This is a genomic window from Actinoallomurus vinaceus (assembly GCF_039542055.1).
GTDB classification, from domain to species: Bacteria; Actinomycetota; Actinomycetes; order Streptosporangiales; family Streptosporangiaceae; genus Actinoallomurus; species Actinoallomurus vinaceus.
Genome location: NZ_BAABHK010000028.1, coordinates 1 through 101,500 on the forward strand (window position 1 = coordinate 1; position 101,500 = coordinate 101,500).

Annotated in this window: 97 protein-coding genes, 2 tRNA genes and 1 pseudogene; 65 read left to right on the forward strand and 35 right to left on the reverse strand. The window is 70.9% G+C overall.

Annotation, left to right across the window (positions count from 1 at the left end; genetic code table 11):
* Together ABEA24_RS49995 and ABEA24_RS50000 are read left to right on the forward strand one after the other, a co-directional pair.
* Positions 1–368, forward strand: a 368-nt coding sequence (locus ABEA24_RS49995; protein WP_345443028.1) for a zinc ribbon domain-containing protein, incomplete at its 5' end; no start/stop codon positions are given.
* Between the two features lie 8 nt (positions 369–376).
* Complete coding sequence (locus tag ABEA24_RS50000; protein WP_345443030.1) at positions 377–829, forward strand: LamG-like jellyroll fold domain-containing protein; 453 nt, start codon at positions 377–379, stop codon at positions 827–829.
* A gap of 59 nt (positions 830–888) precedes the next feature.
* Here ABEA24_RS50000 and ABEA24_RS50005 read toward each other — a convergent pair whose 3' ends face one another.
* From ABEA24_RS50005 to ABEA24_RS50015, 3 genes are all read right to left on the reverse strand, one after another.
* Positions 889–2,085 (reverse strand): MFS transporter, encoded by a 1,197-nt coding sequence (locus ABEA24_RS50005; RefSeq protein WP_345443032.1) that lies wholly within the window; start codon positions 2,083–2,085, stop codon positions 889–891.
* A gap of 89 nt (positions 2,086–2,174) precedes the next feature.
* Complete coding sequence (locus ABEA24_RS50010; RefSeq protein WP_345443034.1) at positions 2,175–2,693, reverse strand: TetR/AcrR family transcriptional regulator; 519 nt, start codon at positions 2,691–2,693, stop codon at positions 2,175–2,177.
* Positions 2,694–2,703: 10 nt separating this feature from the next.
* Positions 2,704–3,312: a TetR/AcrR family transcriptional regulator gene (locus ABEA24_RS50015; RefSeq protein ID WP_345443036.1), complete on the reverse strand. Its 609-nt coding sequence runs from the start codon at positions 3,310–3,312 to the stop codon at positions 2,704–2,706.
* Between the two features lie 71 nt (positions 3,313–3,383).
* Between ABEA24_RS50015 and ABEA24_RS50020 the strand changes: the two genes are divergently transcribed.
* Positions 3,384–4,076: an SDR family oxidoreductase gene (locus ABEA24_RS50020; protein WP_345443038.1), complete on the forward strand. Its 693-nt coding sequence runs from the start codon at positions 3,384–3,386 to the stop codon at positions 4,074–4,076.
* Between the two features lie 67 nt (positions 4,077–4,143).
* Positions 4,144–5,298: a cysteine desulfurase family protein gene (locus ABEA24_RS50025; protein ID WP_345443040.1), complete on the forward strand. Its 1,155-nt coding sequence runs from the start codon at positions 4,144–4,146 to the stop codon at positions 5,296–5,298.
* A 184-nt stretch (positions 5,299–5,482) separates the two neighbouring features.
* Here the strand turns inward: ABEA24_RS50025 and ABEA24_RS50030 are convergent, their stop codons facing one another.
* Together ABEA24_RS50030 and ABEA24_RS50035 are read right to left on the reverse strand one after the other, a co-directional pair.
* Positions 5,483–6,484: a DUF695 domain-containing protein gene (locus ABEA24_RS50030; RefSeq protein WP_345443041.1), complete on the reverse strand. Its 1,002-nt coding sequence runs from the start codon at positions 6,482–6,484 to the stop codon at positions 5,483–5,485.
* A gap of 235 nt (positions 6,485–6,719) precedes the next feature.
* On the reverse strand, positions 6,720–7,334 hold the full coding sequence (locus ABEA24_RS50035; protein WP_345443043.1) for a hypothetical protein: 615 nt from the start codon (positions 7,332–7,334) through the stop codon (positions 6,720–6,722).
* A 139-nt stretch (positions 7,335–7,473) separates the two neighbouring features.
* Here ABEA24_RS50035 and mnmA point away from each other — a divergent pair, with 139 nt between their 5' ends.
* Entirely contained in the window at positions 7,474–8,565 is a 1,092-nt protein-coding gene (mnmA, locus tag ABEA24_RS50040) for a tRNA 2-thiouridine(34) synthase MnmA (protein WP_345443045.1), read from the forward strand.
* Positions 8,566–8,713: 148 nt separating this feature from the next.
* On the opposite strand, the gene ABEA24_RS50045 is transcribed toward mnmA, so the two are convergent.
* Both ABEA24_RS50045 and ABEA24_RS50050 read right to left on the reverse strand, forming a co-directional pair.
* Positions 8,714–9,019 carry a transcriptional regulator gene (locus tag ABEA24_RS50045; protein ID WP_345443047.1) on the reverse strand — a complete coding sequence of 102 codons (306 nt, stop codon included), beginning with the start codon at positions 9,017–9,019 and terminating at the stop codon, positions 8,714–8,716.
* Positions 9,019–9,459, reverse strand: coding sequence for a hypothetical protein (locus tag ABEA24_RS50050; protein WP_345443048.1), 441 nt, complete (start codon positions 9,457–9,459; stop codon positions 9,019–9,021). The genes ABEA24_RS50045 and ABEA24_RS50050 overlap by 1 nt, the downstream gene beginning before the upstream one ends.
* 112 nt (positions 9,460–9,571) lie before the next feature.
* Between ABEA24_RS50050 and ABEA24_RS50055 the strand changes: the two genes are divergently transcribed.
* Positions 9,572–10,387 (forward strand): LLM class F420-dependent oxidoreductase, encoded by an 816-nt coding sequence (locus tag ABEA24_RS50055; protein ID WP_345443050.1) that lies wholly within the window; start codon positions 9,572–9,574, stop codon positions 10,385–10,387.
* A 22-nt stretch (positions 10,388–10,409) separates the two neighbouring features.
* Here ABEA24_RS50055 and ABEA24_RS50060 read toward each other — a convergent pair whose 3' ends face one another.
* Together ABEA24_RS50060 and ABEA24_RS50065 are read right to left on the reverse strand one after the other, a co-directional pair.
* A complete protein-coding gene (locus tag ABEA24_RS50060) occupies positions 10,410–11,573 on the reverse strand; it encodes a serine hydrolase domain-containing protein (RefSeq protein ID WP_345443052.1) in 1,164 nt (387 codons plus the stop codon).
* Between the two features lie 151 nt (positions 11,574–11,724).
* Positions 11,725–12,672, reverse strand: a complete 948-nt coding sequence (locus tag ABEA24_RS50065) for a quinone oxidoreductase family protein (protein WP_345443054.1) — start codon at positions 12,670–12,672, stop codon at positions 11,725–11,727.
* A 109-nt stretch (positions 12,673–12,781) separates the two neighbouring features.
* Here ABEA24_RS50065 and ABEA24_RS50070 point away from each other — a divergent pair, with 109 nt between their 5' ends.
* Entirely contained in the window at positions 12,782–13,231 is a 450-nt protein-coding gene (locus ABEA24_RS50070) for a MarR family winged helix-turn-helix transcriptional regulator (RefSeq protein ID WP_345443056.1), read from the forward strand.
* Between the two features lie 5 nt (positions 13,232–13,236).
* Here ABEA24_RS50070 and ABEA24_RS50075 read toward each other — a convergent pair whose 3' ends face one another.
* Positions 13,237–14,397 (reverse strand): pyridoxal phosphate-dependent aminotransferase, encoded by a 1,161-nt coding sequence (locus ABEA24_RS50075; protein WP_345443058.1) that lies wholly within the window; start codon positions 14,395–14,397, stop codon positions 13,237–13,239.
* 51 nt (positions 14,398–14,448) lie between these two features.
* On the opposite strand from ABEA24_RS50075, the gene ABEA24_RS50080 reads away from it, so the two are divergent.
* On the forward strand, positions 14,449–14,994 hold the full coding sequence (locus tag ABEA24_RS50080) for a helix-turn-helix domain-containing protein (protein WP_345443060.1): 546 nt from the start codon (positions 14,449–14,451) through the stop codon (positions 14,992–14,994).
* Positions 14,995–15,024: 30 nt separating this feature from the next.
* Here ABEA24_RS50080 and ABEA24_RS50085 read toward each other — a convergent pair whose 3' ends face one another.
* The gene (locus ABEA24_RS50085; RefSeq protein ID WP_345443062.1) at positions 15,025–15,414 is read right to left on the reverse strand and encodes a RidA family protein; all 390 of its coding nucleotides are present in this window, start codon (positions 15,412–15,414) and stop codon (positions 15,025–15,027) included.
* Between the two features lie 73 nt (positions 15,415–15,487).
* Here ABEA24_RS50085 and ABEA24_RS50090 point away from each other — a divergent pair, with 73 nt between their 5' ends.
* On the forward strand, positions 15,488–16,396 hold the full coding sequence (locus ABEA24_RS50090) for a LysR family transcriptional regulator (RefSeq protein WP_345443064.1): 909 nt from the start codon (positions 15,488–15,490) through the stop codon (positions 16,394–16,396).
* 176 nt (positions 16,397–16,572) lie between these two features.
* Here ABEA24_RS50090 and ABEA24_RS50095 read toward each other — a convergent pair whose 3' ends face one another.
* Both ABEA24_RS50095 and ABEA24_RS50100 read right to left on the reverse strand, forming a co-directional pair.
* Entirely contained in the window at positions 16,573–17,034 is a 462-nt protein-coding gene (locus tag ABEA24_RS50095; protein WP_345443066.1) for a nuclear transport factor 2 family protein, read from the reverse strand.
* The gene (locus tag ABEA24_RS50100; RefSeq protein ID WP_345443068.1) at positions 17,034–17,465 is read right to left on the reverse strand and encodes a nuclear transport factor 2 family protein; all 432 of its coding nucleotides are present in this window, start codon (positions 17,463–17,465) and stop codon (positions 17,034–17,036) included. Before ABEA24_RS50100 ends, ABEA24_RS50095 begins: the two co-directional genes overlap by 1 nt.
* A gap of 246 nt (positions 17,466–17,711) precedes the next feature.
* On the opposite strand from ABEA24_RS50100, the gene ABEA24_RS50105 reads away from it, so the two are divergent.
* Positions 17,712–18,320 (forward strand): TetR/AcrR family transcriptional regulator, encoded by a 609-nt coding sequence (locus ABEA24_RS50105; protein ID WP_345443069.1) that lies wholly within the window; start codon positions 17,712–17,714, stop codon positions 18,318–18,320.
* Between the two features lie 202 nt (positions 18,321–18,522).
* On the opposite strand, the gene ABEA24_RS50110 is transcribed toward ABEA24_RS50105, so the two are convergent.
* Positions 18,523–18,942, reverse strand: a complete 420-nt coding sequence (locus ABEA24_RS50110; RefSeq protein WP_345443070.1) for an ATP-binding protein — start codon at positions 18,940–18,942, stop codon at positions 18,523–18,525.
* A gap of 116 nt (positions 18,943–19,058) precedes the next feature.
* Here ABEA24_RS50110 and ABEA24_RS50115 point away from each other — a divergent pair, with 116 nt between their 5' ends.
* The 3 genes from ABEA24_RS50115 to ABEA24_RS50125 all read left to right on the forward strand — a co-directional run bounded on the left by ABEA24_RS50115 (position 19,059) and on the right by ABEA24_RS50125 (position 21,221).
* Positions 19,059–19,886 carry a helix-turn-helix domain-containing protein gene (locus ABEA24_RS50115; protein WP_345443072.1) on the forward strand — a complete coding sequence of 276 codons (828 nt, stop codon included), beginning with the start codon at positions 19,059–19,061 and terminating at the stop codon, positions 19,884–19,886.
* On the forward strand, positions 19,883–20,020 hold the full coding sequence (locus ABEA24_RS50120) for a DUF397 domain-containing protein (protein WP_345443074.1): 138 nt from the start codon (positions 19,883–19,885) through the stop codon (positions 20,018–20,020). The genes ABEA24_RS50115 and ABEA24_RS50120 overlap by 4 nt, the downstream gene beginning before the upstream one ends.
* Before the next feature lie 193 nt (positions 20,021–20,213).
* The gene (locus ABEA24_RS50125; protein ID WP_345443075.1) at positions 20,214–21,221 is read left to right on the forward strand and encodes a pentapeptide repeat-containing protein; all 1,008 of its coding nucleotides are present in this window, start codon (positions 20,214–20,216) and stop codon (positions 21,219–21,221) included.
* A gap of 60 nt (positions 21,222–21,281) precedes the next feature.
* Here ABEA24_RS50125 and ABEA24_RS50130 read toward each other — a convergent pair whose 3' ends face one another.
* The gene (locus tag ABEA24_RS50130) at positions 21,282–21,851 is read right to left on the reverse strand and encodes a TetR/AcrR family transcriptional regulator (protein ID WP_345443076.1); all 570 of its coding nucleotides are present in this window, start codon (positions 21,849–21,851) and stop codon (positions 21,282–21,284) included.
* A gap of 91 nt (positions 21,852–21,942) precedes the next feature.
* Here ABEA24_RS50130 and ABEA24_RS50135 point away from each other — a divergent pair, with 91 nt between their 5' ends.
* Positions 21,943–22,344 carry a nuclear transport factor 2 family protein gene (locus ABEA24_RS50135; RefSeq protein WP_345443078.1) on the forward strand — a complete coding sequence of 134 codons (402 nt, stop codon included), beginning with the start codon at positions 21,943–21,945 and terminating at the stop codon, positions 22,342–22,344.
* Positions 22,345–22,371: 27 nt separating this feature from the next.
* On the opposite strand, the gene ABEA24_RS50140 is transcribed toward ABEA24_RS50135, so the two are convergent.
* From ABEA24_RS50140 to ABEA24_RS50150, 3 genes are all read right to left on the reverse strand, one after another.
* Positions 22,372–23,328, reverse strand: coding sequence for an NAD(P)-dependent alcohol dehydrogenase (locus ABEA24_RS50140; RefSeq protein ID WP_345443080.1), 957 nt, complete (start codon positions 23,326–23,328; stop codon positions 22,372–22,374).
* 145 nt (positions 23,329–23,473) lie between these two features.
* Positions 23,474–23,911 carry an acyl-CoA thioesterase gene (locus tag ABEA24_RS50145; RefSeq protein WP_345443082.1) on the reverse strand — a complete coding sequence of 146 codons (438 nt, stop codon included), beginning with the start codon at positions 23,909–23,911 and terminating at the stop codon, positions 23,474–23,476.
* The gene (locus ABEA24_RS50150; RefSeq protein WP_345443084.1) at positions 23,895–24,233 is read right to left on the reverse strand and encodes a hypothetical protein; all 339 of its coding nucleotides are present in this window, start codon (positions 24,231–24,233) and stop codon (positions 23,895–23,897) included. The genes ABEA24_RS50145 and ABEA24_RS50150 overlap by 17 nt, the downstream gene beginning before the upstream one ends.
* A 103-nt stretch (positions 24,234–24,336) precedes the next feature.
* Between ABEA24_RS50150 and ABEA24_RS50155 the strand changes: the two genes are divergently transcribed.
* On the forward strand, positions 24,337–25,341 hold the full coding sequence (locus ABEA24_RS50155; RefSeq protein ID WP_345443086.1) for a methionine synthase: 1,005 nt from the start codon (positions 24,337–24,339) through the stop codon (positions 25,339–25,341).
* 317 nt (positions 25,342–25,658) lie between these two features.
* A complete protein-coding gene (locus tag ABEA24_RS50160) occupies positions 25,659–26,198 on the forward strand; it encodes a hypothetical protein (RefSeq protein WP_345443088.1) in 540 nt (179 codons plus the stop codon).
* Between the two features lie 18 nt (positions 26,199–26,216).
* Here the strand turns inward: ABEA24_RS50160 and ABEA24_RS50165 are convergent, their stop codons facing one another.
* Positions 26,217–26,618 carry a PPOX class F420-dependent oxidoreductase gene (locus ABEA24_RS50165; RefSeq protein WP_345443248.1) on the reverse strand — a complete coding sequence of 134 codons (402 nt, stop codon included), beginning with the start codon at positions 26,616–26,618 and terminating at the stop codon, positions 26,217–26,219.
* 33 nt (positions 26,619–26,651) lie between these two features.
* Positions 26,652–27,170, reverse strand: coding sequence for a GNAT family N-acetyltransferase (locus ABEA24_RS50170; protein WP_345443090.1), 519 nt, complete (start codon positions 27,168–27,170; stop codon positions 26,652–26,654).
* Between the two features lie 189 nt (positions 27,171–27,359).
* Between ABEA24_RS50170 and ABEA24_RS50175 the strand changes: the two genes are divergently transcribed.
* The 10 genes from ABEA24_RS50175 (at position 27,360) to gatB (ending at position 43,131) form a co-directional block, all read left to right on the forward strand.
* Positions 27,360–30,689: an NACHT domain-containing protein gene (locus ABEA24_RS50175; protein WP_345443092.1), complete on the forward strand. Its 3,330-nt coding sequence runs from the start codon at positions 27,360–27,362 to the stop codon at positions 30,687–30,689.
* 76 nt (positions 30,690–30,765) lie between these two features.
* On the forward strand, positions 30,766–31,305 hold the full coding sequence (locus ABEA24_RS50180) for a hypothetical protein (protein ID WP_345443094.1): 540 nt from the start codon (positions 30,766–30,768) through the stop codon (positions 31,303–31,305).
* A gap of 103 nt (positions 31,306–31,408) precedes the next feature.
* Positions 31,409–33,592: a hypothetical protein gene (locus ABEA24_RS50185; RefSeq protein ID WP_345443097.1), complete on the forward strand. Its 2,184-nt coding sequence runs from the start codon at positions 31,409–31,411 to the stop codon at positions 33,590–33,592.
* A 167-nt stretch (positions 33,593–33,759) separates the two neighbouring features.
* Positions 33,760–35,928, forward strand: coding sequence for an NAD-dependent DNA ligase LigA (gene ligA / locus ABEA24_RS50190; protein ID WP_345443100.1), 2,169 nt, complete (start codon positions 33,760–33,762; stop codon positions 35,926–35,928).
* A gap of 227 nt (positions 35,929–36,155) precedes the next feature.
* Entirely contained in the window at positions 36,156–38,252 is a 2,097-nt protein-coding gene (locus tag ABEA24_RS50195) for a putative bifunctional diguanylate cyclase/phosphodiesterase (protein WP_345443103.1), read from the forward strand.
* Positions 38,253–38,652: 400 nt separating this feature from the next.
* Positions 38,653–39,117 (forward strand): nitroreductase family deazaflavin-dependent oxidoreductase, encoded by a 465-nt coding sequence (locus ABEA24_RS50200; RefSeq protein ID WP_345443105.1) that lies wholly within the window; start codon positions 38,653–38,655, stop codon positions 39,115–39,117.
* A complete protein-coding gene (locus tag ABEA24_RS50205; RefSeq protein WP_345443107.1) occupies positions 39,114–39,653 on the forward strand; it encodes a hemerythrin domain-containing protein in 540 nt (179 codons plus the stop codon). The genes ABEA24_RS50200 and ABEA24_RS50205 overlap by 4 nt, the downstream gene beginning before the upstream one ends.
* Positions 39,654–39,758: 105 nt before the next feature.
* A complete protein-coding gene (gene gatC, locus ABEA24_RS50210; protein ID WP_345443110.1) occupies positions 39,759–40,112 on the forward strand; it encodes an Asp-tRNA(Asn)/Glu-tRNA(Gln) amidotransferase subunit GatC in 354 nt (117 codons plus the stop codon).
* A 2-nt stretch (positions 40,113–40,114) separates the two neighbouring features.
* Positions 40,115–41,605: an Asp-tRNA(Asn)/Glu-tRNA(Gln) amidotransferase subunit GatA gene (gene gatA / locus ABEA24_RS50215; RefSeq protein ID WP_345443113.1), complete on the forward strand. Its 1,491-nt coding sequence runs from the start codon at positions 40,115–40,117 to the stop codon at positions 41,603–41,605.
* A gap of 26 nt (positions 41,606–41,631) precedes the next feature.
* Complete coding sequence (gene gatB, locus ABEA24_RS50220) at positions 41,632–43,131, forward strand: Asp-tRNA(Asn)/Glu-tRNA(Gln) amidotransferase subunit GatB (protein ID WP_345443116.1); 1,500 nt, start codon at positions 41,632–41,634, stop codon at positions 43,129–43,131.
* Positions 43,132–43,254: 123 nt separating this feature from the next.
* On the opposite strand, the gene ABEA24_RS50225 is transcribed toward gatB, so the two are convergent.
* Positions 43,255–45,987: a glycoside hydrolase family 3 C-terminal domain-containing protein gene (locus tag ABEA24_RS50225; protein WP_345443119.1), complete on the reverse strand. Its 2,733-nt coding sequence runs from the start codon at positions 45,985–45,987 to the stop codon at positions 43,255–43,257.
* 192 nt (positions 45,988–46,179) lie between these two features.
* Here ABEA24_RS50225 and ABEA24_RS50230 point away from each other — a divergent pair, with 192 nt between their 5' ends.
* Positions 46,180–47,088, forward strand: coding sequence for a 2-hydroxyacid dehydrogenase (locus tag ABEA24_RS50230; protein WP_345443121.1), 909 nt, complete (start codon positions 46,180–46,182; stop codon positions 47,086–47,088).
* Positions 47,089–47,527: 439 nt separating this feature from the next.
* On the forward strand, positions 47,528–50,245 hold the full coding sequence (locus tag ABEA24_RS50235; protein WP_345443124.1) for a putative bifunctional diguanylate cyclase/phosphodiesterase: 2,718 nt from the start codon (positions 47,528–47,530) through the stop codon (positions 50,243–50,245).
* 83 nt (positions 50,246–50,328) lie between these two features.
* On the opposite strand, the gene ABEA24_RS50240 is transcribed toward ABEA24_RS50235, so the two are convergent.
* Positions 50,329–51,984, reverse strand: a complete 1,656-nt coding sequence (locus ABEA24_RS50240) for an IS200/IS605 family accessory protein TnpB-related protein (protein ID WP_345443126.1) — start codon at positions 51,982–51,984, stop codon at positions 50,329–50,331.
* Positions 51,985–52,442: 458 nt separating this feature from the next.
* The gene (locus tag ABEA24_RS50245; RefSeq protein ID WP_345443129.1) at positions 52,443–53,381 is read right to left on the reverse strand and encodes a LysR family transcriptional regulator; all 939 of its coding nucleotides are present in this window, start codon (positions 53,379–53,381) and stop codon (positions 52,443–52,445) included.
* Between the two features lie 111 nt (positions 53,382–53,492).
* Here ABEA24_RS50245 and ABEA24_RS50250 point away from each other — a divergent pair, with 111 nt between their 5' ends.
* From ABEA24_RS50250 to ABEA24_RS50295, 10 genes and pseudogenes are all read left to right on the forward strand, one after another.
* Positions 53,493–54,335: an LLM class F420-dependent oxidoreductase gene (locus ABEA24_RS50250; RefSeq protein WP_345443132.1), complete on the forward strand. Its 843-nt coding sequence runs from the start codon at positions 53,493–53,495 to the stop codon at positions 54,333–54,335.
* A 22-nt stretch (positions 54,336–54,357) separates the two neighbouring features.
* Positions 54,358–55,293 carry a zinc-binding dehydrogenase gene (locus ABEA24_RS50255; RefSeq protein WP_345443134.1) on the forward strand — a complete coding sequence of 312 codons (936 nt, stop codon included), beginning with the start codon at positions 54,358–54,360 and terminating at the stop codon, positions 55,291–55,293.
* A gap of 62 nt (positions 55,294–55,355) precedes the next feature.
* A complete protein-coding gene (locus tag ABEA24_RS50260; protein ID WP_345443137.1) occupies positions 55,356–55,805 on the forward strand; it encodes a MarR family winged helix-turn-helix transcriptional regulator in 450 nt (149 codons plus the stop codon).
* 74 nt (positions 55,806–55,879) lie between these two features.
* The gene (locus tag ABEA24_RS50265; RefSeq protein ID WP_345443139.1) at positions 55,880–57,247 is read left to right on the forward strand and encodes an MFS transporter; all 1,368 of its coding nucleotides are present in this window, start codon (positions 55,880–55,882) and stop codon (positions 57,245–57,247) included.
* Positions 57,244–57,795: a cysteine hydrolase family protein gene (locus tag ABEA24_RS50270; protein ID WP_345443142.1), complete on the forward strand. Its 552-nt coding sequence runs from the start codon at positions 57,244–57,246 to the stop codon at positions 57,793–57,795. Before ABEA24_RS50265 ends, ABEA24_RS50270 begins: the two co-directional genes overlap by 4 nt.
* Positions 57,796–58,113: 318 nt before the next feature.
* Positions 58,114–59,877: pseudogene (locus ABEA24_RS50275) on the forward strand (acetolactate synthase large subunit); the annotation flags it as partial.
* Position 59,878: 1 nt separating this feature from the next.
* Positions 59,879–60,403, forward strand: a complete 525-nt coding sequence (gene ilvN / locus ABEA24_RS50280; protein ID WP_345443144.1) for an acetolactate synthase small subunit — start codon at positions 59,879–59,881, stop codon at positions 60,401–60,403.
* A 30-nt stretch (positions 60,404–60,433) separates the two neighbouring features.
* A complete protein-coding gene (gene ilvC / locus ABEA24_RS50285; RefSeq protein ID WP_345443251.1) occupies positions 60,434–61,417 on the forward strand; it encodes a ketol-acid reductoisomerase in 984 nt (327 codons plus the stop codon).
* A gap of 280 nt (positions 61,418–61,697) precedes the next feature.
* Complete coding sequence (locus tag ABEA24_RS50290) at positions 61,698–62,405, forward strand: hypothetical protein (protein WP_345443148.1); 708 nt, start codon at positions 61,698–61,700, stop codon at positions 62,403–62,405.
* Positions 62,406–62,407: 2 nt separating this feature from the next.
* Entirely contained in the window at positions 62,408–63,034 is a 627-nt protein-coding gene (locus ABEA24_RS50295) for a thymidylate synthase (protein WP_345443151.1), read from the forward strand.
* Positions 63,035–63,045: 11 nt separating this feature from the next.
* Here ABEA24_RS50295 and ABEA24_RS50300 read toward each other — a convergent pair whose 3' ends face one another.
* Complete coding sequence (locus tag ABEA24_RS50300) at positions 63,046–64,236, reverse strand: lipase family protein (protein WP_345443152.1); 1,191 nt, start codon at positions 64,234–64,236, stop codon at positions 63,046–63,048.
* Positions 64,237–64,429: 193 nt separating this feature from the next.
* Here ABEA24_RS50300 and ABEA24_RS50305 point away from each other — a divergent pair, with 193 nt between their 5' ends.
* The 4 genes from ABEA24_RS50305 to ABEA24_RS50320 are packed head-to-tail and all read left to right on the forward strand — an operon-like array spanning position 64,430 to position 68,106.
* Positions 64,430–65,344, forward strand: a complete 915-nt coding sequence (locus tag ABEA24_RS50305; RefSeq protein WP_345443154.1) for an ABC transporter ATP-binding protein — start codon at positions 64,430–64,432, stop codon at positions 65,342–65,344.
* The gene (locus ABEA24_RS50310) at positions 65,325–66,272 is read left to right on the forward strand and encodes a hypothetical protein (RefSeq protein ID WP_345443156.1); all 948 of its coding nucleotides are present in this window, start codon (positions 65,325–65,327) and stop codon (positions 66,270–66,272) included. The genes ABEA24_RS50305 and ABEA24_RS50310 overlap by 20 nt, the downstream gene beginning before the upstream one ends.
* Before the next feature lie 23 nt (positions 66,273–66,295).
* Positions 66,296–67,426: a sensor histidine kinase gene (locus ABEA24_RS50315; protein WP_345443159.1), complete on the forward strand. Its 1,131-nt coding sequence runs from the start codon at positions 66,296–66,298 to the stop codon at positions 67,424–67,426.
* A complete protein-coding gene (locus ABEA24_RS50320; RefSeq protein ID WP_345443161.1) occupies positions 67,423–68,106 on the forward strand; it encodes a response regulator in 684 nt (227 codons plus the stop codon). The genes ABEA24_RS50315 and ABEA24_RS50320 overlap by 4 nt, the downstream gene beginning before the upstream one ends.
* A 175-nt stretch (positions 68,107–68,281) precedes the next feature.
* Here ABEA24_RS50320 and ABEA24_RS50325 read toward each other — a convergent pair whose 3' ends face one another.
* The gene (locus tag ABEA24_RS50325) at positions 68,282–68,956 is read right to left on the reverse strand and encodes a hypothetical protein (protein ID WP_345443164.1); all 675 of its coding nucleotides are present in this window, start codon (positions 68,954–68,956) and stop codon (positions 68,282–68,284) included.
* 174 nt (positions 68,957–69,130) lie between these two features.
* Here ABEA24_RS50325 and serA point away from each other — a divergent pair, with 174 nt between their 5' ends.
* The gene (gene serA, locus ABEA24_RS50330) at positions 69,131–70,735 is read left to right on the forward strand and encodes a phosphoglycerate dehydrogenase (RefSeq protein ID WP_345443167.1); all 1,605 of its coding nucleotides are present in this window, start codon (positions 69,131–69,133) and stop codon (positions 70,733–70,735) included.
* Positions 70,736–71,257: 522 nt separating this feature from the next.
* Here serA and ABEA24_RS50335 read toward each other — a convergent pair.
* Both ABEA24_RS50335 and ABEA24_RS50340 read right to left on the reverse strand, forming a co-directional pair.
* Positions 71,258–72,154, reverse strand: coding sequence for an ROK family protein (locus ABEA24_RS50335; protein WP_345443170.1), 897 nt, complete (start codon positions 72,152–72,154; stop codon positions 71,258–71,260).
* Complete coding sequence (locus ABEA24_RS50340) at positions 72,151–73,548, reverse strand: APC family permease (RefSeq protein ID WP_345443172.1); 1,398 nt, start codon at positions 73,546–73,548, stop codon at positions 72,151–72,153. Before ABEA24_RS50340 ends, ABEA24_RS50335 begins: the two co-directional genes overlap by 4 nt.
* Positions 73,549–73,686: 138 nt before the next feature.
* Between ABEA24_RS50340 and ABEA24_RS50345 the strand changes: the two genes are divergently transcribed.
* From ABEA24_RS50345 to ABEA24_RS50355, 3 genes are all read left to right on the forward strand, one after another.
* Positions 73,687–75,189 carry an ROK family transcriptional regulator gene (locus ABEA24_RS50345; RefSeq protein ID WP_345443175.1) on the forward strand — a complete coding sequence of 501 codons (1,503 nt, stop codon included), beginning with the start codon at positions 73,687–73,689 and terminating at the stop codon, positions 75,187–75,189.
* Positions 75,190–75,236: 47 nt separating this feature from the next.
* Positions 75,237–76,283 carry a 3-isopropylmalate dehydrogenase gene (locus tag ABEA24_RS50350; RefSeq protein ID WP_345443178.1) on the forward strand — a complete coding sequence of 349 codons (1,047 nt, stop codon included), beginning with the start codon at positions 75,237–75,239 and terminating at the stop codon, positions 76,281–76,283.
* Between the two features lie 145 nt (positions 76,284–76,428).
* Positions 76,429–77,526 carry a branched-chain amino acid aminotransferase gene (locus ABEA24_RS50355; RefSeq protein WP_345443181.1) on the forward strand — a complete coding sequence of 366 codons (1,098 nt, stop codon included), beginning with the start codon at positions 76,429–76,431 and terminating at the stop codon, positions 77,524–77,526.
* Positions 77,527–77,604: 78 nt separating this feature from the next.
* On the opposite strand, the gene ABEA24_RS50360 is transcribed toward ABEA24_RS50355, so the two are convergent.
* Positions 77,605–78,189 (reverse strand): Uma2 family endonuclease, encoded by a 585-nt coding sequence (locus ABEA24_RS50360; RefSeq protein WP_345443184.1) that lies wholly within the window; start codon positions 78,187–78,189, stop codon positions 77,605–77,607.
* A 359-nt stretch (positions 78,190–78,548) separates the two neighbouring features.
* Between ABEA24_RS50360 and cimA the strand changes: the two genes are divergently transcribed.
* A complete protein-coding gene (cimA, locus tag ABEA24_RS50365) occupies positions 78,549–80,120 on the forward strand; it encodes a citramalate synthase (RefSeq protein WP_345443187.1) in 1,572 nt (523 codons plus the stop codon).
* Positions 80,121–80,136: 16 nt separating this feature from the next.
* Here the strand turns inward: cimA and ABEA24_RS50370 are convergent, their stop codons facing one another.
* A complete protein-coding gene (locus tag ABEA24_RS50370; RefSeq protein ID WP_345443190.1) occupies positions 80,137–80,487 on the reverse strand; it encodes an antibiotic biosynthesis monooxygenase family protein in 351 nt (116 codons plus the stop codon).
* Positions 80,488–81,063: 576 nt separating this feature from the next.
* On the opposite strand from ABEA24_RS50370, the gene ABEA24_RS50375 reads away from it, so the two are divergent.
* From ABEA24_RS50375 to gltX, 5 genes are all read left to right on the forward strand, one after another.
* Complete coding sequence (locus ABEA24_RS50375) at positions 81,064–81,222, forward strand: hypothetical protein (protein WP_345443192.1); 159 nt, start codon at positions 81,064–81,066, stop codon at positions 81,220–81,222.
* 8 nt (positions 81,223–81,230) lie between these two features.
* Entirely contained in the window at positions 81,231–81,431 is a 201-nt protein-coding gene (locus ABEA24_RS50380) for a hypothetical protein (protein ID WP_345443195.1), read from the forward strand.
* Between the two features lie 116 nt (positions 81,432–81,547).
* Entirely contained in the window at positions 81,548–82,699 is a 1,152-nt protein-coding gene (locus tag ABEA24_RS50385; RefSeq protein WP_345443198.1) for a cellulose binding domain-containing protein, read from the forward strand.
* A gap of 289 nt (positions 82,700–82,988) precedes the next feature.
* Positions 82,989–83,753, forward strand: a complete 765-nt coding sequence (locus ABEA24_RS50390) for a fumarylacetoacetate hydrolase family protein (protein ID WP_345443201.1) — start codon at positions 82,989–82,991, stop codon at positions 83,751–83,753.
* Between the two features lie 31 nt (positions 83,754–83,784).
* A complete protein-coding gene (gltX, locus tag ABEA24_RS50395; protein ID WP_345443255.1) occupies positions 83,785–85,179 on the forward strand; it encodes a glutamate--tRNA ligase in 1,395 nt (464 codons plus the stop codon).
* 182 nt (positions 85,180–85,361) lie between these two features.
* On the opposite strand, the gene ABEA24_RS50400 is transcribed toward gltX, so the two are convergent.
* Positions 85,362–86,504, reverse strand: coding sequence for an MFS transporter (locus ABEA24_RS50400; protein WP_345443204.1), 1,143 nt, complete (start codon positions 86,502–86,504; stop codon positions 85,362–85,364).
* A gap of 160 nt (positions 86,505–86,664) precedes the next feature.
* On the opposite strand from ABEA24_RS50400, the gene ABEA24_RS50405 reads away from it, so the two are divergent.
* From ABEA24_RS50405 to ABEA24_RS50430, 6 genes are all read left to right on the forward strand, one after another.
* Positions 86,665–86,736 (forward strand) — tRNA-Gln (locus ABEA24_RS50405).
* A 186-nt stretch (positions 86,737–86,922) separates the two neighbouring features.
* A complete protein-coding gene (locus ABEA24_RS50410; RefSeq protein WP_345443207.1) occupies positions 86,923–87,573 on the forward strand; it encodes a hypothetical protein in 651 nt (216 codons plus the stop codon).
* Between the two features lie 229 nt (positions 87,574–87,802).
* The gene (locus ABEA24_RS50415; RefSeq protein ID WP_345443209.1) at positions 87,803–88,030 is read left to right on the forward strand and encodes a hypothetical protein; all 228 of its coding nucleotides are present in this window, start codon (positions 87,803–87,805) and stop codon (positions 88,028–88,030) included.
* A gap of 65 nt (positions 88,031–88,095) precedes the next feature.
* Positions 88,096–88,359, forward strand: a complete 264-nt coding sequence (locus ABEA24_RS50420; protein WP_345443210.1) for a DUF7161 family protein — start codon at positions 88,096–88,098, stop codon at positions 88,357–88,359.
* A gap of 50 nt (positions 88,360–88,409) precedes the next feature.
* Positions 88,410–88,604: a hypothetical protein gene (locus ABEA24_RS50425; protein WP_345443212.1), complete on the forward strand. Its 195-nt coding sequence runs from the start codon at positions 88,410–88,412 to the stop codon at positions 88,602–88,604.
* Positions 88,605–88,815: 211 nt separating this feature from the next.
* Entirely contained in the window at positions 88,816–89,712 is an 897-nt protein-coding gene (locus tag ABEA24_RS50430) for a DUF6924 domain-containing protein (protein WP_345443215.1), read from the forward strand.
* 37 nt (positions 89,713–89,749) lie between these two features.
* Here the strand turns inward: ABEA24_RS50430 and ABEA24_RS50435 are convergent, their stop codons facing one another.
* Positions 89,750–90,319 (reverse strand): hypothetical protein, encoded by a 570-nt coding sequence (locus ABEA24_RS50435; protein WP_345443218.1) that lies wholly within the window; start codon positions 90,317–90,319, stop codon positions 89,750–89,752.
* 182 nt (positions 90,320–90,501) lie between these two features.
* Here ABEA24_RS50435 and ABEA24_RS50440 point away from each other — a divergent pair, with 182 nt between their 5' ends.
* Positions 90,502–90,942 carry a DUF6924 domain-containing protein gene (locus ABEA24_RS50440; RefSeq protein ID WP_345443221.1) on the forward strand — a complete coding sequence of 147 codons (441 nt, stop codon included), beginning with the start codon at positions 90,502–90,504 and terminating at the stop codon, positions 90,940–90,942.
* Positions 90,943–91,097: 155 nt separating this feature from the next.
* On the opposite strand, the gene ABEA24_RS50445 is transcribed toward ABEA24_RS50440, so the two are convergent.
* Complete coding sequence (locus ABEA24_RS50445) at positions 91,098–91,541, reverse strand: peptidoglycan-binding domain-containing protein (protein ID WP_345443224.1); 444 nt, start codon at positions 91,539–91,541, stop codon at positions 91,098–91,100.
* Between the two features lie 443 nt (positions 91,542–91,984).
* Here ABEA24_RS50445 and ABEA24_RS50450 point away from each other — a divergent pair, with 443 nt between their 5' ends.
* The 4 genes from ABEA24_RS50450 to ABEA24_RS50465 all read left to right on the forward strand — a co-directional run bounded on the left by ABEA24_RS50450 (position 91,985) and on the right by ABEA24_RS50465 (position 95,104).
* Positions 91,985–92,278 carry a hypothetical protein gene (locus ABEA24_RS50450; protein WP_345443227.1) on the forward strand — a complete coding sequence of 98 codons (294 nt, stop codon included), beginning with the start codon at positions 91,985–91,987 and terminating at the stop codon, positions 92,276–92,278.
* A 129-nt stretch (positions 92,279–92,407) separates the two neighbouring features.
* A complete protein-coding gene (locus ABEA24_RS50455; RefSeq protein WP_345443230.1) occupies positions 92,408–94,402 on the forward strand; it encodes a DUF4132 domain-containing protein in 1,995 nt (664 codons plus the stop codon).
* Positions 94,402–94,794, forward strand: a complete 393-nt coding sequence (locus ABEA24_RS50460; protein ID WP_345443232.1) for a hypothetical protein — start codon at positions 94,402–94,404, stop codon at positions 94,792–94,794. The genes ABEA24_RS50455 and ABEA24_RS50460 overlap by 1 nt, the downstream gene beginning before the upstream one ends.
* Before the next feature lie 237 nt (positions 94,795–95,031).
* Positions 95,032–95,104 (forward strand) — tRNA-Glu (locus ABEA24_RS50465).
* A gap of 232 nt (positions 95,105–95,336) precedes the next feature.
* Here the strand turns inward: ABEA24_RS50465 and ABEA24_RS50470 are convergent.
* Both ABEA24_RS50470 and ABEA24_RS50475 read right to left on the reverse strand, forming a co-directional pair.
* Positions 95,337–95,792: a DUF4345 family protein gene (locus tag ABEA24_RS50470; RefSeq protein ID WP_345443234.1), complete on the reverse strand. Its 456-nt coding sequence runs from the start codon at positions 95,790–95,792 to the stop codon at positions 95,337–95,339.
* A gap of 83 nt (positions 95,793–95,875) precedes the next feature.
* Entirely contained in the window at positions 95,876–99,094 is a 3,219-nt protein-coding gene (locus ABEA24_RS50475; protein ID WP_345443237.1) for an AfsR/SARP family transcriptional regulator, read from the reverse strand.
* A gap of 103 nt (positions 99,095–99,197) precedes the next feature.
* Between ABEA24_RS50475 and ABEA24_RS50480 the strand changes: the two genes are divergently transcribed.
* A complete protein-coding gene (locus tag ABEA24_RS50480) occupies positions 99,198–100,229 on the forward strand; it encodes a DUF2332 domain-containing protein (protein ID WP_345443239.1) in 1,032 nt (343 codons plus the stop codon).
* Between the two features lie 123 nt (positions 100,230–100,352).
* Here the strand turns inward: ABEA24_RS50480 and ABEA24_RS50485 are convergent, their stop codons facing one another.
* Positions 100,353–100,856 carry an ATP-binding protein gene (locus ABEA24_RS50485; RefSeq protein WP_345443242.1) on the reverse strand — a complete coding sequence of 168 codons (504 nt, stop codon included), beginning with the start codon at positions 100,854–100,856 and terminating at the stop codon, positions 100,353–100,355.
* A 205-nt stretch (positions 100,857–101,061) separates the two neighbouring features.
* Here ABEA24_RS50485 and ABEA24_RS50490 point away from each other — a divergent pair, with 205 nt between their 5' ends.
* The gene (locus ABEA24_RS50490; protein WP_345443245.1) at positions 101,062–101,298 is read left to right on the forward strand and encodes a DUF397 domain-containing protein; all 237 of its coding nucleotides are present in this window, start codon (positions 101,062–101,064) and stop codon (positions 101,296–101,298) included.
* Positions 101,299–101,500: the final 202 nt, after the last annotated feature.

Below are 101,500 nucleotides of genomic sequence, written 5' to 3' on the forward strand. Positions count from 1 at the left end.
TCGGTACCTTCCTCCAGTACAAGGCGCTGCGGGCCGGGGTGCCGTTTCTGGAGGTGGATCCGGCTTACACCTCTCAGCGGTGTCCCGTGCCTTGGTGCGGGCACACCCGGCGGGCCAACCGGCCCGACCGGGATACCTTCTGTTGTCGTCGGTGCGGGTTCGCCGGCCCCGCCGACGTCATCGCCGTCACCAACATCCGGGAACGGGCGTGCGTGGCGTGGGCATTCGTCAGCATGCCCGTCCCCAACCCTCGACACCAGAGGGGGAAGGGAGATGCGACCCCGGCACGACAGCCAGCCGCGACGGGGAGCGCAACAAGGCGTGAACGCCCGAGCCCCAAGCCCGGCCGTTCACGGCCAAGAAGCTGACGCTGCCCGTGAACTGGGACGAGAACCGCAACGGCTGGGCGGCCCTGCTGAGCCGCTGGGGTATGAGCGGCGAGGCCAAGAAGACCGGCGGTGACCCGGAGGAGCCGGTCGCGACGCTCAGTCTGTCCGGCGACCGGGAACTGCAGTGGTGCGTCTATCCGCAGAACCTGAACGGCTCCGTGACCAACTGGGGTCATGAGCTGCCGCTGGGGACGTGGTGGCACGTCGCCGTCGTGAACGACGGAAGCCACACGACGATGTACGTCGACGGCTGTCCGGTCGTCCGCAATCCGTCGACGAAGGCGACCGGCATCGCGACGGTCGGCCTGCAGTGGCTGCTGGGCGGTTACGAGTACGGAGGGAAGATCGACCAGATCCTGCACGGCTGGGTCGGTGACGTGCGCGTCGTCGACCGGGCCCTGCCGGTCGGCCGGTTCATGCCGGCCGGCACGGGCCGGTAGCGCGACCGCGAAGCCTCACCCCGACCCGCGTGAAAACGGGTCGGGGTGCCACGAGCGGATCAGGCCGCGAGGCGTACGGGCTCGGGCTCCAGGTCGCGCTCGGCCGCCACCGCGAAGAGACGGCGGGTCGGCACGAAGCGGGCGCTGGCCGCGATGAGCAGGGCGAGGACGATCGCCAGGCCGAGCCCGACCCGCAGCGACGCGGCGTCGGCGAGGAACCCGATGACCACCGGGCCGAGCACCAGCCCGCCGTAGCCCATCGCGCCGACCTGGCCGACCGCCGCGGCGGACCGGCCGGGCACCACCGAGCCGGCCACCGAGATCATCGTCGGGATGACGGTGCAGACGGCCAGCCCGGCCAGCCCGAAGCCGACGAGCGCGACCGGCGTCACCGGGGCGAGGACCACGATCGTGATGGCGGCCGCCGTGCCCAGACCCGCGTACGTCAGCATCCGGCGGGTGCCCAGCCGGGCGCGGATCCGGTCGCCGACGAGCCGGCCGGCGAGCATGGCGGCCTCGAACAGCGGGTAGGCGAGGGCGGCGACCGACTGGGTCGTGCCGAGCTCGCGGTTGAGGTACAGCCCGCTCCAGTCCGCGATCGTGCCCTCCATCATGAAGGCGACGAAGGCCAGCACGCCGATGAGGTACACCACGAGCGGCAGCCGCGTACGGCCCTTGCCGCCGGCGGCGGACGTGGTGTCGGGGATGTAGGTGCGGCCGAGGACGATCGTCAGGGGGAGGGCGAGGATCGCGCCGCCGACGAGGGTCTCGGCGAAGGACAGCCCGGCCGAGGCGCTGAGGGAGCCGATGAGCCCGCCGGAGATGCCGCCCGCGCACCATCCGGCGTGCATGCCGTTCATGATGGGCCGTTCGTAGGACCGTTCCACGGCGCTGGCCTGGGCGTTCATGCCGATGTCGGTGAGCCCGAAGGCCATCCCGAACAGCGCGACCGCGACGAACAGCAGCGCCCGGGTGGGCGCCAGCCCGACCAGCGCCAGGCTGACCGCCGTCAGTGGCGCGGCGACCTTCAGGACCGCCCCGCCGCCCAGCCGTGCCATGACGCCTCGCAGGCCCTGCATCGCGATGATGGCGCCGATCCCCCAGACCAGGATGGCCACGCCGACATCGCCCTCCCTCATCCCGAACTTGTCCGCGAGGGCCGGCGTCCGTGACACCCAGACTCCGCAGAGCATGCCGGCCAGGGCGAACGTCAGCACGGTGCCCAGGCGGGCCCGGACGAGGACGCGAGACGTCATGATTTCACCTCATTCTGTGTGCCGTGTTGCGCACGGAAGGACCGGCGCCCAAGATCGGGCGCCGGCTTGGTCGATCGTCGTGGTGGCCGCTACAGCAGGGCGAGCAGCCGTTCGCGCAGCGTCTCCAGCTGCGCCTCGTCATAAAGGTCGGGGTCGTGCATCACGACCTCCCAGAGCCCCTCGGCCGCCAGCCGCGCGACCTGGGCGGCGACCGGATCCGGGTCGTCGCCGGGGTCCCCGTGCCAGCGGTGCATCGCCTCGCGGAGCTGCGTGAGCAGCGCCGGGTCGGCGGCCGCCGCGCTGACCGTCGCCCATCGTCGCAGGAGGCGCGAGTGGTCGCGGTCCATGACGACGGCGAGGTTCGCCTCGACGAAGGCGCGGGTGTACGACCCGGGCCCTCCGGTCTCGTACGAGGCGATCAGCGCGTCGAACTCCTCGATCAGCCGCTCCACCAGGCCCCTGATCAGGGCCTCTTTGTTGGGGAAGTGGTAGAGCAGCCCGCCCTTGCTGACCTGGGCGCGCTCGGCGACCGCGGACAGCGTGAGCGCCTGGGTGCCCTGCTCACAGAGCAGGGCCTCGGCGGCATCGAGGAGGGCATCTCGTTTCATGACATCTCTACTATACCGTCCGGACGGTACAGTTATTCCCAATACGGACAGAACGTGCGATGAACGCCGCAATGTCCCGGGCGGCGTCGTCGTTCAGCAGCGCGTGCCGAAACAGCATGCGGTACCAGAGCAGGCCGTACACCACGTCCTGCAGCAGCCCGAGATCCTCGTCGGCGGAGATCTCGCCGCGGGCCACGGCGCGCTCCAGCATCGTGTGCAGCGCCGCGCGCCGGCCGGCGAGGAAGCGGTCGCGGAACCCCTCGGCGAACTCCGGATCGAGCAGCGACTGGGCCAGCAGGCCCACCAGGATCGGCCGCGCCTGCTCCTGCATCCCGAACGTGCGGCGGAGGAAGACGCCCAGGTCGGCTTCGAGCGTGCCCTCGTCGGGGACCGGAATGCCCTCCGAGGCCAGGTTCAGCAGGGCGTCGAGCGCGACGTCCGCCTTGGACCGCCACCAGCGGTAGATCGTCTGCTTGCCGACACCGGCCCGCGCCGCGATCCCCTCCATGGTCAGTCCGCCGTAGCCCCGCTCGAGGAGCTCGTCGTGCGTCGCCTTGAGGATCGCGAGCCGGGCCGCCTCGCTGCGGGGGCGTCCGGGGCGTCGGGTGTCGTCGCTCATGGGCCAACTTTACAAGACGTTGCGTCTCGGAATATATTTCGAGACGAAGCGTCTAGAAATTTGGAGACATCATGCGCGTTGTCGTGCTGGGCGGTACGTCGGGCATCGGGCTGGCGATCGCCGAGAGCTGTGCCGCGAACGGTGACGAGGTGCTCGTGACCGGACGCGACCCGAAGAAACTGGAGGCGGCCGCGGACAAGGTCGCCGTGGCCGAGGCCGTGGACGGCCGGTCCGAGGAGGACGTGCGCGCGTTCTTCGCCCGGCACGGCCGGTTCGACCACCTGGTCCTCGCGCTGAGCGGCGCGAGCGGCGGCGGAGCGCTGCGCGAGGTGAAGATGGACGACCTGCGCGCCGGCTTCGAGGGTAAGTTCTTCCCCCACCTGCTGGCCGCGCAGGTGGCCCTCGACACGATCGCCGAGGACGGGTCGATCACCTTCATCACCGCCGCCAGCGCCCAGGGGGCCATGCCCGGCACCGCTGGCCTCGCGGCCGTCAACGGCGCGCTGGAGCGGGCCGTACCGCCCCTGGCCGCCGAGCTGGCGCCGATCCGGGTCAACGCGGTCTCGCCGGGCGTGATCGACACGCCGTGGTGGTCCTTCCTCCCGGAGGAGCAGCGCCGCGAGCAGTTCGCCGCCTTCGCCGAGCAGACCCCCGTCGGCCGGGTCGGCCGTCCCGAGGACATCGCCGACGCGGTCCGCTACCTCATGGGTGCCGGCTTCGTCACCGGCACCGTGCTCAAGTGCGAGGGCGGCCTCACCCTCTGATCCGCCATGGCCGGTCCGCGCCGCCGTCGTGGCCCTCCTGCGGCGGCGCGGATAGGCTGAGCCCGCGATGGTGTATCTGGATCACGCGGCGACGACGCCGATGCTGCCCGAGGCGATCGAGGCGATGACCGCGGAGCTCGCGCGCATCGGCAATCCGTCGTCGCTGCACGCCTCCGGCCGCGCCGCCCGCCGCGTCGTCGAGGAGTCGCGGGAGATCATCGCCGAGGCGATGGGGACCCGGCCCAGCGAGGTGATCTTCACCAGCGGCGGCACCGAGGCCGACAACCTCGCCCTCAAGGGCATCTTCTGGACCCGCCGGAGCGCCGACCCGGCCCGGACCCGCGTCCTCGTCAGCGCCATCGAGCACCACGCGGTGCTCGACTCCGCCCAGTGGCTGGCCGACCAGGAGGGCGCGACCGTCGAGCACCTGCCCGTCGACCCGGACGGCCGCGTCCAGCCCGACACCCTCCGGGCCGCCGTCGACCGCGACCCCGCCACGGTCGCGGTCATCAGCGTCATGTGGGCCAACAACGAGATCGGCACGATCCAGCCGATCGCCGAGCTCGCCGCGATCGCCCGCGAGCACGGCATCCCGTTCCACACCGACGCCGTCCAGGCCGTCGCGCAGCTCCCCGTCACCTTCGCCGCGGACGCCATGACCATCACCGGGCACAAGATCGGCGGACCGGTCGGCGCCGGTGCCCTGCTGCTCGCCAAGGGCCTCGACCCCGTCCCCGTCCTGCACGGCGGCGGCCAGGAACGGGACGTACGATCCGGCACCCTCGACACCGCCGCGATCGTCGGCTTCGCCGCCGCGATGCGCGTCGCCGTGGCCCGCCGCACCGCCGAGGCCGAACGCCTCGCACGGCTCCGCGACGACCTCATCGACCGCGTCCGTACGGCCGTGCCCGACGTCGTGCTCAACGGCGACCCGAAGGACCGGCTCCCCGGCAACGCGCACCTGTCCTTCCCCGGCTGCGAGGGCGACGCGCTGCTGATGCTGCTCGACGCGCGGGGCGTCGAGTGCTCGACCGGCTCGGCGTGCTCCGCCGGCGTCGCCGAACCCAGCCACGTCCTCCTCGCCATGGGCGCCGACCTCGCGCGGGCCCGCGGCTCCCTGAGGTTCTCCCTCGGCCACACGACCACCCAGTCCGACATCGACGCCGTCGCCGAGGCCATCGCCCCCGTCGTCGAACGCGCCCGCCGCGCCGGCACCACCTGACCGCCCGGCCGGCACCGCCGTAAGCCGGACCTTGCCACTGCCGTGAGGCCGGCGACGCCACCGTGATCCGGGCCTGGCCGCTTCGGTCGACCCGGGTACCTCAGCCCGCAGGAGCGGGCAGAAGAACTCGACGCACTCGCCGCTTCGTGCAGGCAGCCGGAGATGGCCGGTTCCGAGTGGAGCCTTACGGCTGGTACGGCTCCAGGACCTCCCACGCCGGGTCCGGCTGCGACGAGACCTTCGCCCGGCCCTCCGGCCAGGCGGCCGCGAGCTGGTCCAGCTCGGCGACCGCGCCGGACTCCGGGTCGACGTACAGGTGGAACATCCGCCGCCCGTCGCCGCTCTCGTGCGCGGCCAGGACGGCCCGCTCGCCCATCGCCTCGATCGACTTCTCGAACTCCCGCAGCGCCGCCGACGACGGCTCGACCGGAAGCCGATCGGGGTTGGCGTGCGCGTACGGCAGCGCCACCGCGACGTACAGGTCGCACAGCGGATGGTCCTGCCGGTGCAGCGGGAAGCGCACCGCCACCCTGGCGGCGTGTCCCAGCGGCGTACGGCCCTCGCCGGTCAGCCACGCCGGCTCGGAGAACGGCGCCGCGACCTGCTGGACGACCGCGGACAGCATCGACGGCGGCAGCGCGTCCATCGGCTCACCGGTGACGGCCGCGACGTCGCCGATCCAGCGCGCCACGTCGTCCTCGCCCAGCGCCCAGTCCAGCACGCGGTACGTGAAGGCGAGCTGCGTCTCCTCGGGCAGGAACAGGAAGTCCGGGTGGTAGGCCGTGACGTCGACGCGCGCCCGGCGCGCGTCCGCCCGCAGCCCCATCTTCACGTAGGTGAGGTCGAACTCGTGGTCCTCGAGCTGAAGCTTGCCGTCCAGCATGTCCGGATCGGCGGCCCGCGCGGGACGGTACTCCCAGGCGTCGTCGGTCGCGGCCCGATACCAGCGCTCGGCGATGCCGCGCAGCTCGCCCACGCCGCCGCCGCTCACCGTCAGGCTCGGCCCCGGACCGATCTCCCACTCGAGGTCGGGGTGCATCGCCTCGACGTGCTCGGTGATCTGCTCGGCGACGTCCTCGGGCACGTCGCCGTCCAGCCGTTCCCGAGCCTCCGGCCACCACTCCCAGAACCGGGCGATGGCGGCGTTGGGCGACGGATTACCTGGAGAGCGTCGGAAGATTCCCATGGTGCGGCCAATCGTACGACCGACGGTCACCGTTCCAGACTACGCACGCCCGTTTCCCCGCCGAGATCTGCGGAGCAGGAGTATGCGGCCGTCACTCATCGTGATCGGATCGGTACGGAGTGACTTGACAGGTGCATCTCCAATGCGCGAACCTATGACCACTAGCCGACCTCATCGGGGTCTGGAAGTGAAGCCGGGAACCCCCGCACAGCCGGGAGCCCGGCTTCGCGCGTTTCTAGGACCGGCTCGCCACCTCGATCACATTGGTGTGAGGTGCGTACCACCTCGACCAGTTGTCCTTGCCCTCGACGAGGTCGCGGCGCCAGGCCGCCGCTGCGGCGTCGGCCATCCATAGGCCGGGAGCCGTCGACGCCGGCGCTTGGTCGACCGGGAGGGCGAGGTCCAGAAAGCCGCCGTCGCGCAGTCGGCCGATGGTGCGGGCGTCGGCGGCTCGGAGCTTCGCGTCCTCGCGTTGTTCCAGCAAGATGCCGCCCGCCTCCTCCTTCGCCGCCAGGTGGGGAAGGAATTCCCAGAGGATCTTGGCGCGGATGCGCTCTCGCGACTTGGGGTCGGCGTATCCCGATGTCCAGCCCACCGCGAAACGCGTCCCGCGCAGACTCGCCAGCAGCGCGGCGAGCTCATGCTTGCGATGCCGGTCTTTGATGCGCGACAGATGCAGCCGCCGATGTCCCTTGGAGTCCACGTCCTCTTCTCGCACGAGGGTGCGGAGCAGGGCTTCGCAATGTGCGAGGTGGTCGGTCTCGATGATCGCCGCCGCGACGAGGTAGAGGCCGGTTCGCGCGAGCGTCGGCTCGGCGTCGGCCTCGTCCAGGTATGCAAAGGATCCCACGCGGCGAACCGTAGACGATTCGAACACTCTATGTGTGTGGATCGCTACAGATCGGAGTCGTGATTCGCTGTTCGTCCCGGTATGTCGCTCGGGACGGTCGCGCGGGAGGCGGGCCGGAGCGCGTACCCTCGGTTGGGTCATGACTCTTCGCGTACTCGCCGCCATGTCGGGCGGTGTCGACTCCGCCGTGGCCGCCGCCCGTGCCGCCGAGGCAGGGCACGATGTGACCGGCGTGCACCTGGCGCTCTCGTCCAACCCGCAGTCGTACCGCACCGGCGCGCGGGGGTGTTGCACGCTCGAGGACGCCCGCGACGCGCGCCGGGCCGCCGACGTGATCGGCATTCCGTTCTATGTGTGGGACATGGCCGAGCGGTTCGACCGGGACGTCGTCCAGGACTTCGTCGCCGAGTACGCCGCGGGCCGTACGCCCAATCCGTGCCTGCGCTGCAACGAGAAGATCAAGTTCCAGGCGCTGCTGGACAAGGCCCTCGCGCTCGGGTTCGACGCGGTCTGCACCGGTCACCACGCGCGGCTGGCCGACGGGGTGCTGCGGCGGAGCGTCGACCTCGGCAAGGACCAGTCGTACGTCCTGGCGGTGTGCACCCGCGAGCAGCTGGCGCACGCGATGTTCCCGCTCGGTGACATCACCAAGGCGGAGGTGCGCCGGGAGGCCGAGCAGCGCGGGCTGGCGGTGGCCGACAAGCCCGACAGCCACGACATCTGCTTCATCGCCGATGGCGACACGCAGCGCTTCCTGGCCGATCGGCTCGGCGCGGAGAAGGGGCGGATCGTCGACACGTCGGGAGAGGTCCTCGGCGAGCACGATGGCGCCTTCGCGTACACGATCGGCCAGCGGAAGGGGCTGCGGCTCGGCCGCCCGGCGCCCGACGGCCGGCCGCGCTACGTCCTCGACATCTCGCCGGTGGACAACACGGTGACGGTCGGGCCCCGTGAGGCCCTGGACGTCCACGAGATCCACGGCGAGCGGCCGGTCTGGCTGGCCGAGCCGCTGACCGCGCCGTACGACTGCGAGGTCCAGCTGCGGGCGCACGGCGAGGTGCACGCCTGCACCGCGGTCCTCGACGGCGACGTGCTGCGGATCTCGCTTCGCGCGCCGGCGCGCGGCGTGGCCAAGGGGCAGGCGGCGGTGCTGTACGACGGCGACCGCGTGCTCGGTTCGGCGACCATCGCCGCCGCTCTCGCGGCGACCGCCCTGCCGAACACCGCCTGACGATCCCGGCCGCCCGTACCCGACGGCGGCGATCACTTCCCCGCGGCCGACCGGAGGTTCTCGGCCTGGTGGCGTAGCCGGTCGCGGGAGCCGTCCGCCAGGTCCGTGCACAGGCGACGTACGCCCACGGCCGGGCCGGCGTCGGCGCTCACGTGGAGCTCTCGGTCCGGGCGGACCGGACGATGCGTTCCAGCGCCGCGGCGTGGGCGGCGAACGCCGCGCGCCCGTGGTCGCTGAGCCGGACGAGGGTCCGTCGCGTGGTGCCGGAGCGTTCCTTGCGGACCGTGACGTAGCCGGCGTTCTCCAGGGCCGTGATCTGCTTGGACAGGGCCGAGTCGCTCGTGCCGATCGTCTCGCGGAGGAACCGGAACTCCACCCACTCGGCCGGGGCCAGCAGGGCCACGATCGACAGCCTCGCCGGAACGTGGATGAACTCGTCGAAGCCGTCCTCCATCACGGCTCCCGGCGGAGCGTCGCCTTCATCGCCCGATTCAACCACGGCGTCGTCACGGCCCACGTCAGTGCCATGCCGACCGCCCCGATGGTGGAGGGGACCGGAAGGTGCGCCAGGGCGGCGACGATGCGCAGCGCGACGAAGACCGCGATCATGGCGCCGATCATCAGCAGCACCAGCAGCCCGGACTTGTTCGTGTAGCTGGATCGGCGCAGGCGAGCGCGGCGTGACCGGTTGGAGATCACGCCGAGCGCGCACAGGAGCGCGATGCCGGCGGCCTGGTAGGGCAGGGAGTCGGAGACGTAGTCGGGGATGGCGCACGCGGCGCACAGCAGGAGGGTCGCGCTGACGAGGTACCACCGGGGTACGGGGCCGAGGGCGGCCTCGGTGGTCTGGTCCTCGCGGTCGCGGATCTCGCGGAGGGCATCCTCGGGAGTCATCGGCTTCCTCTCGTCGACTTACTTTCCTCTCAGGAAAGTAGCACCTACTTTCCTGAGAGGAAAGTCGGACCTGGGCGAATCACCGGCCGGCCGTCCGCGTAGGGTCGGGAGAATGAGATTCGGTGTCTCGACCTTCGTGACCGATGAGGGCATCGGACCGGCCGAACTCGGCCGGGCGCTGGAAGAACGCGGGTTCGCGTCGCTGTACGTCGCCGAGCACACCCACATCCCGGTGAGCCGCGAGAGCCCGTACCCGGGCGGCGGCGACCTGCCGCGCGTCTACTACCGGACCCTCGACCCGATCGTCGTGCTCACGGCCGCGGCCGTCGTGACCGAGCGGCTCACCCTGGGCACCGGCATCGCGCTCATCCCGCAGCGCGACCCCATCATCTTCGCCAAGGAGATCGCCTCGCTCGACCTGGTGTCCGGCGGGCGGGCGGCGGTCGGGATCGGCGGCGGCTGGAACCGCGAGGAGATGCGCGACCACGGCACCGACCCGAAGACCCGGATGGCCCTCATGCGCGAGCGCGTCCTCGCCATGAAGGAGATCTGGGCGAAGGACGAGGCGGAGTTCCACGGCGAGTACGTCGACTTCGACCCGACGTTCTCCTGGCCCAAGCCCGTACGGACCCCGCCGATCCTGGTCGGTGGCTGGGGGCCGAAGACGTTCGACCGCGTCCTGGAGTACGGCGACGGCTGGATGCCGATCGCCGACGAGGCCGACCGGCTCGCCGACGGCGTCAAGGACCTGCGCGAGCGCGCCGGCCGCCACGTCCCGGTCACCGTCTATGCCTCTCCCGCCAGGCGCGAGGTCATCGACAAGCTCATCGCCGCGGACGTGGACGAGATCCTGCTGTTCCTGCCGACCAAACCCGCCGACGAGACCCTGCGCCGCCTCGACACGATGGCCGAGCTCATCGCCGACTAGGCGACCCGCCGGCCCTGCTCCGTCAACGGTCTTCGGTCGCCTTCCACAAGGCGGTGAGCAATGCCCGGCGGCGGGAGTCCACGGGTTCGGCGTCCCGGAGCTGGTTCATGCTGTACGAGAAGCCGATGCCGTTCCGCGGCCAGGCGGCGTGCACGGAGCCGCCGGCGCCGTCGTGGCCGAACGCGTCGGGTGCCGGGCCGAGGAGCCGCAACGGGGTCTGGAGCTGGAGACCGACCCCGTAGGCCATCGGGTCCTTGCTGAACGGATCGGTGCCTTCGGCGAGCGGCGACCGTCCCTGCTCCAAGGCGGCGGAACCGAGGAGGGCGACTCCGTCGAGCACGCCACCACAGGCCAGGCAGCCGTACAGCCGTGCGATGGAACGGGCGGTGCCGATGGCTCCGGCGCCCGGGATCTCGGCCTCGTGGAAGGCGCGCGAGTTCCAGGGGATGTGGTCCGTGGGGAAGATCGGCGGATTGCGCCAGATCCGGTGGAACAACGCGTCATCGGCCAGCTGCCGGGGATCGGCGGCCGGACCCGCGCCCCAGCCGGGCGCGTACTCGAGAGTGCTGACCCGGTCTTCGTACGCGGCGGGCAGCCCGATCCAGAGGTCCAGCCCGAGCGGGGCGGCGACCTCGTCGGCGAAGAAGCGTCCCACCGTCCGGCCGTCGACCCGGCGGACCAGCTCGCCGGCGAGCCAGCCGTAGGTCAGGGCGTGGTAGACGAGACCCGCCCGGGGATCCGGATCGGGCGCCTGGGCGGCGAGCAGGCCGGCGAGGTTCCGCGGGTCGGTGAGGTCGGCCTCGACCAGCGGCGACCGGATCCCGGGCAGTCGTGCCCGGTGCGAGACGACGTCGCGGACGCGTATGGCGCCCTTGCCGCCGGCGGCGAATTCCGGCCAGTGATCGGCGACCGGGGCGTCGAGTTCGAGCAGGCCCCGGTCGATGAGAATCAGCAGGCAGACGGCGACCAGGCCCTTGGTTCCGGAGAAGACCAGCTGCAGTGTGTCCTGCCGCCAGGGCCGGCCTGTGGCGCGGTCGGCGAGTCCGCCCCACAGGTCGACGACCGGCCGTCCGTCACGGACGGCGGCGAAGGCCGCGCCGACCTCGCCGCGGTCGGTGAAGTTGCGCTCGAACTCCTCCGCCACCTCCTCGAAGCCGGGTGCCACGAATCCCTCGATGTTCGTCATGACGGCAAGCCTGCGAGCTCGCGGGCGGCGGCACGAGGGGCCGGAAGGACATCCGGTGAAAAGATCAGGCCACGGTCCGGCCGCATCGCGTGGTCCGGAAAACGGCTCTCGGCTCTACGGCCTTCCGGCTGACGCGGGTCGGCGGTCGTGGTCAAGCGATCCGGACGATGCTCTTCCCACGGGTCTCGCCGTCGGCGAGTCGCTGGATGGCGGTTTCGAGGTCGGCCGGTTCGTATTCGGTGGTGATGTCGATGTGGACCCGGCCGTCGGCGACGAGCCGGAGTGCCTGGCGGGCGCTGTCGGCGAGGCGGTCGGGATGCGTTTCGCTGAGCAGGTTGCTGTTGTAGGTCAGCAGGGATTTGCCCTGCATGAGCAGGTCGTTGACGGAGACCTGGACGGGTTCGAAGGTGGCGATGTTCCCGTAGACGACCAGCCGGCCGTGGGGGGCGAGCCGTTCCAGGTTGGCGTGGCGGGCGGGGCCGCCGATGGGGTCGAGGATCACGTCGAATCGCTCGTCGGCCAGGGCATCGGGGAACTCATGGCGCGTCAGCACCCGGTCGTAGCCGAATCGGGCAGCGTACTCGGCTTGGCCGTCATTGCCGACCACACCGGTGATCTTGGCAGCTCCGGCGTTCTTGGCGAACTGCGCGGCGAGGGTGCCCACGCCGCCCGCGGCGGCGTGGATCAGCACGCTCTCGCCGGGCCGTACCCGGGTGACGGTGTTGATGAGGTCGTAGGCGGCGGGGGTGATCCAGCCGAAGCCCGCGGCGACCCGCGGATCCACGCCGGTCGCGTCCAGGGTGAGGGCGGCGGGTGCGATGACCACGTCGGCGTAGGCGCCGGAGCCGGTCAGCGCGGTGACCTTTTGGCCGACGCGGGCCGGGTCGACGCCGTCGCCCACCGCGATGATGCGCCCGGCGGCCTCGAAACCGGGGACGAACGGGCGTGGCACGGGGAAGTGGCCGCTCCGTACCAGCACGTCGCCGTACTGGATCCCGGCGTAGGCGACCGCGATGGCGACCTCGCCGGCGCCGGGGGCGGGCTCATCGAGGTCGGTGAGGCGGAACTGGTCGTCGGTGTCGAGTATGACGGCCTTCATGATGACAACCTCCTGAGTTGACTCAGTATGCTGATATCGGTACGAGTGAACGCTAGTGAGTATCAGCATGCTGAGTCAACTCAGCTGGCTGTGAAAGTTGGATGATGTGATGACGGACGTCCCGGTCGAGGAGTACCTGTGCACCCGGATCCGGCGCGCCGAGCAGGCACTGATGGGGCACCACGAGGCGGTGCTGCGCGGCTATGGGCTCACCATGACGCAGTACACGGTGCTGCTGACGCTCTCGCGTGAGGGCGGCATGTCCGGTGCCCAGCTGGCCCGTGCCTGTGGCGTCACTCAGCAGACCATGGCCACCGTGCTCACCGGCCTGCAGAACAAGGGCCTCATCGTCCGTGAGCCCTCCCCGGTGCACGCCAAGGTCATGATCGCCGCACCGACCGAGCAAGGGCAGCGGTTGCTGGACCGCGCCTACCAGGAGGTGATCGTCCTGGAGCGTGCGCTCACCGACGCGTTCACCCCTGCCGAGCACGCGTCCTTCTGCGACCTCCTGGACCGCGCGACCACCATCCTGGCCCGGCAGACCCCCAAGCCCGAATAACAGCCTCACCCGATCGCCCGGCGGAACCGGTCGCCGAGATCGGTGAGACGCTCGACCGGCTCGTTGGCGAACACGAGCCGCAGGTACCGGCTCCCGCTCGGACCCCAGCCGTCCATCGGCGTGGCCGCGACCTTCGCCCGGTCGAACAGGCGCGTGGACAGCTCCGCCGGGGTCAGGCCGAGCGGGCCGGTGTCGATGAGCAGCGACCAGCCGCCGTGCGGCGGGACGACCGGGTACGCGGCGAGCTCCCGCAGCACCGTGTCGCAGCGCCGCCGCCACTCGGCCGTGGCGGCGGCCACGTCGGCGTCGGCGTCGGGCGCGTCGAGCGCGACGGCCACGGCGTCCTGCGCCAGGCCGACCTGGCACACGACGTTGGTCAGGCCCACGAGCCGTACGTCGGCGAGGATCTCGGCCGGGCCGACGACCCACCCGACGCGCCAGCCGATCATCCGCAGTTCCTTCGAGGCAGAGCCCACGGTGATGGTCCGGCCGGCCAACCTCTCATGCGATGCCGGGTGGCTCGGCGGCCGGCCGTCGAACCGGATGCGCTCCATCGCCGCGTCGTAGATCAGCCATGCGCCGTGACGCTCGCACGCGTCGGCGAGGGCCGCCCAGTGCCGGTCGTCGAGCACGAGACCGGTCGGCATGGCGGGGCCCATCATGAGGACCGCCGCCGTACGGGGGCCGACGGCGGCGGCGAGCCGCTCGGGGTCCACGGTCCAGCCCTCCGCCGTCGCCTCCGTCGGCACGAAGCGCGGCACCCCGCCCGCCAGCCGTACCCGGTTGACCAGGCCGGCGTAGATCGGGTCGCACAGGACGACCTCCTGCCCCGGCTCGACCGTCGCGAGGAGCGTGTTGAGGACGCCGTTGAGACCTCCGGCCACGCTCACGCACTCGGTCGCGGCGTCGTATGAGCGCCCGGCGATCCGGCCGACGTGGGCCGTGGCCGCCTCCCGGAGCGGCCGGTGCCCCTGGAACGGCAGGTAACTGTTGGCAGCGTCGTCGTCGACGGCCGACCGGGTCGCGGCGAGCGCGACGGCAGGCGGCCGGATGTCGGTGTCGAGGTTCTCCAGCCGCAGGAAGTCGGGGTCGGCGGCGGCGTCGGCGGCGTCGCCGACCACGTCGACCCCGATGCCGGGAATGTCGCGCAGGCGGGTCACGGTCATGGTGCCCTCGATTCGCTATGCCGGTATGGATGTACCACTATGCTGATACGCATGGACGTTGGGCAAGTCGTCGGAGGCAACCTGCGGAGGCTGCGAACCGCGGCCGGCATCTCGCTGGCCGACCTCGCGGCGGCGGGCGGGATCAGCAAGACCACCCTGCACGGCATCGAGCTGGGGCAGGCCAACCCCACCCTGGGCACCCTCTGGGCGCTGGCGACGGCGCTGAAGGTCCCGCTCGGCGAACTGCTGGAGGAGCCCGCCTCGGCCGTGGAGGTCGTACGGTCGGCGGACGACCGGCCGCGCGTCGAAGGCGACGCGGTCGGCGCCCGCCTCCTCCACCGCATCCGGATCCGCGGCACCGTCGAGGTGTACGACATCGAGGTGGCGGCCACGGCGCAGCACTCGGACGCCCACCTGCCCGGCGTGGAGGAGTGCCTCGTCGTCACGGAGGGCCGGGTCGCCCTGGGACCCGCGGACGCGGCGACGGAGCTGGAGGCGGGCGACTCCATCCGCTTCGACGCCGCCCGCCCGCACGTCTACGAGGGACTCGAGGAGCGCAACCGCGCCGTCCTCCTGATGCTCCACCCGGAGCCCTGACGGTCGCGACTCCGGACTGCCGGTCCGGTGTCAGGCGGTCCGTCGCCGCGCGTAGACCTCGATCTCGATCTTCATGCGGGGGTCGGCGAGGCCGCACATCAGCATCGTGGCGGCCGGACGGATCTCGCCGAAATGGCGGCGCAGCACGGGCCAGCACGGCTCGAAGTCCGCGCGGTCCGGCAGCAGGTACCGCACGCGTACCACGTCGCCGAAGTCAAACTTCGCCTCGGCCAGTGCGGCCCCGATGTTGCGCAGGCACTGCTCGGCCTGCTCGACGACGTCCTCGGAGATGGTCATGGTCGCGTAGTCGAACCCCGTCGTACCGGACACGTGAAGCCAGTCGCCGTCGACCACGGCTCGGGCGTAACCGATCTGCTCCTCGAAGGTGGAACCGCTCAGGATCGCGCGTCGCTCTGTCATGCGCCGGACCCTAGGGTGACCAGCGGTGATATGTCTAATACTTGTGGCTTCATCAGCTGATATCACTAGGCGTATGGAGCGTCCTGAACTTCCCCTCCAGCAGTTGTACGCGTTCGCGGTGCTCGCCGAAGAACTCCATTTCGGTCACGCGGCCGAGCGGCTGGGCATCGCGCAGCCTCCGCTCAGTCAGCAGATCCGCCGTCTGGAGGACAAGATCGGCCATCCGTTGTTCGACCGTGGCCCGGGGCGCGTCACGCTCACCCCCGCGGGGCAGGCGCTGCTGCCCTCGGCCCGGCAGGCGATCGCGGAACTGACGGATGGCCTGGCGGCGGCCCGGGCCGCCGGCAAAGGCGAGGTGGGGCGGATCCGGCTCGGTTTCGCTGCCTCGCTGGCGCTGACCGTCCTTCCGGAGCTGCTGCGTACCCATCGGGAGCGCTTCCCCGGCGTCCGCATGGACATCCGAGAGATGACCATGGCACCGCAGATCGACGCGCTGCGAGAGAAGACCATCGACGCGGGTCTCCTGCGCGAGCCGCCGATCGATGAGCCGGGACTGCGGTTCCGGACCGTCCTGACCGAAGGCTTCGTGGCGGTGCTGCCGACAGGGCACCCACTGGCGACCCGGCGCTCCGTCCGCCTCTCCGACCTGGCGGAATCGCCTTTCGTGCTCCTGCCGCGTGAGACCGGCCCGCGGTTTCACGACCAGATCATCGGACTGTGCCAGGCGGCGGGCTTCACACCTCGGGTGGTGCAGCGCGCGGTGGAGTGGCAGACCGTCTGCGCCCTGGTCGGCGCGGGTCTCGGTGTCTCCCTGGCTCCGGCGAGCATCCGCCGGATCGGCCTGGGCGGTGTCGCCTACCGCCGGCTCGAGCCGGCCACGGCCCGTACGAGAGTCGCCGTCGCATGGCGTGAGGGCGACGGCGATCCTCTCGTCGCACGGTTGCTGGAGACCGTCGGCGAGGCCTCGGCGGACCGGCCATAGCCCCGCGCCGGTCCACGGTCACCGGAGAGCAGGAAGGCGACCCGAGGGCCTCGGCGAGCGCAACCGTGCCGTCCTCCTGATGCTCCACCCCGAACCCTGGCCCGGCTGAGCAGTTCAGGGTCGCCGGCGGTGAAATGAGTCCAGCCCGCCTGCCCGGACCGTCTCTGGATCCGCGTTTATTTGATGTGGAATCTACGCCGGCCGGCTAGCGGCTCTAGGCCGGATCGCCACCAGGGTAGCCACGTGGACGGCTGCCGCAGTACCAGTTGTGCGAATGAAAGCGGGTCGAAGAACGCGTCGCGGCGGAGAACTTTTCCGGAATCCGTGATCCATATCTTGTCGACGGCGGGAATTCGTGCCGGTACGCGACCGACGGTGGCGTTCAGCCGATGTTCGATGAACAGGATGTCCTCGTGGCCGGTCCAGCTCAGCACGTCACTGCGGAGATCGGGCAGGAACGCGAGGAGCCGTCCGGCCTCCTCCCACCATTGATGCCGACCTTTGACGCATGGCAGTAGCGGCTGGTTGAGTTCGACGTCCTCGGTGAGAAGGCCATCCCAGGCATGTGGCTCGGGTCTGTCCCAGCTTGCGGCGAAACTCGCGACGACCTTCTCGTGGACGCTGTGCCAGTCGGCCACTACAGCGCTCCGAGTTGTTGCATCGCGGCGGCGATGTCGAGGTAGGTCTCCTTGCGGTGTACCAGCCTTCCGGTCATGCTGATCACGTCGACTCCGCTGAACCGGATCGGCTTCTCGGTCGGGTGGAGGGTGAGGCCGTCGAGCGGGAGCGGTGCGGCCAGCGTCGCGGTGATCGAGCACTGGTGCACGAAGAAACCGTCTCCGACACTGAGCCTTTCCGTGGCGAAATGAATGTCCGGCCAGAGTGTCAGCAGCCCCGCGAATACCTCACGGACTTTAGCGTGCCCGGCGACCTCGGATGAGCCCAGCAGATGCAGGCGAAACACGGTGTCCCGGGTATGCATCGCCATGATTTCGTCCAAGATATGAGAATTCCACGCCTGGCCGTAGTCGTCGACGACTTGCAAAAGGTCGTTATCGATGACGGTCATGAGTTCCTCCTAGGGAAATCGACTCGCCGCCGTGCACCGCGAAGCATCGGGCTTGACCGGGCCGGTCTCGAGCGAGTCGGAGCCCATCGGGGAACCCGAGTGCGCCTCTGGTGGCGATCGCCCACTCGCGGGTCCCTACTGGTGCCACCGCTCAACCTCCCGGCATTTATTGCAATCGTTGCAAGAGATTCGCCGATACAGTAACAGCCGAAACAGCCTGTTGCAATCATTGCAAGAAGGGGTGGTATGGACCCGCGGAGACAGCGCACCGCCGAAGCCCTGCTGCGCGCCGCTGAGGAGATCTTCAGCAAGCGTGGCGTGGAAGAGGTGACCGTCGAGGAGATCGCCCGAAAGGCCGGGGTGGCCGTCGGCTCGATCTACAACCATTTCGGATCGAAGTCGGGTCTGCACGCAGCCGTCATCGAGCAGGCTCTCGACGTCGATCGCGACTACATGGACCGCGCCTACAAGAGAGAGCGCACGCCGACCGAGCAGTTGTACGCCGCCGCCGATGAATACCTGGAGTTCTATCTGGCCCATCCGGAGTACTTCCGGATGCTGGCCTTCCCCGGCGAGCCGGGACAATATGCGGCCGGGCGCGAGGTCGCCGAACGCCTGGCCCGCTCGGTTGACGAGCAGAACCGGCGGATGGTCGAGGCTCTTCGCCGTGGGATGGACGCGGGCGTGATACGAGCCATCGATCCGGCGGAGGCGGCCACCGTCTTGTGGGCGGCCTGGAACGGAGTGATCAGCCTCGGCTGGCGGCCCGACAGTCTGCGCCGCACCGAACCCGAACTTCGCAAGCTGCTGCACACCGCCACCGGCATCATCGCCAACGGGCTCCTGGCCCGCTGATGGCCTCCCACCCGGGCGGACACCGAGAAGGCGTCCGCCGAACTCCCACTCGTGGATCTCTCGTTGCACGGTTGCTGGAGACGGTCGGCGAGGCCTTGGCGGACCGGCCATAGTGCCGCGCCGGTTCCCGGCCGCCTGAGGGCTGGGAGGCGATCCCGAGTGGTCGTTCACGAAGTAGGTCGCCGGTCCGTCGGCGTCGTCGTCACCGGGCGGCCGGCGTCGCGAAGCGAGCCCACACGACCTTGCCGCCGTCGGCGGCGGAGCGGTGGCCCCAGGCGGCGGACAGCGCGGCGACGATGAACAGGCCGCGACCGGTCTCGGCGACGAAGTCGGGTTGCCGAAGTTGCGGCCGTCCGGGGGCGTCGTCCCAGACTTGAAGCTCCAGGGCCGTCGCGTTCCACCGCCACTCGATGAGGGCGTGGATCGCGCCGGCCCCGGCGCGCAGCGAGTTCGTCACCAGCTCCGTGACGACCGTCTGCAGATCGTCGGCTAGGGCGGCCAGGTCCCAGCAGGCCAGCACCTTCGCCGACCATTCCCGTGCCTCGCCCGCGGCGGTCGGTCCCGCGGGCAGCTGCCGGAAGGCGAAGATCCGTTCGTCCTCGGGGGATACCCGGTCGGTCATGGCGTCGCCCGTCTTCCTCGGAGATCGTGCGCATTGTGTGGTCGTTCTGTAACAATGACCTCACTCTGAGTAATGCGGAAGATTCGAGCCGACTTCTGAACCCCCCGGAGGCAGCGATGACCGCGGCCGAGAACCTCGATCCGGACGAGTCCCTCTGGAACGCCATCGCCTTTCACCTGCGCTACGAGCGCCAGAAGCGCGGTATGTCGCAGACCGAGGTAGGCGCGATCATCGGCGTCAACAAACATGGGGTTTCAAACGCCGAAGCGGGCCGCAACAAGCTGACCCGCATCCAGGCCGACCGCCTCGACAAGTCCTGGGACACCGGCGGCCTCTTCGTACGGCTCCGCCGCTTCGCCCGCCTCAGCCACAACCCCGACTGGCCTGCTCAGGTCGACCGCTACAAACGCGAGGCGGACCAGGTCAAGATCTTTCATAACGGCTACGTCCCGATTCCTTTCCAAACGGAGGACTACGCCCGGGGACTGCTGGCAGCCGGTCATGCGGCCGGGCTGGTCGAGGACGTCGAGTCGGCCGTCGTGCGGCGGATGAACCACCAGGCGGCGGTCCTCGAGCGCCGCCCGCGACCGCCGCTGATCTGGGCTGTCCTGGACGAGTCGGCATTACGGCCGATGGGTGAGTCGGCGGTCATGAAGGCGCAGTTCGAGCACATCGTCGAGTGCAGCCGACTGCCGCACGTGTCACTGCGCGTCGTCCCGCTGGCGGCCGCTCCGCATGTCGGGATCGATGGCTGGTTCTGGTTTTTCGAACTGCCGGGACGACGTCTCGCCGCCTTCGCGGGGACGACGCTCGACGTGGGTCGGGTGATCGACGACCCGGCGGAAGCGACCAGCGTGGCGATCCGATTCGACCGGATTGCCGCACGGGCGTTGAATGAGGACCAGACTCGCGATCTCTTGATGGGGATGGCTGAACACTCATGACCGTATGGCGCAAGAGCAGCTACACCACCGGCAGTGGCGGGACCACCGAGTGCGTCGAGGTGGCGCAGGTCTTCGGCGTGGGCGATGAGCCCGAGCCGAATGAGCTTGTGGCATGGACGGCTGAGCACTCATGACCGCTCAGATCTCTGTAGCGATGCGCCAGGCCTGAACGACCTCGTGGACGACGGTTCGGGGTGATCGGCCAATCGTCGGCGTTGGCTCACTCATGCCCGCTCCCGCGTTCTGGAACGAATCGGCGGTACCGCTGGTCTGATCGGTCGTAATCCATGCCGGTTCGGCGTCGATCGTCCAATGCGGGGAGCGAGCATGACAGAGCCAGACCAGGCACTGGACCAAGAGCCCACCGAGCCGGCAGCCGCTCCCGCCGGGGCAGGAGGACCGCATCGGCCGGGGCGCAGGTTCGGCCGGGTCCGTCCTCGTCGCCGTCTCGAGATCACGCTGCCCAGCGCGGACGAGATCGCTGCGCTGCCGGCGAAGGACCGGTTAGAGCTGGCTCTGCAGCGCCGTCAACACCGGCAGCAGAGCGTCAACAGCATCGGCATCCTGTTCGGCGTGGTGTTCACCGCTGCAGGCCTGATCGCCACCGCCCTGACCCTGCGAAGCAGTCAGGAAGGTCAGGTCACCGACCGGTACACCAAGGCCGTCGAACAGCTGGGCTCCGACAGTCCGGAGGTCCGCCTCGGTGCGATCTTCGCGCTGCAGCGGCTTGCCGGTGACTCAGGCCGTGACCACAATACGATCATGGACGTGCTGGCCGCCTACGTGCGCGTCCACGCCCCCAGGGCCAACGCCCGGACACCCGGCGAACCGGACGCTGACGTTCAGGCCGCCCTCACCGTCCTGGTCGGAAACGATCGGATGCGCGAGCCCTATTCGCTCGACCTCCATGGCATCCGGATACCGGGCGCGGAGCTCGCGAGCGCCGCTTCGAACAGCGCTGGGAGGGACACTTACTTCCACGGCCCCTACCTCACCGCTACCGAGCTGCGGCGTGAGGGCTGGCACGTCGCGGACCTACGCGGCGCGAACCTGGAGGGCGCGGACCTGAGCCGTGCGGTACTGGGAGCGGCCGACCTGGGCAGCAGCAACCTCCGCCAGGCGGTCTTGCGCAACGCCCACCTCTACGGCGCGCGACTGCACGGTGCCGACCTGACCGGCGCGCGACTGAATGGAGCGGACCTGCGCAGCGCCGACCTGACCGGCGCGCAACTGAACGGAGCGGACCTGCGCAGCGCTGACCTGACCCGCGTGCGGGGGATGACACCGGATCAGATCCGCCGCAGCGCTGTGACCGACAGCGGCACCCGATTCTGACTGCCTCAACGTCGTCATCCGAGGTGGCGGCCTTCGCTCATCGGTTCGGGGTGAGGTCGGTCAGTCGTCGGCTTTGGTGAGTGAGCGGATCGAGGGGCGCAGGATCTCGACGATCTGATCCGGGTCGGCGTCGGCGAGGTGGTCGAGCTTGATCAGGTGCCGGCCGACGGCGACGCCGATGAGCACGGCGCTGACCAGCTCTGCGCGCAGGCCGGCCTGCTCGTCCGGGATGGCCGCACTGATCCGGTCCGTGTGGTCGCGGGACGTCTCCCGGACTTCGTGGGCCGCCTCGGGGTGCGTGAGCATCGACCGTAGGACGGCCAGCGACTCGACGGGTTCGTTGGCCAATGAGTCGCGTAGACGGTCGAGTAGTTGCTCGGCGACCTCGTCGGCCGTACCGCCGGGCAGGGGAGGGTTTCCGCCCTCGGTCGCCCGCGCGAAGAGGCGTTCCTTGCTGCGGAAGTAGTGCATGACCAGGCCGGGGTCCACGTCGGCGGCCGTCGCCACCGCGCGGATGGTGGTCCGGTCGTATCCGGTCTCGGCGAACAACCGGCGGGCCTGCGCCAGGATCCGGGCCTCGGTGTTGCGCCGCTGCTCGGCCCGGGACGGCCGCGCCGAGGGATCGCTCACACGGCTCATTCTACGGGTGTTGACTGGGTCGGAATTTCGTTCTACATTCGTTGAATAAGTCATTGAACACGCGTTGAACGGGAGGTCCGCGATGGAAGGTCCGCTGGAGGTTCTCGAACGTCGGCGGCGTCTGCTGGTCGAGGGGGACATAGAGGCGTTCGCCGACCTCTTCGCGGTGGACGGCGTGATCGAGATGCCGTTCGCCGTCGACGGCATCCCCGCTCGGCTGGAAGGCCGGGAGGCCATCCGGGAGTTCTCGGCCCGGGCCGCCACGATGCCGTTCGAGATCATCGACCTGCGCACCGTGCAGTTCCACCAGACCGCGGATCCCGAGGTGGTGATCGTCGAGATCGAGAGCGTCGCGCGGGTGACGACGACCGGGGAGACCTTCGAGGCCCCCTGCATCCAGGTCTTCCGGATCCGCGACGGCCGGATCCTGCTGTTCCGCGACTACGTCGGTGCCCATTCGGTACCGGATCTCGCCGCCTCCTGAACCGAACGACTCCTGGGCCGGCCGGAGTCAGACGGTGAGGACGACCTTCCCGCGCGGGTGGCCGTGGGCCAAGTGGTCGACGGCGGCGGATGCTTCGGAGAACGGGAAGGTGCGGTCGATGACCGGAGTGAGCTTGCCGTCGTCGGCGAGGTCCTTGAGTGCCAGCAGGTCCTTGCGCCGGGCGATGGCCACGAAGGTGCCGAGTTTTCGGCGGAGGAGCGGGGACATCAGGTGGGCTCGGATCTGGCGGCCCATGCCGAGCAGGCGGCCGCCGCCTTCGCCGCCGACGATGACCAGGGTGCCGTGCGGTGTGAGAGTACGGCGCAGGAGCGAAAGCGGCCGGTTGCCTGCGGCGTCGATGATGACGTCGTAGTGGCCGGTGATCTCTTCACGGGTGTAGTCGATGACGTGGTCGCCGCCCAGGGAACGGACGAGATCGGCGCCCGTGGGGCCGCAGACGCCGGTGACCTGGGCGCCGTAACCGACCCCGAGTTGGACGGCGAAGGTGCCCACGCCGCCGGAGGCGCCGATGACGAGGACCTTCTGGCCCTCTCGTACACGGGCCTTGTCGCGTAGGGCCTGCAGGGCAGTGACCCCGGAGACGGGCATGGCGGCGGCCTGTTCGAAGGTGAGGTTGTCCGGCTTTGGAGCGAGGCGGTCGGCTTTGGCGCGGGTGTACTCGGCGAAGGAACCGCTACCGGTGCCGAAGACCTCGTCGCCTGGCTTGAGGTCGGTCACGTTTGCGCCGACAGCGTGGACACGCCCGGCGACGTCCAAGCCCGGGACGGGATTCCGGGGTTTGCGGAGTCCGATGCCGAGGCGGATCGCGTACGGCGTGCCCGTCACCATGTGCCAGACGTCCGGCCCGACACCGGCCGCCCGCACCTGCACCAGGACTTCGTCGTCGAGGGGTACGGGCCGGTCGATCTCCCGTAACTCCAGAATGTCGGCGCGACCATAGCCGTCACGGACGATGGCCTCCATAGCGGTTCTCCCTCGTCGCCGGGATATCGAACTTCACGCAGTCGGCTCCGTGAACACTCGGACGTTCCGTCCCATTGAAAACGGCCCACCGACCCGCGATCAAGACACGACCGGCGTCGAAATACGGGACCAGGGCTCGGGCAGGCTAAAGGCCCAGGAGTTCGGGGTCGGCCGCCCGGGCTCGCCACTCGCGGGCCGGGTCGGCGATGAGCCGGCGGGTGCGGAGATCGAGCAGCCCGCTCACGTGGCCGATCTCGGCGGCCAGGGTGCCGTCCGCATGCCTCATCAGATGCCGGACGCGGTACGTCTTGCCGTCCCCCCACTCCCAGTCGCAGGACACGTCGACCTGGTCTCCGCCGCGGAGTTCACGGTGATACCGGATGACCGTCTCCAGGTTGACCGGTCCGAGCCCGTCGGCCAGGAGTTTCTCGACGGAGACACCGGCGGCCTGGACACACTGGAACCGGGCGTGGTCGCCGTACTTGACGTAGAAGCCGCCGCCCAGATGCAGTTGCGAGTCCACCTCATAAACGCGGACGTCCAGCCGTACGCTGAACGGCTCAGTGCTATGCGTCGGTGTCATCAGAGGGCTCCTGCTCTGCCAGCCATTGCCGCGAACGTTCGGTCAGATAGCGACGGCCGTCCGCGTGGACCTCGAGCCAGTCGCCCCGGGCCCAGCCGCCCGCCGCCTGAGGAGAGAAGCCGTGCTTGCGGAACAACGCACTCGCCTCGGCTCTCGTCAGGCCTCGCGTGCCCCATTCGGAGATGAGAGAGCGGTACCGGCTCTCCTCCGGGGCCTGGGCGGGGTCGGCCGAGATCGCATCGGCCAGCGCGGCGTACCCGGCGCTGATCTGGCGTAGCGCCGCGGCCACCTGGTCCCGTTGCGACGGGAATGACGGCTCCATGTCTCATAGGTTAGCAATCGGTACCGATCGCTATGCATTAAGAGCGTTCGCGCTCTCCCGACCGCGCGGCTCGTGGAGGCCGCAAGGGCTTTAGGCTCTTGGTGTGCCTGATCTTCCGTGGACCATCGGGGCCGCCGCCGGTGTCGGCTCCCACCCCGGGGACGATCCCGCCGAGGCGCTGCGGGTCGTCCTCGGCGAGCTCCCCGACCTGCCGTACCTTCCCGAGCTGCCGGACCGGGGGCCCGGCGCGGACATGGTCGGACGCGCCGCCGGGCTGCTCGTCGAGCTCGCCGTCGCGCTGCAGCCCTCCGGGTGGAGGTTCGCCGACCGGCCGGGCCGGGACGCCTCCCGTGCCCGGAGCATGCTCGCCCGGGACCTCGACACGCTCGAGGAGCAGGCGGGGGAGTACGAGGGCCCGCTCAAGATCCAGATCGCCGGGCCCTGGACGATGGCCGCCTCGATCGAGCTCAGGCACGGCGACCGCGCGCTCCGCGACGCGGGGGCCGTACGCGACCTGATCGCCTCGCTGGCCGAGGGCGTCGCCGCGCACGTCGCCGACGTACGCCGACGGCTGCCGCGCGCCACGATCCTCCTGCAGCTCGACGAGCCCGGCCTGCCCGGAGTTCTGGCCGGGACGGTGCCGACCGCGAGCGGCTTCTCCCGGCTCCCTGCCGTCGAGGCCCCACTGGCCGAGGACGGCCTGCGGCGCGTGATCGAGGCGACCGACGCCTTCCCGATCGTGCACTGCTGCGCTCCGCGCGCCCCGTACGGTCTGCTGCGGGCGGCCGGAGCGAAGGCGATCTCCGTCGACGCCGCACTGCTGCGCGGCCAGGACGAGGACGCCATCGGCGAGGCCGTCGAGGCGGGCACCGGCTTCCTGCTCGGCGTCGTCCCCGGTACCGACACCCGCCTGCCGGCGCCGAAGCAGTCGCTGACCCGCGTTCAGGAGCTGTGGCGGCGTCTCGGTTTCTCCCCGAAGGTCCTCGCCGAGGGCGTGGTGGTCACGCCCGCCTGCGGCCTGGCCGGCGCCACTCCCGTCTACGTACGCGCGGCGCTGAAGCACTGCCGCGAGGCGGCGCGGGTCCTGGCCGAGACCGCCGAGGACTGATCAGAACCTTCTGGCTCGTCCGAGTCGTCGAAGGTTCGGGATCACATTCACAGCGGGAAGGGTCAGCTGCCATGGCGCGGTCGCGAGCGGAACGGCATGCCCAGGACAGGCCTGCCGGCAGGCGGAAGAAGAGCAGCTCCGCCGCCGGGCGGAAGAAGAGCCGGCCCGCCACCGGCCGGAAGACGAGCCACGCCACCGGGCGGAAGAGCAAGCCCGCCGGCGGGCGAAAGAGCAGGGCCACCAGCGGGCGGAAGAGGAGCGGTTCCCCTACCGGAGGAAGGAAGAGCAGGCGCGGCGCGGCGGGATCTCCGCTCAGCGTGCTGCTCACCGCGCTCGGCGTGCTCGCCGCGCTCGGTGTCCTCGCTCTCGCGGGGTGGCTGCTGACCTTTCCTCTCAACGACGCCCGCTTCACGTCCGGGCTGTCCGGGACGCGGGGGACTTTCACGGCCGCGCGCTGTCACACCACCGGCACGGGCGGCACGCGCGTCTGCACCGGGACGTTCGTGCCGGCGAAGGGCGGATTCGTCGACCGGACCGCTCAGATCCGCAACGCTCGGATCCAGGTCGGCAGGCCTGTCGACCTGCGCCGCAGACCCGATGGCGGCTATGTGCAGCCCGGCCCGATGAGCGCGGGGAAGGATCTCGCGCTCGCCTTCGGGATCGTCAGTCTCGCCGCGTTCCTCCTCGTCGTGCTCTGTGCGGCGCCGAAGCGCGTCTCGGCCGGCGGCTGGAAGCGGATGCGAAAGAATCCCCCGCCCTGGGGGACGCTGCTGACCATCCTCGTCCCGCTGTTCGGAGCCTCCCTGGCCCTGACAGTGCTGTGCGCCTCCGTGGGCTTCCTGCTCTCGCTCGCCTGAACCACCACCCCGAAGCGGTCACTCGGCGGCGGTGCCCACCACTCGGTGTGGGGTGATGCGGATGACGACGCGAATGACCTCTGGCGGGAGTTCGAGGTACTCCTCGCCGGCACCGGGGCCCTCGTACCGCTCGGCGAGTTCGACCGCCAGGCGCCGGCCGACGTCCTCGGTGATCGTGGCGGTGCCGCGTGCCTCGACGTACAGCAGCGGGTCGTTCCGGTCGATGACGGTCAGGCTGGCGCGGGGGTCGCGACGCAGGTTGGTCTCCTTGCGTCGCCCGGCGGCTGTGGAGATGAGCAGGTCATCGCCGTCCCGGCCGACCCAGACCACCGAGGTCTGCGGGCCGCCGTCGGGGTTGATGGTCCCCAGGATCGCCGGATTCGGGTCGTCGATGAGTTTGCGCACCGTCTCGTTCAGCATGGTCACGGAGCCAACCGTAAGGTGTCCGCGTGGTCAGCGATCGATCTGCCGATGCCACCGGATCTCGCCGTCCTGCTGTTCGTCGGTGGGGGTGAGTCCCGCGGCGGTGGCGACGGCGGCGGACGCCCGGTGTTCAGGATGGATGTGGGCGACGACGCCGTCCACGGGGCGTTCTCCGAGCCAGGCGACGAGTCCTTGGGCCGCTTCGGTGGCGATGCCCCGTCCTTGCCAGGGGGTCCCCACCACCCAGGCGATCTCGGCGACGAGCCCGTCGCCGGTAGGGCCGATCGTCGCCTGGACCGTTCCCGTCAGGCACCCTTCCTTGCGGAGGCGGATCACCCAGTTGAGCCAGCGGACGGCGGGGTCGGGAGACCCGGCGACCATGCGCCGATAGCGCGAGCGAAGGGCCTCCAGGGTGTCCGGGGTGCCGCCGATGAAGGCGTGCAGGGCCGGATCGGACAACACCTCGGCCATCTCATCGGCGTGTTCGACGAGCAGCGGCAGGAGGTCCAGCCGCCGGGTCGCGATGGCCTCGGCGCCGATGGCGTTCACGCGGCCACGTCGGGGGCGGCGGTCGCCGAGTCCGCCGGATTCGGGTCGTCGATGGGCGTGCGCGCCGTCTCGTTCAGCGTGGTCATGGAGCCAACGGTAGGGGGCGCAGGCGCAACCGGATCCGTAACGGCCGCGTCCAAGAAGTCGATTCTGTGGTGGCTCGTCCAGGCATCGATGCTGGGGGCATTCGTGACGGGACTCGAACCGGTGGCCGCGGCCGCCGCCAAGGCGGTGGCGCAGCGGGCGGGGCGCGAGTGGCTGGCGACACGGGCGGCGCGATCCGACCGCGACAAGGACCTGACCGAGCTGATCAGGGTGTCGCTGCCTGACCGGTTCGTCCGGCGCAAGCTGGAACGCCAGCTCGCGGACATCGCCGACTCCGTCGAGAAACGTCTCTCGGCGCTCATCGAGCAGGAGTACGGCGGGCTCGAGGAGAACGATCGCGCGGCCGTGCTGCTCGACGTGAAAGCGGCCATCGAGCGGGTGGACCTCTCCGACGATGTGATCTTCAGCGAAGACGCCGACCCGGTGAAGCTGGCCCGGCGCGTACGCGGACTGGTTCCCGCACCGGCCGGGCAGCACGGCGAGCCGGCCTCCCGGCTGTACGACGTGATGCTCGACGAATGCTGCGACTGCCTGGTGCGGATCCTGCTGGGCCTGCCGGAGTTCGCGCCCCGCGCACTGGCGGAGACGCTGTCCCGGACCTCCGGTCTGGGGGAGCAGATCTCCCTGGTCCTGGAGAGGCTGCCGGCCCGTACGATCGACGCACCCGCGGGCACCCAGAACGACGCCGAGTTCGAGCGACGCTATCTGGAGCACGTCGCCCGGAGCATGGACGCGATCGAGCTGTTCGGCCTGCGGGTGGACAACTACCGTCCGCGCGCCACGCTCAGCGTGGCCTACATCAGTCTCACCGTGACGGCCGAGGACCGCCGCGGCGCCGACCTCGAACCGTTGAAGGTGGCGGCGCTGACCGGCGACCAGGGCCGCGAGCCGTCCACGGTGCGGGTCGAGACGATGCTCGCGCACTCGTCCCGTACGCTTCTGCGCGGCCAGGCAGGCTCGGGAAAGAGCACCCTGCTGGGCTGGATCACGGTGATGGCGGCACGCGGAGCCTTCACCGGTGACCTCTCCGACTGGAACGGGCGGGTGCCCTTCCTGATCAAGCTCCGCAGCTGTGCCGAGAGCGGCCTTCCACGGCCGGAGGACTTCGTCAGCGGTCCCCTCCAGGGGCTGATGCCGCCGGGATGGGTGCACCGGGTGCTCGACACGGGCCGCGGGATCATCCTGGTCGACGGCGTCGACGAGGTCCCCCAGGGCAGGCGTGACGAGGTTCGGCGCTGGCTGCGCGAGTTGCTCGACGTCTATCCGAGCGCACGGGCCGTCGTCACCTCCCGACCGGCGGCGGCCGACACACGCTGGCTGTCCGCCGAGGGCTTCCGGCCGGTGATGCTGGAGCCGATGACGCCGGACGACCTGCGAGAGCTCGTACGGCAGTGGCACGCGGCGGTACGCCACGCGGGAAGCCTCCCGTGCGCCCCCGAGGAACTGCCGGGATACGAGGGGACCCTGCTGGCCCGGCTGGAGAGCGGCCCGCACCTGAGAGCACTGGCGACGACACCTCTGCTCGCCGCCATGCTGTGCGCCCTCAACCTCGACCGGGTCACGCACCTGCCGCGCGATCGCATGGGCCTGTACCGGGCCGTCCTGGACATGCTGCTCGAACGTCGCGACGTCGAGCGAGGCGTCCGGAGCCACCCCGGCATCGAACTCGAACGCGACCAGAAGGAACGGCTGCTCCAAGAACTCGCCTGGCGGCTCACCGTCCTCGGCCGCGCCGAGATGTCGAAGGCGACCGCGCTGAAGCGCATCGCCGCCAGGGCGGCGGCGATGCCACGCGTCAACGCGACGGCGGAGGCGCTCCTCGACTACCTGCTGCACCGCAGCGGCGTCATCCGCGAACCGGTGCCGGGCCGGATCGACTTCGTGCACCGTACGGTCCAGGAGTACCTGGCCGCCCGGCAGGCCGCCGACGACGCCGACGTCGAGACGCTGGTGGACAAGGCGCACCTCGACCAGTGGCGGGACACCGTCGTGATGGCCGCCGGGCACGCCAACGCGCCCCTTCGCGAACAACTCCTCACCGGGCTGCTCGACCGCGCCGACGCGGAGCCGAGGAACGCGCACCGGCTGCGCATGCTGGTGGCGGCGTGCCTGGAGACGGTGCCGGACCTGCCCGGCGGTTCCCGTGACCGCGTCGAACGCTGCGTCTCGGCGTTGATCCCGCCGAGGAACGCCGCCGACGCCCGCCGCCTCGCCGCGGCGGGCGAGGAGATCCTGCGCCGCCTGCCCGAGTCGCCGGCAGGCCTTTCGGAGAAGCAGGCGGCCGCCACCGTGCAGGCCGCCTGGTTGATCAACGGTCCGCAAGCGATGGACCTGCTGGCCCGCTACGCGACCGATCCGAGAACCGAGGTCCAGAATGAGCTGATCACCGCCTGGGACTACTTCGAGCCGCACGCGTACGCCGAACGGGTCCTCGCCGACGCTCCGCTCCGTGATGGTCGGCTTTACGTCTGGAATCCGGATCTGCTTTCGGCTGTCCACGCGCTCCACCGCCTCACCGAGCTCCAAGTCCATCTGCCCGGAGACGAACTGGAACGCCTGGTGGGAGTCCCGGCGCTGAAATGGCTGGTCGCGAACCATATCCGCCCAGAGACCTTGCCCCTACTCACGGGCCATCCGGACCTGGAAGAGCTGACGCTGCAAATCGACGGTGTGCTTCGGGATCTCTCGGCCTTCCACACGCTGCCGAATCTGAGGGAACTCAGCCTCTACGCTGATCGGTTCGCCGCCGATCTCGGGTTCATGCGCCGGATTCCACAGTTGAGGTCACTGACATTGACGGGCATGGAGGATATCGGCGACCTGTCCCCTCTGGCTGAGTGCGGACGACTACGCCAACTTGACCTGTACGGCTGCCGAAGAGTCACCGGAATCGACGCGCTGCGTCCTCTTAGTGGGCTCCGTGGTCTCGCGCTGCGCGGCGCGCCGTTCGATCGTGAAGCGATCATCGCCTTGGTGGACGCCTTCCCGGACCTTGAGACGATCGAGGTCGATGGCGGTGAGTGGTGCGCGGACCTGAACATCCTGGGTGCCTTGCGGCTCACCGCATTGCACCTCTGGGAGGCCGAGACATTGACGTCTCTCGAGCCGATCGCGCGCTTCCCCGCGCTGACCGCACTCACGCTCACGCATGCCTCGGTCACCGACCTGGAGCCGCTCGCCAGGCTTTCCAGGCTCTGGAGCCTCGACTTGAGAGGCTGCCGGAGGGTGGCCGACCTGGAGCCCCTGCGCGACCATCCCATGCTTCGAGTTCTGTACCTCTGTGACGTCACCGAGGGACTGGACCTGTCTCCCCTCAGGGGGATCCGCGGTCTCACGGTCCGCCTCTCGGTCGGCCAACCGGTGCGGGGACTCGACCGGCTGCATCGCACCGCCCGGGTCGACTGGCGTGCCTGAGCCAAGCGGCGGGGAACCGGGCGCGCGGTCAGACGGTGACCCGCGACCGCCGCGCCGGGTCCATACTGCGGCCGGGGTGCTCGTCGCCGTCGGAGTGATCGTCCTTGCTGGCCGGCTGGTGCTCTTCCCGATCGACGGCTTTCGGTACGAGGCGGGGCTCGCCGGGACGCCCGGGAGGTTCACCGCCGCGCAGTGCCACACGTACGGGTCCGGGCGCGGCAGCAGGCGGGTGTGCACGGGGACGTTCGCGCCGGCGAACGGAGGGCCTGCCGACCCCGCCGCCCGGATCACCAACGCACGGGTCCACGTCGGCAGGCCCACGACGCTGCGCCGCAAGCCGGACGGCGGATACGCCCAGCCCGGCGCGGCCAACGCCGCGCTCGACCTGGCCGGTGTCTCCGGGATCGTGAGCCTCGCCGCGCTGGCGCTGCTGGTGCTGTGCGTCATGCCGAGGCGGGTCCGGATCGAGGCCGACGTGCCGCTCCGCTCGAACCCGCGACCGTGGGGGACGCTGATACCCGTACTGCTCGGGGTGTTCGCCGGTTTCCTCGCCCTGGCGGCGTTGTGCGGGGTCGCCGCCGTCCTGCTCGCGCTCGGCCAGGCGTTCTTCGGTTAGCGCGGGCCGCCGGGGCCCGGTGCCTCCGTCCGATTCGCCACGCCATGCATGATCAAGGATCATGTGACGCCCATGCACCAAGATCTTCATTGCTGAGGTACTGATGGCCGACGACGCCGACGTCGCGGGGCGGTCCGAGGAGCAGGCGGCCGAGGACACGCCTCCGGAACAGCAGATCATGGTGGGCGGCCTGGTCGGCGTCGTCGGGCTGGCGTACCGGACCGCGGCACGGCACCTGGTTCTTCTGCTGGTTCCGTCCGCCGTCGTGCTCGTACCCGTCGGCCTCGTCACCAGCGGCCTGCTCATCGCCGTCGTCGGCCGGAACGGTCTCATCGCGAACGACGGTCTCGCTCCGCTGTCGACGCCGTACGGGCTCATCGTCGCGGCGATCGCCGCGGTGGTGCTGGGGATCGCCGGTTACCTCCTGGCGCTGGCGGCGACGGTCGTCATGTCGGCCGGGCTCTTGCTGGGGCGGCCGGTCGGCGCCGCGAAGGCACTGGCGGCGGCGGTACGACGCCCGGTGACGCTGTCGGCGCTCGGCGGGGTCGCGATCGTGGGCACCGTGCTGACCTTCGCGTTCGGCCTCGGCGTGGCGATCGTGACGAAGCAGCTCTGGTTCGGGGCCGGAACGTTCGTGTTCCTGCTGGTGTCCGGGCTGTGGCAGGCGCTCGCACTGCCCATCTCCACGCTGGAGGGACGGGGCGCACGGTGGTCGATCGGCCGGGCCCATTCCGTGTCGCAGGGGCGAAGGACGCGGACCGTCCTCGCGGTTCTGCTGGGCGTGGTGCTGGGGCCGATCCTCCTCCTCGCGGGCCTGCGCTGGGCGTTGTCTCCGCTGGACGGCTTCGCCCACGTCGTGATCGGTGACATCGTTCTCGGCTTCGTCGGTCTGCTCGTCGTGCCGTTCCAGGCCGGAACGGTCGCCGTCGCGGCGCTGAACCAGGAGTACCCCGTCACGCCGGCCCCTCCGTCGCCCGCCGCTCCCCAGGACAGGCCCGGCATCCCGCTGGATCTCGCTCGGATCCGCGAACGGCTGTCCTCCGCTGCTGCCTCCGGTCGTCTTCGCCCGCGTCGGGCGGCACTCCTCCTGCCGCTCCTGGCGCTGCCCGGCCTGCTGTACGGCGGGTACGTATGGTTCAACCCCCTCGGTCTGTCCGTCGACCACGTGTTGCAGCCGAGCTTCAACCGCACGCCGGTGACGCTGCATCTGCTGGGCGGTGAGCGGCCGATGGAGATCACCGGAGGGGGCCTGACCACACGGGTGTGCGGTGATCGTCTCTGCCGCCGTAACCGCCTCTACGACTACCGGGATGGCGGGTCCGGTTGGAGCGGAGAGACCGGTTCCGTGTCCCTGCCGGACGGCACGGTGGCCACCGCCGCCTGGCGTACCGCGTCGTCTACGAGGGTGCTGCGGCTGTTCCCGTGCGGCCCGGACGGATGCGGTGGCAACGGGCCGATCGACACGGCCCCGATCGTCGAGCGGAACGGTCACGACGGCGCGAGCGCGGCGATGACCACCACCGGCGACGGCATCGTGATCGCCGCGATGCACGACGGCAACAGCGGTGGCGGGCCGGAGGTGCGGCTCATCCACTGCGCCGACATCCGCTGCCAGAAACCCCGGGCGGTCACCGTGGACCGCCTCGGCTGGCGGACTTACAGCCGCCAGAGCAGTCCGCTCGCCGTCGCCGTTCGGCGGGACGGCCGACCGGTGGTGGCCGTGGCAGATGGGGAATCCAGCACCGTCACCGTGATCAGCTGTGACGGGCCGGAGTGCCGTCACCCCCGGCTGACCCGGCCGGTGCCCCCACCGGCGCATTCGCCGGGTGTGAGCGACATCTTCGACGACCGTCTCCTGGACGGGGTCAAGCTCGTCATACCCCGGGATGATCGGCCCGTGCTGGCCTACACCGACCCGGGGACCGGAGCGGCGCGGCTGGTGCGGTGCCGTACCCCCGACTGCGCGACCGCCGATGGCACGGCGCTCACCGGCCCCGGGCTGTGGCACACCCGGCCCGCCGTCGAGCTGGACGGCGACAGGCCGCTCGTGGCGACCTACGACCTCCGGCGCAAGGCGGCCGTGCTCATCGACTGCCAGGACCTCGGGTGCACCCATCGCCGCAGCGTGGTGCTGGGCACGCTCAAGAACGGGCCCGGCTATCTCGATCTGGCGGTCGGCGGGGACCGGCGCCCCCGTGTGCTCTGGGGCGACCAGTCCCCCGGCCTGTTCAGTCATGGGGGGCCCTTGCACCTCACGACCTGTGGACGTCCCCGGTGCGGTGGATAGTCCTCTGGCGACCCTTATCGGCGATCCGAGGTGACGGGTCACGCTTCGCCGAACCGCCCGAGACGGGGCGAGCCCGAGCCGTCGTCACCGGGCGAGCCGCAGGTCAGAAGTGTCGGCACCACGCGAGACACTATGGGCAGTGGCACTCGCACGGCAGGGAGAGACTCGTGGCGACAGGTGTACCCGACGCGGTCCAGCAGCGTCATTCGGAGCTGGCTCAGGAGCTCGACGAGGCCAACTACCGCTACTACGTCCTCGACTCCCCGACGATCAGCGACGCGGATTACGACCGGCTGATGCTGGAGATCCGGGCGCTGGAGGAGGAGCACCCGGAGCTGGTCACGCCGGACTCGCCGACGCAGAAGGTCGGCGCGCCGATCACGACCGACTTCGCGACGGTCGAGCACATCGAGCGGATGCAGAGTCTCGACAACGCGTTCAGCACCGACGACCTGTCGGCGTGGCTGACGCGCGCGGAGAAGGAGGTCGGCTCGGTCGCCAACTTCCTGTGCGAGCTGAAGATCGACGGGTTGGCGGTCAACCTGACGTACGAGAACGGCCGGCTCGTACGGGGCGCGACGCGCGGTGACGGGCGTACGGGGGAGGACGTCACCAACAACATCCGCACGATCGACGCCGTGCCGCACCAGCTGCGGGGGGACGACGTGCCGGAGCTGCTGGAGGTGCGCGGCGAGGTCTACCTCCCGGTCGAGGCGTTCGAGAAGCTCAACGAGAGGCTGGTCGAGACGGGCGAGCGGGAGCCGTTCGCCAACCCGCGTAACGCCGCCGCGGGGTCGCTGCGCCAGAAGGACCCGCGGGTGACCGCGCACCGTCCGCTCAGCATGATCGTGCACGGCTTCGGCACCTGGCGGGGAGGCCGGCGCCCGGAGAGCCAGTCGGACGCGTACGAGACCATGCGGTCGTTCGGGCTGCCGGTCAGCGACCGCTACCGGGTCGTCGAGAGCCTGGCGGACGTCCACGCCTACATCGAGCACTACGGCGAGCACCGGCACGAGCCGGCGTACGAGATCGACGGGGTCGTGGTCAAGGTCGATCAGTTCGCGTTGCAGCGGCGGCTCGGTTCGACGAGCCGGTGGCCGCGGTGGGCGATCGCCTACAAGTACGCGCCGGAGGAGGTCAACACCAAGCTGCTCGACATCAGGGTGGGGGTCGGCCGCACCGGTCGCGTCACGCCGTACGGCGTGATGGAGCCGATCCAGGTGGCGGGCTCCACGGTCGCGTACGCCACGCTGCACAACGCCGACGAGGTCAAGCGCAAGGGCGTGCTGATCGGCGACACGGTCGTGCTGCGCAAGGCGGGCGACGTGATCCCGGAGATCGTCGGGCCGGTGTCCGGCCTGCGCGACGGCACCGAGCGGGAGTTCGTGATGCCGAGCCACTGCCCGGAGTGCGGCACCGAGCTGCGGGCGCAGAAAGAGGGCGACGTCGACATCCGCTGCCCCAACGCGAAGAAGTGCCCGGCGCAGCTGCGGGAGCGGCTCTACTTCGTGGCCGGCCGCAACGCCCTGGACATCGAGGCGCTCGGGTACGTCGCGGCGACCGCGCTGACCCAGCCGCTGGAGCCGGACGATCCGCCGGTCAAGAACGAGGGCGACCTGTTCCACCTGACCGTCGAGCAGCTGCTGCCGATCAAGTCGGTGGTCCGCGAGCAGCGCACCGGCCTGCCGAAGATCGACCCCAAGACGGGGGAGGAGAAGGTCGTCACCTTCTTCGCGAACAAGGCCGGGGATCCGAAGAAGACGGTCGAGAAGCTCTTCGAGGAGCTGGAGAAGGCCAAGAAGCAGCCGCTGTGGCGGGTGCTGGTGGCGCTGTCGATCCGGCACGTCGGGCCGACGGCCGCGCAGGCGCTCGCGCGGGAGTTCCGGTCGCTTGACCGCATCGCGTCCGCGTCGGAGGAGGAGCTGACGGCGGTCGAGGACGTCGGCCCGACGATCGCCGCGTCCGTCAACGAGTGGTTCACCGTCGACTGGCACCAGGAGATCATCGAGAAGTGGCGCGCGGCCGGCGTGCGGATGGAGGACGAGGGCGCGGAGGACGGGCCCCGGCCGCTCGAGGGCGTCACCGTCGTCATCACCGGGTCCCTCGACGGCTTCAGCCGTGACTCCGCGACCGAGGCCGTGCAGAACCTCGGCGGCAAGGTGTCCAGCTCGGTGTCGAAGAAGACCGGGTTCGTGGTCCACGGCGAGAGCCCGGGGTCGAAGTACGACAAGGCGGTCAAGCTCGGTGTTCCGCTGCTGGACGAGGCGGGGTTCCGGGTGCTCCTGGAGAAGGGGCCGGATGCGGCCACTGAGGTCGCGGTGGTCGGAGAGGAGTGATCTCCCGGGAGTAGTGGTCAGGCTGACCTGCGAGGCGATACTGTACGGTATCGATTGATTACCGAGGGGTGGTTCTTCGCTCGAGTGCAGGCGTAACGCAACGTGCGCAATCGGTTCCGCGAAGTTGCTCGGACGTCGTAGTCTCCCCTCAGTACTACATGTGTCCGTCCAAACACCATCGCCTCCCCCCAAAGCGCAAGGTTTGGGTGTAACCCCCCGAGGACGTGATGAAGGACCCGAACAACACGCGGGACACGGTCCCCCGGCGTGGCTCCCCGCTGTGGAGCTACGTCGTCTGTGTCACGGTGGTCGGCGTCGCGGCCCTTGCCACCTCGCTCGCCTTCCTCAGCGTCGGTGACCTCAAGATCCTGGTCGGCGGCCCCCTCTTCTGGATCCTGGCCTTCCTGATCGTGTGCGGCGAGCTCAAGCCGATCATCACGCCGGGCTCCACCGAGACCACCGGCGCGACGGTCTCCACCGCCTTCACCTTCGCCACCGTGATCTACGCCGGCCTGCCCACGGCGCTGCTGCTGCAGGCCATCGCGACGGTGGCGACCGGGATGCTGCGCCGGCGCGCCCTGTACCGCACCGCCTTCAACGTCGGGCAGTACACCCTGAGCTTCGTCGCGTCGGGCCTGGTGCTGCTGATGTTCGGCATCACGGCGTCGCCCACGCGGCCCTGGACGCCCCACGCCCTCGACCTGCCGATCACGCTGCTCGCGGGCGTGGCGTACTTCGTCGTCAACCTGGCCCTGGTCAACGCCGCGATCGGGCTGCACGAGCGCACCTCCGTCCTGAAGGCCATGCGCTGGAACCTCGGCCTGCAGCTCCTCGTGCACAGCGCGCTGCTGGGGCTCGCGCCGCTGGTGGTCCTGGCGATGAGCTGGTCGGCGGCGTTCGTGCCACTGTTCGTCCTGCCGTTCATCGCGGTGTACATCAACGCCTCGGTCTCGGTGAGCCGCGAGCACCAGGCCCTGCACGACGGCCTGACCGGCCTGCCGAACCGCAAGCTTCTGATCATGCGCACGGAGGAAGCGCTTGCTCAGGCCCGCCACCACGCCGAGCGCGCCCTCACGGCGCGCGGCCGCGACGGCGAGCCGCCGCGCCGCGTTGGCCTCTTCCTGCTGGACCTGGACCGGTTCAAGGAGGTCAACGACACGCTCGGCCACCCCACGGGCGACCGCCTGCTGCAACTCGTCGCGCACCGGCTCACCCACAGCGTGCGGCCCGGCGACCTGGTCGCACGGCTCGGCGGCGACGAGTTCGCGGTCCTGCTGCCGACCGTGCGCGACGCGCGCGGCGCCCGCGAGGTCGCGGCCCGGCTCCGCGCGGCGCTGAACGAACCGGTGCGCCTCGACGGGATGTCGTTCGATCTGGAGGCGAGCGTCGGTATCGCCCTCCACCCCGACCACGCGCCCGACTTCGAGCTGCTGCTGCAGCGCGCCGACGTCGCGATGTACGTGGCGAAGGAAAATCGCACCGGGGTAGAGATCTATTCACCCGACCGCGATCGGAACTCCCCGGAGCGCCTCGGCCGGCAGGGACAGCTGCGGCGCGCCATCGACCGCCGCGAGCTCGAGCTGTTCTTCCAGCCGAAACTCTTCCTCGGGAACGGCCACCCCGTCGGCATGGAGGCGCTGCTGCGCTGGCGGCACCCGCAGAAGGGCCTGCTCACGCCGGAGCAGTTCCTGCCGATCGCCGAGCAGACCTACCTCATGCGCGGCATCACCGACTTCGTCGTCGACGCCGCGCTCACCCAGGTCGCGCGCTGGTGGAAGGCCGGGCTCCGCGTCCAGGTCGCCATCAACGCCTCCAGCCGCGACCTGCTCGACTCGGCGCTCACCGAGATGATCGCGTCGGGGCTGCTCCGGCACGAGGTGCCGCCGCAGGCCCTCCAGCTGGAGATCACCGAGCGGATCCTGATGAACGAGCCCGCCTACGCCGCCGACACCGTCCAGGCACTGGCCGGCCTCGGCATCCCGCTCAGCCTCGACGACTTCGGCACCGGCTACTCCTCCCTCGTACGGCTGAAGAGCCTGCCGGTCGAGGAGATCAAGATCGACGCCTCCTTCGTGAGCAGGCTCCGCGAGGCGGGCGACGACGCGGTGATCGTCCGGTCGATCATCGATCTGGCCCGCACGCTCGGCCTGCGCTCGGTCGCCGAGGGCGTCGAGAACGCCGAGACCGAGCACCTCCTGCGCAACCTCGGCTGCGACGCCGCCCAGGGGTACCACTTCCAGCCGCCGATGACCGCCGGCGAGGCGACCGCGTGGCTGCGCGAGCACGTCTCCGAACTCCAGGCCCCGGAGGGCGCCGCCCTCTGACGGGGCGCATCCCGGCCGGTGCATTTCAGGGTCAGGGGCGTCAACGAAGCCGCCCTCTGACGACCCGCCCGGGCCGGTACGACCGCAATGCGTGGGCTGCCACAGCGCTCCTGCCTGCGTTGACCCATGCCGCGGCACCGTGGTAGATCATTCGGTGTGCCGCGTGAAGGCGCCAGGTGGACGGCGTCGGCATGGAGGCACCGTGATCAAGGAGACCGCCGTGCGTCCACATCTTCCGTCCCACTGAGCGACGCCCGGGGCCCTCGCCGGTCCCGTAGCCCGGGCCCCTCTCCGGTCCCGCACCGCGGTCACAAGCCAGATCCTTCATCGCCGCTCGGCCGACTGCACGGTCGGTTCGAGGGCGTGTTCCGTGTGCTCTCCTTGATCGAAGGTCGATTCCGTGACGTCTGTCCAGTCCATCCCGCCCTCACCGGAGCCGTACGTACACCCGATCAACCAGCCGATCGTGGCGGAGTTCCGCGCGAACCACGGGGTCGTCGGCGGCCCCTTCTCCGGCGGGGACCTGCTCCTGCTGACCACGGTCGGAGCGCGGTCGGGGCGCCCGGTGACCAGCCCGCTGGCCTACTTCCGTGACCGGAACCGGTTGCTGGTCGTGGGCTCGGCCGGCGGATCACCCCGTCACCCCGCCTGGTACCACAATCTGCGCGCGCACCCGGCGGCCCGCGTGGAGATCGCGGACCGGACACTCACCGTCCACGCCCACATCACCGCGGGGGCCGAACGCGACGCGCTGTTCGCGATGATCATCGCTCGGGCCCCCGGATACGCCGACTACCAGTCCCGCGTCGAACGGCCGATACCCGTCGTCGCGCTCGTACCGGCCGAAGCCGGGGACCCGCGATGACCGGCCGGGAGCAGGCTCCGGCGGGCGGCCCGGCCGACCGGGCACGGGCTCTCGGCGGGCAGCTCATCGAGATCCACCAGTGGCTGCGCGCCGAACTGGCGCGGATCCGCGAGGAGATCGGCGCCTACGCCGAGGGTGACATGCCACGGTCGCCCAGGATGCTCCGGGCGCACTGCACGGCCTTCTGCGCGGCGCTGACCCGGCATCACACCAGCGAGGACGCCACGGCGTTCCCGGCCCTGGCCGCGCAGTTCCCCGAACTGGTTCCGGTGCTGGACGACCTTCGGCGGGATCACCTGCTGGTCGCGGACATCCTCCGCAGGCTGCAACGGCTCCTCACCACCCTGACAGCGGACAACGTCGAGAACGTGCGGCGGGAGCTCGACGGCCTGACCGCCATCCTCGAATCCCACTTCCAGTGGGAGGAGAGACGACTGGTGAACGCCGTTGACGCGCTCCAGGTGCCGGAGGGCGGCGACGAGCTGTTCGGCCTGCCCGTGCCGACGGAGCCGACGTCCTGGGAGCGTCCAGGGTGACCTGCTCGATCAGGGCTGCGTAAACCGCTCGTTAACCGGTCGTTGCCGGTTCACGCGGCCCTCTAGGATGGCTGAGAACCCATCGATCGCAGAAACGGTTTCGACATGCTTAACGAGCACGCCGCCCATGGCTCCGCAGCCGCGGGCCAGGCCCGCGGCGGCGGAGCCATCACCCGCGAGGATGTCGCCCACCTCGCCCGGCTGTCCCGGCTGGCGCTGCGTGAGGACGAGCTCGACCATCTCGCCACCCAGCTCGATGACATCATCTCCGCGGTCGCGCGAGTCCAGGAGGTCGCGGCGGAGGACATCCCGCCGACCTCGCACGCGCTCCCGCTGACCAACGTCTTCCGCGCCGACGAGGTGCGGCCCTGCCTCACGCCCGACCAGGCGCTGTCCGGCGCGCCCGCCGCCGACGAGCAGCGGTTCAAGGTCCCGCGGATTCTCGACGAGGAGGCGTGAGCATGAGCATCATCAAGAAGACCGCGGCCGAGCTGGCCGAGCTGATCTCCTCCGGCGAGGCGTCGGCGGTCGAGGTCGCCCAGGCGCACCTGGACCGCATCGCCGCCGTCGACGACTCCGTCAAGGCGTTCGTGCACGTCGACCCGGACGTCGCCCTCGCGCAGGCCCGCGCGGTCGACGACCGCAAGGCGGCGGGGGAGACGCTCGGCCCGCTGGCCGGCGTCCCGATCGCGCACAAGGACGTCTTCACCACGGCCGACATGCCGACGACCTGCTCCTCCAAGATCCTGGAGGGCTGGCGCCCGCCGTACGACGCGACCGTCACGCGGCGGCTGCGCGAGGCGGGGATGGTCATCCTTGGCAAGACCAACATGGACGAGTTCGCGATGGGCTCCTCGACGGAGAACAGCGCGTTCGGCCCGACGCACAACCCCTGGGACCTGAACACGATCCCCGGCGGTTCCTCCGGCGGCTCCTCCGCGGCGGTCGCCGCGTACGAGGCGCCTCTCGCCACCGGCACCGACACCGGCGGCTCGATCCGCCAGCCCGCCGCGGTCACCGGCCTCGTCGGCATGAAGCCGACCTACGGCGGGTCGTCGCGGTACGGGTTGATCGCGTTCGCGTCCTCGCTCGACACACCGGGCCCGCTGGCCCGTACGGTCCTGGACGCCGCGCTGCTGCACGAGGCGTTCTCCGGGCACGACCCGATGGACTCCACCTCGATCGACCAGGCGGTGCCGCCCGTCGTCGAGGCGGCGCGCCGCGGCGACGTCGCCGGGCTGCGGATCGGCGTGGTCAAGGAGTTCGGCGGCGAGGGCTACCAGCCGGGCGTCCTGGCCCGCTTCCACGAGGCCGTCGAGCTGCTGGAGTCGCTGGGCGCCAAGGTCGTCGAGGTCTCCTGCCCGCACTTCACGTACGCGCTGCCGGCCTACTACCTGATCGCGCCGTCGGAGTGCTCGTCGAACCTGGCCCGGTTCGACGGCATGCGCTACGGCCTGCGCGTCGGTGACGACGGCACCCGCTCGGCCGAGGAGGTCATGGCGCTGACCCGCGCCGAGGGCTTCGGTGACGAGGTCAAGCGCCGGATCATGCTCGGCACCTACGCCCTGTCCAGCGGCTACTACGACGCCTACTACGGCAAGGCGCAGCAGGTCCGCACGCTGATCGCGCGCGACTTCGACGCGGCGTTCGAACAGGTCGACGTGCTGGTCTCGCCGACGACGCCGACGACGGCGTTCCCGATCGGCGAGCGCGCCGACGACCCGATGGCGATGTACCTCGCCGACCTGTGCACGATCCCGTCCAACCTCGCCGGCAACGCCGCCATCTCGGTGCCCTGCGGCCTGGCGGACGAGGACTCCCTGCCGGTCGGCCTGCAGATCATGGCACCGGTCCTCGCCGACGACCGCGTCTACCGCGTCGGCGCCGCCATCGAGCGGGCCCTGCAGGACCGCTGGGGCGGCCCGCTCCTGGCCAAGGCCCCAGAACTCTGACCGGGCCCGAAGGGACTGAACTACCGATGAGCATGGAAACGCTCGTGCCGTACGACGAGGCGCTGGCCAGGTACGAGCCGGTGCTGGGCATCGAGACCCACATCGAGCTGGGCACGACGACGAAGATGTTCTGCGGGTGCTCGACCGAGTTCGGCGCGGAGCCCAACACCCAGGTCTGCCCGGTCTGCCTGGGCATGCCGGGTTCGCTGCCGGTGACGAACCGCAGCGCGATCGAGGGCATCATCAAGATCGGTCTTGCGCTGAACTGCTCGATCGTCGAGTGGTGCCGCTTCGCCCGGAAGAACTACTTCTATCCGGACATGCCGAAGAACTTCCAGATCTCGCAGTACGACGAGCCGCTGTGCATTGACGGCTACCTCGACGTCGAGGTCGACGGCGAGACGTACCGCATCGAGATCGAGCGGGTCCACATGGAGGAGGACACCGGCAAGTCGCTCCACGTGGGCGGCGCGACCGGCCGCATCCATGGGGCCGACTTCTCGCTGGTCGACTACAACCGGGCCGGCATCCCGCTCGTCGAGATCGTCACCAAGCCGATCGTCGCGACGGGCGACAAGGCGCCGCTGGTCGCGCGGGCGTACGCCACCGAGCTGCGCGAGCTCGTACGCGCGGTCGGTGTCTCGGACGTACGCATGGAGCAGGGCTCGATGCGCTGCGACGTCAACGTCTCGCTGATGCCCAAGGGCGCGTCGGAGTGGGGCACCCGCACCGAGACCAAGAACGTCAACTCCCTTCGCTCGGTCGAGCGCGCCGTCCGGTACGAGATCGAGCGGCAGGCGGGTGTCCTCGACGCGGGCGGCCGGGTGATCCAGGAGACCCGTCACTTCCAGGAGGCCGCCGGCACGACGACGAGCGGGCGCAGCAAGGAAGAGGCGCAGGACTACCGCTACTTCCCCGAGCCCGACCTGGTGCCGATGGCCCCGCCGCGCGAGTGGGTGGAGCAGCTGCGCGCCGGGCTGCCCGAGCTGCCCGCCGCACGCCGCCGCCGGGTGCAGCAGGAGTGGGGCGTCGCCGACAAGGAACTGCAGGACATCGTCAACGCCGGTGCGCTGGACCTGATCGAGGAGACGGTCCGGCAGGGAGCCGAGCCCGCCGCCGCCCGCAAGTGGTGGATGAACGAACTGTCCCGGCGGGCCACCGAGCAGAGCGTCGAGCTGTCCGACCTGCCCGTCACCCCGGCCGACGTCGTACGAGTCAGCGCACTGGTCGCCGAGGGCACCATCAACGACAAGCTGGCCCGGCAGGTGTTCGACGGCGTGCTCGCCGGCGAGGGCACGCCGGACGAGGTCGTCGAGAAGCGCGGCCTGAAGGTCGTCAGCGACGAGGGCCAGCTGGGCTCGGTCATCGACGAGGTCATCGCCGCCAACCCGGACGTCGCGGAGAAGATCCGCGGCGGCAAGGTCGCGGCGGCCGGTGCGCTCGTCGGTGCCGTGATGAAGGCGACCCGTGGCCAGGCCGATGCCGGCCGCGCCCGCGAGCTGATCATCGAGAAGCTCACGAGCTGACGGCGACGGCGGCTCCGGGACCCGTACGGGCCTCGGAGCCGCCGCCGTCTCAGCAGGTCACCCTTGCCGCGCGGCGTCACGTGCCCGGGAGGGCGACGAACGCCGCGGCGGCTTCGGTGGCGGTCAGGCGACCCGGACGACGAAGGACACCGAGGCGGTCCCGCCGTTGTAGTGCACCGTCGCGGAGACGGTCGCGACCCCGGAGCCGACGGTGCGGATGGTGCGGTCGCGGTCGACGCGGACGACCTGCGGACGGTCGCTGCGATAGCTCACCGTCAGCCCCGCCGGCAGGGGGACGCTCGCGCCGCGGGTGATGTAGCCGTACCGGCTCTCATCCCGCGTCGACACGGTCAGCTGCGGATCCACGATGGCGCCCTGGGCGAATGTCACGCGCTGGACGATGCCCTGGGCGGCGTCCCCGGGCTGCGCCGGCTTGGCGGTGACGACCGCCGGTGTGGGGCGGAGCGTGCCGCCGATCCGTACGGACGCCCGCGCGGCGACGTCGGCGTCCCCGCTGGACGTGCCGAGCCGCAGCTCGTACGTGCCCCGGTCGACCACGTAGCGGTTCGACGCCTCGTCGAAGAACGCGAGCTTGGACACCGGGATCGTCAGGCGCACCCGCTCGGTCCGGTGCGGGCCGACGGTGACCTTCTGGAACGCCTCCAGCCGCTTGAGCGGACGTTCCTTGGCCGCCGGCTCGAACGGCGTGCTCACGTACAGCTGCGGCACGGTGGTGCCCCTGGTGTCACCGTGGTTGGTGACGTCCGCGGTCACGTGGAGGGTGCCGTTCGCGTCGGCCGACCGCTCGGCCCGCAGGTGGGAGTAGGAGAACCGGGTGTAGCTCAGGCCGTACCCGAACGGGTAGGTCACGTCGCCGGTGAAGTACATGTACGTCCGGCCCTTGCTCGTCGGTGTCGGCCGGATCGCGTAGTCACCGATCGCCGGGAGCTGGTTCACGTCGCCGTACCAGCTGAACGGCAGCCGCCCGCTCGGGTCGGTGTCGCCGAGGAGCACGGAGGCCAGCGCGGAGCCCTGACGCTGACCGTTGTAGGAGCTCCACAGCAGGGCCGGTACCCGCGACTGGAAGTCGCCGAGGTCGACCTGGCCCATCGTCTCCAGGTAGACGACGGTGCGGGGGTTGGCCGCGGCGACCTGGCTGATCATCGAGGACTGCGCGCCCGGCAGGGCGAGGGTCTTGCGGTCTGAGTCCTCGTTGGCGGTCTTCGCGTCGGTGCCCGCGACGACGATGACCACGTCGTGGTCCTTCGCCGCGGCCACGGAGGCGGCGTCGACGGTGTCCAGCGTCGTGCCGGTGACGCCCGGGTAGTAGTCGACGGTCGCGGCCGGGTTGATCTTCTGGACGGCCGCCTTGACACCCTGGAAGGCGTTGACCTCCTTGGCGACGCCCGGAGCGCCCTGGTTGCTGGAGTAGCCGCCGAGGTACAGCGACGACGGGTCGGCGTACGCCCCGATGACCGCGACCTTGTAGGCGCCCGACGAGGGGACCTTCAGCGGCAGCAGGCCGTCCTTGGTGCCGGCGACGGCGGAGTTCTTGAGCAGCACGAGGCTCTGCTCGGCGGCCTGCCGGGCGAGGTCGAGGCGCTCAGGCGTCTCGGTCACGGCGTTGTTGGCGTCGGAGTTGGTCCAGGTACCCGGCGCCAGGCGGGCGCGGGCCTCGCGCACCCACGGCACCTGGTCCTCACGGTCGAACTCGCCGGTCTGGAACCGGGCGGTGAACAGCCGGACCAGGGAGACGTCGACGTCGTTCTCGTTGAAGACGCCGGTCTGCGTGGTGATGTGCTTCGCGATCGCGCCGGGGACGGTGTTCCCGTAGTTGTACGCGTCGTGGTAGCCCTGGTTGCAGTCCAGATCCTCGCCCGCGGTGATGGCGTACGCGGTGCGGCCGTACTGGTCCAGCGGCGCGGACGCGCCCGGCGGCTGCCAGTGGTGGCCGGCCTGGATCTCGTAGACCGCGTCGCAGTCGGAGGTGAAGTAACCGCCGAAGCCGAAGGTCTGCCGGGCCAGCGTGTCCATCAGGTGGACGTTCGCGGCGGCGGGGACGCCGTTGACCCGGTTGTACGAGCTCATGATCGAGCCGGGATTGGACCGCTGGATGATGTCGCGGAACTGCGCGGTGTAGTACTCCCGCAGCGTGCGCTCGTCCATGTCGGACGAGCCGGTACGGCGGTTGTACTCGCTGTTGTTGGCGGCGAAGTGCTTCAGCGTGGCGAGCGCCTTGACGTACCCGTCCGCCGACTTCGGCAGCCTGCCGCTCTCGTCCTGCCCCTGCAGACCGTTGACGTACTGCGACGCGAGGGCGGCCGTGAGCGTGGGGTCCTCGCTCCACGTCTCGTCGTTGCGGCCCCAACGCGGGTCCCGGGCGAGGTTGACGGTAGGGGAGTAGAAGTCCAGGTCCTGCGTGTTGTTCGGCGCGACCTCCCGCGCCTCGTTCCCGATCTCGGTGGCCGCCTGGTGGACCAGGTCGGGGTTCCAGGTGCTGCCCATCGCCAGGTCGACCGGATAGGACGTGGTGTTGGTGAGGATCGGCGGGTTGGCGTTGGTGTTGGTCTGCAGGCGGGCCACGCCGTGTGCCGCTTCGTTCCACCAGCCCCAGGCGGCGACGCCCAGCCGGGGGATCGCCGGGGCCTGGCTGCTGTTCATCTGCTGGGCCTTCTCGGCGAGCGTGAGGCGGCCGACGAGGTCCGCGGCGCGCTCGGCCGGGGAGTATCCAGGATCAAGGTAGATCGGAGCGGTCGCGGGTCGCGCCTCGCGTACCGACGCGCCGGCCGTGCCGGTGGCGACGGCGCAGCACAGGGCCGCTGCGGCCCCGATCAGCGCGAATGGTCTTCTGTGCACGGTGGAACTCCCAGGGGACGCCGGGGCCGGAGGGCCTACGCTAGGAAAGCGTTTTCATCGACGTCAACCGGCTTTCACGTCCTTAACCGGTCACGGCCGGCCCGCGGGCTGCGGTGGCTTCGAGCGCCCGGTCGTCCGGGCGGCACCTGGGCGGGTCGTACGATCTGTCCCCATGGGCAGGGGAGGCGCACAGTGAAGGTCTGGGTCCCGGACAAGGAGATCGCCGAGGCGGTCGCTCACGTTGCGGGTGCGGTCGTCGACGTCTATCCCGGCGGGGACGATCTGCCGGGCGACCCCGGTGAGGTGGAGTTCTACGTTCCGCCGTTCACTCCGACCCCGCAGAGCCGCGCCGTCCTCGCCCGGATGACGAACCTGAAGATCCTCCAGTTGCAGGTGGCGGGCGTCGACACCTTCCTGCCGCACGTACCGCCCGGCGTGGTGCTGTGCAACGGCCGGGGCATCCATGACGCGAGCACCGCCGAGTGGGTGGTCGGCGGCATCATCGCGGCCCAGCGGGATTTCCCGCGCTTCGTCGACGCGCAGCGCGACGGCCGCTGGGACTGGCACATGACCGACGCGCTGGCCGACCGCTCCGTGCTGATCGTCGGGTACGGGTCCGTGGGCGCGGCGATCGAGCGCCGCCTGCTGCCGTTCGAGACCGAGGTCGTACGGGTGGCGAGGACGGCGCGCGACGGCGTCCATCCGGTCGGCGCCCTCCCGGACCTGCTGCCCCAGGCCGACGTCGTGGTCCTGATCGTGCCATCCACCCCGGAGACGACCGGCATGGTCGACGCCGGCTTCCTCGCGCGGATGAAGGACGGCGCCCTGCTCGTCAACGCCGCTCGCGGCTCGGTGGTCGACACGGGCGCGCTGGTCGCGGAGCTGTCCCGGCGGCGGCTGCGCGCGGTGCTGGACGTGACCGACCCCGAGCCGCTGCCCGCCGGTCACCCGCTCTGGTCCGCGCCCGGTGTCTTCATCACCCCGCACGTCGGAGGGTCGACGCCGGCGTCCCGGCGGCGTTCCATCGCCCTGGTGCGCGCGCAGCTCGAGCGCGCCGCCCGGGGCGAGCCCCTGCGAAACGTCATCACCGGCGCGTACTGAACGGGTAAAGGCTTTCCCCAGGTCCTTGGGCCACGGAGGGAGGCGGGCCGACCCCGATTTGACCGGCCGGGCGGATCGTGTCGACAAAGCGCTATCAAGCGCTCGTGTGCGATTACGCAACGTGGCGAGTTGTCGCCGGGTGGACGCCCAGCCTCAATCGCTCCGTGACCTACGGACCGTACATTGACCAACAAGGCTGACCAGAGTGAGCGCCGCACGCGGGTGCTGCCGGCGACCCCGGCACGCGCGCCCGGCGTGAGCTTTCCGGTGACGACCTGATTCCGGCCGTCACCCGTACCGGATGACACGGCATTCGACAGGCAGGTATACGCCGCACCTGAGACGGCCATGGGCCGTCGCCCCGGAAAGTCATGCATTCGGCACCCGGCGCGCGTTGTGCTCCGGGACAATTTGATCAAGATCAGAGAGCGAGAAAGTGATGACCGGCGAGCGGACGAAGCGGCGACGCTGGGGGATACCGGCGACCGTGCGGCCGTTCGGCCCGGTCGCCGTGCTCGCCGTCCTGCACGCGGTCGCCTTCCTGACGGGCCGGGGCACCGACGGCGGCGGCGCCTGGCTCAGCGCCTGGGCGGCGGCGATCGCCGCGAGTTCACTGCTGTTCGCCGTACGGCGGGCGCCGCAGACCCCCGCCGGGAAGGTCGACCGCGACACCTGGCGCTGGTTCGGGCTGGCGGCGCTGGCCTGGTCGGCCGGTGCGGCGATCAGCGCGATCTCCCGGCTCGTCCTCAGCCGGTCGGCGGTGGCGGTCTCACCGGCCGACCTGTTCTTCCTCATCGCCCTGGGCGCCATGACGGCCGGGTTCGTCGCGCCGATCGGCCCGCCGCGCAGCGCCCGCCCGTGGCTGCGCTACCTCGCCGACACGTACGTCTGCGCCTGCGCCCTGTTCGTCGTCGGCTGGGTGGCGATCTTCGATCGGCTGTACCGCATGTCGGGAGAGGGCTGGGTGCAGTTCGTCATCGAGCTGCGCTATCCGCTGCTCGACGCCCTGCTGGTCTGCGGGCTCCTGCCGATGGCGGTCGGGGCCCTGCGCGGGCGCCGCCGGTCCGCGATGGTCGCCTACTGCGCGCTGGTCGTCCTGACCGCGGCGGACGTCATGTACTTCATGGACCGGCTCAACGGCGGCGACGCGTACGGCTCCGCGGCCGACCTCGCGCGCCTGGCCGGCCTGCTGCTCCTCGGCGCCGCCCCGTGGACGACGCTGCGCGGCGGCGCGAGCGACGCGCCCCGGCGCCGCCTCGTGGGGCCCGGCCTCGCGCCGGCCGCGACGGCCGCCGCCGCGGCGATCTTCGTGGCCGGGCACTCGCTCACCGGCGCGCACGGCCTGCGGCCGATCGTCCCGATCATCGCCGGGTCGGCCGTCCTCGTCGTCCTCGCCCGGCTCGGGGAGCTGGTCCACGACAACGACCGGCTCCGGCGCGCCGTGAAGACCAGCGAGAAGCACTTCCGGGCGCTCACCGAGAGCATCAACGACGTCGTGGTGATCTGCGGGCTCGACGGCGTCATCGAGTACGTCAGCGAGGGCGCGCAGCCCTCGTACCACTACACGGCCGAGGACCTGCTCGGCCGCTCGGTGCGCGACGTCATCCACCCGGAGGACCTGCCGAGGGTGCTGGTGGCGGTCCGCCGGCTGCTCCGCGCCACCGGGAACGACGTCGTCCGCATCGCCTGCCGGGTCCGCGCCGCCGACGGCACCTGGCTGCCGACGGAGTCGACGATCTGCCGGTACGGCTCGTCCGGCGACAGGTCCGCGGACCGGCTCCTCGTGACCGTCCGGGACTTCAGCGAGCAGGCCGCCCTGCAGCGCCAGGTCACCCACCTGACCTTCCACGACGGGCTGACCGGCCTGCCGAACCGCGCCTACTTCGAAGAACGCGCCCGCGAGGTCGTCGAATGCGGCCAGGGCACCGTCGCGGTGATCTTCGTGGACCTCGACGGCTTCACCGCCGTGAACGACTCCATCGGCCACGCGGGCGGCGACCAGGTGCTGGCCCAGGCCGCCCGCCGCCTGCGCGCGGGCGTCCTGGCCGACGACACCGTCGCACGCTGGGGGAGCGACGAGTTCGCCGTGCTGGTGCAGAGCGCCACCGAGGTGCAGACGGTCGTCGACCTCGGCGAGCGCCTCGTCCGCGTGCTCGCGGGCGAGCCGTACCGCGTCGGCGACCGCAGCATCGTGCTCACCGCCAGCGTCGGCATCGCCTTCACCGAGACCGGCGTCGGCGGTCCCGAGCTCATCCGCAACGCCGACGTCGCGCTGTCCCGGGCCAAGGACCTCGGCGGCGGCCGGGTCGAGGTGTTCGCCGCCAAGATGCACGCCGACGTCGTCCGCCGGCTCGAGCTCAGCGGCGAGCTGCAGCGCGCGCTCACCGAGCAGCAGTTCACCGTGGAGTTCCAGCCGGTCGTCGAGCTCGCCACCTCCCGCGTCACCGGCGTCGAAGCGCTTGTACGGTGGTGGCGGGACGGCGTCTTCGTGCCCCCGGAGGAGTTCATCGGCACCGCGGAGGAGTCGGGCCTGATGATCCCGCTCGGCAACTGGGTGCTGCGCGAGGCCTGCTGCGAGGTGGCACGCTGGCGCGCCTCCGCCTGGGACATCGGGCTGTCGATCAACCTGCGGCCCCGGGAGATCGCCGCGCCCCGGTTCGTCGAGTCGGTGAAGGCCGCGCTGGACGACAGCGGGCTGTCCCCGGAGATGCTCACCCTGGAGGTCGAGGAGGAGGTCCTCGTCGACGGCGGTGACGAGCTCATCGCGCGGCTGTCCGCGCTGCGCGACCTCGGCGTGCGGCTGGCCATCGACGACTTCGGCACCGGCTACGCCTCACTGGCCTACCTGCGGCAGCTGCCGGTCGACGTCATCAAGATCGACCCCTCGTTCGTCGCCGGCCTCGGCCGCGACGAGACCCTCTCCCTGCTGACCCGCACGATCGTCCGGGTCGGCCGCGACCTCGGGCTGTGCGTCGTCGCCGAGGGCATCGAGCGCCCCGAGCAGCTCGAGCTCCTCAAGGAGATGGGCTGCCCCCGCGGCCAGGGCTTCCTCGTCGCCCGCCCGATGGCGCCGCGCGGGATCGAGGCCCTCGTCCGCACCAACCCGCGCGGCGAGGCGTCCATCCCACTCCACGGCTCGGCCCAGTCCGCCGGCTGAGGTTGACGACGGACGGGAGGCTGGAAGGCGACCTCCGGGTTGGCTGGCGAGGGTGAGGCTGCGACAGCAAGAACCGTTCCTATTCAGTGTGCAGGTGTGGGTTCCTGTTCACTGGCACGTCCCGAACGGTGGTGGGCGTGCTGGTCGCCTGCGTTCGCCGCATGGTCCGGGGGCGCGCATCGGGTGCGTGGTCCGGGAACCGGGGGGCAGGGTTCCTCACGTCCTGGGACACCTGATGTGGCCTGGACGGTCCAATGCCCCTGCTCATCGCTCTGGTGAGTAGGGGGCGGTGCCGTCCGTCGCCGGATCGGGTGCCCCAAGGCGCGTCGTCCGATTGCGATGCTGGCGGCATCGTGACGGGTGATCGTGCGGTTGGGGGTGGTCATGGGTTGCTGCCAGTGCTGGGCGCCCCATTTGGAGGTGTAGGCCGGGTCCACGGCCACGATCGCCACACCGTGACTGCTGGCCATCGACACCAGCCGGGCCTTCAGCCTGGCGGTGGGGAACCGGGAGATCAGCTGCCGGAACCGCTTGCGGCGGCCGTGTTTCTCGCGGGTCTTTTCTTGCTCGAAGTTCAGGTCTTCAATCGCGATCGCTGTGACATCGCAGTCCTTGGTCCAGTGCAACAGTCTCGTGATTGCGTGACGGATCTGGGCGTCTCGGTGATCGGCCGACCCGGAGAGGTCGAAGAAGAACCGGCGGGGCGCGCCGATCGGGTTGCCGTGGATGTCGAGCCGCCAGGCGGCGAGGTGATCGTTGTTGGTGTCCACGCCGACGACTCCCTTCGCTAGGGCAGCCTGCAGCGGGATCGTGGTGACGGGTGGGCGTTGCCAGGACGCGGTGACGTACCAGCGGCGCCGGTCGGGGTCGTGGTGGATGCGGTAGGCCACGGCCCGATTTCCTGTGATCCGGTCAGCCCATTCGGTGCCCCGGTGTGCGAAGGTCACTGGGGCTGCCAAGACGTATCGGCCGTGGGGGGCGTTCGCCAGATGCCCGAGTGGCGCGGGCAGTTTGATGGAGACCTGTCCGTCGGGGGTGATGCGGATGGTCTCGTTGCCGAACTGTTTCCCGCTTTCTCCATCAGCGGTCAAGAACCAGCGCGCCGCCTCCCATTTCGCTCGCCATTGCTCCTTGGTCAGTCCAGCTTCCTCCAGGTGGTGGCGGGTGCCTGCCAGCCGCTTGCCGCCGCGCACGATGCGGACCCGCCCAGCCTGCCAGTCCGCCAGCACCGCCGCGTGCCGGACCTGCAACGAGGCCAGACGGCGGGATTTGGCGTGCCACTCCTCCGCAGACTGGTACCCACCCGGAGCGCGTTTGGTCCCGAGCTGCCCAACGGGCAGGGACAGCCGATGCGAAACCGTGGCGATGCCGGCCTCCAGACTTCGGATGTAGGCGAGCTGGTTACGACGTGCTAACGCCCACTGATCATGCGTCGCCTTCGTGATCGACCCGGCCCACCGCGACGACGACTCAGCGGTCAATCCACGTTTGCGCGCTGCCCACCTGCCACTGTCGTGGCCTGGGCCGTCGGCGCACCGGGCCTTCAGATCACGTGAGGCCAGCGTCCCCAGATGCGCACCCACCGCCCGCAACACCATCCCATCGCGGTCGGTGAGGTGCTTGAGGCGAGCACGGATCGCAACACCGGACGGCCTCATGGCCACGAACGGCGCGGCGAACCGACGGCCAGGGCCAGGGTTACCGGCCAGGGACCGAACGGAACGCGACGCTGAACGCACGTTCGAAGGTTAGCGACATCCCAGCTATAGCGGCAACTCACTGTAATGATTCAAATTCAAGCTGTTAGTTGGAACCTGGCTGGCGTCAAAGACCGCACATTCCCGATATCGCCCGTACTCTCCCGTACCCCCAATTCGCCCTGGACGGCCAGGCGTACGCGGTCGTCGGCTCCGAGCGGGGCAGTACTACTACAGCAAGCTGTTCGACCGGACCGGCGCGACCGTCGTCAAGGGCGGGCTGAGGTACTACGAGATCCAGTTCGGCCACCGCGTCTACTTCGTCAAGGCCGACGACGTGGACCTCAAACCGGCCAGGTAACGGCCGCACCGGGGTTCCCGCGCGCCCGCTGCGCGGGAACCCCGGGCGGTCCTGCTCTCTGCACGGCGGTCGGCCATGACGGGGGCCGCCTCACGGCCGGCCACCCGGTGCGCGGGAATGGCGACGGCAGGTGGCCCGGTCAGCAGGCGGAACGCGCTCGGCGGGCGGCCGCCGCGCGTACGGCCGACGCCGCGGCGTCCGTGCAGAGGCAGCAGGCCTCCGTGAAGACGCGTACGGCCTCGCGGTCGTCGCCGGTGCGCCAGACGACCGCGAGCTCGCTGGGGGACAGGCCGCCGACCGGCCGGTACACGAGGTCGTCCCGCCGGTAGATCTCGGCGTTGCCGGCGGCGAGGAGCACCACGCCGAGGCCCGAGGCGACCGCCTCGAAGGTCTCGTCGGCGGTCTCCGCGACCGCGGCGATCCGCGCCGGCGCCTCACGGTGGTCCTCGGCGAGCCAGAACGTGCGGAGGGCCCCGGCTTCGGGCGGGAGGGCGACGAACGGCTCGCCGGTGAGTTCGGCGAACGGCACGACCTCCAGCGCGGTCAGCCGGTGACCGGACGGCAGCGCCACCCACCGATCCTCACGCGAGATCACCTTCCAGGAGAAGCCGCCGTCGGGGACCGGCAGCCAGGCGATCGCGACGTCGACGTCGCCGTTCGCCAGCCCGGCCGTCGGATCGGCCCAGGAGACCTGGCGGAACCGGAGCCGCCCGCCCGGCAGCAGCCGGTCCATCGCGTCCGTCACGGCCGGGATGAGCCCGCGGCCGATGCTGGTCTGGAAGCCGACCGTCAGGACGGCGTCCTCCGCGGAGGCGGCGTCGGCCACCGCGCGCCGTGCCTGTTCCCACTCCTCGATGAGCCGCCGGGCATGGGGCAGGAGGGCGCTGCCGGCCGGGGTCAGCGCGACCGTGCGCCGGTCGCGGACGAAGAGCGGGGTCCGGAGCTCCACCTCGAGCCGGCGGATCTGCTTGCTCAGCGCCGGCTGGGAGATGAAGAGCCGGTCGGTCGCGGCCCGGGTGAAGCTGAGCTCCTCCGCGACGGCCACGAAGTACCGCAGGTCCCGCAGGTGGACGTCCATAGCCGAAGGTTATGACAACAGGTCTTGGACGGACCCGGGCCCGCTGCCCGACGCTTCCGTACGGAGGAGGCGTGGCGCGGATGTCACGCCGTCGACGGAAGGAGACAGCACGTGGAACTCGGGGTCACGGGACTGAACGCCAAGGCGACGCTCGGCCCGGCGGAGACCGTACGGCTGGCGCGGCGTGCCGAGGAGCTCGGGTACCGCTCGTGGTGGGCGGGGGAGCACGTCGTGCTGCCGAGCCCGCGGACGCCGGACGCGCCGATGGAGCCGACGGACCCGATCCTCGACCCGCTGGTGCACCTGTCCTATGTCGCCGCCGTCACCGAGCGCCTGGAACTCGGCACCGGCATCGTGATCCTGCCGCAGCGCAACCCGGTCGTGCTCGCCAAGCAGGTCGCCAGCCTGGACGTGCTCAGCGGCGGCCGGCTGCACCTCGGCGTCGGGGCCGGTTATCTCGAACCGGAGATGACCGCGGTGGGCGTGCCGTTCGCCGAGCGCGGCGCCCGGGCCGACGAATACCTGGACGCGATGCGGGCGCTGTGGACCCAGGAGGCACCGTCCTACCAGGGCCGCTACGTCGCCTTCGACCGCGTCGACGCCCATCCACGGCCCGTGCGGGCCGGCGGGCCGCGGATCGTGATCGGCGGTCACAGCCCGGCGGCCTTCCGGCGGGCGGTCGCCCGTGGAGACGCCTGGTTCGGCAACGGTGACGGGCCCGACGACCTGGTCCGCCACCTGGCCGGGCTGGAGAAGGCGGCGGCCGAGGTGGAGCGCCCGGCCCGGCTGGGACGCCTGGAGATCGACTTCCTGCCACTTTCTCCGGTGGACGCCTCGGACGCCCGTCGCTACGCGGAACTCGGCGTCGACCGGCTCATCGTCTACCCGCTGCCGCTGGAGGACCCCGCCGACGTCGAGAGGTTCCTCGAGCGGCACGCCGACCTGCCCCGCTGAGATGACCATCGACAGGAGTGACATGCGCGCATTGATCCACGACCCCGGCGCACCGGCAGGGCTGCGCCTGGGTGACGTTCCCGCACCCGTCCCGCGCGACGACCAGGCCCTGATCCAGGTCCACGCCGCCTCGCTGAACTTCGTCGACGTCGCGTTCATGGCCGAGCGGGCACGGCCGGGCGCCGTCCTCGGGATGGACGCCGCCGGGATCGTCGTCAAGGCGGCGGCCGACGGATCGGGTCCGCCGCCCGGCGCACGGGTGGTGGGCTTCGGGTGGGCGGCGGGTGCCTGGGCCGAGTACCGCGCCGCCGACACCAAGGAGCTGGCCGTCGTTCCCGACTCCGTCGATCTCGGGGCGGCGAGCGCGCTCCCGGCGGCGGGCGTCACCGCCCTGCGCGCGCTGCGGAGGCTCGGCCCGGTGATCGGCCGGCGGGTCCTCGTCACGGGAGCGTCCGGCGGGGTCGGGCGCTTCGCCGTCCAGCTCGCCGTCCGCGCGGGCGCGTACGTCGTCGCGGCCGTGGGGAGCCCGAGCCGCGCCGAGGGCCTCCGCGAGCTCGGGGCCGACGAGGTCGTCGTCGACCTGCGGGACGTCACCGCGCCCGTCTTCGGCGTCCTCGACAACGTGGGCGGGGCGGTGCTGGCCGAGGCGTTCGGGCTGCTGGAGGACGGCGGGTGCGCGCAGAGCATCGGCATGGCCTCCCGCGAACCGACGACCATCGACTTCGAGACGGAACGGCTGGCCGGCGTGCGCAAGCGCCTGGAGCCGTTCATCGTCGGCCGGGCGGGGATCGACCCGGCGTTCGGCCCGGATCTCACCTACCTGGTCGATCTTCTCGAACGAAAGGCGCTGGATCCGCAGATCGGCTGGCGCGGACCGTGGGAGCGCGCTCCGGAGGCGGCCGAGGCACTCCTCGCCCGCCGCGTATCGGGCAAGGCCGTACTCGACATCGGACGATAACGGCAGCTCGTACTTATCAGTCCGAACTGGACAGTTCAGACTGAAGGATTTACCGTGGAGGCATGGACAAGATCACCACAGAGGTGTCCGAGTCCGCCGTTCGTGCGGCCCACGAGGTGCGCGTGGTGGTGGGCCGCCTGCGGCGGCGGTTCCGGGAGACGTACGACACGGAGGGGCTGACGCCGTCGCAGACCTCCGTGCTCAGCAGGCTGGACAAGGAGGGGCCGGCGTCCGCGAGTGCTCTCGCCGCCGCCGAGCGGGTCCGGCCCCAGTCGATGGCCGCCACCCTCTCCGTGCTGGAGGAGCGCGGTCTGATCCAGCGTCGGCCCGACCCCCACGACGGCCGCCGGCAGCTGGTCTCGGTGAACGAGGCGGGCCACGCGTTCCTGGAGGACAAGCGGCGGGCGGGCGAGGAATGGCTGGCCCGGGCCCTGCAGGAGCGCTACACCGAAGAGGAACGCCGGACCGTCATCGAGGCGCTGGCCCTGCTGGACCGGCTCACGCGCTCATGACCTTGAAGGCCATCCGCTCGCGACGCACCGAAAGCCCCCCGCGAGACGCCTTCGACCGCAGGCTCCTCGCTCCGATGATCCTGGGCGCGGTGCTGAACCCGATCAACTCGACGCTCGTCTCGGTGTCCCTGGTCCCGATCGGCGCCGCGTTCGGGGCTCCGCCGTCCCAGACGGCCTGGCTGGTCTCCGGGCTGTACCTCGCCACCTCGATCGGGCAGCCCGTGGTCGGGCGGCTGATCGACCTGTACGGGCCGCGCCGCCTCTTCCTCGCCGGAACCCTCCTCGTGGGGATCGCCGGTCTGGTCGGGCTCCTCGCCCCGAACCTGGGCGTGCTGGTCGTCGCGCGGGTGCTGCTCGGATTCGGCACGTGCGCCGGCTACCCGGCCGCGATGTACCTCATCCGCAGTGAGGCCGAGCGCACCGGCAGGGACAGTCCGGCCGCAGTGCTGACCGCGATCGCGATCAGCACGCAGACCGTCGCCGTCATCGGCCCCTCCCTGGGCGGGCTGCTGATCGCGGTCGGCGGCTGGCGTGCCACCCTCGCAGTCAACATCCCGCTGGCGGCCGCCGGCCTGATCATCGGCCGGCTCCGGCTGCCGAAGACGCCCCTTCCCGAACGCGCCGCGTCCGAACGGCCGGCGGCCCGGCTGGACCTGCCGGGCATGGCCCTGTTCGCCGCGATGCTCGTCGCGGTGCTGCTGTTCCTGATGAGCCCGGGGTCCGCTCACTGGTACCTTCCGGTGCTCGCCGTCGCGGCCGGAGCCGGCTTCGCGCTCCGGGAGTCCCGCGCGGTGGAGCCGTTCATCGACCTGGGCGTGTTCGGCGGCAACCTGCCCCTGCTGCTCACCTACGCTCGTGCGCTCCTCGCCTATGTCGTGTCGTACTCCTTCCTGTACGGCTACACCGAGTGGCTGGAGGAGGGGCGCGGGCTGTCCGCCTCCCAGGCCGGGCTCGCGCAGCTGCCGTTGTTCCTGACCGGGATCCTCGTCGCCGCCGCGACCGGCCGCCGCGCGGAGATCCGGGGCAAGCTCATCGTCGGCGCCGTCGGCCAGGTCACCGCCTGCGCCATGCTCCTGCTGCTCCACCCGGGCAGCCCGGTGTGGCTGCTGGTCGCCGTCGCCCTCGTCTGCGGCATCCCCCAGGGGCTGAACGGCCTCGCCCTGCAGAACGCGGTGTACTACCAGGCCGACCCGGCGCGGATCGGCTCGTCCGCCGGGCTCCTGCGCACCTTCTCCTACCTCGGCGCGATGATCTCCTCCGCGGCCGGCGGCGCCTTCTTCGCCCACCGGGCCGACACGGGAGGCCTGCACCGTCTCGCCTGGTTCCTGCTCGCCGTGGCAGGTGTGTTCCTGGCGATCACCGTCGCCGACCGCTCACTGCGCCGGATCCGCGGGTCGGACCAGCGCGTGACCCCTCACCAGAGAAATGGAGCCGACAGATGAAGAACACCGCTCTGCTCGTCATGGACGTCCAGGAGGGCATCGTCCCCCGCGTACCGGACGCGGACTACCTGCCGCGGCTCGCCCGCGCGGTCGGCGGCGCCCGCGACGCCGGCGTTCCCGTCATCCACGTCGTCATCGGCTTCCGCCCCGGCCATCCGGAGAAGAGCGACCGCAACAAGGCCTTCGCGGCCCTGCCGCCGGGCGCGTTCACGCCGGACGACCCCGGCGCGGCCGTCCACGCCGACGTCGCGCCCCGGCCCGGCGAGAGCATCGTCACGAAGAAGCGGGTCAGCGCATTCGCGGGCAGCGACCTGGAGCTGGTCCTGCGGTCCGGTGAGATCGACCATCTCGTGCTGACCGGCATCGCCACCAGCGGTGTCGTCCTGTCCACCCTGCGCCAGGCCGCCGACCTGGACTACCGCCTCACCGTCCTGGCCGACGGCTGCGCCGACGTGGACCCTGAGGTCCACCGGGTCCTCACCGAGAAGGTGTTCCCCCGGCAGGCGGACGTCGTCACCGTCGACGAGTGGGTGAAGTCCCTCGCCTGACCGTCCGTCACGTCGACCGCACCCGCCGCGGCGGGTGCGGTCGACGGTGCTCGTACCGGTGCATTCGTCTCGGATGGTGAGACATGCCGTCCAAGGATTTGACGCGAGCCGCGAAACCCACCATGGTTGACACCATGAACCGCAACCTGATTCTCGTACTTGGTCGGCGCGCAAGCTGACCGAGTAGATCGCTTGCGCGCTCCCCTCGACCGCCGTCCGGCGCGAGGGGTTTTTTGTTGGCCATAACCCCGGCCCCGCGCACCGCGTCCCGGACGGCATCGCCCGCCTGGCACGCCAAGGGGCAGAGCCCAGCGCTCAAGAGCAACAAGGATGAAGCAGATGACCGAACGGATGACCGGATCCCAGGCGCTCATCAGAGCCCTGGAGGAGGTCGGCGTCGACACCGTGTTCGGGATCCCGGGCGGGGCCATCCTCCCGGCCTACGACCCTCTCTTCGACTCGCAGAAGATCCGCCACATCCTTGTCCGGCACGAGCAGGGCGCGGGCCACGCCGCTCAGGGGTACGCGCAGGCGACGGGCAAGGTGGGCGTGTGCATGGCGACCAGCGGTCCCGGCGCGACCAACCTCGTCACCCCGATCGCCGACGCCTACATGGACTCGGTGCCGATCGTCGCGATCACCGGCCAGGTCGCGAGCGGCGCGATCGGCACGGACGCCTTCCAGGAGGCGGACATCTCCGGCATCACGATGCCGATCACCAAGCACAACTTCCTCGTCACCGACCCCGCCGACATCGGCCGTACGATCGCCGAGGCGTTCCACATCGCCTCGACCGGCCGCCCGGGCCCGGTCCTCGTGGACATCTCCAAGGACGCGCTGCAGAACCAGACCGACTTCTTCTGGCCGCAGCCGATGCAGCTGCCCGGCTACCGCCCGGTGACGCGGCCGCACGCCAAGCAGGTGCGCGAGGCCGCCCGCCTCCTCACCGAGGCCAAGCGGCCGGTGCTGTACGTCGGCGGGGGCGTGCTCAAGGCGCGCGCCGCCGCGGAGCTGCGCACGCTGGCCGAACTGACCGGCGCGCCCGTGGTGACCACCCTGATGGCCAAGGGCGCGCTCCCCGACAGCCACCCGCTGCACATGGGCATGCCCGGCATGCACGGCAGCGTCGGCGCCGTCGGCGCGCTGCAGCGCGCCGACCTGCTGATCGCGCTGGGCGCGCGGTTCGACGACCGGGTCACCGGCCGCCTCGACAGCTTCGCCACCGGCGCCAAGGTCGTGCACGCCGACATCGACCCGGCCGAGATCTCCAAGAACCGCCACGCCGACGTCCCGATCGTCGGCGACTGCCGCGACGTCCTCACCGACCTGATCAACGCGGTGCGCACCGAGCACGCCGCCGGGCGCAAGGGCGACTACGAGGCCTGGTGGCGCCAGCTGAACTCCTGGCGTGACACCTACCCGCTGGGCTACGACCGGCCGGAGGACGGGAGCCTGGCCCCGCAGTACGCCATCGAGCGCATCGGCAAGATCGTCGGCCCGGACGCGCTGTACGTCGCCGGGGTGGGCCAGCACCAGATGTGGACCGCCCAGTTCATCGGCTACGAGAACCCCGGATCGTTCATCAACTCCGGCGGCCTCGGCACGATGGGGTACGCCGTGCCGGCCGCGATGGGCGCGAAGCAGGGCCGGCCCGACACGGCCGTCTGGGCGATCGACGGCGACGGCTGCTTCCAGATGACCAACCAGGAGCTGGCCACCTGCGCCATCGAGGGCATCCCGATCAAGGTCGCCGTCATCAACAACGGCAACCTCGGCATGATCCGGCAGTGGCAGACCCTCTTCTACGAGGGGCGCTATTCCAACAGCGACCTGCAGTCCCGCCGGATCCCCGACTTCGTAAAACTGGCGGAGGCGTACGGCTGCGCGGGGCTGCGCTGCGACAACGCCGCCGACGTGGACGCCACGATCGCCAAGGCCATGGAGATCAACGACGTCCCGGTCGTCATCGACTTCATCGTGCACCAGGACGCGATGGTCTGGCCGATGGTCGCGGCCGGCACCAACAACGACGAGATCAAGATCGCCCGCGACATGGCGCCCGACTGGGAGAACACGGACTGAGATGAGCAGGCACACGCTTTCCGTCCTGGTGGAGAACAAACCGGGCATCCTCGCCCGGGTCGCCGCACTGTTCTCCCGGCGCGGATTCAACATCGACTCGCTCGCGGTCGGGACGACGGAGCACCCGGACATCTCCCGGATGACGATCGTCGTCAACGTCGAGGACCTTCCGCTGGAGCAGGTCACCAAGCAGCTGAACAAGCTGGTCAACGTCATCAAGATCGTCGAACTGGACCCGTCGGCGTCGGTGCAGCGCGAGCTGATACTGATCAAGGTCCGGGCCGACGCGGAGACCCGCTCCCAGGTTCTGGAGACCGTCCAGCTCTTCCGCGCGAAGGTCGTCGACGTGGCCACGGACGCGGTCACGGTCGAGGCGACCGGAAGCAGGGACAAGCTGGAGGCCCTGATCAGGGTCCTGGAGCCGTTCGGTATCAAGGAACTGGTGCAGTCGGGCATGGTGGCCGTCGGCCGCGGCGCCCGCTCCATCACAGACCGCTCGTTGCGCGCCATCGAGCGCAGCGCGTGAAACTCAGAGAGGCAAAGGCAAGTGGCTGAGATCTTCTACGACAACGACGCCGACCTGAGCGTCATCCAGGACCGCCACGTGGCGGTGCTCGGATACGGCAGCCAGGGGCACGCGCACGCCCTCTCGCTGCGCGACTCCGGGGTCGACGTTCGCGTCGGCCTGCCGAAGGAGTCCAAGAGCCGCGAGAAGGCCGAGAACGACGGCCTGCGCGTCGTCACGCCGGAGGAGGCCTGTGAGGAGGCCGACCTCACGATGGTGCTGATCCCGGACCACCTGCAGCGGGAGGTCTACCGGACGGCGGTCGCGCCGTCCCTGGTCGAGGGCGACGCCCTGTTCTTCGGCCACGGCCTCAACATCCGCTACGGCCTCATCGAGCCGCCGGCGGGCGTCGACGTGGCCATGGTCGCCCCCAAGGGCCCGGGCCACCTCGTCCGCCGCCAGTACACCGAGGGCCGCGGCGTGCCGGTGCTCGTCGCCGTCGAGAACGACGCCACCGGCAACGCCTGGCCGCTCACCCTCTCGTACGCCAAGGCCATCGGCGGCACCCGCCCGGGCGCGCTGAAGACCACCTTCACGGAGGAGACCGAAACCGACCTGTTCGGCGAGCAGGCCGTGCTCTGCGGCGGCGTCTCCGAGCTCATCAAGGCGGGCTTCCAGACCCTCGTCGAGGCCGGCTACCAGCCCGAGGCCGCCTACTTCGAGTGCCTGCACGAGATGAAGCTCATCGTCGACCTCATGTACGAGGGCGGCCTGTCGAAGATGCGCTGGTCGGTCTCTGACACCGCGGAGTTCGGCGACTACACCCGCGGCCCGCGCATCATCACCGACCAGACCCGCGAGGAGATGCGCAAGATCCTCAAGGAGATCCAGGACGGCACCTTCACCAAGGAGCTCGTCGAGGAGTTCGACGCCGGCCGGCCGAACTTCCTCAAGCGCCGCGAGGAGGAGCAGAACTCCCCGATCGAGCAGACCGGCGCCAAGCTCCGCCCGATGATGTCCTGGCTGCAGGACTGACCCGGCGGTTCGACGACTCGCCCCGGCACGTGCGCTCGCACGGCCGGGGCGACGTCTTTTCCGGGGCCTGAAATTCGGCAACCGCGGGGACCTTGTCCACGGTGCTTAACACTCCGTAAAACAATGCTTCGAACCCGGCTTTGGGCCGCGCCTCAATCGGAATTCGGCACCGACCGGCTGCGGGAAGGAGGATACTCAAGGCGGCGGAATGGGTGGTTTCGACTCCGTTGAGCCGCATGGGGCGGAGTCGTACCGTGAGGCGCGAGAGCGGGACGGGCTCATGCGTAAGACAGGCTTAGGAGCGCCACGGACCGAACCGCGGGCACACCGCGACGGCCGGGCCGACATCGACCCCACACAATTCGTTCAACTCCTGGCGACCGACTTCGGCGGGATCTACCAGGTCTACCTGGCCGCGTCGGAGGAGCGCCTGAAGATGCTCCGACTGGCGATGAGCCTGCTGGCCGCGCCGTTCGGCGCGGTGGTCGCCCTGGCGAGCGCCAAGGTGCTCGACCCGGCCGCGCTGACCGCCTGGCATCGCATCCCCCCGTACGTCTTCGCCCTGACGGCGATCTTCGGGGCGATGGGCGTCCTGCCGTACCTCCGCCTCATCGAGGCGACCTCCCGGCACCTGCGGACGGCCCGCGCGGTGAACAACTTCCGGCTGCTCTACGTCGAGGAGCTGCGCGACCACTTCCGCGAGGTGGGCTGGGCGCCCAACCTCCCGATCGACCCGGCCTACCCGGAGTCCTTCGCGCCGACGTCCGGCCCCGGCGTCACCGCGATCGGGCTCGCAATCGTCGACGCGGCCTACATCTCGATCGGGCTGCTCGGGCTCTCGGGCGCCCGGCCGACCCCGATCGTGGTGACCGTCTGGATCGGGGTCACCGCCACGCTCCTTTTCCTCGTCTACCACATACGGCTCGGCGCGGCCCGGCGCCGCAGCGAGCCGGCCAACCCCTACGGCTTCCCCTCCGTGGAGTCGTGAGGATGGAACGCTGGCTCACGTGCGGGGAGGCGTGGATCGGCCTCATGCGGCACGTGTGGACGACGGGCGAGGTGGGCCTCGACGACCGGGGACCGGTCATCGAGGCGTCGTCGCGGCTGTTCGAGATCGCGGCCCTCGGCTGGGACGACCCGATCATCCAGACGTACGGCGACGCGGAGGCCGTCGCCCGGTACACGGCGAAGTTCACCCGGACGGACGTCGTGCCGCCGTTCAAGTACAGCTACGGCGCGCGGCTGCGCGACCTGCGCGGCGTCGACCAGCTCGACTGGGTGATCGAACTGTTGCGGGCGCGCCCGTGGACCAAGAGCGGCTGGATCTCGCTGACGGTCCCGGGCGAGCGCCAGGACGCCGTGCCCTGCCTCGCCGCCCTGGCCTTCCGGCTCAGATCCCGCCGGATGGCGATGACCGCGACGTTCCGCTCCCAGAACGCGTACACGAGCTATTTGAACTACATCCCGCTGCGCGCGGTGCAGTTGGAGGTGGCCGAGGCGGTGGGCGTTCCGGCGGGGACGATGCGGGTCTTCGTGGACGTGCCCCACGTGTACATCGCCGACACCGGCGCGGTCACCGGCGTCCTGGCCGGGACCGCGACGCGCAGCGCGGCCTGACCGCGCGCAGGTCAGCACCGGTCGTCCGGTGGGGGAGCGCCGTGGAAGCGTGCCGTGATCCAGGCGTTCAGGTCCGACGCGGCCGAGGGCACGACGTTGTGGTACGCGTGCGGGTAGACCCGGTAGGCGACGACGCTTCCACGACCGCACATCCGGCGCACGGCGGCCTTCGTCACGTCGGCCGGGATGATCGGATCACGCCCGCCCTGCATGACCAGTACGGGCACGTTCCGGGGCAGCGCGCTGACGCCGTCGCGCACGAGGCCGGTCGACCAGGGCGGCGTCGTACGCGGATCCCTGGCGAAGACGGCCCGTGCGGACAGGCCGGAATAGGCCTCGATCACGTCGTCGCCGCAGCCGTCCTCGATGACGCTCAGACCGGCCCTCCCGGCCGGTGTCGTGATCGAGTCCAGCCGCGCGGACGGGTCGGCCGCGCTGTAGCCGGCCGCCATCATGACCAGGTAGCCGGTCCCGTAGTCCAGCTGCGTGACGTGGCGGGCCAAGGTGGTCAGGTCGATGGGCGGTGCCGCCGCCGCGACCCCGAGGAGCCGTAGATCGGGCGCGTACGACGCTGCGAGCCCGCCGGCGAACAGCGCCGCGTGCGCACCCTGCGAGTGGCCGAAGACGACGACGGACCGGCCGATGCGGGCGCCGGGCAGATGCGCGGCGGCACGGACGGCGTCCAGCACGGACCGGCCCTCGCTCGGCCCGACGAGGTACGGGTGAGGGCCCGGCGTGCCGAGCCCCTCGTAGTCGGTGGAGACGATGGCGTCGCCCGCGGCGAGCAGCGCGGGGCCGTCCTCGATCCCGCCCAGCGCCTGCGGATCGGTGGAAGGCGCGCAGGAGTCTCCCAGCCCCGTCGTGCCGTGCGCCCACGCGACGACCGGGCGACCGCCCGCAGGCGGCACGGCGGCCGGGACGAACACCGATCCGGAGACCGCGATGTCCCGGCCCGCGGTGCTGCGCGAGTGGTAGAGGATCCGCCAGCCGTGCGCCCCCGCCGGGGCGGCGATGGGCTCGCTGCGGATCAGGGTGCCGGGTGCCCGTTGCGGCAACGGCTCGGGCGGGCGATAGAACGCCCAGGTAGGACGCGGATGCGGGCTGGCCTCACCCGCGTCGGGGTCCGCGGCGTTCTTGCCGGTGGCCGCCGAGCAGGCGGTGAGCAGGACCATCCCCGCGGCGGCGAGCATCGTGTGCTTCATACGGCAGGACGCTAGGAGCCGCGGATCGGCCTGTCCTCGTGCTCGCGGCCGATCCCGGCCTCGTTCATTCGACGATGGGGACGCTCCGCCCGGGAGGACGGATCCCGGCGGCGTTCGGGTCGTCGATTGGATGAGACGCGGTTCGCCCCGTGGGATGAGGACGCCGCGGGGCGGGCTCTTTACCGTCGGTGCCATGAGGGTGATCCGATGTGAGGGCCTGACCAAGCGGTACGGGTCGACGGTCGCCGTCGACGGCCTGGATCTCGCCGTCGACGCCGGTCAGGTGTTCGGATTCCTGGGGCCGAACGGATCGGGCAAGACCACGACGATGCGCATGCTGCTCGGCCTGATCGCGCCGACGGCCGGGCGGGCCTGGGTCAACGAGCGTCGGCTGCCGGACCCGGACGGGCTGAGCCGGGTCGGCGCGATGATCGAGGAGCCGGCGTTCTACCCGTGGATGACCGGGCGCCGCAACCTGAAGGTGCTGGCGCTGCACGGGCCGCCTCCGGCGCGTCCCGACGCCGTGGGCGCGGCTCTGGAGCGGGTCGGCCTGTCCGCCGTGGCGGGCCGGAAGGTGAAGGCCTACTCGCAGGGCATGCGGCAGCGGCTGGGCCTCGCGGCGGCGCTGCTGCGCGACCCCGCCCTGCTCGTTCTGGACGAGCCGACGAACGGCATGGACCCTGCGGGCATCCGGGAGTTCCGCGCGCTGCTGCGGGCCCTCGCCGACGACGGCATGACGGTGTTCGTCTCGAGCCACCTGCTGGCCGAGGTGGAGCAGGTGTGCGACCGGGTCGCCGTCATGAACCGAGGCCGTCTGGTCGAGCAGGGGCGGGTCGCCGGGCTGGCCGCCGCGCGGCAACGGGTGCGGGTCGTGCTCGACGCGGCCGACCGGGACGCCGCCCGCGGCCTCCTCGCCGGCCGGCCGGTGCGCACGGACGGCCCCCGGACGTTGCTGGTCGAGGGGGCCGACGGGCGCGAGATCAACGCGATCCTGGGGCGCGCGGGGGTGTGGGCGAGGCAGATCCGCGTCGAGCATCCCGGCCTCGAGGAGGCGTTCCTGCGACTGACCGTCACCGAGGAGGAGACCGATGCGACTGCTCCGCGCTGAACTGCGAAAGCTGGACCGGCCGCTGCTGTACGGAGTGACGTTCGCGTCGGCGCTGTTCTGCGTGCTCCTGGCCGTGACCGGTGCCTCCAACGCTCGCCAGGGCGCTCAGGAGGCCGTGCCGATACCGTCCTGCGCGACGATGGGCGTGCAGGAGGGCCCTCCCTGTACGGCCGCGCAGAAGCGCATGCGGGTCCGGATCACCGTCCTCCGTATGCGCCATCTCGCGATCGCGACGCATACGGCCGCGCAGCTGAACCCGGCGGCCGCGGGCGCCGAGACCGCGGGCCTCATGGCGTCCCTGCCCGGGGTGCTGGCGCTCTCCCTGCTGGCCGGAGGACACATCGGCGGCGAGTGGTCCGGCCGGACCCTGAAGAGTGTGCTCACCGCGTGCGGCCACCGATGGCGGGTGCTCGCCGCGAAGCTCGTGAGCCTGTGGCTGGCCGGTGCCGCGCTGATCGGCGCGTGCTGGGCGGCGCTCGCCGTGGCCGGCCCCGTTCTGGTCCGGGCCTATCGGCTGCCGGATCCACATGAGACGGTTGCCGAGGCGGTCAGGTGGTCGGGCGCACAGGCCGGACGGGCGTTGCTGGTTCTGGCCGTGTTCTCCGCGGTCTCCCTGCTCGCCGCCGTCGTCACCCGGAGCACGATCGGCACGACGGCGACCACCGCCGGGACCTTCATCGTGATGCTGGCGCTGGCCGCACTGCCCGGCACCGGCCGGTGGACGCCCGCCACCTGGGTGCAGGGCTGGATGGGATTCGCGGCCGGACAGGGTTCGATCACCGCGTTGCCGGACAACTTCTGGTCCCGGTTCATCACCGCCGGAGGAGCAGAGCCCGGCCGGCTCTTCGGCCTCACCGGGCTGGCCGCGACCTTCCTGGCCTGCGCGACGGTGGCCGTCGTCCTCTTCCGCAGTGCGGACGTGACCTGATGCCGTCGTCCTACAGTCGGCTCATGCTGCGTGACCTCGCGACGGCCGGAAGGGTCGACGCGCTCGTCGCGGCCGGGCTGTTCGCGTGGGCCGCGCCGGACGTGCCGTGGTGGTGGAGGCCGGCCTCGCACGTTCCCGCCACCCCGGTCGTCCTCGGTTACCTGGCCCTGGCACTCGCCGGGTCCGTCCCCTTCGTGTGGCGGCGGCGTTTCCCGGTGCTCGTCCTCGCGGCCACGGCCGGTGCGCTCGTGATCCGGGCAGCGCTGGCCCGGGACCTGATCGCGGCGTTCGCGGCCGTTCTCGTCGCCGCGTACGGCGTCGGCGCGTACGCCACCGGAGCCCGGAGATACGCGCGCTGGCTCGGCTGGCTCAGCCTGCTCGTCGGGGCCGTCATCGGCGTCACGCTCAACCTGCACCGTCTGGCAGGGGTGCCGTTCGCGCTGCTCGGCGCGGCGTTCCTCGTCGGCGACGCGGCCACGGCACGGCGCGCCGAGGCCGCCGCCGGAGTGGAGGCGGCGCATCTGGCCGAACGCACCCGGATCGCCCGCGAGCTGCACGATGTGCTCGTCCACCAGCTCTCGGCGATCACCGTGCAGGCCGGTGCCGCCCGGTTGAACGGCTCCGCGCCGGCCGAGGTGCTCGCCACGGTCGAGCGGCTGTCCCGCGAGGCGCTGAACGAGCTGAACCATCTGCTCGGCACCCTGCGGCGTGATGACGGGCCGGGCGCGCGAGACGCGTTCCGGCGGCCGGTTCCGTCCCTGACCGAGATCGACACGCTGCTGGCCACCGCGCGTGACGCCGGTGTTCCGGCGGATCTGGCGGTGACCGGAAAGGTCCGGGACCTCAGCCCCGGGCTGCAGCTCTCGGCATACCGCATCGTCCAGGAGTCACTCACGAACGTGGCGCGGCACGCGCCCGGCGCCGCGACCCGCGTGACGCTGCGCTATCTCGACGACCACCTCGCCCTGGAGATCGTCAACGGCCCGCCGGGGCGGGCGCCTAAGGGCGGTCGCCCGGCCGCGGGCGGCCGCGGGCTCCTGGGCATGCGGGAGCGGGCGGAGTCGTTCGGCGGCGGTCTGCGCGCCTCCGCCACCAGCGGAGGGTTCATGGTCACGGCCGCGCTGCCGTACGACGCCTGGAACAGTGGATCATGACGTCGGACGGCCTGATCACCGTGCTGGTCGCCGACGACCAGGCGCTCGTCCGCGCCGGCCTGGTCGCGCTGGTCGGCGGGCAGCCGGACCTCACCGTGGTGGCCGAGGCGGCGAACGGCGCGGAAGCGGTGGCGCGTACCCGGGAGACCGCTCCGGACATCGTCCTGATGGACATCAGGATGCCGGTGATGGACGGACTGGAGGCGACCCGCCGGATCGTCGGCGACGCGACCGGGCGAGGACCCCGCGTCGTCGTCCTGACCACCTTTGACCTGGACGAGTACATCTACGACGCACTGTGCGCCGGCGCCTGCGGATTCCTCCTCAAGCACGCGCCGCCGGAAGAGCTCCTCCTGGGCGTCCGCGCCGCCGCCCATGGCGGTGCGTTGCTCTCGCCGACGGTGACGAGGCCGCTGATCGAGGCGTTCACCGGCCGGCGACGGATGCCGATCCGGCCGCCGGCCGCGCTCGCCCGGCTGACCGCCCGGGAACGTGAGGTCTTCGACCTGGTGGCCGGTGGCAGAAGCAACACGGAGATCGCCCGGGCGCTGTGCATCGCCGAGACGACCGTCAAGACCCATCTCGGCCATGCGCTGGAGAAGCTCGGGCTGCGCGATCGCGTGCACGCCGTGGTGTACGCGTATGAGAACGGTTTGATCCGGCCCGGCGAAGGGCGCTGAGCGCGGGGCAGCGGGCCGTGGCACCGGAGTGGCTCAGACGGCGTACGGGGGGCTCGGCGACGCGAGGGCCCGGTGATGCGGGGGCCGGGTGATGCGGGGACCGGTGATATGAGGTCCGGTCAGGCCGTGACGGCCGGCCGGGAGGTGCTCTCCGGCCGGCGGCCCGCGAAACAGGTCAGCGGCGGACGACGGCGGCGTCCATCTCGGCGAGGAACTCCTCGCTCTCGTCGTCGGCGACGTGCGCGAACACCGGGACGTCACTGGACGGCAGCTTCTCCATCGTCGCCTGGAGCAGATCGTTGGCGAGCTGCGGGTCGGCGCCCTCGGAGATCACGACGTGCAGCATGATGCCCTCCACGCCGCTCGGCATCCGGACGTCGGAGATCCACACGCGCTCGACCGCGGGGTACTCCGGCAGCCGCTCGGCGATGCCGTCCTTCAGGTGCGGCACCAACTCGTGCTCGCTTGCGCGGAACGCCACCTCGACGTCCTCGTCGACGCCCATGCCCTGCGTGACGAGGTAGCCCTGCACGTCGCTGAACGGGATCAGGGCGGCGTCGTCGCTCTCCGGGTCGATCACCAGCGCCTGGACCTCGCCGCTGCGGGCGATCTCCAGCAGCAGGGCGGCGTCGGCCTGCTGGAACTCCTCGCTCTCGGACTTCTCGCTGTACGCACCCGGGCTGGTGAACGCGGCGAGCGCGACGGTCTCGTCCTCGAGCTGTCCCACGAGGACGGAGCCGTCCGGGTTGGTCACGATGAGGACCCCGCCGTCGACGAGCGCGCCCAGGATCTCCTCAGGTTCACCGCGCTTGGCGAGCACGTCCGCCAGCTTCGGGTTTCCATTTGCCATGCGCCAGACACTAGTGCGTGCGGGACACCGGATGGGCCGAACCCGGCCAAGGCAGTCCCTATTCACCGGATCTCATTGGCGAATACATCGGGCATTACTAAAGTCGCGGAGGGCGAGGGTCACGCCGGATCAACGTCCCCGTACCGTGCAAGCCGTACGTAGGGGGTCGTGCCCGTGAGTAGGCCTGTGGTCCTCATCGCCGAAGAGCTCTCGCCCGCCGGTCTGGCGCTCCTGGAGCCCGACTTCGAGATCCGCCGCGTCGACGGCACCGATCGCGCCGCGCTCGTCACCGCGGTGGCCGGCGCGGACGCCCTGATCGTCCGCAGCGCGACCACGGTCGACGCCGCCGTGCTGGCCGCCGCACCCGGGCTTCGCGTCGTCGCCCGCGCCGGCGTCGGCCTCGACAACGTCGACGTCGAGGCGGCGACCCGGGCCGGCGTCATGGTCGTCAACGCGCCGACCTCGAACATCGTGACCGCGGCCGAGCACGCGATCGCACTGCTGCTGGCGACCGCCCGGAACATCCCGCAGGCGCACGCCGCACTTCAGCGCGGCGAGTGGCGGCGCTCCGCGTACACCGGGGTGGAACTGCACGACAAGACCGTCGGGATCCTCGGCCTCGGCCGCATCGGCGTGCTCGTCGCGCAGCGGCTCGCCGCCTTCGGCATGCGGGTCATCGCCTTCGACCCGTACGTCCAGGCGGCGCGCGCGGCGCAGCTCGGCGCGCGGCTCGTCCCGCTCGACGAGCTGCTGCGCACCAGCGACTTCATCACCGTTCACCTGCCGAAGACCCCCGAGACGCTCGGCCTCATCGGCGACCGGGAGCTGAGGCTCGTCAGGCCGTCCGTGCGGATCGTCAACGCCGCCCGTGGCGGCATCGTCGACGAGGACGCCCTCGACCTGGCGCTCAAGGAGAGACGCGTCGCGGGGGCGGCCGTCGACGTGTTCCGCACCGAGCCGTGCACCGACAGCCCGCTCTTCCAGCACGACAACGTCGTGGTCACCCCGCACCTCGGCGCGAGCACCCACGAGGCACAGGAGAAGGCGGGCACCCAGGTCGCGCGTTCGGTCCGGCTGGCGCTCGCGGGCGAGTTCGTGCCGGACGCGGTGAACGTCCAGGGCGGGGTCGTCGCCGAGGACGTCAAGCCCGCGCTGCCGCTCGCGGAGAAGCTCGGGCGGATCTTCACCGCGCTCGCCGGCGGCCTGCCCGTACGCCTCGAGGTGGAGGCGCGCGGCGAGATCACCCGGCACGACGTGAAGGTGCTGGAGCTGGCCGCGCTGAAGGGCGCGTTCACGGACGTGGTCGAAGAGGCGGTGACGTACGTCAACGCGCCCCTGCTGTCGCGCGCCCGGGGCGTCGAGGTGACCCTGACCACGAGCGAGGACAGCCCCGACTGGCGCAACCTCCTGACGGTCCGCGGCACGATGGCCGACGGCGCGACCGTGTCGGTGTCCGGGACGCTGACCGGGCCACGGCACGTCGAGCGGCTCGTCGAGGTGAACGGCTACGCCATGGAGATCGCGCCGGCCGCGCACATGGGCTTCTTCACCTACACCGACCGGCCCGGGATGGTCGGCGTGGTGGGCCGGTTGCTCGGCGACGCGGGCGTCAACATCGCCGGGATGCAGGTGGGCCGGCACGAGAAGGGCGGGCGGGCCCTGATCGCGCTGACCGTCGACTCCGCGCTCACACCGGATCTCGTCGACGCGATCACCGAAGAGATCGGCGCCGAGCAGGGCCGCCGCGTCGACCTCGACCATGAGTCCCGGCCGGTCTGAAAGGAAGATTCAAGGAAGATTTTTCGTCGGGAGAAGACCCGGAGAAAGACGAGGTCGCGGGCGACGGCTCGGTAAAGCGTCTTGGCATGTGAGATTCCTGGCCGAGAGGCGAGACAGAATGGGACTCGGCGGGTAGCGTCGAAAAGGTCATGCGGCGCTTGGTACTCATTCTTCGCTGCCGCGGCGGGGCCTGATCTTGGGCAGGCCGGCGACCCGCCGCGGAGTCCGCCGCTGGCCGTGAGTCCCATTTGATCCGTCCGCCCTTGACACCTTTCACGGAGACGAATCCCATGGACGCCACTTCCGCCTGGACCCCCGCCGACGAGGCCGCCGAAGAGGCCGCCCGAGCCGTTCAGACCGCGCTGGACCGCCGCGACAACGGCGGCGCCGCCGGCCGTTAGCCGTTCGCCGTACGGGCGCCCGCGGCCACACCCCCGCGAGCGCCCCTACGCCTGTGCTCTACATCCCCGCACCGGCCCGGTCCGCGTCGCTCATGACGGGGGCGTGCGAGATCTCGTTCGGTCAGGTGGCCTGGACGCCGAGGGCGAGGGCGCCGATCAGTGCGGCGTCGTCGACGAAGCGCGCGGCCTCGACCGGGGGCGGGAAGGGCGCCGCGCGGGTGATCGCGGCGCGGAGAGCGGGCAGGAACACCTCGGCCATCCCGCCGCCGACGACGACGCGTTCGGGATCGAGGAAGACCGTCAGGTTGGCGACCGCCATCCCCACCGCCGCGCCGGCGTCGTCGAGCAGCGCCGCCACCGCGGGCTCGCCCCGCCGGGCGAACAGCTCCTCGGCGGTGACCCGCTCGCCGAGCAGCGCGGACCCGCGTGCGGCCAGTCCGCTTCCGGAGGTGTACTCCTCGAGCGGCGCGCGCCCGTCCGCGTAGCCCGGCTCGGCGGGGTCGCGCAGCAGGTAGCCGATCTCGCCGGCCGCGCCGTGCGTGCCGGGGACGACCTTGCCGCCGACCACGATGGCCGCGCCGGTGCCGGTGCCCAGGTTGACGTAGAGACCCACGTCGGTCCCCCTGAGGCGGCCCCAGCGCAGTTCGGCGACGGCGGCCGCGTTGACGTCGTTGTCGACGTGGACCGCGGGCACGCCCAGTCCGTCCTCGAGCAGGGCGGGCAGCGGGAGGTCCTCCCAGCCGGGGACGTTGGGCGCGAGGCGCACCCTGCCGTCGCGGACCACCCCGAACGTGGACACGCCGGCCGCGACGAGGCGGCCGGGCGTGCCGGCGACGAGGTCGTGCGCCGCGTCCAGCACGCGGCGCACCACCTCCTTGGCGCCGTCGGCGGCGCGTGTCGCCAGGCGTGTGCGTTGTACCGGTTCTCCGGTGACGCTCGCCGTCGCGAGCGCCACCTTGGTCCCCCCGAAGTCGATCCCGAGCACGAACTCGCCGACCGACGTACCGTCCATCGTCATGCGGAGGCCTGCCCGGGATGCTCGGCGAAGGCCTCGTGGATCTCCTCGTGACCGAACGGCCAGGCATGCTCGGCGCGGGCCCAGGCCAGGTAGGCGATGGCGCCGGCGGCGAGCCAGGCCACCGAGAGCAGGATCGGCTTGAGCCCGGCCGCCTGGTAGATGTAGATCCAGCCGGCGAGGGCCACGATGCTGGGCAGCGGGTACAGCCACATCTTGTACGGGCGGGGCAGGTTCGGCTGGCGGATCCGCAGCACGGTGACGGCGGCGATCTGGGCCACCGACTGCACGAGCACGAACACCGCGGTGAGCATGCTGATCACGTCGGTGAGGGTGAACAGTGAGCCGATCGCCGTGACGACGCCCATCGCGTACAGGCCGACGGTGGGGAAGTGCAGGCGCGGGTGCAGCCGCCCGAACCACGGGAGGAAGACCTTGTCGCGCGCCGCGTTGTAGGGCACGCGCGAGCCTCCGAGCAGTCCGGCGAAGACCGAGGCGAACGCCGTGATGATGATCCCCACCGTGAACACCTGGGCGACGCCCTTGCCCCAGGTGCGTTCCAGCACCAGGGAGGCCACGGAGCTGGAGTCCTTCGCCTCCTGCCAGGGCACGACGCCGAGGACGCCCATCTGGAGCAGGAAGTACAGCCCCATGATGCCGAGAATGGCGTAGATGATCGAGCGGGGGATCACCCGTCCCGGGTCGCGCACCTCTGCACCGAGGTACGCGCTGGTGTTGTAGCCGAGGTAGTCGTAGATCGCGATGACCAGGCCCGCGCCCAGGCCGCTGAAGAACTTCGAGCTCGAGTCGTGCGGGAAGCCGAAGGCCAGGTCGGAGTGGAAGTGGGTGAACGCCGCGACGATCACGCCGAGCACGGAGACCAGCATGACGACGAAGAAGATCGAGGTGATCTTGCCGATGTCGCCGATCTTCCGGTACAGCGCGAGGACGACCAGGCCGACGACGCCGACCGCGACCACGTGGCCGAGGGTCGACAGGCCCTTGCCGTGGACGAGCGCGGGCCAGAGGTACCCGGCGTACTGCACCAGCCCGATGACCCCGGTCGACATGATCAGCGGGATGAACAGCACCGCCGACCAGACGAACAGGAACGGCATCAGGCGGCCGGTCCGGTATTGGAACGCCTCACGGAGGTAGAGGTACGTGCCGCCGGCGCCGGGCATCGCGGCGCCGAGTTCGGCCCACACGAGGCCGTCCGCGACGGCGATGATCGCGCCGATCACCCAGCCGAACATGGCCTGCGGGCCCTGCAAGGCGCTGATCATGGCGGGGATCGTGACGAACGGCCCGATGCCGCACATCTGTGTCATGTTGACGGTGGTGGCCTGGAACAACCCGAGGCGTCGCTCGAACCCCGGAGACGCGGGAGACGTCATGCTCCCCACTCCCTTTCGTGGCGCTTTGTCGGCCTTCTGCCTGGTCAGCGGCGTTTGGGGAGAATGTAAGAGAGCCTCCCTAACAAATCAAGTCCTCGGTCGCATGTGACACTCTGTTGTGCAGCGTACGGCGAGAGGATGAACGTGCCTAGCGGCGGGGAGACGGCCAACACCACGAGCGTGTTGCGCATCATGAACGAGCGTGCGGTGTACGAGCGGATCCGGCTGCTCGGGCCGGTGTCACGACCGCAGCTCGCCGAGGCGACGGGGCTGTCCAAGCCCACGATCTCGCTGGCCCTGGCCGACCTGGAACGGGCCGGGCTGGTCCGTCCGGTCGGCCACCGGACCGGCAACGCCGGGCGGGCGGCGTTGCTCTATGAGATCCGGCCGGAGGCCGGCTGGGTCATCGGCCTCGACGTCGGCCGCCAGTGGGTGCGCGCCGCCCTGGTCGACCTCGGCGGCGAGATCGCCGTACGGGAGGACGTCCCCGCGCGGTCCGGGGACGCGGCCGAGCTGATCCGCCAGCTCAGCGAGATCGTCGACGGCCTCGCCGCGGCGGCCGGCGGGGAGATCACCAACATCGTGCTCGGCACGCCCGGCGTGCACGACGTCGAGAACGAACGTCTCCATCTCGCGCCGAACATCCCCGGCTGGAACACCCCGGGCGTCACCGCGAAGCTCGCCGAGCGGCTGCCCGCGCCGTTCGCCATCGAGAACGACATCGCCCTGGCCGCGCTCGGCGAGCAGGGCTACGGGCTCGGCGCCGGGCTGCGGCACTTCGTCTACGTGTCGATCGGCACCGGCATCGGCATGGGGATCATCATCGACGGCCGCCTGTACCGCGGCGCGCGCGGCGCGGCCGGAGAGATCGCGTTCCTGCCGGCAGGGGAGGCCGACCCGCTCGCGCACGCGCCGGACTCCCGGCGGCACGGCATGCTCGAGGCGGTCGCCTCGGCGACCGGGGTGGTCGCCACGGCCCGGCGGCTCGGCATGACCGGCGAGATCACCGCCAAGCGGGTGTTCGACGAGGCGCGCGACGGTGACCGGGTGGCGGTCCAGGCGGTGGCGCGGGAGGCCGACCACGTCGCCCACGCGCTGGCCGGCGTGACCGCGCTGTTCGACCCCGAGCTGATCGTCCTCGGCGGCGGCATCGGCGGTCACGGCGCCGACGTCCTGCTCGGCGAGGTGCGCGACCGGCTCGAGACCATGACGCCGCTCGGGCCGCCGCGCGTCGAGGTGTCCCCGCTCGGGGACGACGCGGTCGTCCTGGGCGCGCTGGCCACGGGCCTGGCGACCGCACGCGCCCTGGTGTTCGACCGGGCCATCGCCGGAGCCGGCGACGTCCCCGCGCCGGGCGTCTTCCCGGGGCCGTACGGCGCGCCGGGGACCGGCGGTGCGGGGGCACAACGCGGCGTATCAGGGACCGGCGGTGGGACGGCACCGCGCAGCGCATCAGGGACCGGCGGTGTGGCGGGACCCGGCGGCGCACGGCGGACCGACGGCGCTCCGGGGATCGGCGGTGCTCAGAGAATCGGCGGCGCCCGCGGGGCCGGCAGCGCTCCCGGGACCGGCGAAACTTCCGGGTCCGGCGGCATTCAGAGGCCCGGCGGCATCCAGGAGGCGGGCGGAAATCGCCCATAATTTGAGACGACTTCTCATGGGATGAGACGACCCGCTAAGGTACATGCATGGATTCCCGCAGCATCCGCCTGGCCGTCGTTCCGGGCGACGGCATCGGCCCCGAGGTCGTCGCCGAGGGCCTCAAGGTCCTCGACGCGCTGGGCCTCAAGATCGAGCAGACGGCGTACGACCTGGGCGCGACCCGCTGGCACAAGACCGGCGAGACGCTTCCGGACTCCGTGCTGGAGGAGATCCGCGGGCACGACGCCATCCTGCTGGGAGCCGTCGGCGACCCGACCGTGCCCAGCGGCGTGCTGGAGCGCGGCCTGCTGCTGCGGCTGCGGTTCGAGCTCGACCACTTCGTCAACCTGCGCCCGGTGCGGCTCTACCCGGGCGTGACGACGGCGCTCGCCGACACCCGGCCCGAGGACATCGACATGCTGGTCGTGCGGGAGGGCACCGAGGGCCTGTACGCCGGTGCGGGCGGGGTGCTCCGCAAGGGCACGCCGTACGAGGTCGCGACGCAGGAGAGCCTCAACACCGCGTTCGGCGTCGAGCGCGTCGTGCGCTACGCCTTCGAGCAGGCGGCCCGCCGCCCGCGTAAGAAGCTCACCCTCGTCCACAAGAACAACGTCCTGGTCTACGCGGGCGACCTGTGGTCGCGCACGGTCGACGCCGTGGCGAAGGAGTACCCGGACATCGAGGTCGACTACTCCCACGTCGACGCCGCCACGATGTTCTTCGTGACGCAGCCGGAGCGCTACGACGTGATCGTCACCGACAACCTCTTCGGCGACATCATCACCGACCTGGGCGCGGCGGTGGCCGGCGGCATCGGCCTGGCCGCCAGCGGCAACATCAACCCCACGGGCGCGGCGCCGAGCATGTTCGAGCCGGTCCACGGCAGCGCCCCCGACATCGCGGGTCAGGGCAAGGCCGACCCGACCGCGACGATCCTGTCCGTCGCGCTGCTCCTCGACCACCTCGGCCTGACCGCCGAGGCCCGCAAGGTGGAGCAGGCCGTCGCCGACGACCTCATCGAGCGCCAGGGCGCCTGGGCCGCGCGGTCCACCCGCGAGGCGGGCGACGACATCGCCGAGCGAGTATCCGGCTAGGGCGCGCCTTTCCCCAGGGAAACCCTCCGGGCGCGCCCCACGGCGCGCCCGTTTTGGGCTGCCGTGAGCAAAGGAGACTTGAAGGCGACAAAAGGCGACAATGTGTACGGAGCGGCGATGAGGCCGTACCGCGAGAGGACGTCAGATGACCATCGAGTTCGACATCCGGCTCTCCGACCACCGCACGCCGGCGGACGAGCGCGAACGACTGCTGGAGAACCCGGGCTTCGGCCAGACCTTCACGGACCACATGATCACCATCCGGTGGGACGCGGAGCACGGCTGGCATGACGCACGCCTCGAGGCGTACGCCCCGTTGACGCTCGATCCGGCGACCGCGGTCTTCCACTATGCCCAGGAGCTGTTCGAGGGCCTGAAGGCGTACCGCCGGGCCGATGGGTCGATCGTCGCCTTCCGTCCGTACGCCAACGCCGCGCGCTTCAACACCTCCTGCGAGCGCATGGCGATGCCCCCGCTCCCGGAGGAGACGTTCGTCCGGTCCCTGGAACTGCTGGTCGACGCCGACCGCGACTGGGTGCCGACCCAGGAGGGGCACAGCCTCTACCTGCGTCCCTTCATCATCGCGACCCAGCGCGGCCTCGGTGTGAACAGCCCGTCCTCGTCGTACCTGTTCATCGTCATCGCCTCGCCGTCCGGGTCGTACTTCACCGGCGGGATCAAGCCGGTCTCGGTCTGGCTGTCGGAGGAGTACACCCGGGCCGCCCCCGGCGGCACCGGCGCGGCCAAGTGCGGCGGCAACTACGCCGCCGCGTTCGTCGCCCAGGCCCAGGCCGTCCAGGAGGGCTGCGACCAGGTCGTGTGGCTCGACGCGAACGAGCACCGCTGGGTCGAGGAGATGGGCGGCATGAACCTCTTCTTCGTGTACGGCTCCGGCGCGGACGCCCGCGTCATGACGCCCGCCCTCACCGGCACGCTGCTCCCCGGTATCACCCGTGACGCCCTGCTCAAGCTCGCCCCCGACCTCGGCGTCCCGGCCTCGGAGGGGCGCATCTCCACGGATCAGTGGCGGGAGGGCAACGCCTCCGGTGAGCTCACCGAGGTCTTCGCCTGCGGCACCGCCGCCGTGATCACGCCGGTCGGCCGGGTCAAGAGCGCCAAGGACGAGTGGCTCGTCGGCTCCGGGGAGCCCGGCCCGGTCACGATGCGCCTGCGTGAGGAGCTCGTCGGCATCCAGTACGGCGACCGCCCCGACCCGTACGGCTGGATCCACAAGATCGCCTGACGCGCGGATGACGTGGGGCGCTGTTCGCGACGAGCAGCGCCCTCGGTCACGCCCGCTCCATGGTCATCCGCTCCTCGATCAGGCGATCAGCCGGGCGGTGTCGAGGGTGAGCTCCCAGGGGGCCGGGAGATCCAGCGGCTCGCCGAGCTTCACGTCCACCTCGTGCACGTAGCCGTCCTTGCCGGGGTGGCTGAGCAGCCGGGCCTTGCCCGCGAAGGCGTCGACCACCAGGTACAGCGGGACGCCGCCGCGTGCGCAGGTCCGCGGCTTGATCTCGTGGTCGTCGCGGACGCTGCTCTTGGAGACGACCTCGACGACGAGATACGTGGCGTTGCCGAAGACGTGGTCGTCGCCCCACTTGGGCGGATCCTGCGGCACGACGAGCAGATCGGGACGGTACCGGTCGACCTGCGGACCGAGGAAGAGCGCGACATCCTGCCAGATCTGCCATGCGCGTTCAGTGACGAACGGCATCAGTTGGAGCAGCAGCTGAAAGATGACCTCAGCGTGATCAATGGTAGATCCTTCGCTAACCACGATCCGGCCGTCGATGATCTCGACCTTGCGGTCCGGCCAGCGCTCGCTGAGCTCCTGGTAGCGGCGCTCGACGTCGCTGCGTTCGTCGGTCTCCACGTCGGTCGGCTTCTCCAGCACGATGGACATGGTCCCATCATCCTCTCCCGTCGTCTAGAACGTAAAGTACGCGTTAAGTGACGGACGGTAGCCGATAATGGGATCTGTGTGCAGGCGAATCGGCCGATCGTCAGTTCGATTTGCGACTGCAGGTCTCGCTCTCCGGGCTGGTGAGCGGCGTGCGTCTCGGATCGTGAGATGGATGTGTCCATCGGTGCGGTGGTGTGGCAGACTCGGTGCCATCATGCGTATCAGCCTGGTGATTATCGGCTGGCGCGCCGGCACCTAAACGATCACACATCGCCGGCGCGCAGACCTCTCACGTCCTGTGAGGGGTCATTTTGTTTTCCGGCGGCGCCGCACATTCCAGACACGAAGAGGACAGCACCATGCGTGATGACGGCTTCCACGTCTACGACACGACGTTGCGCGACGGGGCCCAGCAGGAGGGCCTCAACCTCACCGTGGCGGACAAGCTGATCATCGCGCGCCGCCTCGACGAGCTGGGGGTCGGCTTCATCGAAGGCGGCTGGCCCGGCGCCAATCCCAAGGACACCGAATTCTTCCGGCTGGCTCGGACCGAGCTCGACCTGAAGAACGCGCAGCTCACCGCGTTCGGCGCGACCCGCCGAGCCGGTGCGAAGGCCGCGGACGACCCTCTTGTGGCCGCGTTGCGCGAATCCGGCGCGCCGGTCGTGACTCTTGTCGCCAAGAGTCACGACCGGCACGTCGAGCTGGCCCTCCGCACGACACTCGAGGAGAACCTCGCGATGATCCGCGACACGGTCTCCCACCTGCGCGCGGAGGGCCAGAGGGTCTTCCTCGACGCCGAGCACTTCTTCGACGGTTACCGCTCGAACCCGAAGTACGCCCTCGAGGTCGTACGGACCGCGGCCGAGGCGGGCGCCGACGTCATCGCGCTGTGCGACACCAACGGCGGGATGCTGCCCGACGAGCTGGCCGACGTCGTCGCCGAGGTCGCGGCCTCAGGCGCGCGCCTGGGCATCCACTGCCACGACGACAGCGGCTGCGCGGTGGCCAACACCCTCGCCGCCGTCAAGGCCGGGGTGACGCACGTGCAGGGCTGCGCCAACGGGTACGGCGAGCGCAGCGGCAACGCGAACCTCTTCACGGTCGTCGGCAACCTTCAGCTCAAGCGCGGCTACGAGCTCGGCGTCGAGCTGCGGGAGATGACGCGCATCGCGCACGCCGTCTCGGAGGTGACGAACGTCGCGCCGAGCTCCCAGCAGCCCTACGTCGGCATGTCGGCGTTCGCCCACAAGGCGGGCCTGCACGCCTCGGCCGTAAAGGTCGACCCGATGCTCTACCAGCACATCGACCCGGCGCTGGTCGGCAACGACATGCGCATGCTGATCTCCAGCATGGCCGGCCGGGCGTCGGTGGAGCTGAAGGGCCGGGAGCTCGGGTACGAGCTGAGCGGCGACAAGGCCCGTCAGGTCGTGGACCGGGTCAAGGAGCTGGAGTCGGCCGGGTACACCTTCGAGGCGGCGGACGCGTCGTTCGAGCTGCTCCTGCGCGAGGAGCTCGACGGCGAGGGCCCCCACTACTTCGACGTGGAGTCCTGGCGCACGATCGTCGAGCGCCGGCCCGACGGCACGATGGTCAGCGAGGCGACGGTCAAGCTGCACGCCAAGGGGGAGCGGATCGTCGCCACCGGCGAGGGCAACGGCCCGGTCAACGCCCTGGACCGTGCCCTGCGGCTGGCCCTGGAACGGATCTACCCCGAGCTGTCGGGCCTGGAGCTCGTCGACTACAAGGTCCGGATCCTGGAGGGCACCCATGGCACCGACGCGCGGACCCGGGTGCTCATCGAGTCGAGCGACGCCACCGGCGAGTGGGGCACGGTCGGCGTCGAGGACAACGTCATCGCCGCCTCGTGGGACGCGCTCGCTCAGTCGGTGACCTACTGCCTGCTGCGCGCGGGCTACGACCCGTCCTGACGCCCGACCGGGCGGGTCACTCCTTCGGGGTGGCCCGCTCGACCACCTCGAACGACCAGAGCTCGGCGCCGCTTGCCGCCGGACCGCCGTGCCCGTGTCCATGTCCGTGCCCGTGGCCCGCGTCGGCCGCGGCCTTGGCGTGTCCCTCCGCGAACGCCCGGCTCTCCGTCCAGCGCTGGAAGTCCTCTTCGCTCCGCCAGCGCGTGTAGACGAGGTAGCGGTCCGTGCCCTCGACCGGGCGCAGCAGCTCGAACCCCTCGAAGCCGTCGGCCTCCTCGACCAGCCCGGCGCGCCCGGCGAACCGGCGCTCCAGCTCGTCCTTCATCGGCTCCGGCACGGTCAGCACGTTGATCTTCACCACGCTCATGAGCAAATCCTCTCGCGGCGCGCCCGCCGGGCCGCACCGGGGGCGCTCTGGCGCGCCGCGTGTCGCCCCGTATGTCCTGCGGAGTGCGGGTGCGAATGAATGGGAACGTTCTAATGCACGTGCAAATGAACAGACAAAATGGACGTGCAGATCGGCGGTATGTCGGGATTTCACCGAATATGATGCCGTGTCATGATCACAAAGGGCTGTTCGCTCTCGGCGATGAAACCGTTCGGAATCTAATTCTGTTTACTAAGATCGCCGCAGGTGGGGACGTGGTTCCGGGTTTCGCGCCCAGGTGAAGAGGCCTGTGAGGCGCAGGAAACTTTCGCGAGGTTGGAGAATCGGTGGCGGACGAAGGTCATTAAGCGCCACACTTCTCCCGTACGGCCAAGGTCGTCGCCGTGGAAAAGGCGACGGCCCCCTGCGCGAACAGGAGGCCGTCAGCAATCGCAATGTCCCGACCATAAGGAGGACAAGACACCGATGACTCTACGTGCCTTCGGGCGAAGTGACCAGAGGAACGACGGGATGAGGACAGGTGAATCCGCGGCTCCGCGCGGATCGCATCTCTCCGTGCGTACGGGCCTGATCGCGCTGTGCGCCGTCGTCATCGCCGTGCTGGCCGGCACGCTCACCTTCCTCGGTGACCACCGGCTCGCCTCGTCGGTGGCGGCCGGAGGAGTCGCCTGCGTCAGCGCCTTCGTGTTCTTCGACAAGATCATCGGCGATTGAGAGGTCGCATGCCCCCCAAGCGACGTACGTCGAGCTCGCTCCGGTACGACCGCGACGCCGAGCTCCGGCTGATCGCCGAGGCCAGCCACTGGCTGTCCGACGCCAGCCGGACCAGACGCCCTGAGGCGGTCCGGTCGATCACCGCGATGCTGGACCGGCAGCAACGGCTCGCCGCCTGCCGTGCCCTCAACCGGCCGCTCGAGCCCTGACCCTCACCACATCGACGAGTGCCCGCGCGGATTCCGACCGCGCGGGCACTCGTACGTTCCGAACCAATCCGGCCCGCCGGTCGTCGGAACGGATAGGCGAGGGAAGAAAGGGCGTCATGGCGACGGGCATGGCGGGCGAACGGGACGACAGGGATGTTCCCGCGCATCTGCGGGTGACCGACGAGATCCCGGTCGGCACCCCGTGGCGCCCGGAAGACACCCCTCCGGCGACCCGTTCCCCGGAGGCAACAGCCTCCCCAGGGGCACCGCCTTCCAGCGAGGCGATGCCTTCCGCGGACGCTGACACGCCCGCCACGGCCGGATCCGCCACGACAGCGGACTCCCCGACCGAGGCCGGCGCGTACTCTCCCGCCGACACTCCGGCCGAGGCGGGGGCATCGGCGTCTGCGGGTCGGCCGACGGTGACCGGGGCGTCGTTGCCGACCGGCGTGCCGACGCCGACCGACGCGCCGTCGGCGGAGGTCGACGTGCCGAACGAGATGGAGGCGCCTGTGGACCGGACGGCCGCGGCCGGGGAGTCGACGCCGGCCGATCCACCTCCTGGGCCTTTCCTGGAGGCCGACTCGCCGTCCGTGGCCGGGCCTGCGACGGCCGGCGCGCCGGGGGAGGCGCGCACCGCGCGGCCCGTACCGGCGACGGACGTGCAGGTCGTCCCGCCGCCAGAGCCGCCGCGACCGTACGTCCCGCCGGTGACCGTGGAGGAGGGCATCCCCATGCCGCCGGGCGGCCCGTACCGGCCGGTGGCGTCCCCCGCGGCGGGGAGGAGACCGCTCACCCGCGCGCTCCGCGTGGGCGTCATCCTCGCGGGCGCTGTTCTCATGGGCGTCGGGTTCCTGCTGGTGTTCGGCGTGTTCGCCGGTGGTGCCAAGCATCCCGCCCCGTGCGGGGGCAAGCCGTGCGCGCCACGGCCATCCGGCCAGGCCGCCCCTCCCGGAGCGCAGATCGCGTACCGCACGGTCGAGCGTGACAGGGGCTACTTCGAGGGCACCGTCACGATCGCCAACCACGGAGACCAGCCGATGCGGTCCTGGACGCTGTCCTTCCGGTATCCGGGGGCCCAAATCCACAACACCTGGGACGCGGTCCTCCAGCGGAAGGGTGAGGACGCGATCCTCACCGGTACGGCGACGGCACGGCCGATCGCCCCCGGGGCGACGCTCGAGGTCCGGTTCGGTGGCTCCGGATCGCCGTCGATGCCGACCGACTGCCGGCTCAACGGAGCGCCCTGCGCGTTCGTCGCCCGCTGAGCCGCGGCCGAGGGTCGATAGCGTCTCTGACTGGCTATACGTTCCTGAGGAATCCTCAGGAACGGTGCCCGGCTGGAGGCCGGGTACGTGCCAGTCGTCTTCGTGCCCTGGTGCCGTTGGACAAGCCGTCGGCCCGCGTGGCACGTCCCTCCGGACGCCGTCGGTCCAGCGTGCACGGCTATCGGACCGAGGAGGGTGCCCCGCGTCGCCTGGGCACGGGGCGTGCTGATGACAGAACAGTACCATAGGATCACGAAGAGTGACTAAAGAAAGGCGATAGCCTCGTAACGTGCGTATCGCGAGGTTCACCAAAGACGGCGGCCTGTCCTTCGGCGTGGTCGAGGACGATGAGACCATCGCCACCATCGCCGCCCACCCGTTCGGTGAGATCCAGCTCACCGGGGAGCGTCACCAGCTGGCCGACGTGCGGTTGACGGCGCCGATCCTGCCGAGCAAGGTCGTCGCGATCGGCAAGAACTACGCCGAGCACGCCCGCGAGATGGGCGGCGAACCACCGGCCGAGCCCGTCATGTTCATGAAGCCGTCCACGGCCGTGATCGGCCACCGCGAGACCATCGCCTACCCGAGCCTGTCCGAGCGCGTCGACTTCGAGGGCGAGTTGGCCATCGTCATCGGCCGGCTGTGCCGCGACGTTCCGGCGTCCCGCGTGTCCGATGTCATCCTCGGCTACACCTGCGCCAACGACGTCACCGCGCGCGACCTTCAGCAGCGCGATGGACAGTGGACGCGGGCCAAGGGCTTCGACACCTTCTGCCCGCTCGGCCCGTGGATCGAGACGGAGCTCGACCCGTCCGACCTGGCCATCACCACCATGGTGAACGGCGAGATCCGCCAGTCGTCCCGTACGAAGCAACTGCTGCACGGCATCCCGACGCTGGTCGAGTACGTCAGCCAGGTCATGACCCTGCTGCCCGGCGACGTCATCCTCACCGGCACGCCGGAGGGCGTCGGCCCGCTGCAGGTCGACGACGAGGTGGCCGTGACGATCGAGAACATCGGCACGCTCAGCAATACAGTGGTGTCCCGTGACTGACCCTTCTTCCCCGGAGCGCGCCTCCGGCACCATCAGAGCCCGGTTCGCGCCGTCGCCCACCGGCATGTTCCACGTCGGGGGAGCGCGTTCGGCGCTGTTCAACTGGGTCTTCGCCAAGCAGGCGGGCGGATCGCTGGTCCTGCGCATCGAGGACACCGACGCCTCGCGCAACCGCCCGGAGTGGACCGAGGGCATCATCCGCGCCCTCGCCTGGCTCGGCATCGACGAGAACGAGTACGAAGGGCCGTACTTCCAGTCGGCCAACGCCGACCAGCACCGCGAGGCCGTCGAGCGGCTGCGCGCCGCCGGCCGCGCGTACTTCTGCGACTGCACGCGCGACGACGTGATCGCGCGGACCGGTGACTCCCACCGCGGCTACGACGGCTTCTGCCGCGACCGCGGCCTGGAGCCGGGCCCCGGGCGCGCGCTGCGCTTCCGCACTCCGGACGAGGGCACGACGATCGTCGTCGACCTGATCCGCGGCAAGCCCGCGTTCGAGAACGCCACGATCGAGGACTTCGTCATCGCGCGGGCGGACGGCTCGGTGCTGTTCATGCTCGCCAACGTCGTCGACGACATGATCCAGGGCATCACCCACGTCGTCCGCGGCGACGAGCACCTGTCGAACACGCCGAAGCAGCAGCTGCTGTGGGAGGCCCTCGGCGCGCAGCCGCCCACGTGGGCGCACGTTCCGGTCATCGTGAACGAGAAGCGGCAGAAGCTGTCCAAACGCCGCGACAAGGTCGCGCTGGAGGACTACCAGGCCGAGGGCTTCCTCGCCGAGGCCATGCGCAACTACCTCATGCTGCTGGGCTGGGCACCCTCCGGCGACCGCGAGATCGTCCCCTGGAGCGTGGTCGAGGAGGAGTTCCGGCTGGAGGACGTCAACACCTCCCCGGCGTTCTTCGACGTCAAGAAGCTGCGCGCGTTCAACGGCGAGTACATCCGGGCGCTGGCGGTCGAGGACTTCACCGAGCGGTGCGCGCCCTGGCTGGGGGAGCCGCACGCCCCGTGGTCGTCCGAGCAGTACGACCCGGAGGTGTTCGCGAAGCTCGCGCCGCTGGCCCAGACGCGCGTCGCGGTGCTGTCGGAGATCACGGCGATGGTCGACTTCGCGTTCCTCGACGAGCCGGTGATCGACGAGGCCTCCTGGAACAAGGCGATGAAGGAGCCCGCCGCGGACATCCTCCGGGGCGCGCTGGAGGCGTTCCAGGACGCGGAGTGGACGGCCGAGGAGCTCAAGGCGCGGGCCGAGGAGATCGGCGCCCGGCACGGGCTGAAGCTCGGCAAGGCACAGGCCCCGATCCGCGTGGCCGTCACGGGCCGTACGGTCGGCCTGCCGCTCTTCGAGTCGCTGCAGATCATCGGCCGTGACCGTACGATCGCCCGCATCCGTACGGCGCTCGACCGGCTGACGGCGGAGTAGCCCGGCGCCGACGGGGCATGGACGGTCTCGGCATGACCGTTCACGCCCCGGCCCGGCCGAGGAGTGCCATGAGCGACAGGCCGCGGGCGCGGATGTCGCGGACTGCCGGCCGGTGAAGAACGTACAGATCTGCCTCGACCTCGCCGGGCACCCAGCCTGTTCCCGCCCGGTGCCGGCCGACGCTACGTGCGGGCCGCCAGGGAGCGCACCGCGAGGGCGATCAGCAGCGCCGGGACGATCAGATACGCCGTGCGCAGGCTGACCGTGTCGGAGAGCCGGGCGAGCAGGAACGGCGCGCCGCCGATCGCCAGGCCCGAGGCCATCGCGGCCCGTGCCGCCGCCTTGTCCGGAGCGTGCGGCCACGCGGCCACCGTACGGCTCACGGTGGTCGGGTAGAGCAGTGCGACGCCCAGACCCGCCACGGCGAGCCCGGCGCCGGACAGCGGCAGCGAGGGAGCCGCCCAGAACAGCGCGAAGCCGCCGGCCGCGACGGCCACGCAGGTCAGCATCAGCGGCCGGTGCCCGCGCAACCTGCGGGTGACCGGCACCGCGAAGGAGCGTCCGGCGGCCATGCCGACCAGGAACAGGGAGGCGACCGCCGGAGCCAGCCCCGCCGACGCGTGATGCCAGTCGCCGACCGCCGACGCGGCCCAGAACACCATGCAGAACTCCACGCTCACCGCGAGCAGCACCTCGATCCACGGCCCGATCAGCGCGGCCCTCGAACCGGTCGGCGCGTCATCGTGAGGCTCGGAGGCGTCTGGCATTGGAACGTGCCAAGCGAGGAGCGCGACGACCGCGAGCAGCACCAGCGGAGCCGCCAGGTAACCGGCCCGCCAGCCGAGACCGCCCGCCAGCGCACCGGCCACCGCCAGCGGCGCCAGCACGGACGCCGCACTCGCCAGGCCGTTCGCCTCACCGACCGCGGCCGCCGGAGCGTGCGGGTGCAGCGCGCCCAGCAGCGCCGGGATCAGCTGAATGAGCAGCGCCCCGCCGATCCCGAGGAGCAGCGCGCCGGCCAGCGTCAGGATCCGCACGGGCGTGGCCAGCAGCAGACCACCCGCGATCATCCCGCCGATCGAGGCGCGCAGCGTCACCGCCCGCCCGACGCGGCCCACCAGCGGAGCGCCCACGAGACCGATCACGAGCAGCCCCGCCGCGAACAGCGTGGGATAGAAGGCCACCTGTCCCCGGTCGACCCCCAGGTCCTTCTGCAGCGGCGCCAGCACCGCCCCCATGCCGTTGAGCAGGAACCCCAGACAGCTCAGCACCGTGTACAGCACCCAGGTCGAGGTACCGCGCGTCAACCCGCCTGTTCGATCCACATCCGGGAGCGTAACCGTGCTGTACGTTCCGGAACAGAAGCGGGTATCTCCCCCTGCAGAGCGGAGCGGCCGCCCCGCCTCGGCGGATCTAGTTCGCGAGCACCCGCGAACGTCCGCTAAACTTTCCGAGGCGCTGGAGATCGGAAGATCCGCAGGCCAGTGGGGTATGGTGTAATCGGCAGCACGACTGATTCTGGTTCAGTTAGTCTAGGTTCGAGTCCTGGTACCCCAGCAAGTCGCTGACCTGGGCGGGAGTCTCACAGAGACCCCCGCTTTTGTCGTATTCAGGGCCGCCTGGGCACGTATTGGGAACAGCGGGCCGTGATCGGGCTCATAGCGCTCTAATGCCGCCGTTGCGTCGGCTGTCGTAGCAGTACGGTCTCGTCGGCAGCTCGCGTCGGCCGTACGCTACGCCCCCGTGGACATGGCTTACAGCGAGCTCCCCGATGACGTCGAGATCGTCGCGAATGAGCAGGGGCGGTTCGAGCCGAGGAGCGCGGAGCGAGACGTTCGCATCGGGGTTCCCAGGACAACACCGGAATCGGCCCGTGTGGCATGCCTGACGTACCTCAACGTACGAGCGGCCATGGATCGTGCCGGCGCCGCCCTGCGCGGCGCCGGCACGTACCCGCCATCGCAGTACACCCGAGAGCAGTACGAGCGAGCATGTGACGAGCTTGGCCTGATGAGGTTGCCTGACAGCGTTTGCCGGAGTTCGGGCGATGTTCGGTTCGAGCCGCCTGAGCACGACGCGGAGACGATCGTCATCGGCTCACTGGCCCAGCGGCGGCGATGGGGGCTCCTGGCCGAGGAACGCCGGCAGCGCCAGGACTTCGAGAAGGATCTCGTCCGTCTGCCTGGGTTCTACTCCCACGGATTGACCCGCGAGCAGTACGAGAAGGCATGCGCGTGGATCGGCGCCGATCCTGCCCCCGAGAGACGGATCACGGCTCTCAAGGCCGCGTGCTACGAGCAGGAGGAGATCGGTGACATGGTCGAACTCCCGCTGATCCTCGCGAAGTGGCGCGCCACTGGCATGTACAAAGAGCGTCGCGAGAGCGCGCCGTGAGCCGCGGCACAGGAGAATTCCCATCAAAAATCCCACAGCTCTGCTGGCCGCCGCGTCCCTGGGGATCGTCGTACTGGGGGCGACGGCCTGCCGTGAGGATCACACCGCCGCAGGCTCACCGACTCCGTCCGCGTCGCCGACGGCGAGTGGGAGCGCCAGTGCCAGTGCCGTGACGCCCTCGCCATTCGTTACGTCCCCCAAGGCACGCCCATCGAAGCCGGATCCCACGGTGACCGGCTCCAACGTGATCATGATCGATCCGCAGGGGAAGAAGTACACCCGCCGGACGATGGTGCAGATGGCGGCCGGAATGGCCGCAACGCAGGGGAACCTCCCCTCCAATTTCTGTGCGATCTCGTACCGGCAGGGCGTTCAGGAGGGGGGTAGGTTTCCGGCGGGCCGGCAGGCTTTCATGGAGGCGTGTCAGGAGGGCGTGCGGCTGGCCCGGCGTCACTGAGCACCACTATGGCGGCGGGGTGATCGCCGATGCGAGGCCCCCAAGGACGAGGGAGAGGTCAGCGCATGAGCGAGAATCAGGGCCGCACGCCGTTGCGCTACGGCCAGACGGGCCTGCGAGGAAAGCTCGCCCGGGTCCTCGTTGAGGAACCCACCGATGAAATCGATTGGCCCGCCGATCTAACGCCCGGGATCGAAACGGTCGTCATCATTGATGATGAACCAAACCCACATCACACGCTGCGGGTTCACCCGCCGGACGACCCCACGCGCATAGCCCTGGTCGTGTTCGACCAGTTGGCGCTCTGCGAGGATTCGTCGGAGGCGTGAGGACGATGGACCCGCGACGTATCGAGCTCAACCGTCGCCACAGCCGGGAGATGGGGTTGCTGTTCGCGGCATTCCTCGACGCCCATCCGGATGTCGAATCCGAGGTCACCGGAGCCCAGATGACCGCGGACCAGGAGGCCGCGTGGACGGCCTACAGTGCCGAACTTCTCGGTCGGCATCAGGCCGAGCGATCCGCACTCGCGGCCGAAATCGAAGCCGAGCAGCGACGGCACGGCGGCCTGTGACACGTGATCGTCGACACCCGGAGGAGCCGGTTACAGGGCAGGGGCGTCGGCGCGTTCTCCCGTTGCCGACGCGTGTGAGAGTCGGCCGCTGAGCTGCGGGCCAGAGGCTGCCATCGGCCCACTGTCGGAGGGGTTCGGCAGGATCGGCGCGATTCCGGGAGAGACGTCCCGCACCGCGAAACGTCCCGGTTCCCATCACGACGGAGGTCCCGTGCCGTACCCGAAGCTTCCCGCGCCCGCACCCGGCGAAGTGCTGCTCATCTGCACCTGCTACGAGGAGGACAAGGCCCGGTGGGGCGAGGTCCTCGGCGCCCTCCGCGGGCGCCAGGACGGCGACGCGGTCGTCCTCGACGACGGCGGGGTGCGGCTCCGCCTCGCGGAGGACCCCGGGTGGGACTACCTCCAGGGTGGGAACCTCCCCGCGCTCGTCCCCGAGGGCAGTGCGGCACCGCCGATCGCCGCCGTCGTCGACATCCCCGTCGTGTACGGCGGCGCTGCCGTGCTGCTGGTGGATCTGCGGGAGATCCCCGGGCGCGGAGTTCGGGTTCCGGGGGACGATCTCGGCCGCGTCCTGGCGGCACTGCTGGGCGGGTCCCTTCGCTTCGACGAACTCGTGCACGGTATGGACCGGTTCGGTGTGTACCAGGGCGATGGCTGGGCCCCGGCGATCCCCACGCCGACGACGGTCGTCCGCGCCTCGTTTCCGCGGCTGCCTGCCACCGAGATGACGTTGCTGGTCCGCACCGACTTCACCGACGACCGGGCCTGGCGTGCGCTCGTGGACGCCCTTGGAGAGCCGGACGAGGACGGTGGGTTCTCGGCGGGTGAGGGGCTCTCCGACCGCGTCGAACTGTCCGCCGTCGTCGTCGACGATCGTGAGTTCGAACATCTGCAGCCGGGGCAGGTCCCCGCTCTGGTGCCGCCCGGCGAGCACACCACCATGGTGGCGCTCGCGGACGCCGCGACCATGGCGGACCCGGCCCACCCAGTGCTCGTGGTGGACCTGTACGACACCCCTGGCCAGGTGACCCGGATCCCCCTCGCCGAAGCCGGATCGATGGCCGCCAACCTGGAGATCTCCAACATGGACTTCGCCGACTTCGTGTAGGCCGACGCGGGGCGCGGATCGCCGAACACCTAGGACGTCAGGCCTCCTCATCGGAGAGCAGACCGTGCGCGGCCGGGTCCCAGGGGAAACGCTCGATGATCGCTCCCTGCGCGTCCAGGACGAGGGCTTCGGACGGCCATGGCTGACCGTGCGAAGCCCAGGGGATGAGGTCCAGGGCGTATCCGTTCGGCTGTACGGCCAGCTCATGCCGTCGGCCGTCTTGGAAACCGAGCCGGACGGTGGCCGCTTCCGCCCGGTAGATATGCACGCCCACGAACCAGCGACCCATGTGCGAGGTCTCCTCGACCACGAGATGCATCGGAGGCACTCCCGGCACAGGGATCTGGGGGCTGTCGCTTTCCATGCTTCCGCCCTCTTTGCCGCCTCCGGGCGGGAGCCGGCGGAGGTAGATGCACGTGCCGCCGGCCTCGTTGGGGGCCTCCCACCATTCGATGACGTCTCCGTCCGGGGCTCGCAGCCGCGCCATCAGGGCGGCCTGGTCGACGCGTACACGGGAGATGGGGTCGGATGTGTGAGGGGCGAACCCCTCCCGGAACGTACGGACGACGCTGTCGGGGACCGGGTGGGGAGGCTCTGGAATCGTCATGGGCCGAGCTTGGCGTCAGCCGATCACGATCACCATCGGGGACTTCCCCCACGCGACCCTGAGATGAGGCGCGATGGGATACCGCCGAGAGTCTTCGGGGCTCTGACCCCGAAAGTCCTCGGCGATCATGCGGCGGTGGGACGATGCATCACGATCATCGAAAGGTCCCCGAGGAGGACGTGTTGCCGAGGACGCTGCCGGTTACCGAATGCATGCTGGTGGTTCGTACCGACTTCTCCGACCAGGGCGCCTGGGAGGCCGTCCGGGCGGCGATCGGAGAGCCCGGCGAGGACGGCTACCTCGAGGACTACATGTACGGCGTGGAGTTCGTCGACGACGTGGGCTATCGCGACATATCGGGCGAGGAGCTTCTCCGGCTGATCCCGGAGGGCTATGACGCCTCGATCCTCGCCGTGGTCGACGAGACCACGATCAGATCACCGGAGATGCCCCTCGTCCTCGTCGATCTCAACGAGCTGAATGAGGAGTACGGCCGCGCGATGCGCGTCATCCCGGCCGAGCTGCCGTCGATCGAGGTGAACCTGCACATCGGCAACATGGACTTCTTCGAGTTCGCCGACAACGCGGACGAGGACGGCGTCTTCCGCGGCTTCCCCGAGTGACGCGCAGGCCGTGAGGTCCCCGGCGGCCGGCCGCTGAGAAGGGGGTCGGATTACCTCGGCGCGTACGGCCCGGTCGGCGACAACGGGAACGGCCGCATGACCGGTGGTCATGCGGCCGTCGGTTCACTCACCCGAAGGCGTGCTCCGCGAGCCGATCAGTTCCCGGAGCGGGAGATCAGCTGCCTCCAGGTGGCCGGGCCCACGATCCCGTCGACCGTCAGGCCCACCCGTTCCTGGAACCGCCGGGTCGCGGTGTCGGTGCCGGCGCCGAAGACGCCGTCGACCTGGGTGGGGGACTTCAGGTCGCCGTGTTTGACCAGCTCGGTCTGGGCCGCCTGGTCGCCCTCGCGGACGGTCGAGCCGATCGTCTGCCCGTCGGTCAGCTTCTGCCAGGTCGCAGGGCCGACGACTCCGTCGACGGTCAGGCCCGCGACGTCCTGGAACCCCCGTACGACGCTGTCCGTGGCCGGTCCGAAGACCCCGTCGGCCGCGAGCGTGCGCCACTGGTCCCGCGCGCCCCGCAGCAGGTACTGCAGTGCGGTGACGTCCGGCCCAGTGCTGCCCTGCCGAAGGACCGGCCAGGATGCCTGAACGGCCATGCGATCCACCTCCCCATGGTGGGTTCCCTCGCGGAATGCGAGGACATAGGTGGAGACGGGCTCCTGACCAGAAGAGTTCCGGCTGGTCAAGGTATCGTCGCCGTTCGGCCACCAGGCCCTGTCTCCTCCGGCACGGCACCCGCTGCACGGCCCCTTTCTCCTCCGGCAGGAGGCCTGCTGGACGGTCCCTGTCTCTTCCGGCTGGGCGCCCGTCGTACGGATCTCTGTTCTCCTCCGGGCGCCTGCCGTACGGGCTCCCTGTCTCCTCCGGCTGGGCGCCTGCCGTACGGCCCCTGTCTCTTCCAGCAGGGCGGCCGCCGTACGGACCCCTGAACCGGGTGATCGGTTCACGTGTGGTCCGTGTTCGGCCAGACATATCCATTAACGGCCGATTGAGCGTAGAAACAGCGTGTTGCCCCGCCTTTACGCTCATGAGGAGACGAATGCACAGGAGAATCGCGGTGACCGCCGTCTCATTCGCGGTGCTGGCCGGCGGCCTCGCCGTCGGCGGGACCGCCGAAGCGGGCATCCAGGGATCCGGCGTCAGCGCCGACGTCGTCGCGCAATGTCACGCCCACCAGGTCTCCCACCCCAAGCACTGGACGTGCGTGACGCCCGGCTCGTACTGCCCGAAGGCCGCGCACGGCTACTACGGGTACGCGGTGAAGAAGCCTCACAAGAGGTACCGGTGCGTCCGGTACTCGAACGGCCGGTGGCGCTGGAAGCGCGCCTCCTGAGGTCCGGCACATCCGTGGTCTCCGCGCCGAACGCCCCGCTCCGGTGGGGCGTTCGGCGGGATGACGACCGGCCCGCCGGCTCCCCGGCGCGCGGGGATTCTGTCATTGCGGCGTGCCAAGATCACCCGTATGTCGTTGCGAACCCTCATCTCCGTCCATCTGGGGGAGCCCTCGCCGGAATCCGGCTCCGCGTCAAAGGCCGGCTCCGCGTCGGAGGCCGGCGTGGAGCCGGCGCCGCCTGGGGAGGTCGCCGCGGCCGAGGACGCGCTGATCGCGAGGCTCGACGGCACGACGCGTAAGTCCTTTGAAGTGATCCGGGCCGGGCTCTACAACGCGCCGCCGAGCGGGGACGACTGGGAGCGGCTGGCGGACTCGGCGTACGCCGGGTTCGCGCGGACCGTGCTCGAGATCGCCGCCGTACGGGCTGCCGCGATCCAGGCCGGCGATATCCCGTACGCCGCGGACAAGGCGTTCGCGGCCGACGAGGTGGCGGTGCTCGGCCGGGCGGTCCGCGTCGCCCTGCTCCGCGACGAGACCTGGCTGCCCGAGCTGCTCGACCGGCTGCTGCCGGCCGTCGCGGTCGCCCCGACACCGGCCCGTACGCTCCCGTCGCAGGCACTGGTGTTCGAGGTCGCCCGGTCGGCGCAGGAGTTCCCGACGCCAGAGGCGGCGGCCGCGCTGCGAGCCGTGCGCGGGATCGTCCGCCACGCCGGGGTGCCGAAGCAGCTCGACCGGAACCTCAAGCGGATCGACGCCGCGCTCGCCGACCGCACCGAGGTCGCCTTCCGGCTGCCCGATCTCGGGTTCGGGCCGGACGGCGTGTACCGCAGCGTGGTCGGGGAGCACGAGGCGCGGATCACGATCGGCGAGGACGCGACGCTGACCTGGCATCGCCTCGACGGGCAGGGCCTGCGCGGCGTCCCCGCAGCGGTCCGGCGCGACCACCCGGCGCGGCTCAAGGAGCTGCGGGAGCTCGTCAAGCGCGCCCGCGCGCACCTCACGACGCTCACCCGGGCCCTGGAAGGCGCGCTGCTCGCCGAGCCCGGGCAGACCTACGGCCGGTGGCGCGCTGAACAGGCCGCGCACCCGCTCGGGCGACCCCTCACCGAACGCCTGATCTGGGAGGTCGAGGTCGCGCCCGGCGAGTGGCGCGCCGGTCTTCCGGTCGAGGACGGCCGGCGCTTCATCGACGCCGCGGGCGAGCCGTGGGCCGCGGTGGGGGAGGACGCCGCGATCCGGCTGTGGCATCCCGTCCGCGCCACTCCCGGCGAGATCCGGGCGTGGCGTGACCAGCTGACCGAGCGCCACCTGCGTCAGCCGTTCAAGCAGGCGTTCCGGGAGATCTACGTGCTGACTCCGGCCGAGCGGGAGACCCGGGTCTATTCCAACCGGTTCGCCGCGCACATCCTGCGGTACCGGCGGCTCTACGGGCTCTTCAAGGCGCGCAGCTGGCAGGCGGGGATGCTCGGCCCCTGGGACGGCGGATACGAAGGCGAGGCGACGCGTGTGCTCCCCGGACGGCGCTGGCGGGGGCGCCTCTTCGTGGAGTACGTCGATCCGGCCTGGCAGGACGAGCTCGCCTCGACCGACCAGGTCCGGTTCGAGCGGCGTACGGACGACGGCTGGCGCGAGGCGGCGCTGGAGGACGTGCCGCCGACCGTGTTCAGCGAGGTCATGCGCGACGTTGACCTGTTCGTCGGGGTGACGTCGATCGCCGCCGACCCGGAGTGGACCGACCGGGGGGAGGACCGGTACCGCGACTACTGGCACCGGGCCGGCTTCGGGGATCTCAGCGCCTCCGCCGAGGTGCGCCGCGACGCGCTCGCCCGGCTCCTGCCCCGCACCAGGATCGCCGACCGCGTCGAGCTGAGCGGGCGGTTCCTGCGCGTACGGGGCTCCCGGCGCACGTACAAGATCCATCTCGGCTCGGCCAACATCCTCATGGAGCCGGACGACGCCTACCTGTGCATCGTCCCCTCGTCCCGCGGTGCCGCGGGGGACGGGCTGTTCCTCCCCTTCGAGGACGAGCGGCTGTCGTTGATCCTCAGCAAGGCGTTCCTGCTGGCCGACGACGCGGACATCACCGACCCGGACATCCTCCGGCAGATCGAGCGGAGCGCGTGATGGCGAGCGTGACGGTCCGGGACGAGACCGCGACGGGGCGGCGACTCGACGAGATGTCCCTGCCCGACCTGCCGGACCTCGTCACGGTGCGCGACCTGATCCGGACGCGGGTGCGCGAGGAGGTGGCCCGGCACAACGCGCGGCCGTCGCGCCACTTCCGCGGCCTCGTACGGCCCGACGACGCGGAGGCGGAGCTGAACGGCTACCTCCTGCGCGAGGCGAGGCGCATCGACGCGGAACGGCAGGCCGACCTCGCCGAGCGGGCCTTCGGCCGGAACGGCTTCATCCTGCTCGTCGGCGACCGCCAGGCCGACGAGCTCGATGAGGTCGTCGAGCTCGGCGCGGGCACGGAGGTCGTCTTCATCAGGCTCGTCCCGCTGGTCGGTGGCTGATCCCGCTCCGTCCGCCGAGCGTGGTTTGGCGTCGTTGTGATCACCCGGTACAGTTGAGGAGTCGGCAGGCGGGGACGAGGTTCGGCCCCGGCGAGTCGGCAGGGTCCTCCGGTGAGACCGGAAGCGACCCGCTTCTCATGTAGGGCTCGGGTAGATCGATACCCGGTTCGTACAAGGGGAGAACGTCCGCTAAGCTGGGCGTCGCCCGCGAGGGAGACCGAGCGAGCGAGACACTGAGGTCCCGTCGTCTAGTGGCCTAGGACGCCGCCCTCTCAAGGCGGTAACGCCGGTTCAAATCCGGTCGGGACTACAGCAGGTCGAAGGCCTGATCACCACACGGTGGTCAGGCCTTCGTCGTTCTTCAGGCCCTCCACCGGCCGGCACCGGAGTGGCCCGCAAGGATCAGCGGCCGGTCTCAGGACCGGCGGATCAGGATCAGCGGCTGGTCTCAGGACCGGCCGATCAGGATCGGCGGTCAGTCTGCGCGTGGCCGCCCGGCCGCCGCGCGGTCGTACGAGGGCCGCCGGAGTACCGCCCCCCGATCAGCGGGCGGTCGCCAGCGCGGCGGCCAGCGCCGCTTCTACGAGCAGGTAGAAGACGGTTGGAAAGAAGCCGGCCGGTCGCTCGGCCGCGAACGAGATGATCCGGCCGGCCGCCATGCCCGCGAGGGCCAGCGCCACGGCGGTGACCAGTCCGGCCCGCAGCCCGTCGTCCAGGAGGGCGAGCACGAGCGTCAGCGCGACCGCGACGCCGTACCCGCCGTACACCGCGCGCACCTCGTTGCGGCCATCCGCCGAGCGCACCAGGGTGCCGAACGGGGCCAGGAGCGCGGCCGGCGCGATCAGGCCGTAGACCCCCATCCCGCCGAAGAGAACGGCGACCACGCCGATGATCACCTCGTCCATCCCGTCCTCCCGCGTCACGCCGTGCGGCTCGTACGGGCCGTACCCCAGCATGGCCGGTGACGGCGCGTCGATGACCTGCCGGGTAATCGACACGACGTCCACGCGGGCCGGGCCAGCCCCACGCGGAAGTGAGCGGAGCGAGCACCTCATCGCGCCCATGCGGCCGGGCGTGCCTGCTACGCGGCGGTGAGCAGGGCGAGCACCTCGTCTCGTGACATCGTCGCGCCGCGTTCCCGGGCGGTCGCGGCGGCATCCGCGCCGATGAGGTCCCGTGCCCCGTCGGCCACCCGGGCGACGTCGGGATCTCCCGCCAGGGAGAGACCGCGCAGCGCGGCCCCGGCCCCGAGAAGAAGGGCGGCCTGCTCGCCGTCGCCCTGGAGCACGGTCGCTCCGGCCAGGGCCTCGGCGGCGTGGGCCAGGAGCCGGAAGTCCCCCTGTCCGAGACCGATGGCGATCGCCTGACGGAACCAGGCCTCGGCCTGGACGGCGTCGCCCTCCGCCTCGGCGACCCGGCCGAGCCCGATCAGCGCCGATCCCCGGGTCCAGAGGACGGCGAACTTCTCCGTCGCGCATCGGCTCAGCGCGGCCTCATAGTGGCGGCGTGCCTCCGCCAGGTCGCCGCGCAACCGGGCGACCTCTCCCAGCCCGACGAGGGTGTCGGCGATCTTCTCCGCTCCGCCCGCCCGGCGGGCCAGCGCATGCGCGCGCTCGTAGGCCTGGTGGGCGCCGTCGACGTCGCCGCGGCGGATCCGCATCTCGGCGATCAACTGCAGGCAGTCCGCCATGTCCTCGGCGGAGTCGAGCTGCCGGAGATACTCGAGGGACTCGTCGATCAGCGCCTGCGCCCTCTTCCAGTCACCGCGCCACACGGCGACCCGGCCTCGCTCCTGCAGCATCGCCGACAGCCCCCAGCGGTCACCGAACGCGCGAAATCCAGTCTCTCCCCGGGAGAACTCGGCGTCGGCGCCGGTGAGGTCGCCGGCGAGCAGCCGGCGGTAGGCGTAACCGAAATGGCGAAGGGCGACGGACCACGGATCCCGGCCCATCCGCGCCTCCTGCAAGTCGACGTTGGCCTCGGAGGGACCGGCGTTCAGCGCCCAGAGCAGGGTGGACATCGGCCGTAGCGTCGGCCGGCCCGAGCCCAGATCCGCCATGATCGAATCGATGCGGCGCCGGTAGCCGTCGAGAGCAGGGTCGTCGCCGCCGCCGTGCAGGGCGAGCATGACGCACAGCGCGTACTCCTCGTCCATTCCCGCCGGCGGCTCGGGGCCGATCAGGGCGAGCAGTTCGGTGGCGGTCGCGGCGCCCTCGCTGCGCAGCCCGCGCAGCCACCAGTAGGCCGCCATCGCCGCGAGCATCCGCAACGCCCGGGGGTGGTCCGTGTCGACGAGCACGCGGAGCGCCGCCAGGAGGTTGCCGCGTTCGGCGTTCAGCCGGGCCAGCCATTCCAGCTGCTCGGCCCGGCGCAGGTGGGGCTCGGCGGTCTCGGCCAGCTCGAGGAAGTATGCGGCGTGCGCGGCACGGGCCGTCTCCGTCTCGCCGGCTTCGGCCAGCCGCTCGGCGCAGAACTCACGGATGGTGTCGAGCATTCGGTACCGCCCGCCGTCGCCCTCGACGAGGGACTTGTCGGCGAGGTCGGTGAGCAGGTCGTCGGCCTCCTCCTCGGAGAGGCCGCAGACCCGTGCCGCCGCGCCCGGCGTGGCACCGCCCGCGAACACGGTCACCCGCCGGGCGACCAGGCGTTCGTCCTCGCCGAGCAGATCCCAGCTCCACTGCACGACGGCGCGCAGGGTGCGGTGGCGAGGGGCCTTCGTCCGATCACCCCGCGACAGCAGCCGGAACCGGTCGTACGGGCCGGGTCCGTCCGGCGTCCCGAGGCGCGCGGCGACCTCCTCGACGGTGAGCGTGCGCAGCCGCGCCGCCGCCAGCTCGATCGCCAGCGGCAGTCCGTCGAGCGCGTCGCAGACGCGCACCATGGTGGCGACGGCCGGGGCGTCGAGCTCCAGGCCCGGGCGTACGGCGGCCGCCCGGTCGGCGAACAGCCGCACCGCCGGATAGCCGAGCGCGTCGGCCGGATCCGCGCCGGGCGGCGGGACGGCGAGCGGGGTGAGGGGGCACAGCGCCTCACCGGTGATGCCGAGGGCCTCCCGGCTGGTCGCCAGCACCCGCAGGCCGGGACAGGCGCCGAGCAGCCGGTGTACGAGCCCGGCCGCCTCGTCGATCACGTGCTCGCAGTTGTCCAGGATCAGCAGAAGGTCCCGGTCGGCGAGGGCCTCGACGAGCCGTCCGGCCGGGTCGGGGTGCGAGCCCGGCACGGCGGGCATCCGGCCGGCCTCCCGGATCCCGAGCGCGTCGATGACCGTCTGGGCCACCGTGCCGACCCCGTCCTTGGGGCGGCTCTCGATCACGGCGAGGTCGACGAAGCGGACCTCGCCCGGCAGGCGGCCGCCCGCCTCGATCGCCAGGCGGGTCTTGCCGGTGCCGCCCGGCCCGATGAGCGTGACGAGGCGTTCGGCCGTGAGCAGCCCGCCGACGCGGGCGAGTTCCTCCTGGCGCCCGACGAAGCTGGTGAGCTGGGCGGCCAGCGCGCTCCGGGCCACCGGCGAAGGGGCCGATTCGCGCTCCCGCGGAGGGGCGGCGGTCAGGGCGGGATCGGCCCGGAGGATGGCGAGGTGGATCTGGACCAGCTCCGGCGAGGGATCGGCGCCCAGCTCGTCGGCGAGCGTACGCCGCGCGTCCTCGAACACCGCGAGCGCCTCGGCCTGCCGGCCGCCCCCGTACAGGGCGCGCATGAGCTGGCCGCGCAGGCGCTCCCGGAGGGGATGGGCCGCCACGAGGTGCTGGAGTTCGGTCACCAGGTCGCGGTGGTCCCCCAGCGCGAGCCGCGCCTCAGCGTGGTCTTCGAAGGCGTCCAACCGCAGCTCTTCGAGCCGGGCGGCCTGCGCCTCGGCGTACGACGCGGCGGTCACGTCGGCCAGCGCGGGGCCGCGCCAGAGATCGAGGCCTTCGCGCAGCAGGGCGGCGGCGCCGGCGTGGTCACCGGCCACGAGGGCGCGTCGGCCGTCCCGGGCGAGCCGTTCGAAACGGAGGGCGTCCACGTCGTCCGGGTCGATCGCCAGCCGGTACCCCGCCGGGTGGAACTCCACCAGGTCGCCGGATCCGTCGGCGGCCCGGAGGCCACGCCGCAGCCGCGACACCTGGGACTGCAGGGCGTTCGCGGCCCCGGCCGGGGGATCCTCGCCGTACAGGGCGTCGATGAGGCGCTCGGCGGTCACCACTCTGCCCGCGTCGAGCAGCAGCAGGGCGAGCAGCGCGCGTACGCGCGGGCCGCCGACCGCGACCGCGGCGCCCTCGGAGGCGCGGACCTCCAGAGGACCCAAGATGCCGAATCGCATGCCCCGATTGTCGCGGATCACCGCGGTGGCGCAGGGCGTCCATGAAGGCCATTGACGATAATCAACGTTGACCAACATCGATGAGCGTCGTCAGCATCCGGGTATGGCCTCTGACCTGACCCGTCTTTTCGCGGACGCGCCCCGCGACTTCCCCACGTCTCCGCTCTACGGTCGGCTCGGTACGGTCGTCGCGGCGGACGAGCGGCTCCTGGCGATCGCCGCGCAGGCCCCTGCCGGTCGGCTCCCCACGAACCTGCTGTTCGCGGCGGTGCACTGTCTGCTGCTCCGGGACCCGTCGCACGACCTGGCGGCCTGGTATCCCTCGACCGGGTCCGCGCAGCCGCCGGACGGCGATCCGGGCCCGGCGTTCACCGACTTCTGCCTCGCCCGGCGGCCGGAGCTCGTCGCCCTGATGCGGCGCCGCATGGTCCAGACGAACGTCGTCAAGCGGGCGACGGTCCTGCGGCTCGGCCTCGCCGCGGTCGCCCGCGCGACCGACGAGCCCGTGACGCTGATCGAGATCGGGTGCAGCGCGGGCCTGCTGCTGCGGTTCGACGACTATCGCTACGACCTCGGCGGCCGGACCTGGGGGCCGCCGGCCTCACCGGTCGAGATCCGCACCCGATGGGAGGGCACCGGGCCGGCGCCGGACCTCGGGCCCCTCCCGGCCGTCGCCGATCGCGTCGGCGTGGATCTGCATCCCATCGACGTCACCGACCCGGACGAGCGGCTGTGGCTGCGCTCCCTGATCTGGCCGGAGAACCGGGAACAGGCGGACCTGCAGGCCGCGGCCCTGGAAGCGGCCGCCGCCGACCCGCCGCGGACGATCGCGGGTGACGCCGTGGAGGTGCTCCCGCGCCTGGTCGCGGACGTGCCCCCGGGCACGCCGGTCGTCGTCTTCCACGCCGCCACGCGCATCCACGTCCCGGAGGATCGCCGCGACCGCTTCGACGAGGCCATCGCGGCCGTGGGCCGGACGCACGCGCTGTTCCACCTGTCCCTCGAAGCCTCGCGGGAGCTGGGGCCGGTCGCCTTCGCGGCACGCCTGCGGCAGGGGGACGCCGCCGAACGGATGCTGGCGATCACCGACGGGCACGTGGAGTGGATCACCGATCCCGGCTCCACGCCGCGGTGATACACGTCCGTACGACGGAGACGCGCCGGCGAGCGGTGGCGTGGAGGAACCGCGACGTGGACGCACGGCGGAGTCCTGCGTACGAGCGGTGATGTGACCGGTAACGCGTTGGGGCTGCGGTGGTCAGGTGATGGAGAACGCGGCCCAGACGGCCTTGCCGCCGCCCAGCAGAGGGGTCCAGCCCCAGGCCCGGCTGATGGCGTCGATGATATGCAGGCCCCGCCCGGTCTCGGTGACGTAGTCGGGCTCCCGCATGGCCGGGGCGCGGTCCGCCGGGTCGGTCACCATGCAGACCAGGTGACAGCGGTAGCGGATCAGCACGAGCCGGAGGGCCTCTTCGACGCCGGCACCGCAGCGCAGCCCATGGCGGACCGCGTTCGTCACGAGTTCGGAGACGACGATGGACGCGTCGTCGTAGAACTGGCCCAGGCTCCACTCCGTCAGCGTGGTCTTCGTGACGTCCCGCGCGATCTTCGGCGACTCCGCCTCGGCGGGCAGGTTCCGGGCGGCCACCCACGGGCGGTCGGGAACCTGGTGCGGGGCGTTGTCGAGACGTGTCAGCCAGTCATCCCAACCCCGGTGGGCGAGGGGGATGCCGGTGGTCTCACGCAGGGGGGACATGGTCATTGGCGAACCCTGGGGAAGTCGTGTTCGTCGCGGGGCGCCCGGTGCGCCGCTTCCGCTATCTTGCTCCTCAAGTCGTGCATATGCAAGCACGGCTGCACACTCAAATGCACGTGCATCTGAGCGTGCAGCGTGTGGGGGGAGCGGCGCCCGGCCGGCGCCACCTGGTGCGACCGGGCATTCTCGACAGAGGCTTGGAGGGGCGAGGATGTATCAGGCCTACAACGGAATGTCGGCGACCTGCTTGAAGGAGGTCAGCTGGCTCAAGAGCCGGGCCAGCAACCCGAGCGGCAACTGTGTCGAGCTGGCGCAGCTGCCCGATGGCGCCATCGCCGTACGGAACTCACGCTTCCCGGACGGCCCGGCGCTGCTCTACACGCGTGCCGAGATCGATGCCTTCATCCAGGGGGCCAAGGACGGAGACTTCGACCACATGCTCCTTTGACCGTCCGCATGCACGTTTGACGTGACCGCTTTGCAATCGGCGCCCCCGGTGGGACACTGGGCGGATTCCGGTGTCCTGAGGGGAGTGCAGTGATCGGTTCTCAGCCTGACGGCGAGACTGCCGTGAGCAGCCTGTTCGGTCATCATCGTGGTGGTCCGACGGTGCTGCGTATTGTGCTGGGGGCGCAGTTGCGGCGGTTGCG

Coding starts and splice junctions, on each gene's coding strand:
- ABEA24_RS50310 (WP_345443156.1), top strand. CDS start 65,325: ATGCGACTGCTCCGCGCTGAACTGCGAAAGCTGGACCGGCCGCTGCTG.
- ABEA24_RS50425 (WP_345443212.1), top strand. CDS start 88,410: ATGGGGTTGCTGTTCGCGGCATTCCTCGACGCCCATCCGGATGTCGAA.
- ABEA24_RS50110 (WP_345443070.1), bottom strand. CDS start 18,942: ATGACCGACCGGGTATCCCCCGAGGACGAACGGATCTTCGCCTTCCGG.
- ABEA24_RS50315 (WP_345443159.1), top strand. CDS start 66,296: ATGCTGCGTGACCTCGCGACGGCCGGAAGGGTCGACGCGCTCGTCGCG.
- cimA (WP_345443187.1), top strand. CDS start 78,549: ATGCGTGATGACGGCTTCCACGTCTACGACACGACGTTGCGCGACGGG.
- ABEA24_RS50015 (WP_345443036.1), bottom strand. CDS start 3,312: ATGAGCGACGACACCCGACGCCCCGGACGCCCCCGCAGCGAGGCGGCC.
- ilvN (WP_345443144.1), top strand. CDS start 59,879: ATGAGCAGGCACACGCTTTCCGTCCTGGTGGAGAACAAACCGGGCATC.
- ABEA24_RS50255 (WP_345443134.1), top strand. CDS start 54,358: ATGCGCGCATTGATCCACGACCCCGGCGCACCGGCAGGGCTGCGCCTG.
- ABEA24_RS50340 (WP_345443172.1), bottom strand. CDS start 73,548: ATGACGTCTCCCGCGTCTCCGGGGTTCGAGCGACGCCTCGGGTTGTTC.
- ABEA24_RS50320 (WP_345443161.1), top strand. CDS start 67,423: ATGACGTCGGACGGCCTGATCACCGTGCTGGTCGCCGACGACCAGGCG.
- ABEA24_RS50165 (WP_345443248.1), bottom strand. CDS start 26,618: ATGCTGAACGAGACGGTGCGCAAACTCATCGACGACCCGAATCCGGCG.
- ABEA24_RS50455 (WP_345443230.1), top strand. CDS start 92,408: ATGTCGTTGCGAACCCTCATCTCCGTCCATCTGGGGGAGCCCTCGCCG.
- ABEA24_RS50025 (WP_345443040.1), top strand. CDS start 4,144: ATGGTGTATCTGGATCACGCGGCGACGACGCCGATGCTGCCCGAGGCG.
- ABEA24_RS50370 (WP_345443190.1), bottom strand. CDS start 80,487: ATGAGCGTGGTGAAGATCAACGTGCTGACCGTGCCGGAGCCGATGAAG.
- ABEA24_RS50145 (WP_345443082.1), bottom strand. CDS start 23,911: ATGACACCGACGCATAGCACTGAGCCGTTCAGCGTACGGCTGGACGTC.
- ABEA24_RS50055 (WP_345443050.1), top strand. CDS start 9,572: ATGAGATTCGGTGTCTCGACCTTCGTGACCGATGAGGGCATCGGACCG.
- ABEA24_RS50260 (WP_345443137.1), top strand. CDS start 55,356: ATGGACAAGATCACCACAGAGGTGTCCGAGTCCGCCGTTCGTGCGGCC.
- ABEA24_RS50050 (WP_345443048.1), bottom strand. CDS start 9,459: ATGACTCCCGAGGATGCCCTCCGCGAGATCCGCGACCGCGAGGACCAG.
- ABEA24_RS50075 (WP_345443058.1), bottom strand. CDS start 14,397: ATGACCGTGACCCGCCTGCGCGACATTCCCGGCATCGGGGTCGACGTG.
- ABEA24_RS50070 (WP_345443056.1), top strand. CDS start 12,782: ATGACGGACGTCCCGGTCGAGGAGTACCTGTGCACCCGGATCCGGCGC.
- ABEA24_RS50080 (WP_345443060.1), top strand. CDS start 14,449: ATGGACGTTGGGCAAGTCGTCGGAGGCAACCTGCGGAGGCTGCGAACC.
- ABEA24_RS50445 (WP_345443224.1), bottom strand. CDS start 91,541: ATGGCCGTTCAGGCATCCTGGCCGGTCCTTCGGCAGGGCAGCACTGGG.
- ABEA24_RS50185 (WP_345443097.1), top strand. CDS start 31,409: ATGGCCGACGACGCCGACGTCGCGGGGCGGTCCGAGGAGCAGGCGGCC.
- ABEA24_RS50205 (WP_345443107.1), top strand. CDS start 39,114: ATGACCGGCCGGGAGCAGGCTCCGGCGGGCGGCCCGGCCGACCGGGCA.
- ABEA24_RS50475 (WP_345443237.1), bottom strand. CDS start 99,094: ATGCGATTCGGCATCTTGGGTCCTCTGGAGGTCCGCGCCTCCGAGGGC.
- ABEA24_RS50105 (WP_345443069.1), top strand. CDS start 17,712: ATGGACCCGCGGAGACAGCGCACCGCCGAAGCCCTGCTGCGCGCCGCT.
- ABEA24_RS50345 (WP_345443175.1), top strand. CDS start 73,687: ATGAACGTGCCTAGCGGCGGGGAGACGGCCAACACCACGAGCGTGTTG.
- ABEA24_RS50100 (WP_345443068.1), bottom strand. CDS start 17,465: ATGACCGTCATCGATAACGACCTTTTGCAAGTCGTCGACGACTACGGC.
- ABEA24_RS50150 (WP_345443084.1), bottom strand. CDS start 24,233: ATGGAGCCGTCATTCCCGTCGCAACGGGACCAGGTGGCCGCGGCGCTA.
- ABEA24_RS50115 (WP_345443072.1), top strand. CDS start 19,059: ATGACCGCGGCCGAGAACCTCGATCCGGACGAGTCCCTCTGGAACGCC.
- ABEA24_RS50020 (WP_345443038.1), top strand. CDS start 3,384: ATGCGCGTTGTCGTGCTGGGCGGTACGTCGGGCATCGGGCTGGCGATC.
- ABEA24_RS50235 (WP_345443124.1), top strand. CDS start 47,528: ATGACCGGCGAGCGGACGAAGCGGCGACGCTGGGGGATACCGGCGACC.
- ABEA24_RS50045 (WP_345443047.1), bottom strand. CDS start 9,019: ATGGAGGACGGCTTCGACGAGTTCATCCACGTTCCGGCGAGGCTGTCG.
- ABEA24_RS50435 (WP_345443218.1), bottom strand. CDS start 90,319: ATGACGATTCCAGAGCCTCCCCACCCGGTCCCCGACAGCGTCGTCCGT.
- ABEA24_RS50490 (WP_345443245.1), top strand. CDS start 101,062: ATGTATCAGGCCTACAACGGAATGTCGGCGACCTGCTTGAAGGAGGTC.
- ABEA24_RS50295 (WP_345443151.1), top strand. CDS start 62,408: ATGGAACGCTGGCTCACGTGCGGGGAGGCGTGGATCGGCCTCATGCGG.
- ABEA24_RS50030 (WP_345443041.1), bottom strand. CDS start 6,484: ATGGGAATCTTCCGACGCTCTCCAGGTAATCCGTCGCCCAACGCCGCC.
- gatA (WP_345443113.1), top strand. CDS start 40,115: ATGAGCATCATCAAGAAGACCGCGGCCGAGCTGGCCGAGCTGATCTCC.
- ABEA24_RS50125 (WP_345443075.1), top strand. CDS start 20,214: ATGACAGAGCCAGACCAGGCACTGGACCAAGAGCCCACCGAGCCGGCA.
- ABEA24_RS50350 (WP_345443178.1), top strand. CDS start 75,237: ATGGATTCCCGCAGCATCCGCCTGGCCGTCGTTCCGGGCGACGGCATC.
- ABEA24_RS50120 (WP_345443074.1), top strand. CDS start 19,883: ATGACCGTATGGCGCAAGAGCAGCTACACCACCGGCAGTGGCGGGACC.
- ABEA24_RS50450 (WP_345443227.1), top strand. CDS start 91,985: ATGCACAGGAGAATCGCGGTGACCGCCGTCTCATTCGCGGTGCTGGCC.
- ABEA24_RS50290 (WP_345443148.1), top strand. CDS start 61,698: ATGCGTAAGACAGGCTTAGGAGCGCCACGGACCGAACCGCGGGCACAC.
- ABEA24_RS50335 (WP_345443170.1), bottom strand. CDS start 72,154: ATGACGATGGACGGTACGTCGGTCGGCGAGTTCGTGCTCGGGATCGAC.
- ABEA24_RS50360 (WP_345443184.1), bottom strand. CDS start 78,189: ATGTCCATCGTGCTGGAGAAGCCGACCGACGTGGAGACCGACGAACGC.
- ABEA24_RS50010 (WP_345443034.1), bottom strand. CDS start 2,693: ATGAAACGAGATGCCCTCCTCGATGCCGCCGAGGCCCTGCTCTGTGAG.
- ABEA24_RS50355 (WP_345443181.1), top strand. CDS start 76,429: ATGACCATCGAGTTCGACATCCGGCTCTCCGACCACCGCACGCCGGCG.
- ABEA24_RS50480 (WP_345443239.1), top strand. CDS start 99,198: ATGGCCTCTGACCTGACCCGTCTTTTCGCGGACGCGCCCCGCGACTTC.
- ABEA24_RS50300 (WP_345443152.1), bottom strand. CDS start 64,236: ATGAAGCACACGATGCTCGCCGCCGCGGGGATGGTCCTGCTCACCGCC.
- ABEA24_RS50325 (WP_345443164.1), bottom strand. CDS start 68,956: ATGGCAAATGGAAACCCGAAGCTGGCGGACGTGCTCGCCAAGCGCGGT.
- ABEA24_RS50305 (WP_345443154.1), top strand. CDS start 64,430: ATGAGGGTGATCCGATGTGAGGGCCTGACCAAGCGGTACGGGTCGACG.
- ABEA24_RS50140 (WP_345443080.1), bottom strand. CDS start 23,328: ATGGAGGCCATCGTCCGTGACGGCTATGGTCGCGCCGACATTCTGGAG.
- ABEA24_RS50135 (WP_345443078.1), top strand. CDS start 21,943: ATGGAAGGTCCGCTGGAGGTTCTCGAACGTCGGCGGCGTCTGCTGGTC.
- ABEA24_RS50385 (WP_345443198.1), top strand. CDS start 81,548: ATGGCGACGGGCATGGCGGGCGAACGGGACGACAGGGATGTTCCCGCG.
- gatB (WP_345443116.1), top strand. CDS start 41,632: ATGAGCATGGAAACGCTCGTGCCGTACGACGAGGCGCTGGCCAGGTAC.
- ABEA24_RS50005 (WP_345443032.1), bottom strand. CDS start 2,085: ATGACGTCTCGCGTCCTCGTCCGGGCCCGCCTGGGCACCGTGCTGACG.
- ABEA24_RS50060 (WP_345443052.1), bottom strand. CDS start 11,573: ATGACGAACATCGAGGGATTCGTGGCACCCGGCTTCGAGGAGGTGGCG.
- ABEA24_RS50195 (WP_345443103.1), top strand. CDS start 36,156: ATGAAGGACCCGAACAACACGCGGGACACGGTCCCCCGGCGTGGCTCC.
- gatC (WP_345443110.1), top strand. CDS start 39,759: ATGCTTAACGAGCACGCCGCCCATGGCTCCGCAGCCGCGGGCCAGGCC.
- ABEA24_RS50420 (WP_345443210.1), top strand. CDS start 88,096: ATGAGCGAGAATCAGGGCCGCACGCCGTTGCGCTACGGCCAGACGGGC.
- ABEA24_RS50380 (WP_345443195.1), top strand. CDS start 81,231: ATGCCCCCCAAGCGACGTACGTCGAGCTCGCTCCGGTACGACCGCGAC.
- ABEA24_RS50065 (WP_345443054.1), bottom strand. CDS start 12,672: ATGAAGGCCGTCATACTCGACACCGACGACCAGTTCCGCCTCACCGAC.
- ABEA24_RS50085 (WP_345443062.1), bottom strand. CDS start 15,414: ATGACAGAGCGACGCGCGATCCTGAGCGGTTCCACCTTCGAGGAGCAG.
- ABEA24_RS50270 (WP_345443142.1), top strand. CDS start 57,244: ATGAAGAACACCGCTCTGCTCGTCATGGACGTCCAGGAGGGCATCGTC.
- ABEA24_RS50485 (WP_345443242.1), bottom strand. CDS start 100,856: ATGACCATGTCCCCCCTGCGTGAGACCACCGGCATCCCCCTCGCCCAC.
- ABEA24_RS50265 (WP_345443139.1), top strand. CDS start 55,880: ATGATCCTGGGCGCGGTGCTGAACCCGATCAACTCGACGCTCGTCTCG.
- ABEA24_RS50245 (WP_345443129.1), bottom strand. CDS start 53,381: ATGGACGTCCACCTGCGGGACCTGCGGTACTTCGTGGCCGTCGCGGAG.
- ABEA24_RS50090 (WP_345443064.1), top strand. CDS start 15,488: ATGGAGCGTCCTGAACTTCCCCTCCAGCAGTTGTACGCGTTCGCGGTG.
- ABEA24_RS50460 (WP_345443232.1), top strand. CDS start 94,402: ATGGCGAGCGTGACGGTCCGGGACGAGACCGCGACGGGGCGGCGACTC.
- mnmA (WP_345443045.1), top strand. CDS start 7,474: ATGACTCTTCGCGTACTCGCCGCCATGTCGGGCGGTGTCGACTCCGCC.